General features: G+C 67.0%; 106 protein-coding genes, 1 tRNA gene and 2 pseudogenes (1 of these 109 cut by a window edge). 63 read left to right on the top strand and 46 right to left on the bottom strand.

Annotation, left to right across the window (positions count from 1 at the left end; all coding sequences use genetic code 11):
- Positions 1–93: 93 nt before the first annotated feature.
- The 5 genes from AC1RNQ_RS03265 to purE all read right to left on the bottom strand — a co-directional run bounded on the left by AC1RNQ_RS03265 (position 94) and on the right by purE (position 4,401).
- Positions 94–1,023 (bottom strand): bifunctional riboflavin kinase/FAD synthetase, encoded by a 930-nt coding sequence (locus AC1RNQ_RS03265; protein ID WP_493168878.1) that lies wholly within the window; start codon positions 1,021–1,023, stop codon positions 94–96.
- Positions 1,024–1,141: 118 nt separating this feature from the next.
- Entirely contained in the window at positions 1,142–2,323 is a 1,182-nt protein-coding gene (locus tag AC1RNQ_RS03260; RefSeq protein ID WP_493168876.1) for a dipeptidase, read from the bottom strand.
- Positions 2,323–2,829 carry a dihydrofolate reductase gene (locus AC1RNQ_RS03255; protein ID WP_493168875.1) on the bottom strand — a complete coding sequence of 169 codons (507 nt, stop codon included), beginning with the start codon at positions 2,827–2,829 and terminating at the stop codon, positions 2,323–2,325. Before AC1RNQ_RS03255 ends, AC1RNQ_RS03260 begins: the two co-directional genes overlap by 1 nt.
- Positions 2,826–3,899, bottom strand: coding sequence for a 5-(carboxyamino)imidazole ribonucleotide synthase (locus tag AC1RNQ_RS03250; protein WP_493168874.1), 1,074 nt, complete (start codon positions 3,897–3,899; stop codon positions 2,826–2,828). Before AC1RNQ_RS03250 ends, AC1RNQ_RS03255 begins: the two co-directional genes overlap by 4 nt.
- A 4-nt stretch (positions 3,900–3,903) precedes the next feature.
- Positions 3,904–4,401 (bottom strand): 5-(carboxyamino)imidazole ribonucleotide mutase, encoded by a 498-nt coding sequence (purE, locus tag AC1RNQ_RS03245; RefSeq protein ID WP_493168873.1) that lies wholly within the window; start codon positions 4,399–4,401, stop codon positions 3,904–3,906.
- 190 nt (positions 4,402–4,591) lie between these two features.
- On the opposite strand from purE, the gene AC1RNQ_RS03240 reads away from it, so the two are divergent.
- The 4 genes from AC1RNQ_RS03240 to AC1RNQ_RS03225 all read left to right on the top strand — a co-directional run bounded on the left by AC1RNQ_RS03240 (position 4,592) and on the right by AC1RNQ_RS03225 (position 7,018).
- Positions 4,592–5,236 (top strand): GGDEF domain-containing protein, encoded by a 645-nt coding sequence (locus AC1RNQ_RS03240; protein ID WP_493168871.1) that lies wholly within the window; start codon positions 4,592–4,594, stop codon positions 5,234–5,236.
- A gap of 314 nt (positions 5,237–5,550) precedes the next feature.
- Positions 5,551–5,880 carry a hypothetical protein gene (locus tag AC1RNQ_RS03235; protein WP_058809916.1) on the top strand — a complete coding sequence of 110 codons (330 nt, stop codon included), beginning with the start codon at positions 5,551–5,553 and terminating at the stop codon, positions 5,878–5,880.
- 22 nt (positions 5,881–5,902) lie between these two features.
- Positions 5,903–6,475, top strand: a complete 573-nt coding sequence (locus AC1RNQ_RS03230; protein ID WP_493168869.1) for a hypothetical protein — start codon at positions 5,903–5,905, stop codon at positions 6,473–6,475.
- 87 nt (positions 6,476–6,562) lie between these two features.
- Positions 6,563–7,018 (top strand): Dps family protein, encoded by a 456-nt coding sequence (locus tag AC1RNQ_RS03225; protein WP_493168868.1) that lies wholly within the window; start codon positions 6,563–6,565, stop codon positions 7,016–7,018.
- Positions 7,019–7,254: 236 nt separating this feature from the next.
- On the opposite strand, the gene AC1RNQ_RS03220 is transcribed toward AC1RNQ_RS03225, so the two are convergent.
- Positions 7,255–8,052: a cold-shock protein gene (locus tag AC1RNQ_RS03220; RefSeq protein WP_493168867.1), complete on the bottom strand. Its 798-nt coding sequence runs from the start codon at positions 8,050–8,052 to the stop codon at positions 7,255–7,257.
- A gap of 261 nt (positions 8,053–8,313) precedes the next feature.
- On the opposite strand from AC1RNQ_RS03220, the gene AC1RNQ_RS03215 reads away from it, so the two are divergent.
- The 10 genes from AC1RNQ_RS03215 (at position 8,314) to AC1RNQ_RS03170 (ending at position 16,762) form a co-directional block, all read left to right on the top strand.
- Positions 8,314–8,931: a ribonuclease D gene (locus AC1RNQ_RS03215; protein WP_493168866.1), complete on the top strand. Its 618-nt coding sequence runs from the start codon at positions 8,314–8,316 to the stop codon at positions 8,929–8,931.
- Between the two features lie 5 nt (positions 8,932–8,936).
- A complete protein-coding gene (gene lptC, locus AC1RNQ_RS03210) occupies positions 8,937–9,575 on the top strand; it encodes an LPS export ABC transporter periplasmic protein LptC (RefSeq protein ID WP_493168864.1) in 639 nt (212 codons plus the stop codon).
- Positions 9,572–10,156: an LptA/OstA family protein gene (locus tag AC1RNQ_RS03205; protein ID WP_493168863.1), complete on the top strand. Its 585-nt coding sequence runs from the start codon at positions 9,572–9,574 to the stop codon at positions 10,154–10,156. Before lptC ends, AC1RNQ_RS03205 begins: the two co-directional genes overlap by 4 nt.
- Before the next feature lie 104 nt (positions 10,157–10,260).
- Complete coding sequence (locus tag AC1RNQ_RS03200) at positions 10,261–10,413, top strand: hypothetical protein (RefSeq protein WP_493168862.1); 153 nt, start codon at positions 10,261–10,263, stop codon at positions 10,411–10,413.
- A gap of 286 nt (positions 10,414–10,699) precedes the next feature.
- Positions 10,700–12,514, top strand: coding sequence for an ABCB family ABC transporter ATP-binding protein/permease (locus AC1RNQ_RS03195; protein WP_493168861.1), 1,815 nt, complete (start codon positions 10,700–10,702; stop codon positions 12,512–12,514).
- Between the two features lie 95 nt (positions 12,515–12,609).
- Positions 12,610–12,951, top strand: coding sequence for an ArsR/SmtB family transcription factor (locus tag AC1RNQ_RS03190; protein ID WP_493168860.1), 342 nt, complete (start codon positions 12,610–12,612; stop codon positions 12,949–12,951).
- Positions 12,948–13,424, top strand: a complete 477-nt coding sequence (locus AC1RNQ_RS03185; RefSeq protein ID WP_493168859.1) for an ArsI/CadI family heavy metal resistance metalloenzyme — start codon at positions 12,948–12,950, stop codon at positions 13,422–13,424. The genes AC1RNQ_RS03190 and AC1RNQ_RS03185 overlap by 4 nt, the downstream gene beginning before the upstream one ends.
- A gap of 25 nt (positions 13,425–13,449) precedes the next feature.
- Positions 13,450–13,935: an arsenate reductase ArsC gene (locus AC1RNQ_RS03180; RefSeq protein ID WP_493168857.1), complete on the top strand. Its 486-nt coding sequence runs from the start codon at positions 13,450–13,452 to the stop codon at positions 13,933–13,935.
- Positions 13,932–14,618 (top strand): aquaporin, encoded by a 687-nt coding sequence (locus AC1RNQ_RS03175; protein ID WP_493168854.1) that lies wholly within the window; start codon positions 13,932–13,934, stop codon positions 14,616–14,618. Before AC1RNQ_RS03180 ends, AC1RNQ_RS03175 begins: the two co-directional genes overlap by 4 nt.
- A gap of 119 nt (positions 14,619–14,737) precedes the next feature.
- Entirely contained in the window at positions 14,738–16,762 is a 2,025-nt protein-coding gene (locus AC1RNQ_RS03170) for a putative bifunctional diguanylate cyclase/phosphodiesterase (protein ID WP_493168850.1), read from the top strand.
- Here the strand turns inward: AC1RNQ_RS03170 and AC1RNQ_RS03165 are convergent.
- On the bottom strand, positions 16,759–17,664 hold the full coding sequence (locus AC1RNQ_RS03165; protein WP_493168848.1) for a LysR family transcriptional regulator: 906 nt from the start codon (positions 17,662–17,664) through the stop codon (positions 16,759–16,761). The genes AC1RNQ_RS03170 and AC1RNQ_RS03165 overlap by 4 nt on opposite strands.
- A 119-nt stretch (positions 17,665–17,783) precedes the next feature.
- On the opposite strand from AC1RNQ_RS03165, the gene AC1RNQ_RS03160 reads away from it, so the two are divergent.
- From AC1RNQ_RS03160 to AC1RNQ_RS03130, 7 genes are all read left to right on the top strand, one after another.
- On the top strand, positions 17,784–18,548 hold the full coding sequence (locus tag AC1RNQ_RS03160; RefSeq protein WP_493168846.1) for an SDR family oxidoreductase: 765 nt from the start codon (positions 17,784–17,786) through the stop codon (positions 18,546–18,548).
- A gap of 213 nt (positions 18,549–18,761) precedes the next feature.
- A complete protein-coding gene (locus AC1RNQ_RS03155) occupies positions 18,762–20,414 on the top strand; it encodes a cation:proton antiporter domain-containing protein (protein ID WP_493168844.1) in 1,653 nt (550 codons plus the stop codon).
- Between the two features lie 164 nt (positions 20,415–20,578).
- Complete coding sequence (gene recQ, locus AC1RNQ_RS03150) at positions 20,579–22,357, top strand: DNA helicase RecQ (RefSeq protein WP_493168842.1); 1,779 nt, start codon at positions 20,579–20,581, stop codon at positions 22,355–22,357.
- 327 nt (positions 22,358–22,684) lie between these two features.
- Complete coding sequence (locus AC1RNQ_RS03145) at positions 22,685–23,677, top strand: hypothetical protein (RefSeq protein WP_493168840.1); 993 nt, start codon at positions 22,685–22,687, stop codon at positions 23,675–23,677.
- A 416-nt stretch (positions 23,678–24,093) separates the two neighbouring features.
- Positions 24,094–24,396, top strand: coding sequence for a UrcA family protein (locus AC1RNQ_RS03140; protein ID WP_493168838.1), 303 nt, complete (start codon positions 24,094–24,096; stop codon positions 24,394–24,396).
- Between the two features lie 27 nt (positions 24,397–24,423).
- Positions 24,424–25,494 carry an AraC family transcriptional regulator gene (locus tag AC1RNQ_RS03135; protein ID WP_493168837.1) on the top strand — a complete coding sequence of 357 codons (1,071 nt, stop codon included), beginning with the start codon at positions 24,424–24,426 and terminating at the stop codon, positions 25,492–25,494.
- A gap of 77 nt (positions 25,495–25,571) precedes the next feature.
- The gene (locus AC1RNQ_RS03130; protein ID WP_493168836.1) at positions 25,572–26,399 is read left to right on the top strand and encodes a sterol desaturase family protein; all 828 of its coding nucleotides are present in this window, start codon (positions 25,572–25,574) and stop codon (positions 26,397–26,399) included.
- 123 nt (positions 26,400–26,522) lie between these two features.
- On the opposite strand, the gene AC1RNQ_RS03125 is transcribed toward AC1RNQ_RS03130, so the two are convergent.
- A complete protein-coding gene (locus AC1RNQ_RS03125; protein WP_493168834.1) occupies positions 26,523–27,164 on the bottom strand; it encodes a GNAT family N-acetyltransferase in 642 nt (213 codons plus the stop codon).
- Between the two features lie 90 nt (positions 27,165–27,254).
- Between AC1RNQ_RS03125 and AC1RNQ_RS03120 the strand changes: the two genes are divergently transcribed.
- From AC1RNQ_RS03120 to AC1RNQ_RS03105, 4 genes are all read left to right on the top strand, one after another.
- On the top strand, positions 27,255–27,689 hold the full coding sequence (locus tag AC1RNQ_RS03120; protein ID WP_493168833.1) for a protein tyrosine phosphatase family protein: 435 nt from the start codon (positions 27,255–27,257) through the stop codon (positions 27,687–27,689).
- Positions 27,686–28,093 carry a hypothetical protein gene (locus AC1RNQ_RS03115; protein WP_493168832.1) on the top strand — a complete coding sequence of 136 codons (408 nt, stop codon included), beginning with the start codon at positions 27,686–27,688 and terminating at the stop codon, positions 28,091–28,093. The genes AC1RNQ_RS03120 and AC1RNQ_RS03115 overlap by 4 nt, the downstream gene beginning before the upstream one ends.
- Positions 28,086–29,000: a sterol desaturase family protein gene (locus tag AC1RNQ_RS03110; protein ID WP_493168830.1), complete on the top strand. Its 915-nt coding sequence runs from the start codon at positions 28,086–28,088 to the stop codon at positions 28,998–29,000. The genes AC1RNQ_RS03115 and AC1RNQ_RS03110 overlap by 8 nt, the downstream gene beginning before the upstream one ends.
- Positions 29,001–29,336: 336 nt before the next feature.
- Positions 29,337–30,929, top strand: coding sequence for a GMC family oxidoreductase (locus AC1RNQ_RS03105; RefSeq protein ID WP_493168829.1), 1,593 nt, complete (start codon positions 29,337–29,339; stop codon positions 30,927–30,929).
- Positions 30,930–31,063: 134 nt separating this feature from the next.
- On the opposite strand, the gene AC1RNQ_RS03100 is transcribed toward AC1RNQ_RS03105, so the two are convergent.
- Positions 31,064–31,606: a winged helix-turn-helix transcriptional regulator gene (locus tag AC1RNQ_RS03100; RefSeq protein WP_493168827.1), complete on the bottom strand. Its 543-nt coding sequence runs from the start codon at positions 31,604–31,606 to the stop codon at positions 31,064–31,066.
- An 88-nt stretch (positions 31,607–31,694) separates the two neighbouring features.
- Here AC1RNQ_RS03100 and AC1RNQ_RS03095 point away from each other — a divergent pair, with 88 nt between their 5' ends.
- Positions 31,695–32,069 (top strand): VOC family protein, encoded by a 375-nt coding sequence (locus tag AC1RNQ_RS03095; RefSeq protein WP_493168825.1) that lies wholly within the window; start codon positions 31,695–31,697, stop codon positions 32,067–32,069.
- Positions 32,066–32,563, top strand: coding sequence for a hypothetical protein (locus tag AC1RNQ_RS03090; RefSeq protein ID WP_493168823.1), 498 nt, complete (start codon positions 32,066–32,068; stop codon positions 32,561–32,563). Before AC1RNQ_RS03095 ends, AC1RNQ_RS03090 begins: the two co-directional genes overlap by 4 nt.
- A 216-nt stretch (positions 32,564–32,779) precedes the next feature.
- Here AC1RNQ_RS03090 and AC1RNQ_RS03085 read toward each other — a convergent pair whose 3' ends face one another.
- The 12 genes from AC1RNQ_RS03085 to AC1RNQ_RS03030 form a co-directional block, all read right to left on the bottom strand.
- Entirely contained in the window at positions 32,780–35,149 is a 2,370-nt protein-coding gene (locus tag AC1RNQ_RS03085; protein WP_493168821.1) for a TonB-dependent receptor, read from the bottom strand.
- Positions 35,150–35,402: 253 nt separating this feature from the next.
- A complete protein-coding gene (locus tag AC1RNQ_RS03080; protein WP_493168820.1) occupies positions 35,403–36,872 on the bottom strand; it encodes an ammonium transporter in 1,470 nt (489 codons plus the stop codon).
- Between the two features lie 17 nt (positions 36,873–36,889).
- Positions 36,890–37,228, bottom strand: a complete 339-nt coding sequence (locus tag AC1RNQ_RS03075) for a P-II family nitrogen regulator (protein WP_003043080.1) — start codon at positions 37,226–37,228, stop codon at positions 36,890–36,892.
- Positions 37,229–37,528: 300 nt separating this feature from the next.
- On the bottom strand, positions 37,529–38,230 hold the full coding sequence (locus AC1RNQ_RS03070) for an endonuclease/exonuclease/phosphatase family protein (RefSeq protein ID WP_493168818.1): 702 nt from the start codon (positions 38,228–38,230) through the stop codon (positions 37,529–37,531).
- Between the two features lie 265 nt (positions 38,231–38,495).
- Positions 38,496–39,053: a pyridoxamine 5'-phosphate oxidase family protein gene (locus AC1RNQ_RS03065; protein WP_493168817.1), complete on the bottom strand. Its 558-nt coding sequence runs from the start codon at positions 39,051–39,053 to the stop codon at positions 38,496–38,498.
- Between the two features lie 34 nt (positions 39,054–39,087).
- Positions 39,088–39,660, bottom strand: coding sequence for a DUF924 family protein (locus tag AC1RNQ_RS03060; protein WP_493168815.1), 573 nt, complete (start codon positions 39,658–39,660; stop codon positions 39,088–39,090).
- A gap of 78 nt (positions 39,661–39,738) precedes the next feature.
- Positions 39,739–40,137 carry a hypothetical protein gene (locus AC1RNQ_RS03055; protein ID WP_493168814.1) on the bottom strand — a complete coding sequence of 133 codons (399 nt, stop codon included), beginning with the start codon at positions 40,135–40,137 and terminating at the stop codon, positions 39,739–39,741.
- A 130-nt stretch (positions 40,138–40,267) separates the two neighbouring features.
- Positions 40,268–41,479 (bottom strand): hypothetical protein, encoded by a 1,212-nt coding sequence (locus AC1RNQ_RS03050; protein WP_493168812.1) that lies wholly within the window; start codon positions 41,477–41,479, stop codon positions 40,268–40,270.
- Positions 41,480–41,653: 174 nt separating this feature from the next.
- Complete coding sequence (tldD, locus tag AC1RNQ_RS03045) at positions 41,654–43,081, bottom strand: metalloprotease TldD (RefSeq protein WP_493168810.1); 1,428 nt, start codon at positions 43,079–43,081, stop codon at positions 41,654–41,656.
- Positions 43,082–43,210: 129 nt separating this feature from the next.
- Complete coding sequence (locus AC1RNQ_RS03040) at positions 43,211–43,714, bottom strand: DUF4402 domain-containing protein (RefSeq protein WP_493168809.1); 504 nt, start codon at positions 43,712–43,714, stop codon at positions 43,211–43,213.
- Positions 43,715–44,023: 309 nt separating this feature from the next.
- Complete coding sequence (locus tag AC1RNQ_RS03035) at positions 44,024–44,215, bottom strand: zinc-finger domain-containing protein (protein WP_493168808.1); 192 nt, start codon at positions 44,213–44,215, stop codon at positions 44,024–44,026.
- A 152-nt stretch (positions 44,216–44,367) separates the two neighbouring features.
- The gene (locus AC1RNQ_RS03030; protein WP_493168807.1) at positions 44,368–44,928 is read right to left on the bottom strand and encodes a DUF4402 domain-containing protein; all 561 of its coding nucleotides are present in this window, start codon (positions 44,926–44,928) and stop codon (positions 44,368–44,370) included.
- A gap of 111 nt (positions 44,929–45,039) precedes the next feature.
- Between AC1RNQ_RS03030 and AC1RNQ_RS03025 the strand changes: the two genes are divergently transcribed.
- From AC1RNQ_RS03025 to AC1RNQ_RS03015, 3 genes are all read left to right on the top strand, one after another.
- Positions 45,040–45,963 carry an ABC transporter ATP-binding protein gene (locus AC1RNQ_RS03025; protein WP_493168806.1) on the top strand — a complete coding sequence of 308 codons (924 nt, stop codon included), beginning with the start codon at positions 45,040–45,042 and terminating at the stop codon, positions 45,961–45,963.
- A 154-nt stretch (positions 45,964–46,117) separates the two neighbouring features.
- Complete coding sequence (gene nadB / locus AC1RNQ_RS03020; RefSeq protein WP_493168804.1) at positions 46,118–47,707, top strand: L-aspartate oxidase; 1,590 nt, start codon at positions 46,118–46,120, stop codon at positions 47,705–47,707.
- 45 nt (positions 47,708–47,752) lie between these two features.
- On the top strand, positions 47,753–48,487 hold the full coding sequence (locus tag AC1RNQ_RS03015) for an AAA family ATPase (RefSeq protein ID WP_493168802.1): 735 nt from the start codon (positions 47,753–47,755) through the stop codon (positions 48,485–48,487).
- A 3-nt stretch (positions 48,488–48,490) separates the two neighbouring features.
- Here the strand turns inward: AC1RNQ_RS03015 and AC1RNQ_RS03010 are convergent, their stop codons facing one another.
- The 6 genes from AC1RNQ_RS03010 to AC1RNQ_RS02985 form a co-directional block, all read right to left on the bottom strand.
- On the bottom strand, positions 48,491–48,736 hold the full coding sequence (locus tag AC1RNQ_RS03010) for a GlsB/YeaQ/YmgE family stress response membrane protein (protein ID WP_493168801.1): 246 nt from the start codon (positions 48,734–48,736) through the stop codon (positions 48,491–48,493).
- 110 nt (positions 48,737–48,846) lie between these two features.
- A complete protein-coding gene (locus AC1RNQ_RS03005) occupies positions 48,847–49,230 on the bottom strand; it encodes a GxxExxY protein (RefSeq protein WP_493168799.1) in 384 nt (127 codons plus the stop codon).
- A 48-nt stretch (positions 49,231–49,278) separates the two neighbouring features.
- Positions 49,279–50,481 carry a M20 metallopeptidase family protein gene (locus AC1RNQ_RS03000; protein WP_493168797.1) on the bottom strand — a complete coding sequence of 401 codons (1,203 nt, stop codon included), beginning with the start codon at positions 50,479–50,481 and terminating at the stop codon, positions 49,279–49,281.
- 49 nt (positions 50,482–50,530) lie between these two features.
- Positions 50,531–52,003 (bottom strand): hypothetical protein, encoded by a 1,473-nt coding sequence (locus AC1RNQ_RS02995; RefSeq protein ID WP_493168795.1) that lies wholly within the window; start codon positions 52,001–52,003, stop codon positions 50,531–50,533.
- Entirely contained in the window at positions 51,978–52,736 is a 759-nt protein-coding gene (locus AC1RNQ_RS02990; protein ID WP_493168794.1) for a hypothetical protein, read from the bottom strand. The genes AC1RNQ_RS02995 and AC1RNQ_RS02990 overlap by 26 nt, the downstream gene beginning before the upstream one ends.
- Positions 52,737–52,744: 8 nt before the next feature.
- Positions 52,745–53,698 carry an acyl-CoA desaturase gene (locus tag AC1RNQ_RS02985; RefSeq protein ID WP_493168793.1) on the bottom strand — a complete coding sequence of 318 codons (954 nt, stop codon included), beginning with the start codon at positions 53,696–53,698 and terminating at the stop codon, positions 52,745–52,747.
- A gap of 89 nt (positions 53,699–53,787) precedes the next feature.
- Here AC1RNQ_RS02985 and AC1RNQ_RS02980 point away from each other — a divergent pair, with 89 nt between their 5' ends.
- Positions 53,788–54,111, top strand: coding sequence for a metalloregulator ArsR/SmtB family transcription factor (locus AC1RNQ_RS02980; RefSeq protein WP_493168792.1), 324 nt, complete (start codon positions 53,788–53,790; stop codon positions 54,109–54,111).
- Here the strand turns inward: AC1RNQ_RS02980 and AC1RNQ_RS02975 are convergent.
- Positions 54,108–55,283, bottom strand: coding sequence for an acyl-CoA dehydrogenase family protein (locus AC1RNQ_RS02975; RefSeq protein WP_493168791.1), 1,176 nt, complete (start codon positions 55,281–55,283; stop codon positions 54,108–54,110). The genes AC1RNQ_RS02980 and AC1RNQ_RS02975 overlap by 4 nt on opposite strands.
- A 367-nt stretch (positions 55,284–55,650) precedes the next feature.
- Here AC1RNQ_RS02975 and AC1RNQ_RS02970 point away from each other — a divergent pair, with 367 nt between their 5' ends.
- Positions 55,651–56,907, top strand: coding sequence for a dipeptidase (locus AC1RNQ_RS02970; RefSeq protein WP_493168790.1), 1,257 nt, complete (start codon positions 55,651–55,653; stop codon positions 56,905–56,907).
- Position 56,908: 1 nt separating this feature from the next.
- Here the strand turns inward: AC1RNQ_RS02970 and AC1RNQ_RS02965 are convergent, their stop codons facing one another.
- Positions 56,909–57,322: a DoxX family protein gene (locus AC1RNQ_RS02965; protein WP_493168789.1), complete on the bottom strand. Its 414-nt coding sequence runs from the start codon at positions 57,320–57,322 to the stop codon at positions 56,909–56,911.
- Positions 57,323–57,343: 21 nt separating this feature from the next.
- Between AC1RNQ_RS02965 and AC1RNQ_RS02960 the strand changes: the two genes are divergently transcribed.
- Entirely contained in the window at positions 57,344–57,847 is a 504-nt protein-coding gene (locus AC1RNQ_RS02960) for a TlpA family protein disulfide reductase (RefSeq protein WP_493168788.1), read from the top strand.
- A 102-nt stretch (positions 57,848–57,949) separates the two neighbouring features.
- Here the strand turns inward: AC1RNQ_RS02960 and AC1RNQ_RS02955 are convergent, their stop codons facing one another.
- Complete coding sequence (locus tag AC1RNQ_RS02955) at positions 57,950–59,254, bottom strand: FAD-dependent oxidoreductase (protein ID WP_493168787.1); 1,305 nt, start codon at positions 59,252–59,254, stop codon at positions 57,950–57,952.
- A gap of 151 nt (positions 59,255–59,405) precedes the next feature.
- Here AC1RNQ_RS02955 and AC1RNQ_RS02950 point away from each other — a divergent pair.
- The 12 genes from AC1RNQ_RS02950 (at position 59,406) to AC1RNQ_RS02895 (ending at position 72,773) form a co-directional block, all read left to right on the top strand.
- Positions 59,406–59,479, top strand: a tRNA-Gln gene (locus AC1RNQ_RS02950).
- Positions 59,480–59,653: 174 nt separating this feature from the next.
- Positions 59,654–60,547 carry a TauD/TfdA dioxygenase family protein gene (locus AC1RNQ_RS02945; RefSeq protein ID WP_493168786.1) on the top strand — a complete coding sequence of 298 codons (894 nt, stop codon included), beginning with the start codon at positions 59,654–59,656 and terminating at the stop codon, positions 60,545–60,547.
- 14 nt (positions 60,548–60,561) lie between these two features.
- Positions 60,562–61,947, top strand: a complete 1,386-nt coding sequence (locus tag AC1RNQ_RS02940) for an FAD/NAD(P)-binding protein (protein ID WP_493168785.1) — start codon at positions 60,562–60,564, stop codon at positions 61,945–61,947.
- A 167-nt stretch (positions 61,948–62,114) separates the two neighbouring features.
- On the top strand, positions 62,115–62,726 hold the full coding sequence (locus AC1RNQ_RS02935; RefSeq protein WP_493168784.1) for a TetR/AcrR family transcriptional regulator: 612 nt from the start codon (positions 62,115–62,117) through the stop codon (positions 62,724–62,726).
- A 334-nt stretch (positions 62,727–63,060) separates the two neighbouring features.
- Positions 63,061–63,489 (top strand): hypothetical protein, encoded by a 429-nt coding sequence (locus AC1RNQ_RS02930; protein WP_493168783.1) that lies wholly within the window; start codon positions 63,061–63,063, stop codon positions 63,487–63,489.
- A 5-nt stretch (positions 63,490–63,494) separates the two neighbouring features.
- Positions 63,495–64,790, top strand: coding sequence for an efflux RND transporter periplasmic adaptor subunit (locus AC1RNQ_RS02925; protein WP_493168782.1), 1,296 nt, complete (start codon positions 63,495–63,497; stop codon positions 64,788–64,790).
- A gap of 89 nt (positions 64,791–64,879) precedes the next feature.
- On the top strand, positions 64,880–68,056 hold the full coding sequence (locus tag AC1RNQ_RS02920; RefSeq protein ID WP_493168781.1) for an efflux RND transporter permease subunit: 3,177 nt from the start codon (positions 64,880–64,882) through the stop codon (positions 68,054–68,056).
- A gap of 11 nt (positions 68,057–68,067) precedes the next feature.
- A complete protein-coding gene (locus AC1RNQ_RS02915) occupies positions 68,068–69,471 on the top strand; it encodes an efflux transporter outer membrane subunit (protein ID WP_493168780.1) in 1,404 nt (467 codons plus the stop codon).
- Positions 69,472–69,820: 349 nt separating this feature from the next.
- Positions 69,821–70,456: a hypothetical protein gene (locus AC1RNQ_RS02910; protein ID WP_493168779.1), complete on the top strand. Its 636-nt coding sequence runs from the start codon at positions 69,821–69,823 to the stop codon at positions 70,454–70,456.
- On the top strand, positions 70,386–70,979 hold the full coding sequence (locus AC1RNQ_RS02905; protein WP_493168778.1) for an RNA polymerase sigma factor: 594 nt from the start codon (positions 70,386–70,388) through the stop codon (positions 70,977–70,979). The genes AC1RNQ_RS02910 and AC1RNQ_RS02905 overlap by 71 nt, the downstream gene beginning before the upstream one ends.
- Positions 70,976–71,302, top strand: a complete 327-nt coding sequence (locus AC1RNQ_RS02900; protein ID WP_493168777.1) for a hypothetical protein — start codon at positions 70,976–70,978, stop codon at positions 71,300–71,302. The genes AC1RNQ_RS02905 and AC1RNQ_RS02900 overlap by 4 nt, the downstream gene beginning before the upstream one ends.
- Before the next feature lie 307 nt (positions 71,303–71,609).
- Entirely contained in the window at positions 71,610–72,773 is a 1,164-nt protein-coding gene (locus AC1RNQ_RS02895; RefSeq protein ID WP_493168776.1) for a helix-turn-helix transcriptional regulator, read from the top strand.
- A 9-nt stretch (positions 72,774–72,782) separates the two neighbouring features.
- Here the strand turns inward: AC1RNQ_RS02895 and AC1RNQ_RS02890 are convergent, their stop codons facing one another.
- The 3 genes from AC1RNQ_RS02890 to AC1RNQ_RS02880 all read right to left on the bottom strand — a co-directional run bounded on the left by AC1RNQ_RS02890 (position 72,783) and on the right by AC1RNQ_RS02880 (position 75,840).
- A complete protein-coding gene (locus AC1RNQ_RS02890; protein WP_493168774.1) occupies positions 72,783–73,508 on the bottom strand; it encodes a hypothetical protein in 726 nt (241 codons plus the stop codon).
- A gap of 9 nt (positions 73,509–73,517) precedes the next feature.
- Positions 73,518–74,729 (bottom strand): toxic anion resistance protein, encoded by a 1,212-nt coding sequence (locus AC1RNQ_RS02885; RefSeq protein ID WP_493168773.1) that lies wholly within the window; start codon positions 74,727–74,729, stop codon positions 73,518–73,520.
- A gap of 160 nt (positions 74,730–74,889) precedes the next feature.
- Positions 74,890–75,840 (bottom strand): bile acid:sodium symporter family protein, encoded by a 951-nt coding sequence (locus tag AC1RNQ_RS02880; protein WP_493168771.1) that lies wholly within the window; start codon positions 75,838–75,840, stop codon positions 74,890–74,892.
- 354 nt (positions 75,841–76,194) lie between these two features.
- On the opposite strand from AC1RNQ_RS02880, the gene AC1RNQ_RS02875 reads away from it, so the two are divergent.
- Positions 76,195–76,848 carry a 5'-methylthioadenosine/S-adenosylhomocysteine nucleosidase family protein gene (locus AC1RNQ_RS02875; protein ID WP_493168769.1) on the top strand — a complete coding sequence of 218 codons (654 nt, stop codon included), beginning with the start codon at positions 76,195–76,197 and terminating at the stop codon, positions 76,846–76,848.
- A complete protein-coding gene (locus AC1RNQ_RS02870) occupies positions 76,845–77,507 on the top strand; it encodes a D-Ala-D-Ala carboxypeptidase family metallohydrolase (protein WP_493168767.1) in 663 nt (220 codons plus the stop codon). Before AC1RNQ_RS02875 ends, AC1RNQ_RS02870 begins: the two co-directional genes overlap by 4 nt.
- A 489-nt stretch (positions 77,508–77,996) precedes the next feature.
- Here AC1RNQ_RS02870 and AC1RNQ_RS02865 read toward each other — a convergent pair whose 3' ends face one another.
- Genes AC1RNQ_RS02865 through AC1RNQ_RS02855 form a run of 3 tightly spaced genes read right to left on the bottom strand, consistent with a single transcriptional unit; the run spans position 77,997 to position 80,999 of the window.
- Positions 77,997–79,004 (bottom strand): cytochrome d ubiquinol oxidase subunit II, encoded by a 1,008-nt coding sequence (locus AC1RNQ_RS02865; RefSeq protein WP_493168765.1) that lies wholly within the window; start codon positions 79,002–79,004, stop codon positions 77,997–77,999.
- Entirely contained in the window at positions 79,001–80,392 is a 1,392-nt protein-coding gene (locus AC1RNQ_RS02860; RefSeq protein WP_493168763.1) for a cytochrome ubiquinol oxidase subunit I, read from the bottom strand. Before AC1RNQ_RS02860 ends, AC1RNQ_RS02865 begins: the two co-directional genes overlap by 4 nt.
- Complete coding sequence (locus tag AC1RNQ_RS02855) at positions 80,379–80,999, bottom strand: GbsR/MarR family transcriptional regulator (RefSeq protein WP_493168761.1); 621 nt, start codon at positions 80,997–80,999, stop codon at positions 80,379–80,381. Before AC1RNQ_RS02855 ends, AC1RNQ_RS02860 begins: the two co-directional genes overlap by 14 nt.
- Before the next feature lie 182 nt (positions 81,000–81,181).
- Here AC1RNQ_RS02855 and AC1RNQ_RS02850 point away from each other — a divergent pair, with 182 nt between their 5' ends.
- The 5 genes from AC1RNQ_RS02850 (at position 81,182) to AC1RNQ_RS02830 (ending at position 89,481) form a co-directional block, all read left to right on the top strand.
- Positions 81,182–82,102 carry a tetratricopeptide repeat protein gene (locus AC1RNQ_RS02850; RefSeq protein WP_493168760.1) on the top strand — a complete coding sequence of 307 codons (921 nt, stop codon included), beginning with the start codon at positions 81,182–81,184 and terminating at the stop codon, positions 82,100–82,102.
- Positions 82,103–82,143: 41 nt separating this feature from the next.
- Complete coding sequence (locus tag AC1RNQ_RS02845; protein WP_493168759.1) at positions 82,144–83,037, top strand: hypothetical protein; 894 nt, start codon at positions 82,144–82,146, stop codon at positions 83,035–83,037.
- Positions 83,038–83,129: 92 nt separating this feature from the next.
- Positions 83,130–84,962 (top strand): translational GTPase TypA, encoded by a 1,833-nt coding sequence (typA, locus tag AC1RNQ_RS02840; protein WP_493168758.1) that lies wholly within the window; start codon positions 83,130–83,132, stop codon positions 84,960–84,962.
- Positions 84,963–85,168: 206 nt separating this feature from the next.
- On the top strand, positions 85,169–85,726 hold the full coding sequence (locus AC1RNQ_RS02835) for a pseudouridine synthase (protein ID WP_493168757.1): 558 nt from the start codon (positions 85,169–85,171) through the stop codon (positions 85,724–85,726).
- Between the two features lie 377 nt (positions 85,727–86,103).
- Complete coding sequence (locus AC1RNQ_RS02830) at positions 86,104–89,481, top strand: hypothetical protein (RefSeq protein WP_493168756.1); 3,378 nt, start codon at positions 86,104–86,106, stop codon at positions 89,479–89,481.
- A gap of 726 nt (positions 89,482–90,207) precedes the next feature.
- Here AC1RNQ_RS02830 and ku read toward each other — a convergent pair.
- Positions 90,208–90,690, bottom strand: a pseudogene (ku, locus tag AC1RNQ_RS02825) (non-homologous end joining protein Ku); the annotation flags it as partial.
- 135 nt (positions 90,691–90,825) lie between these two features.
- Here ku and rutB point away from each other — a divergent pair.
- The 4 genes from rutB to rutA all read left to right on the top strand — a co-directional run bounded on the left by rutB (position 90,826) and on the right by rutA (position 93,878).
- A complete protein-coding gene (gene rutB, locus AC1RNQ_RS02820) occupies positions 90,826–91,572 on the top strand; it encodes a pyrimidine utilization protein B (protein ID WP_493168755.1) in 747 nt (248 codons plus the stop codon).
- A gap of 94 nt (positions 91,573–91,666) precedes the next feature.
- Positions 91,667–92,050, top strand: a complete 384-nt coding sequence (gene rutC / locus AC1RNQ_RS02815; RefSeq protein ID WP_493168753.1) for a pyrimidine utilization protein C — start codon at positions 91,667–91,669, stop codon at positions 92,048–92,050.
- Positions 92,043–92,816, top strand: a complete 774-nt coding sequence (gene rutD / locus AC1RNQ_RS02810) for a pyrimidine utilization protein D (protein ID WP_493168750.1) — start codon at positions 92,043–92,045, stop codon at positions 92,814–92,816. The genes rutC and rutD overlap by 8 nt, the downstream gene beginning before the upstream one ends.
- 3 nt (positions 92,817–92,819) lie before the next feature.
- A complete protein-coding gene (gene rutA, locus AC1RNQ_RS02805; protein ID WP_493168748.1) occupies positions 92,820–93,878 on the top strand; it encodes a pyrimidine utilization protein A in 1,059 nt (352 codons plus the stop codon).
- A 10-nt stretch (positions 93,879–93,888) separates the two neighbouring features.
- Here rutA and AC1RNQ_RS02800 read toward each other — a convergent pair whose 3' ends face one another.
- Positions 93,889–96,063 (bottom strand): TonB-dependent receptor, encoded by a 2,175-nt coding sequence (locus AC1RNQ_RS02800; protein WP_493168747.1) that lies wholly within the window; start codon positions 96,061–96,063, stop codon positions 93,889–93,891.
- A 350-nt stretch (positions 96,064–96,413) separates the two neighbouring features.
- On the opposite strand from AC1RNQ_RS02800, the gene AC1RNQ_RS02795 reads away from it, so the two are divergent.
- Positions 96,414–96,848 (top strand): hemerythrin domain-containing protein, encoded by a 435-nt coding sequence (locus AC1RNQ_RS02795; protein ID WP_493168745.1) that lies wholly within the window; start codon positions 96,414–96,416, stop codon positions 96,846–96,848.
- A gap of 179 nt (positions 96,849–97,027) precedes the next feature.
- Here the strand turns inward: AC1RNQ_RS02795 and AC1RNQ_RS02790 are convergent, their stop codons facing one another.
- Positions 97,028–99,970, bottom strand: a complete 2,943-nt coding sequence (locus tag AC1RNQ_RS02790; RefSeq protein ID WP_493168742.1) for a CHAT domain-containing protein — start codon at positions 99,968–99,970, stop codon at positions 97,028–97,030.
- A 201-nt stretch (positions 99,971–100,171) separates the two neighbouring features.
- Here AC1RNQ_RS02790 and AC1RNQ_RS02785 point away from each other — a divergent pair, with 201 nt between their 5' ends.
- On the top strand, positions 100,172–102,508 hold the full coding sequence (locus AC1RNQ_RS02785) for a TonB-dependent receptor (protein ID WP_493168741.1): 2,337 nt from the start codon (positions 100,172–100,174) through the stop codon (positions 102,506–102,508).
- A gap of 72 nt (positions 102,509–102,580) precedes the next feature.
- On the top strand, positions 102,581–102,853 hold the full coding sequence (locus AC1RNQ_RS02780) for a DUF3297 family protein (RefSeq protein ID WP_493168739.1): 273 nt from the start codon (positions 102,581–102,583) through the stop codon (positions 102,851–102,853).
- Between the two features lie 88 nt (positions 102,854–102,941).
- On the opposite strand, the gene AC1RNQ_RS02775 is transcribed toward AC1RNQ_RS02780, so the two are convergent.
- The 5 genes from AC1RNQ_RS02775 to AC1RNQ_RS02755 form a co-directional block, all read right to left on the bottom strand.
- Entirely contained in the window at positions 102,942–103,106 is a 165-nt protein-coding gene (locus tag AC1RNQ_RS02775; protein WP_493168738.1) for a hypothetical protein, read from the bottom strand.
- Positions 103,107–103,243: 137 nt separating this feature from the next.
- Positions 103,244–104,209, bottom strand: coding sequence for a glycoside hydrolase family 5 protein (locus tag AC1RNQ_RS02770; RefSeq protein WP_493168736.1), 966 nt, complete (start codon positions 104,207–104,209; stop codon positions 103,244–103,246).
- A 114-nt stretch (positions 104,210–104,323) separates the two neighbouring features.
- A complete protein-coding gene (locus AC1RNQ_RS02765; RefSeq protein WP_493168734.1) occupies positions 104,324–104,857 on the bottom strand; it encodes a CHAP domain-containing protein in 534 nt (177 codons plus the stop codon).
- 206 nt (positions 104,858–105,063) lie between these two features.
- A complete protein-coding gene (locus AC1RNQ_RS02760; RefSeq protein WP_493168732.1) occupies positions 105,064–107,409 on the bottom strand; it encodes a putative bifunctional diguanylate cyclase/phosphodiesterase in 2,346 nt (781 codons plus the stop codon).
- A gap of 95 nt (positions 107,410–107,504) precedes the next feature.
- Positions 107,505–109,256, bottom strand: coding sequence for a fatty acyl-AMP ligase (locus AC1RNQ_RS02755; RefSeq protein WP_493168731.1), 1,752 nt, complete (start codon positions 109,254–109,256; stop codon positions 107,505–107,507).
- Between the two features lie 218 nt (positions 109,257–109,474).
- Between AC1RNQ_RS02755 and AC1RNQ_RS02750 the strand changes: the two genes are divergently transcribed.
- The 4 genes and pseudogenes from AC1RNQ_RS02750 to AC1RNQ_RS02735 all read left to right on the top strand — a co-directional run.
- Positions 109,475–110,005 (top strand): regulatory protein RecX, encoded by a 531-nt coding sequence (locus AC1RNQ_RS02750; protein WP_493168730.1) that lies wholly within the window; start codon positions 109,475–109,477, stop codon positions 110,003–110,005.
- Between the two features lie 33 nt (positions 110,006–110,038).
- Complete coding sequence (locus AC1RNQ_RS02745; RefSeq protein ID WP_493168729.1) at positions 110,039–110,491, top strand: DUF192 domain-containing protein; 453 nt, start codon at positions 110,039–110,041, stop codon at positions 110,489–110,491.
- A gap of 170 nt (positions 110,492–110,661) precedes the next feature.
- Positions 110,662–111,048 carry an NADH:ubiquinone oxidoreductase subunit NDUFA12 gene (locus AC1RNQ_RS02740; protein ID WP_493168728.1) on the top strand — a complete coding sequence of 129 codons (387 nt, stop codon included), beginning with the start codon at positions 110,662–110,664 and terminating at the stop codon, positions 111,046–111,048.
- Positions 111,049–111,053: 5 nt separating this feature from the next.
- Positions 111,054–111,458 (top strand): annotated as a pseudogene (locus tag AC1RNQ_RS02735) (DUF2155 domain-containing protein); the annotation flags it as partial.
- 35 nt (positions 111,459–111,493) lie between these two features.
- Here the strand turns inward: AC1RNQ_RS02735 and aat are convergent.
- Together aat and AC1RNQ_RS02725 are read right to left on the bottom strand one after the other, a co-directional pair.
- Positions 111,494–112,276: a leucyl/phenylalanyl-tRNA--protein transferase gene (gene aat, locus AC1RNQ_RS02730; RefSeq protein ID WP_493169391.1), complete on the bottom strand. Its 783-nt coding sequence runs from the start codon at positions 112,274–112,276 to the stop codon at positions 111,494–111,496.
- Positions 112,273–112,647, bottom strand: partial view of a class I SAM-dependent methyltransferase gene (locus tag AC1RNQ_RS02725; RefSeq protein ID WP_493168726.1) — the 3' portion only. It continues 453 nt past the right edge of the window; only the last 375 of its 828 coding nucleotides appear in the window; its start codon lies off the right edge, out of view; its stop codon occupies positions 112,273–112,275. Before AC1RNQ_RS02725 ends, aat begins: the two co-directional genes overlap by 4 nt.

Here is a 112,647-nt window from a genome sequence, read left to right as displayed (position 1 = left end):
CCCCCTGATTTCGTCATGCCGGGCTTGACCCGGCACCCGCCTTCCTTCCTTCAAGACAAGGCGGACCCCGGATCAAGTCCGGGGTGACGATGATTATAAGTCGGCCAGCAGTTCTTTGGCCCGTTCGCAATCCGCTGCGATCTGCGCCATTAGCGCGTCCATGGTCTCGAACTTCGCCTCGCGCCGGATGAAGGCGTGGAAGGCGACGTCGATTTCCTGCCCGTAGAGATCTTCGGAAAAGTCGAAGAAATGCGGTTCGAGCAATTCCTTGGGCGGGTCGAAGCTGGGACGGATGCCGAGATTCGCGGCGCCTTTCAGGACACGTCCGTCGGGGAGCCGGCCGGTGACAGCGTAGATGCCGTAGCGCGGGCGGAGATAATTGCCCATGTCGACATTGGCGGTCGGAAAGCCGAGCAGGCGGCCGTTCTTGTCGCCGTGCTGGACGATGCCGCGCACGGTGAAGGGGCGGGTGAGCAGCCGCGCGGCGGTGGCGCAGTCGCCGGCGTGCAGCGCGTCGCGGATGCGGCTCGACGAGATCACCTCTTCGGCGTCGTCGACGGGCGATACCATTTCGGTGAAGAAGCCGAGGCGGCGGGCGTGGTCGGCGAGCGTCACGACGTCGCCGCCGCGGCCCTTGCCGAAGACGAAATCGGCGCCGGTGACCACGCCGGCGGCGCCGTAGCGGTCGAGGAGGAGTGCGCCGATGAAATCCTCGGCCGTCGTCCCCGCGAGCGCGGCGTCGAAGGGCAGGACCAGCATCGCGTCGGCGCCGGCCGCGGCGAACAGCTCTTGCCGTTGGTCCAGCGTGGTGAGGCGGAAGGGCGGGACGTCGGGCTTGAAGAAGCGCACCGGATGGGGGTCGAAGGTGGCGACGATCGCGGGGCGGCCCTCGTCCTGCGCGTGGCGCACGGCGCGGCCGACGACCGCCTGGTGCCCGGCGTGGAACCCGTCGAAATTGCCGAGCGCGATCACCCCGGCGCGCAGGGGATCGGGGATGCGGTCGTGGCCGTCGAGGCGGATCATGGGCCCACCTCTCCCCGTTCGCCCTGAGCCTGTCGAAGGGCCGTTCCTTCTTTCGACGTTCGAAGAAAGAAGGACGGTGCTTCGACAAGATCAGCACAAACGGAGGTTTGGAAATCCATCATGGCGCGGGCGGGGTCAGCGGGACGAGCCCCGCGCCGAGCACGCGGATCGCGTTGCCGCCCATCGCGGCGCGGATCTCGTCGTCGCTGAACCCCGCGTCGATCAGCGCCTGCGTCACCTGCACGAGCTTCGACGTGTCGAAGCGCACGGTGGTCGCGCCGTCATAGTCGCTGCCGAGCGCGACATGGTCGATGCCGACGAGGTCGCGGACATGCTTCATCGCCCTGGCGATGCTCGCGGGCGAGGTGTCGCACACCGCGGCGTCCCAATAGCCGATGCCGATGAGCCCGCCCGTCGCGGCGACGCCGCGGATCTGATCGTCGTCGAGATTGCGGTTGACCCGGCAGGTCGCCTGCACCCCGCCGTGGCTGGAGACGACGGGGCGGCGCGCCATTTTGAGGATGTCGGCGACGCAGGCCTTGCTGCAATGCGCGACGTCGACGATCATCCCCTTGGCTTCCATGCGCGCGATCACGTCGCGCCCGAAGGGGGTGAGCCCGCCCTTCTTCAGCCCGTGCATCGACCCCGCGAGGTCGTTGTCGAAGAAATGGGTGAGCCCCGCCATGCGGAAACCCGCGGCATAGAGCTTGTCGAGATTGGCGATATCGCCTTCGAGATTGTGGAGCCCCTCGACGCTGAGCATCGCGCCGGTGGTGTGCGGTTTGGCCCGGCGCGCGGCGAACAGCGCGGCGAGCTCGTCGGCGCTGGCGACCGCGCGCAGCTTGCCGTCCGACGCCTTGGCGTTGCGGTGCAGCTTGGTCGCGTGCCACAGCGAGCGTTCGAGCAGCGAATCCCACGTCCGCACCGGCTGGAGCTGGGCGATGACGAGCCCGGTGAGATTGTCGGTGTCGGCGCTATTGGCGTCGTAATTCTGGCCCTTGGGCGATTGGGTGGTGCTCGCCAGCACCTGCAGCGCGACATTGCCGTCTTCGAGGCGCGGCAGGTCCATATGGCCGCGGTCGGCGCGCTGCAGGAAATCGCGGCTCCACAGCAGGCTGTCGCTGTGCAGGTCGACGATGATGAGCGTCTTGTGGAGCGCCTTGGCGCGGGCGCTGGCCGCGGGCAGCGGCTTGCCGTCGATCTTGTTGAGCCCGCGCTCGATGACCCCGGGGGCGAGCGTGAAGAAGGCCAGCGCGGCGAGCGCGACGATCAGCAGGATGGCGGTGAGCCAGCGGCGCATTACGTCCTCCCCTTGTCCCCGGAGCGCACGAAAGTGACGAAGCTGTAGGCCGGGCGGCCGCCGTCGGCTGGGTGGTCCTCGCGCGCGGCCTCGACCCAGTCGGCGGGATCGGGATAGGCGATCGACGCGTCGCCCGCCGGTTCGAGCGCGACCTCGGTGAGCTCGATGCGGTCGGCGATCGGCAGGAACATCGCATGGATTTCGGCGCCGCCGATCACCATCACCTGCGGTCCGTTCGCGAGGCGCAGCGCTTCCTCGACCGATGCGACGGGTTCGGCACCGTCCTCCTGCCAGTCGGGATCGCGGGTGAGGACGATGTGGCGGCGGCCTTCGAGGATCGCGGGCAGGCTGTCGAAGGTCTTGCGCCCCATGATCATCGGGCGGCCCATGGTGAGCTGCTTGAAACGGCGGAGGTCGGCGGGCAGGTGCCACGGCATCTTGCCATTGGCGCCGATCACGCCGTTCGCGGCGCGCGCGATTATCAGGGTGATTTCGGGGTGGTTCATGCCGGTTCCGCCCCCGCCCAGGTCGCGTGGCCGAGCTTGCGCCCCTCGCGCACCTCGGTCTTGCTGTAATGATGGACGTGGCAATTTTCGTCGGCGAGCAGCGCGGGGATTTGTGCGATATCGGCGCCGATCAGGTTGCGCATCACCACCGGCAATGCGCGCGTCGCGGTGCTGCCGAGCGGCAGTCCGGCGATCGCGCGGATATGATTCTCGAACTGGCTGGTCACCGCACCCTCGATCGTCCAGTGGCCGCTGTTGTGCACGCGCGGCGCCATTTCGTTGAATATCGGGCCATTGTCCGTCGCGAAAAATTCGCCGGTGAGCACGCCGACATAGTCGAGCGCCTCGGCGATCAGCGCCATCATCGCGCGCGCGTCGTCCTGTTGGTCGAGGATGATTTGCGGCGGCGGCAGGCTGGCGGTGCTGAGGATGCCGCCTTCGTGGGCGTTAACGGTCGAATCCCAAAAGCGGACCTCGCCGTCGATGCCGCGCACGAGAATCACCGAAAATTCATGGTCGAAATCGACGAAGCCTTCGAGGATCGCGGCGTGGCGGCCGATCGTCTGCCATGCGGTATCGGCGTCTTCGGGCGCCCTGAGCCGCGCCTGACCCTTGCCGTCATAACCCATGCGCACCGTCTTGAGGATCGCGGGGGCGCCGATGGCCGCCAGCGCGGTATCGAGCTCGGCGCGGTCGGGGACCGAAGCGAAAGGCGCGGTGCGGCCGCCGAGCCCGGCGACGAAAGCCTTTTCGGCGAGCCGGTCTTGCGCGATTTCCAGCCCGAGCGCGCCGGGGCGGATCGCGACATGGCCCGAGAGGAAGCGGACGGTGTCGACGGGGACATTCTCGAACTCGAAGGTCACCGCGTCGCACGCCGCAGCAAAGGCGGCGAGGCGCGGCTCGTCGTCCCACGCCGCCTGGCTGTGATGCGCGGTGACTTCCGCCGCGACGCTTTCGGCGTCGGGGGCATAGACATGCGTCTTGAAGCCCAGCTGCGCCGCGGCGACGCCGAGCATGCGGCCGAGCTGGCCGCCGCCCAAGATACCGATCGTCGAACCCGGTGGCAGCAAGGGGTCAGCCCTCGCGTACGGGGGTAGGGGCGACGCCGTCGGATTGGGCGGTGCGCCACGCGTCGAGTTTCGCGGCGAGATCGGTGTCCTCGTTCGCCAGCAGCGCGGCGGCGAACAGGCCGGCGTTGGTCGCCCCCGCCTTGCCGATCGCGAAGGTCGCCACGGGCACGCCGCCGGGCATCTGGACGATCGAATAAAGGCTGTCGACGCCGCTCAAGGCCGCCGACTGGACGGGCACGCCGAGCACCGGCACGCGCGTCATCGAGGCGACCATGCCGGGCAGATGCGCGGCGCCGCCGGCGCCCGCGATCACGGCCTTCAGCCCACGCGCGGCGGCGCTCTTGGCATAGGAAACGAGCCGGTCGGGGGTGCGGTGCGCCGAGACGATCCGCACCTCGTGCGCGATGCCCAATTGTTCGAGGATGGCCACGGCGTGCGCCATGGTCGGCCAGTCCGACTGGCTGCCCATGATCACGCCAACAAGCGGCGCCGTATCGCCCATCCCTCTTGTCTCCCTGCCCCGGCGAGTCATCGCCGTCCCTCCCCCTAGCGGGTGGACAGGATGCGGGCAACGCCATCAAATCGCGGCAGCGTTTACCGATTGGTATCATGTGCCGTCTAGGGTCGGCGATCACAGGATAGACCATCGGCATCGGGCCGGCGGCACGGGTTCGCTTCGGGGACGTTTCGGGATGGATAGCATTGGGGGGGCACGGATCGCGGTCGATCACCTGACCGCCGTACCCGTCGACTCCATCGAAGACCAGCTGCGCGAGGTACGGCGCGAGCGCGACGCGTTGCGCCGCGAGAATCGCATCCTCAAGATAGCGGTCGCCGAGCTCGAGCGCGTGTCCGAACGCGACACGCTGACCCCGCTGTTCAACCGCCGCTATTTCCTGACCGCGATCCACCAGCGCATCGCGCGCTTCGAGCGGCATGCCGAGACCGCCGCGGTGGTCTTCGCCGACGTCAACCAGCTCAAATATATCAACGACAGCTTCGGCCATGCCGCGGGCGATTTCGCGCTGATCCAGATCGCCGACCGCCTGCTCGGCTCGATCCGCTCGACCGACGTCGCGGCGCGCATCGGCGGCGACGAGTTCGGGCTGATCCTCGACCAGTCGACCGAGGAAGGCGCACGCGTCCAGGTGACGCGGCTCTGCGAGATATTGGCCGCGACCCCCGCCTTCTACGACGGGTGCGAGATCGCGCTGTCGGCGTGCTTCGGGGTCGCGATGCTGCAGCCCGACATGACCGAATCGGACATCCTCGCGGCGGCCGACCGCGACATGTACCGCTGCAAGCAGGGGCAGGCCGGACCCAGCGGACACCGTTGAGGCGGCGAGCCGGGTGCGATTTTGTTCGCACAAAGCCACGAAGCCACAAAGGACTCTCTTTCCCGTTCGCCCTGAGCTTGTCAAAGCCTGTCCTGAGCGCCTGCAAGGCAGTCGAAGGGGGCCGTTCTTTCTTCGAATTCCGCAAGAAGGACGGTGCTTCGACAAGCTCAGCACGAACGGTTGAGGGGGAGACCCTATCTTTGTGGCTTCGTGGCTTTGTGCGAGTCGGAATGGGCGCTGCGCGGCCCTAACGATCCTAACCGCCTGTTAACCAATTAGGCGCATCGTGGAGCCCTTGAGGACAGGGGGCGACGATGCTGAGCCACAACGACCCGAGCCAGGAAATCCAGAGCCGCATCACCGGGCAGATCGGCGCGCTCGCCGAGGCGCTGCCGCATTGCGCGCTGACCCAGATCGTCCAGGGGATCGACGACATCCGCTGCCTTGCGCGCGACAATGGTTTCGCCGCGGTCGAGACGCTGGCGAGCCGGCTCGAATCGGCGGTCGCCGCGGGCGGCTATCGCGCGGCGATCCTGACCTATCTCGACGCGATGAGCGACGCCGCGAGCGCGCCGCGCGGGCCGATGGCCCCCGCGATGCAGGAAGCCTGGCTGGCGTCGGTCGCGATGCGCCTCGGCCACTGACGCCGCTTTAGGACGCTTTTTCATGGATGCCATCATGATCGCGCTCGTCGCGGTGGCGCTGGCCAATGCCGACGGGCGGACGGGGAGCTTCCTGTCGCAGCTGCTGGCGCTGCGCAGCGACCGGCGTCTCACCTTCGGAATCGCGGTCGCCGCCTTCGTGATCAACGCCGTGGTCGCGGCGGTCGCGGGGAGCGTCGCCAATGCGATGGTCGGGCAGGGTATCGTGATGTTGCTCGTCGCCTTTGCGCTGATTTCGGGCGCCGCCGCGCTGCTGTGGCCGGGGCGGCTGGGCCCCGATGCCGAGAGCCTGGCCCGCGCGCCGGTGCCGCTGCTCGCGACGCGCATGCTGTTGTCGCAGTTCGGCGACCGCAGCCATTTCCTGATCGGCGCGCTCGCCGCGACCAGCGGTGCGGGGCATTGGGCGGCTGCCGGCGGGCTCGCCGGCTGGATCCTCGCGATGCTGCCCTTCCTCGCCTTCGGTCCCGAACTGGCCGGAAAGCGCGCGGCGAAGATCGTGCGCTGGATTGCCGCCGCGGTGCTGATCGTCTGGGGGCTGCGCAGCGCGATGACGGCGTTCGGCATCATCAGCCAGTAATCGATTTTATCGATCATTCAGCGCGAAAGGCTGCGTGGGAAGCTTCGCGGCGGGACCCCTATATCGGCGGGACGAAAGGAGGGTGTCATGCCCGAACATAATCAGCCCGCCGTCGCCGACGCGCTCAACGCGCTGCTCGCCGACAGTTTCGCGCTCTACCTCAAGACCAAAAATTATCACTGGCACGTCCACGGTCCGCATTTCCGCGAGCTTCATCTGCTGTTCGACGAACAGGCGGCACAGATCCTCGCGACCACCGATCTGATCGCCGAGCGCGTGCGCAAGAATGGCGCCGCGACCTTGCGCTCGATCGGCGACGTCGGCCGGCGCCAGTCGATCAGGGACGACGACGCGCCCGGCGTCGCCGCCGACGCGATGGTCGGGGCGCTGGCCGCAGACAACCGCATATTGCTCGCCCAGCTCAAGGAGGTGAAGGCCGCCGCCGAGCGCGACGGCGACATCGCGACGAGCGGGCTGGTCGACGCCTGGGCCGACGAAACCGAGCAGCGGGTATGGTTTCTGGAAGCGACGGCGGGGTATTGAGCCACCTTTGCTCTCTCCCCTTCAGGGGAGAGATACGCAGGCTTGCGAGCTTGCTGGCTAGCCGGAGTTGAGAGGGGTTTGCTGCGCCAGCGGCCCAGGCCCCTCTCCAAGCTTCGCTAGCACCTGACGGAGCAAGCAGCGCTATCCTCTCCCCTGAAGGGGAGAGGGCTTTGCCATACCCCCAACGAAAAAGGGCGGCCTCGCGGCCGCCCTTTTCCTATTCGCTGGTGGGACGATCAGTCCTGATGCGGCTGGATGTTCACCGCGGCAAATTTGCCGCGATCGTCGACTTCGATGTCGAAGGCGACGCGGTCGCCTTCCTCGAGGCCGGTCATGCCCGCGCGCTGCACCGCGCTGATGTGGACGAAGGCATCGGCCTGTCCGTCGTCGCGCGCGATGAAGCCGAAGCCCTTGGTGGTGTTGAAGAATTTCACCGTGCCCGAGGTGCGTTCGCCCGTCAGCTGGCGCCGGCCGCGGGCGCCGCCCGGACGGTCGCCGCCGAAGCCGCCACCGCCGCCGCCGCGATCGTCGCGGCGCGGAGCGCTGTCCTCGATCGGCATCGGTTCGCCTTCGATCTTCAGGTCGATCGCCGACACCTTGCCGTTGCGCTCGACGAGGGTGAAGCCGAGCGGCTGGCCCGAGGCCAGGCCCTGCAGCCCGGCCTGTTCGACCGCGCTGATGTGCACAAACACATCCTCGCCGCCGTCGTCGCGCGCGACGAAGCCGAAACCCTTCGACGGGTTGAAGAATTTGACGGTGCCATTGCCCTCGCCGACGACCTGCGCCGGCATGCCGCCGCCGCGTCCGCCGCCGAAGCCGCCACCGCCGCCGGCACGATCGCCGCCGCCGAAGCCGCCGCCGCGATCACCGCCGCCGAAACCGCCCCCACGGTCCCCGCCGCCGAAGCCGCCGCGCGGCGCGCCGCCGCCATAGCTGTCGCCGCCATAAGGTGCCGGTTCGAAGCTGTCGAAATTGCCGAAATCATCGCGCTTACCGCGCCCCCGATGGCCACGGCGGTCTTTGTTGAAACTCATTGTCTGATAGTCGCTTTCGGTTCGTCCACGCTCCGTTCACACCGGCTCCTTGCGCCGGACGGAGACGCAGTTCACCCTGGGCACAGACTCGCCCCGTGCCGCTAACGACGCAATATATAACCTAAATGCGAACGTCCTGCGAACAGAAAATTCAGGGGGTCCGCCGCAGCCCGGGCAGCGTCCGCCGCATCGTTCCGGTACCCCCATACCGCGGGCGAAACCAGTCATTGAGCCGCAAGGCGGCTTCGCCTAAGGCGGGGCATGACTGTCTATTTCCACGAAGAAGATCTGCCCGAGGGCGCGCTGGGCCCCGGGCCGGTCGCGGTCGATACCGAGACCATGGGGCTCAACCCGCTGCGCGACCGGCTGTGCCTCGTCCAGATCAGCGACGGGTCGGGCGACGAGCATCTCGTCCGCTTCGGCCCCGGCAGCGCCTATGACGCGCCGGTGCTGAAAGCCGTGCTCGGCGATACCAACCGGTTGAAACTGTTCCATTTTGCGCGCTTCGACCTCGCCGCGATCGAGCAGGCGCTGGGCGTGATGGCGGCGCCCGTCTATTGCACCAAGATCGCCTCGCGGCTGATCCGCACCTATACCGACCGCCACGGGCTCAAGGAACTGGTGCGCGAATTGCTGGGCCAGGAAGTGTCGAAGCAGCAGCAGTCGAGCGACTGGGGCGCGGTGCAGCTGAGCGACGCGCAGCGCGACTATGCCGCGAGCGACGTGCGCTTCCTCCACGCGATGAAGGAGATCCTCGACGCGCGGCTGGTCCGCGAGGGACGGATGGAACTCGCGCAAAGCTGTTTCGATTTCCTGCCGACGCGCGCGCGGCTCGACCTCGCGGGCTGGCCCGAGATCGACATCTTCGCGCATAGTTGATTCGCATGTCCGAACGCGCCGATCATGACCGCACGATGCGCCAGCTGTGGGCGACCAGCGGGTCGAGCCACGACCGGCTGATCCGCATCCTGCGCTTCGGGCTGCCGCTGGTCATCGGGGTGGTCGCGGCGGTGCTGATCTTCTCGCCCTTCACCCAGCGCGCCGAGGTCAGCTTCCTCCTGTCGAAGGACAAGGTCGAGGTCGCCAGGGAGCGGATGAAGGTGACGCGCGCCGAATATCGCGGGCAGGACAGCAAGGGCCAGCCCTTCGCGCTGATCGCGGGGAGCGCGGTGCAGAAATCCTCCGCCGAGCCGATCGTGCGGATGGACCAGTTGTCGGGCGCGATCCGTCTTGCCGACGGTCCAGCAACGATCGCCGCGGCGCACGGGCAATATAATATGGACACCGAAAAGGTCGCGGTGCCCGGCACGGTGCAGGTCAAGAGCGCCGACGGATATCGCATCGACGCGAGCAATGTCGCGATCGACCTCAAGACGCGCAGCCTGGTCGGCACCGGCGGCGTCGCGGGCACATTGAACATCGGCCGCTTTTCGGCCAACCAGCTGTCCGCCGACCTCGACAAGCGCATCGTCCGCCTGTCGGGCAATGCGAAGCTGCGGATCAACCAGGGAGTGCTGAAATGACGTCATCGCCGCGGCTGTTCGGGCGACGCAGCCTGCTCGTTGCGGGCGCGAGCTTCGCGCTGACCAGCATGGCCATATTGTCGGCGGGTAGCGGCGGCGACGCGGCGCAGGCGCAGGCGCTCGCCAACCACAACAGCAACGCGCCCGTCGATTTCGACGCCGGCAGCATCGAGGTGCAGGACCGCGCCGACCGCGTGATCCTGGCGGGCGGGGTGCGCGTGACGCAGGCGGGGATGACCGTCACCTCGCAGCGGATGACCGTCGCTTACAGCCGTTCGGGCGGCACCGACGTCAACCGGCTCGACGCGACCGGCGGCGTGGTGGTGACCAAGGGCGAGGAGCGCGCGTCGGGCAATGTCGCGATCTACGACCTCGACCGGCGGCTGATCACGATGGTCGGCAACGTCCAGCTGACCCAGCGCGGCAACCGCCTCAACGGCGGGCGGCTGGTGATCGACCTCAATTCGGGGCGCGCGACGGTCGACGGCCGCGGCGCGACGCGCGGGCCGGACGGCAATGTCGTCCCGGGCAGCGGCGGGCGCGTGACCGGCACCTTCACGGTACCCGAAAGAAAGCAGTAACCAAGCCGCTTTACGCTACGGCAACCATGCGCTGACAGACAGGACGCAGGGACCAGACCATCTGCGGCGCCGGGGGCGACGCCGCTTGGCAAAAGGTTGGCCCCATGCGTTTCTCTCCCCTCGTCCCCCCGCGGCGCCCGCTGTTCGGCCGCCGCGCGGATATTCCGCATCCCAAGGAACTGGCGGGACCGACCCCCGACGAACGGCGGCTGATCGACCGCCTGCTGCGGCGCGCGGGGTACCGCGATTCGCGGTAGGAGTGGTTTCGCGCAAAGGCGCGAAGGCGCGAAGAGGAAACTCGCACAAAGCCACGAAGCCACAAAGAGGGTCCCACTCCCGTTTGCCCTGAGCTTGTCGAAGGGCCGTTCTTTCTTCGTGACCTCGAAGAAAAGGACGGTGCTTCGACAAGCTCAGCACAAACGGGGTTTGAGTAAGCCCTCTTTGTGGCTTCGCGCCTTTGCGTGAGACAAAAATAGTGCCCCGCCCGAGACCCGCACCAACCCCGCTTGGCGTCGCACCGCCGCCACCCTACATAGGCCGCGCATGCCGCCCGATACGTCCACTTCCGCCGAGGCGGCCAAGGAGCCGCCCGTCCTCGCGACGCTGCGGCGCTTCCTTCCCTATCTGTGGCCCGCGGGGAACGGCGGGCACAAGCTGCGGATCGTCGCCGCGGCGCTTATCGTGCTCGCGTCGAAGGGCGTGCAGCTGTCGATGGGCTTCCTCTATGGCGCCGCGATCGACAAGATGGCGCCGGGGATGCAGGAGGGGGTCGCGCTCGCGATCGGGCTGGTGCTCGCTTATGCCGGCGCGCGCTTTGCCGGGGTGCTGTTCGACAATCTCCGCAATGTCGTGTTCGAGCGTGTCGGGCAGGATGCGACGCGCGAGCTCGCGATCGCGACCTTCACCCATCTCCATGCGCTGAGCCTGCGCTTCCACCTCGCGCGGCGGACGGGCGAGGTCACCAAGGTGATCGAGCGCGGGACCAAAAGCATCGACACGATGCTCTATTTCCTGCTGTTCAACATCGCGCCGACGGTGATCGAGCTCGCCGCGGTGCTGATCATCTTCTGGACCAAGTTCAGCTTCGGCCTCGCGAGCGCGACCGCGCTGATGGTGGTGCTCTACATCATCTTCACGAGGCGGGTGACCGACTGGCGCAATGCGCTGCGCGTGCGGATGAACGACCTCGACACGCTGACCGTCGGGCGCAGCGTCGACAGCCTGCTCAATTACGAGACGGTCAAATATTTCGGCGCCGAGGCGCGCGAGGCGGCGCGCTACCGCGACGTCGCCGACCAATATGCGCGCGCCGCGGTGAAGAGCGAGAACAGCCTCGCCTGGCTCAACATCGGGCAGAGCCTGATCACCAACGCCGCGATGGCGGGGGCGATGGCCTACACGGTGTGGGGCTGGTCGAAGGGCGAGTATCAGGTCGGCGACGTGGTGCTGGTGAACACGCTGCTCGCGCAGCTGTTCCGCCCGCTCGACATGCTCGGCATGGTGTATCGCGTGATCCGCCAGGGGCTGATCGACATGGAGGCGATGTTCCGCCTGATCGACACCCCGCCCGAAATCGCCGATGCGCCGGACGCGTGGCCGCTGGTGGTGAACGGCGGCGCGGTGGCGTTCGAGAATGTCGTCTTCGGCTACGAGCCCGACCGGACGATCCTGAACGGGGTGAGCTTCGCGGCGCAGGCGGGCGAGACCGTGGCGATCGTCGGGCCGTCGGGCGCGGGCAAGTCGACGATCGCGCGGTTGCTGTTCCGCTTCTACGACCCGCAGGGCGGGCGCATCGCGATCGACGGGCAGGACATAGCGCAGGTGACGCAGGCGAGCCTGCGCGCCGAGATCGGCATCGTCCCGCAGGACACGGTGCTGTTCAACGACAGCATCGGCTACAACATCGCCTATGGCCGCGCCGATGCGAGCGCCGAGGGCATCGCCGCGGCGGCCGAGGGCGCGGCGATCGACGGCTTCATCGCGATCCTGCCGCAGGGTTACGACACCGAGGTCGGCGAGCGCGGGCTCAAGCTCTCGGGCGGCGAAAAACAGCGCGTCGCGATCGCGCGCACCCTGCTCAAGAACCCGCCGATCCTGATCCTCGACGAAGCGACAAGCGCGCTCGACAGCCGCACCGAGGCGGCGATCCAGGCAACGCTCGAACGCATCGCCGAGCGCCGCACGACGCTGGTGATCGCGCACCGCCTGTCGACGGTGGTGAACGCCGACCGCATCATCGTGCTGGATAAAGGCCGCGTGGCGGAGACCGGGACGCACGAGCAATTGCTGCGCATGCGCGGGCTGTATGCCGACATGTGGGCGCGGCAGCAGGCGGAGAAGGAAGAGGGGACGGTTTAGGGGCATCAAGAAACATTTCGATGATGGTCGAAATATTGCTTGACGCCGACTCATTGCTTCCATATTTCGACAATTATCGAATCATGGAGGCCCGGATGGAATCGAACAGCGTCGTTCGTGCGCTCGGGGCGCTGGCGCAGGAGCATCGGCTGGCGCTGTTCCGCCTGCTCGTGCAGGCCGGGCCCGAGGGGCTCGCGGCCGGCGCGATTGCCGAGGCGCTGGGTGTGCCAGCCTCGTCGCTCTCCTTTCACCTCGCGATATTGTCGAACGCCGGGCTGATCGCGCAACGGCGCGCGGGGCGGTCGCTGATCTACACCGCCGACTATGCCGCGATGAACGCACTGGTCGGCTTTCTCACCGAAAATTGCTGCGGCGGCGGGGTGGCCTGTGCGCCCGCGTGCGACGTGGTGACGCAAGACGAAAGGAAAAGCGCATGAGCCGGTTCCACATGCATGTAGGGGTCGCTGACCTCGACAAGTCGATCGCTTTCTATTCGGGACTGTTCGGCGCAGTGCCGAGCGTGACCAAGCCCGATTATGCGAAATGGATGCTCGACGATCCGCGGATCAATTTTGCGATTTCGGTGCGCGATGGCGCGCATCGCGGGATCGAGCATGTCGGGCTGCAGGTCGAGGACGAAGCCGAACTGGCCGCGGTCTATGGCCGGCTGAAAAACGCGGGGGCGCCGGTGCTCGAAGAGGGCGCAACCACCTGCTGCTATGCCAAATCCGAAAAGAGCTGGATCGCCGACCCCGACGGGGTGGTGTGGGAAGCCTTTCTGACCAATGGCGAGGCGACCGTGTATGGCGACAGCCCCGATTTCGCGCCGCTGGCGTCGCCGGCCGCCGCCGAAGGCAGCTGCTGCGTCCCCGCGGCGGCGAAAGCGCCCGCGGCCACCGGCTGCTGCTGACACCATGGCGGGGGAGGAGCTGGCGGTGTTGGTGCTGTGCACCGGCAATTCGGCGCGGAGCATCCTGGGCGAGGCGCTGATCGGGCGGCTCGGCGAAGGGCGACTTCGCGCCTATAGCGCGGGCAGCCAGCCGAAAGGCGCGCCGCATCCCGCCGCGTTGCGCTTGCTGGCGGCCGAGGGCTTCGACACGGCGGCCTTTCGGTCAAAGAGCTGGGACGAATTCGCTGCGCAGGGTGCGCCGCGCATCGACATCGCGATCACCGTGTGCGGCAATGCCGCAGGCGAGGCCTGCCCCTTGTTCATCGGCGCGCCGGTGCGCGCGCATTGGGGGCTGGCCGATCCCGCCGATGTTACGGGAGGCGAAGCGGCCGAGGACGCCGCTTTTGCCGAGACGTGGCGGCTGCTGGGTATTCGCGTCCGCGCGATGCTCGCACTGCCGCTCGACACGATGGGGCGGAACGAGGCGCGCGAGGCGCTGGGGCGGATCGGACGGATGGAGGGCGCAGCATGAGACGCGCGCTCGCCGCCGAGGCGATCGGCAGCTTCTTCCTGTTTGCGACCGTGGTCGGGTCGGGGATCATGGCCGAGGCCTTGTCGGGTGGGAATGTGGCGCTCGCCTTGCTCGCCAATGCGCTCGCGACCGGGGCGATATTGTTCGTGCTGATCGTGATGCTCGGACCCGTTTCGGGGGCGCATTTCAATCCCGCCGTAACGCTGGCGATGGCGCTCGACCATATGCTCGCGCCGCGCATCGCCCTGCTTTTTACCGCGGCCCAGCTCATCGGCGGCATAATGGGCGTATGGTCGGCCCATTTGATGTTCGACCTGCCGATCGTGCAATTTTCGCAGCATGGTCGCTCCGGATCAGGACAATGGGCGGGCGAATTCGTCGCGACCTTCGGGCTGATCCTGACGATTGCCGGGACGGTGCGGCACCGGCCCGAGTGGATCGCACCCGCCGTCGCGCTCTATATAACGGCCGCCTATTGGTTCACCTCGTCGACCAGCTTCGCGAACCCCGCGATTACCGTCGCGCGCAGCCTTTCCGATAGTTTTGCCGGCATCGCGCCGGTTGATGTCCCGGCGTTCGTGACGGCGCAGCTCGCGGGCGCGCTCGCCGGATGGCTGCTCGGACGCTGGCTTTTCGGCGCCGATGCGGCGGCTGGAGTGGACGATGCGACGGCCGGAAGCTGAGGGCGCGCCGCCCCGCCTTCCACCGTCAACCAAATTTACAAATTTGTAAGCAATTATGCCCATTTCTGCACCGGCCCGGACCACTTTCGGCGGGGCTGCTGCGTCGAAGGGTGGGGATTTTGATCAGGCTTGCCATGTGCATCGCGGTCGAGCACGATCCGTGGCTCGTCGCGCTCGCCGTCGCGATCTGCGGCATCGGGGCCTTTGCGATCGTCCAGATGTTCGAACGCGCGCGCGGGGCCGCGCGCGGGCAGGGGTTCGCCTGGGCTTTCCTGATCTCGGTCGCCGCGAGCGCGACCATCTGGTGCACGCATTTCGTCGCGATGCTCGCCTTCGAGGCGAAGGCGCCGGTGACGCTCGACCCCGTGCTGACGATCGCGTCGCTGATGGTCGCGATGCTCGGCTGTTTTGTCGGTTTCGCGGTCGCCGCCTGGGGGCGGCACGACCTGTGGGGCTGGCTCGGCGGCGCTTTGTTCGGCGGCGCGATCGCCGCGATGCATTTCACCGGCATGACCGCGTACCGCGTCGACGGCATCGTCCGGTGGGACCTGAATTATGTCGCCGCGGCGATCCTGAGCGCGGTCGGCCTGGCGGCGGCGGCGGTCGCGATGCTGCGCACGCGCCGCGCGGTGCGCCACCGCGTGCCGGTCGCGACCGCGCTGATCGTCGCGGCGATCGCTTTGCTCCATTTCCTCGCGATGACCGCGATGCACATCACCCCGATGGCGCTCGACGACACGCCGCTGCGCCCGGCGGAGTTCAACGCGCTGGCGCTCGCCACCGTGCTGGTCGGCGGGATCGTGATCGCCGCGGGGGTGTTTGCGGCGAAGCTCGACCGCCAGACGCGCTCCGATGCGCTGCGCGAAATGACGCGCATGGCGATGAACGACAGCTTGACCGGGCTGCCTAATCGCGTCGCGTTCCGCGAGGAGCTGGTGCGCCAGATCGAGATCGCGCGCAAGACCGGCGAGCGTGTCGGGCTGTGCGCGATCGACCTCGACCGCTTCAAGGAAGTAAACGACGTCCATGGCCACAAGGCGGGCGACGCGGTGCTGGTGCGCATCGCGCAGCGGCTGCGCGGCGCGATGGGGCAGGACGAGTTCGTCGCACGGCTGGGCGGCGACGAGTTCGTTGCGCTGATGCGTTTCACCGACCGCGCGCAGATCGCCGCCTTCGCGGCAAGGCTCGATGCCGAGCTGCGCGCGCCGCTGGCGTTCGAGGATTTCGAGGCGCGGCTGGGCGCGAGCATCGGCATCGCGGTCTTCCCCGACGACGCGGGCCATGCCGACGCGCTGGCGAACAACGCCGACCTCGCGATGTACCGCGCCAAGGCCGATTCGGCGCCGGTGCCGCTCCATTATGATTCGGCGCTCGACGAGGCGATCCGCGACCAGCGCGAACTTGCCGCGGACCTGCGCCGCGCGATCGACCGCGGCGAGCTCGACGTCCATTACCAGGTCCAGACCCTGGTCACGACGGGCGCGGTCACCGGTTATGAGGCGCTGCTGCGCTGGACGCACCCGCAGCGCGGGCCGATCGCGCCGACGGTCTTCATCCCGATCGCCGAAGCGAACGGTTTCATCCTGACGCTCGGCGAATGGGTGCTGCGCCGCGCCTGCGCCGATGCCGCGGGCTGGGCGCACGGGACGAAGGTCGCGGTCAATGTCTCGCCGCTGCAGCTGGCGCACGCCGACCTGCCGCGATTGTTCCACCAGATATTGCTCGACACCGGGCTACCGCCGCGGCGGCTGGAGATCGAGCTGACCGAGACCGCGATCATCGCAGACCGCGAGCGCGCGCTGCACGTGCTGCGCCAGATCAAGGCGCTGGGGGTCGGGGTGGCGCTCGACGATTTCGGCACCGGCTATTCGTCGCTCGAGACGCTGCGCGCCTTTCCCTTCGACAAGATCAAGCTCGACCGCTTCTTCGCCGCCGAGCTGGAAGGCAATATCCAGTCGACCGCGATCCTGCGCGCGGTGCTGGCGCTCGGCAAGAGCCTGTCGATCCCGATCCTGGCCGAGGGGATCGAGACCGCCGAGCAGCTCGACGTGCTGCGCCGCGAAGGCTGCGACGAGGCGCAGGGCTTCCTGATCGGGCGTCCGGGGCGCGATGTCGCGGGCGGGGCTGCGGTGGCGGTGGCCTAAGCGACTTCCCAAGTGGGCGGGTCGCCAAACGCTTCCCTGAGGTGGTCGCGCAGAGCGCGCAGCTTCGCCGAGGGCTCGCGCCCCTGTGCATGCGCCATGTAGAGCCACTCGTCGTCGGGGGCGAGATCGAGCGCGATGGCGACGAGCTGCCCGGCCTTGATCGCGGGGCCGGCGATGAAGGCGGGGAGCAGCGCGATGCCGAGCCCCGCGGCGACCGCATCGCGGATCATGTCGCCATTGTTGACCCCGAGCGCTTGGCGAGCCTGGATCGCGACCGGGCGGTCGTCGGTGGTGCGGAAATGCCAGTCGGCGGCGCCGCGGTTGGTGTAGAAGATGCCGCGATGGCCGCGCAGATCGTCGAGGCTTTGCGGCGTGCCATGTTCTGCAAGATAGGCTGCCGAGGCGACGAGGATGCGGCGGCTCTTCGCGAGTTTCCACACGATCAGGCGACTGTCGTCGATCACCCCCTGGCGGATGATCGCATCGTGCCCGCTCGACGCGACGTCGATGCGGCGGTCGTCGAGGTCGAGCGTCAGCTGCAGCTCGGGATGGGCCTTCAGAAAGGGATAGAGCGCGGGGCCGAGGTGCATATGGCCGAAGGTCACCGGCGCCGCGATGCGCAGCGGCCCTGCGAGCGTGCCGCGGCGCTCGGCGATGTCGGCGGCCGCCTCGGCAACGTCGCGGACGATGCGCTGCGCGCGCGGCAGGAAGGCGCTGCCGTCTTCGGTCAGGCTCAGCCGCCGCGTTGTGCGGTGGAGCAGCGCGCTGCCGAGCGAGCGTTCGAGTTCGGCGAGGCGTTCGCTCACCACCGATTTCGAGAGGCGGAGCTGGCGCGCGGCGCCGCTGATCGAGCCATGCTCGACCGTGGCGACGAATGCGGCGATGCCCTCGATGCGGACCATCGTTCGGTAATTCCGAATTATAGAGTCAGGAATTGCTGTCTATTCCGAACGCGACACCAAGTCCATCTTCTCGTCATCGACCACGGGCATCGGGCCCGCCGCCGAACAGGAGAAAGATCATGGACCGTTTGCTGAACAAGGTTGCGATCGTCACCGGCGCCAGCGCCGGCATCGGCCGCGAAACCGCGAAACTCTTTGCCGCCGAGGGCGCCCGCGTCGTCGTCGGCGCGCGCCGCCAGGCCGAACTTGACAGCCTCGTCGCCGAAATCGTCGCCGCGGGCGGGCAGGCCGTCGCGGTGGCGGGCGACGTGCGCAGCGAAGCCTATCACGAAGCGCTCGTCGCTGCGGCGGTGGAGAATTTCGGCCGCCTCGATGTCGCGTTCAACAATGCTGGGGTGTTCGGCGAGGCCGGGCCAAGCACCGAGGTCAGCGAAGCGGGCTTCAACGACGCGCTGCAGGTGAACCTGACCGCGTCGTTCCTCGGCGCCAAGCACCAGATCGCCGAGATGGTGAAGCATGGCGGCGGCTCGGTGATCTTCACCTCGACCTTCGTCGGATACAGCTTCGCCTTTCCGGGCAGCGCGGCCTATTCGGCGAGCAAGTCGGGGCTGATCGGGCTGACGCAGGCGCTCGCCGCCGAGTTCGGGCCGCAGGCGGTGCGCGTCAACGCGGTGTTGCCCGGCGCGGTCGAAACCGACATGTATCACGACGTCAACGACAGCGCCGACAAGAAGGATTTCGTGACGAACCTGCACGCGCTGAAACGCGTCGCGCAGCCGGCCGAAATCGCCAAATCGGTGCTCTACCTTGCCTCGGACGATGCGAGCTTCGTCACCGGCACGGCGTCGCTGCTCGACGGCGGGGCGTCGATCACGCGGAGTTGACCGGCAAGGCCCCTCCTTTCGTGGCCGCTCCTCAAGATCCTCCCCTTGGCGGAGCCATGGGGAGGTGGCAGCGCGAAGCGCTGACGGAGGGGTATAACGCGCGCTCCACCACCGCCTGCGGCGGCACTCCCCCTCCCCAACGCTGCGCGATGGGGAGGATCTTTTTGGGCCGCTGCCTTGACCCCCCGCACCGCCGCCCCTTACGCTCGCGCCATGCCACACGACACGACCCTTATCGGCACGGTCGTCGCCGGCCTGGGGGTCGCCTTCCTGATGGGCGCGCTTGCGCACCGGCTGCGGATTTCACCGATCGCGGGCTATCTGCTCGCGGGGATCATGGTTGGTCCCTTCACCCCCGGCTTCGTCGCCGACACCGGACTCGCGATGCAGCTCGCCGAGATCGGCGTGATCCTGCTGATGTTCGGGGTCGGGCTGCATTTCTCGTTCAAGGACCTGCTCTCGGTGCGCAAGATCGCGGTGCCCGGCGCAGTGCTGCAGATCGCGGTGGCGACCGCGCTCGGCATGGCGCTCGGGCTGTGGCTCGGCTGGTCGATCGAGGGGAGCGCGGTGTTCGGGCTCGCGCTGTCGGTCGCCTCGACCGTCGTGCTGCTGCGCGCGCTCCAGGCGCGCGACATGGTCGAGACCGAAAAGGGACGCATCGCGGTCGGCTGGCTGATCGTCGAGGATCTGGTGATGGTGCTCGCGCTGGTGCTGTTGCCCGCGATGTTCGGCGACCGCGGCGACGAAGTGGGCGGCTTGGGGCGCGCGGGCGCAGGCCTGCTCCAGTCGGCGGCGATCGTGCTGGTCAAGCTCGTCGGTTTCGGCGCCTTCATGTTCCTCATTGCGCGGCGCGTCTTGCCGTGGGTGCTCCACTGGGTCGCGCATTCGGGCTCGCGCGAGCTCTTCCGTCTCGCGGTGCTGGCGATCGCGCTCGGGGTCGCCTTCGGCGCGGCGGTGGTCTTCGATGTCAGCTTTGCCTTGGGCGCCTTCTTCGCGGGCATGATCCTCGGCGAGACGCAGCTCAGCCGCCGCGCCGCCGAGGAGACGCTGCCGCTGCGCGACGCCTTTGCGGTGCTCTTCTTCGTGTCGGTCGGCATGCTCTTCGACCCCAGGGTGCTGATCGAGCAGCCGGGACCGGTGCTCGCGACGGTCGCGATCATCGTTTTCGGCAAGTCGCTCGCCGCCTATGCGCTCGTCCGCGCCTTCGGCCATCCCAACCAGACCGCGCTGACCGTGTCGGTCAGCCTGGCGCAGATCGGCGAATTCTCCTTCATCCTCGCGGGGCTGGGCGTCGGGCTCGAGGTGCTGCCCGAAACCGGGCGCGACCTGATCCTCGCCGGCGCCTTGCTGTCGATCCTGGTCAACCCGATCTTCTTCACGCTGATGGTCAAGCGCATCCGCGCCGACGATGCCGGCGAGCCCGAGGCGGTGACCGCCGACGCCCCGCCGCCGTGCAACGCCGGGGTGGTGCTGATCGGTTACGGCCGCGTGGGCAGCCATATCGGCTCGCTGATCTGCGGGCGCGGCGAGGGGCTGACGGTGATCGAGGACCAGAAGGACATGGCCGCGGCGGCACGGGACGCGGGGGCGACGGTGATCGTCGGCGACGCGACCAAGGACAGCATCTTGCGGCAGGCGGGGATCGAGGAGGCCTCGACATTGCTGATCGCGATCCCCGAGGGGGTCGAGGCGGGCGCGGTGGTGCGCAAGGCGCGCGCGATCAACCCGAAGCTGGTGATCGTCGCGCGCGCGCATTCGGACGAAGAGGTCGCCGACCTGGTGCGGCGCGGGGCGGACCATGTGGTGATGGCCGAGCGCGAGACCGCGGCGCGGATGGCGGAAAGGGCGATGCTGACGCTGGTTTGAAAGCCCTTCCCCTTCAGGGGAGGGGTTGGGGTGGGGCGTGTCGGGTAGCGCTAGGCCGCTGGCCCCCACCCGCTGCGACTAGGAAACAAGTTTCCAAGTCTCGCTGCTCTCCCCTGAAGGGTAGGGCTTGAGTTTGGTGCCCCATCCGCCCTATCGCCGCCCTCATGTCCGCCGACGCACTGCTCCCGCTCCTTAAATCGACCTTCGGCTTCGACCATTTTCGCGGGCGGCAGGGCGATGTCGTCGACCGCGTGATGGCGGGGCAGCGCACGCTCGCGGTGATGCCCACGGGCGCGGGCAAGTCCTTGACCTATCAGCTGCCCGCGGTCGCCTTGGACGGCTGCGTCGTCGTCGTGTCGCCGCTGATCGCGCTGATGCACGACCAGCTGCGCGGCGCGCGCGCGGCGGGGATCCGCGCGGCGTCGCTGACCAGCGTCGATGCCGATTTCGCCGATACGCGGCAGGCCTATCGCGACGGGCAGCTCGACCTGCTCTATATCGCGCCCGAGCGCGCGACGGGCGACGGTTTCCGGTCGCTGATGGAAGCGCGCGCGCCCGCCTTGTTCGCGATCGACGAGGCGCATTGCGTATCCGAATGGGGGCATGATTTCCGCCCCGATTACCGCCTGCTCCGCCCCTTGCTCGACGCCTATCCCGACGTGCCGCGGCTCGCGCTGACGGCAACGGCCGACAAGCACACGCGCGAGGACATCCTCGTCCAACTCGGCATTCCCGCGGACGGTTTGATCCTCGCGGGCTTCGACCGGCCGAACATCCGTTATGCGATCCGCCCGCGCATCGGCGCCGCGAAGCAGCTCGCCGACTTCATCGCCGCCAATCCGGGCCCCGGCATCGTCTATTGCCCGACGCGCGACGGCACCGAGCGGATGGCCGAGAAGCTCGCCGCCGCGACGGGGCGCAGCGTCGCCGCCTATCACGCCGGGCTCGAACCCGAACGGCGCGCGCGGGTGCAGCACGACTTCGTCGCGTCGGAGGACGGCATCGTCACCGCGACGGTCGCCTTCGGCATGGGGATCGACAAGCCCGACGTGCGCTTCGTCGCGCACGCGGGCCTGCCCAAATCGATTGAGGCCTATTATCAGGAAACCGGCCGCGGCGGGCGCGACGGCGACCCCGCCGAGACGCTGATGCTGTGGGGCGCCGAGGATTTTGCGCGCGCGCGGATGCGGCTCGGCGAATTGCCCGAGGCGCGCGTCGCGGGCGAACGCGTGCGATTGAACGCGATGGCGGCGCTGGTCGAGACGAGCGAGTGCCGCCGCGCGCTGCTGCTCCGCCATTTCGGCGAGACCCCGCCGGCGAGCTGCGGCAATTGCGACAATTGCCTCGAGCCCCCGGCGCGGATCGACGCGACGATACTGGCGCAGAAGCTGCTCTCGGCGGTCTATCGCACCGGGCAGAGCTTCGGAGCGGGGCATGTCGAGGCGGTGCTGACCGGGCGCAGCGACGCGCGCATCGAAAGCCGCGGCCACGACAAATTGTCGGTCTTCGGCATCGTCGGCGGCGACGAGGCGCGGCTGATCAAGCCGCTGGTGCGCACGCTCGTCGCGCGCGAGGCGCTCGAGACCACCGAGCATGGCGGGCTGATGTTCGGCCCCGCCGCGCGCGCGATGATGAAGGGCCAGGTGCCGGTGACGATCGCCGAACCGCCCGCGCGGCGAACACGCCGCGAGCGCGGCGGCGGCACGGGTGCGGCCCCGAACCCCGTCGGCGATCCGCTGTTCGAGGCGCTGCGCGCGACGCGGCGCGAACTCGCGGCCGAGGCGGGGGTGCCGCCTTACGTGGTGTTCCACGACGCGGTGCTGCGCGCGATGGCGGCCGACAAGCCCGACAGCCTGCACGCGATGGGGACGATCCCCGGGGTCGGCGCGAAGAAGCTCGAGGCGTGGGGCGATGCGTTTCTGGCGGTGATCCGGGAGTTTTAGAAATTATCTCACGCAAAGGCGCAAAGGCGCGAAGAAGAGAGAAAAAGGGGGGCTCACATAAAGACACAAAGAGGGCGCGCTGCCCTGCGAGCGGCCTCTTGTCGCCGCGGGCGACCTCATAAAAGGCGCTTCGCGCGGATCCTGCAGCTTCGGCTAGCGGCGTCCGCCCCCCTCTTTGTGTCTTTGTGTGAGATTTTCTTCTTCGCGCCTTTGCGCCTTTGCGTGAAATATTCGAACCCGCCCTCTCCACCCGACCAGCCGCCCGATTGACAGCGCCCCGCTCTCCGCGCATCACGCCGCCATGGGTCGCGGCCTTCGGAGCCTGCCATGCCGCGCTATGCCCTGCCGCTGATCCCCGCCTTGTTGTTCGTCCTCCCCGCCGCCGCGCAGGAGCCGCCGCTCACGCAGGAGGCGGCGATGCGCTGCGGCGTGCTCAACAGCCTGATGGGCGTGCTCGAGGAGGGCGATGCCGAGAAGAGCCGCGCGCGTGGCGCGATGGCGCTGACCTGGTTCAGCCTCGGCAACGATGTCGAGGGCGCCGACGAGGCCGCGGGCAAGGCGGTGTTCGGCCGCGTCCATGAAGAGGAGGGCGAGGCGGTGGTCGCGCTGCCCGCCGCGGGCGACGCCCGCGCCGAACATCTCTTGAAGCGGCTCGACGCGTGCGACGCGCTCAAATATGCAAACGCCACCGCCTATCGCGCGATGGCCGATTTCCTCGCCACCGCCGACGCCGCGCAATTCGAGGGCGACGCGGCGCTGCGGCGGCAGGGCAAGGAACCGCCGCCGCCGCCCGAAAAGGACCTGAGCTTCGGCGACGGCTGGACCTTTCAGTCGCGCGGCAACAACTGTACCGCGGTGAAGATGCTGGGCAAGGACCTCGAGCTGAGGCTCGGCTTCAACAATTTCGAGGACGGCGCGGTGTGGCTGACCGGACCCAGGCTGCCCGCCTTTCCCGACGAAGATATCGACGCGGCGGTCGCGAAGCACGACAAGGGCGCGGTCGAGGACGAATCCGCCGAGGGCGCGGACGGTATTCCCGTCTATGCCTATGCGCCAGGTGTCACCTACGCCAATTATCCGGGCACCGCGCTGTTCGTCGACGGCAGGATCGCGGCGCGCATCGTCTATGGCGCGACCGAGGAAGGCGAGACCGCCTATCGCATCGGCCATCTGCAAAACTGGGTCTGGCCCAAGCTGAAGGCGGGCAAGGAATTGCGCGCCAAGGTGCTCGGCAAGGAGGTGGGCGTGGTCGAGCTCGGCGCGGCGGGCGGGCTGTGGGCCGAGATGCAGAGCTGCATCGATCAATATCCGGACGGGTAGGCGTTGGCTGCTGGGTGGGCTCTTGGAAAAATAATCTCACGCAAAGGCGCAAAGGCGCGAAGAAGAAAAATCTCACACAAAGAGGACGCGCTGCCCTGTGAGCGGCATCTTGTCGCCGCAGGCGACCACAGTGCTTCGCGCGGGTTCTTGCGCGTCGGGCAGCAGCGTAGACTGTCCTCTTTGTGTCTTTGTGTGAGTCCTTTTTTCCTTTTCTTTCCGCCTTCGCGCCTTTGCGTGAGACAAAAAAGTACGAACCTCGCCGCCTCCGCTAGCCGATGACCGGCACCCGCGCCCGCTGATTTCGAAACGGGCTAGCCGATTTCCAAACCCGCCGCGACCCGCGGCGCGGGCTTTGGCATCTACCGGCCATCGGCGCTCTCCCCTCCACCGCGCCGGTGATCGAAGGAGCAAAGCCCATGAACTATGCGATCCTCACCTGCCTGTTCGTCGCGGCCACGGCGCTGTCCCCCGCCGCGCTCGCCACCGAACCCGCCGCGACGCTGCGCATCGATCTGACCGGTATCGACCTCACGACCCCGCGCGGGATCGAGGCGGCGCAGCGGCGGATCGACCGCGCGGTCGCGGCTTTTTGCCGCAACGATGTCGAGCATCTGAGTGTCGGCGGGCGGCGGGCCGCGCGCGAATGCCGCGAGGCGGTGCGGGTCGATGCGCTGGCAGAGCTCGACGACCGGCGGGTGCGACAGCTGGCGGCGCGCTGACTCCTGCGTTAGCAGGCGGCGATGGCGATGCTCGACTTGATAGATGCGATGATTCGCGGCGGCAGCATCGCGCTGTTCCTGCTGTGGATCGTCCTGCTGTGGCGCGACCATCGCGCGGTCGCGGCGGCGCGCGTCGCGATCGCGATGAACGCTACGATCATCGCCTATCTCCTGTCGGGATTGTTCAAGCCGCACGGCACGGGCCAATATCCCTATATTATCTTCGACATGCTGTCGGTGATGGTGCCGGCGCTGTTCTGGCTGTTCGCGCGCCTGTGGTTCGACGACCGCGCGCGGATCGGCTGGCGCAGCTGGTGCCCGGTGCTCGCCTTTGCGGCGCTGCCGCTCGCGCAGGCCGCGCTGATCGCGGCGACGGGGCGGTACAGCTGGGAGATATGGGCGGTCGTGCGGATCGGCATGTTCGGCTTCGCGCTGGCGGGCATGTGGATCGCGTGGCGCGGGCGGACCACCGACCTGGTCGAGGCGCGGCGCGGCTTTCGCCTCGCGCTGATCTGCGCGATCGGCGGCTTCATCCTGCTCGTGACCTTCGTCGAGATGTTCCACAACCGGCAGGGCGGGCACGAGGTCTGGCGCGCCGTGACGCTCGCCGCGATCTTCGCCGCGACCTTCGTGGTGTCGATCACCCTCTACCGCTTTCGCGCCGCCGAGCTGTTCGCTGCGCCCGACGTGGCGGCGCCGCCCGAACGGTCGCGGCCGCCCGCCGAGCCGTCGCCGCTCGCCTGGCGGCTGAGGACGATGATGGCCGAGGAGCGCGCCTATCGTGCCGAGGGCTTTTCGATCGCGATGCTCGCAGCACGGCTCGGCGAGCCCGAATATCGCGTGCGGCGCGCGATCAACGGCGAGATGGGGTTTCGCAACTTCACCGCCTTCCTGAACGGCTTCCGCCTCGACGAAGTGCGCGCGGCGCTCGCCGATGCCGCGCAGCGCGAGGTGCCGATCCTGACGATCGCGCTCGACGCGGGCTTCGGGTCGCTGGGGCCGTTCAACCGCGCCTTCCGCGAGGCCGAGGGGATGACGCCCAGCGAATATCGCGTCCGGGCGCTGGAGGGCCGGCTCGCCGATTCCGGAATCGGCTAGCCATATTTGGACTGCGGGGAGCGGCCGCGGCGGCGGCGTGCTGAAGCGCGGGCATCCGACAGAAGCAGGACGCCCCGATGCTCGACGCCTTTCCTCCCCTCGCCAACCTGATCCACAAGGGCCCTGCGGTCTTCGCTTTCGATTTCGGGCGTTACTTCGTCGCCGCGGCGCTGGTGACGCTGGTCGTGTGGGCGCTGCGGCGCACGGCGCTCCGGACCCGCAAGATCCAGTCGCGCGAGGCGACGACGGCCGACCGGCGGCGCGAGGTCCTGCAGTCGGTGCAGACCGTCGGCGTCTATACCTTCGTCTCGGCCTTCATCATCTGGGGCGTCGATGCCGGGGTGCTGCACCGTTTCGAGGGCAGTTATGGCTGGGCGGGCGACCTCGCGCTGCTCGCGGCGCTCGTCGTCGCGCATGACGCGTACTTCTATTGGGTGCACCGCGCGATGCATCACCCGAAGCTGTTCAGGACCTTCCACCGCGCGCATCACCGCTCGATCACCCCGACCCCCTGGGCGGCGTACAGCTTCGCGATTCCCGAGGCGTTCGTGATGATCGCCTTCGTGCCGATCTGGCTCTTCTTCGTGGCGACCCCCGCCTGGGTGATGCTGACGTGGATCCTGTTCCAGATCTTGCGCAACGCGATGGGGCATGCGGGGTTCGAGCTCCATCCGCGCTGGTGGCTGTCGACGCCGTGGACGCGCTGGATCAACACCACGACGCACCACGACCTGCACCACAGCGGCGGCTTCAACACCAACTACGGCCTCTATTTCACCTGGTGGGACAAGATAATGGGGACCGAGCATCCCCGATATGCCGAGCGTTTCGCCGAGGTCGTCGCCGGGGATCGCGCGGCGGCTACGAAGCCCGCCGACCCCGGTGCGGCACCGGTGGCGGCTTGAACCAGATCCGCCTTCCCGGGCGAGGGGTTCGGGGAGAAGGATATGGGGCGCCGCGCAAGGGCGTCCCGCGACTGCGGAGCCCCGGGTGTGCCGATTGCACCCCCGGGGCTCTCGCGTTTTGGTCTAGGAGCGGTTGTGTCCGGGCGGCGAGATGACCGAGACGATATCGCTGCGCAGCGTCCAGCCGAGCCGTTCATAGAGCGCCTTGCCGTCGGCGGTCGCGACCAGCAGCGATTCGGTGACCCCGCGGCGCGACGCGCGGTGGCCGAGTTCGGCCATGATCGCCGAGCCCAGCCCGCGGCGGCCGAACTGCGCTTCGGTCACGATCTGGTCGTAGACGGCACGGCCCCCGTGGATGCCGATAACGCCGCGCGCGGCGAGCGCCCCGTCGGCGTCCCGCGCCACCGCCTCGACCCGGCCGTCGCTTTCATCGACCTCGATCGCGAACCCCGGCGTGGGCCGCGCCGCCGGCATGTCGGTGCCGCTCGCCATCAGCCACATCGGGTCGCGCAGCTGCCAGTGCGGCGGAACGAGCAGAAGAATCGCCGCGCGCGGGGCGGCGCAATCGATATAGATGGCGGGCGCCGAGACCGCGGCGAAGGCCGCGGCGACGGTTTTGCGCGACGCGTCCGCAAGGATCAGGCGCCCGGCCTGATCGGGCTTGCCGGGCTCGAACCACAGGCCGGCGACAAGGGTGGCGCCGACGGGCGTGGCGTATCCGCGCGCCGCGCAATACCCAAAGGCCCATTTGAAATGATCGTCCATCGGGTCGTCATAGGCGAAGCGCGGCGCAAGGAAAGCGGCGACGCAGCTTCGCGCTTGTCAGCACGCGCGCGGCAGGAGTAGATCGGCGGCATGAGCGATTTTCGAACCCTGTCCGCCGACTATAGCGTCGCCCCGCAAATCAGCATCGAGGATATCGCCGAGGCGAAGGCCGCGGGCTTTGCGATGGTGGTCAACAACCGCCCCGACGGCGAGGAACCGTCGGCGCCGCAGGGCGACGAAATCGCCCATGCCGCCGCGGCCGAGGGGCTGGCCTATGCCGCGATCCCGGTGGGGCATGCCGGCTTCAGCCATCCGCAGCTCGACGCGCTCGACGCGGTGCTGTCGGGCGCGACCGGCCCGGTGCTCGCTTACTGCCGGTCGGGCACGCGTTCGACGCATTTGTGGGCGCTGGCGCGCGCCCGCGCGGGCGACGATGTCGAGGTGCTGGTCGATGCGGCGGCGAAGGCGGGCTATGACCTGACCGGATTGCGGCCGATGATGGACGCGCTTGCGGGGGAAAGATGACGGTAGCCGATTTGATCCAGCTCGGCGCGTCGCTGGCCGCGGTGTTGTTCGTCGCCTGGCTGGTCGGAAAATTGGGACTCGGCGCCGATCCGCGGATCGCGGATGCCGCCCATGCGATCCGTCTCGCCGAAGAGGCCGAGGCGGGGTTCCGCGGCACCGACGTCGCGCGCGACCGCGCGGGCTTCGCGGCGATCGTCCGCAACGCCGAGGGGCGGATGATGCTGGTGCGCGCGCATGGCAATCATTTCGCGGCGCGGCCCGTCGACCACCAGATGATGGCGCGGCTCGACAAGGATTTCCTGACGCTGACCCCGCACGAGCGAACTTTCGGTGCGGTGACGCTGCAGCTCGGCAAGGAGGCCGGGGTTTGGGCGGCGCGGATGCGGGAGATTCCGGGTGGATAAGCTCCCCGATCCGGTCGTCTATGCGGTCCCGGCCTTCATCCTGCTGCTGATCGCCGAGATGATCTTCTCTCTGCGCGCCGACAAGAGCCGCTTCGAGGCGCGCGATACCTTGACCTCGCTGATGCTCGGCACGGTGAGCCAGGTCGCGGGCGCGCTCGTCGGCGCCGCGGTGGTCGGCATGTCGGTGTGGGTGTATCAATACCGCCTGTTCGACATCGGGATCGATTTTACGACCTGGTGGTGGGCGTGGATCCTCTGCTTCTTCCTCGACGATCTCGCTTATTATGCCTTCCACAGGAGCGCGCACCGCGTGCGCTGGTTCTGGGCGAGCCATGTCATCCACCACAGCTCGCAGCATTATAATCTCTCGACCGCGCTGCGGCAGACCTGGACGGGCTTTTTCAGCCTTGGCTTTATCTTCCGCCTGCCGCTCTTCCTGATCGGCTTTCCGCCGGCGATGGTCTTCTTCTGCGCGGGGCTGAACCTGATCTATCAGTTCTGGATCCATACCGAGGCGATCAGGCGGCTGCCGCGCTGGTTCGAGGCGGTGATGAACACGCCGTCGCACCACCGCGTCCATCACGGCGTCAACCCGCGCTATCTCGACGCCAATTATGCCGGCGTGTTCATCATCTGGGACAAGATGTTCGGCAGCTTCGTCCCCGAGCGCGACGATGAGCCGGTGCGCTACGGCATCGTCAAGCAGCTCGGCAGCTTCAACATCTTGTGGGCCGCGGTGCACGAATGGGTCGGTATCGCCAAGGACGTCTGGCACGCGCCGTGGCGGCACAAGCTGTCCTATATCTGGCGCGAGCCCGGCTGGAGCCACGACGGCAGCCGCGCGACGAGCGCGACGATCAAGCAACGCTGGGCGGCGGGGCGGCCCGTCGAGGAACCGGCGGAGTAATCCGGAGCGCTGGGATGAGATTCGCGCAGAGACGCAGAGAGCGCAGAGATTTTTGTTCGCGCGGAGACGCGGAGAGATATCCCACTCCGTTCGTGCTGAGCTTGTCGAAGCACCGTTCTTCTCTTGTGAGGTTTCAGAAAGAACAGCCCTTCGACAAGCTCAGGGCGAACGGTTTTTTATATCTCTCCGCGCCTCCGCGCCTCCGCGTGAACCCCTTCCTGCTCTGCGCTCTCTGCGCCTCTGCGCGAATCCGCTTTCCGCCTTGCTTCGCTCCCTAATGACATTCATGTAAGCACCCATATGACCACCGGTCGGGTGGCGAGGGGAGCGGCGCGCATGAGTCCTGGGGATCAGTTCGACATCATCGTCATCGGCGGCGGCAGCGCAGGGAGCGCGGCGGCGGGGCGGCTCGCCGAGGACGGCCGGCGCACGGTGTGCCTGGTCGAGGCGGGCGGGACCAACGATATCGTCCGCGTCAAGACCCCGGGCTTCATGCCCTTCATCCCCAAGGCGTCGAATTATCAATATGACACGCTGCCGCAAAAGGGGCTGAACGGGCGGATCGGTTACCAGCCGCGCGGGCGCGGGCTCGGCGGGTCGAGCGCGATCAACGCGATGGTCTATATTCGCGGCCATGCCTTCGATTACGACCAGTGGGAGGCGCTCGGCGCGACGGGCTGGAGCTATGCCGACGTGCTGCCCTATTTCAAGCGCAGCGAGGGTAACGAGCGCGGCGGCGACTATTTTCACGGCAGTGACGGGCCGCTCAACGTCATGGACCAGCGCTGGCCCAATGTGACGAGCCGGCGCTTCGTCGAGAGCGCGGCGGCGCTGCAACTGCCGCGCACCGCCGACTTCAACGGCGCGAACCAGGAAGGTTTCGGCTTCTATCAGGTGACGCAGAAGGCGGGCGAGCGCTGGTCGGCGGCGCGCGCCTATGTCGAGCCTTTGCGTGCGCACGCCAATTTCACCGTCCGGACGAAGGCGCTGGTCGAGAAGATCCTGGTCGAGGACGGGCGCGCGACCGGGGTGGTGATCCGCCGCGGGTCGAAGCGCGAGACGCTGCGTGCACGCGGCGGGGTGATACTGTCGGCGGGGGCGTTCGGGTCGCCGCAGATCCTGATGCTGTCGGGGATCGGGCCGGGCGCGCATCTCGCCGAACATGGCATTTCGGTGGTTGCCGACCGCGCCGCGGTGGGTGCCGACCTGCAGGATCATATCGACTATGTGTCGAGCTGGGAGACGCGCTCGACCGATCCCTTCGGCGACAGCCTCGGCGGGACCTGGCGGATGGTGAAGGCGATCTTCGAGCATCGCACCAAACGGACCGGGATCATGACGACCTGCTTCGCCGAGGCGGGGGGGTTCTGGAAATCGCACCCCGACCTGCCCGCGCCCGACATCCAATATCATTTCGTGCCCGCGATGCTCGAGGATCATGGGCGGACCAAGGTGAAGGGGCATGGCTTTTCGTGCCACGCCTGCGTGCTGCGCCCCGAGAGCCGCGGGACGGTGCGGCTGGCGTCTTCGGATGCCGCCGCGGCGCCCGCGATCGACCCGGGCTTCCTGACTGATGCGCGCGACATGGCGACGCTCCGCGCCGGCGTGCGGATGATGCACCGCATCGCCGCCGCGCCGCCGCTCAGCGACTATGCCGGGGTCGACCGGCATCCGGTGAACCTCGAAGACGATGCGGCGCTCGACGCGCTGATCCGGTCGCGCGCCGACACCGTCTATCACCCGGTGGGCACATGCCGGATGGGCAGCGACGATGCGGCGGTGGTCGACCCGGCGCTGAAGGCGAAGGGTGTCGACGGGCTGTGGGTCGCCGATGCGAGCATCATGCCGCGGCTCGTGTCGGGCAACACCAACGCGCCGAGCATCATGATCGGCGAGCGGGCGGCGGATTTCGTGAAGGCGGCGCTTTAATAATTCGCCCTCCCTTTGAGGGGAGGGCAGCGAGACTTGGCAGCTTGCTGCCTAGTCGTAGCGGGTGGGGGCCAGAAGCCTTACGCTACGCCGCGAGCCCCCACCCCCAACCCCTCCCCTGAAGGGGAGGGGCTTTAAGAAGCGCAAGCCTCCGCCAGTACCCGCCCGGGCCCCGTCAGCCCATACAGGCTGCTCGGCGGCCTTGTGTCGATCACCTCGCGCCGCACCAGCCCATGCTTCCCGAGCGCCGCCAGCCCCGACGACAGCGCGCGCGGCGTGGCGGGCGCCAGCAGCCGGGACAGCGCGTTGAAACGGTCGTGCCCCGCGCCGATCCCGGCAACCAGCGGCAGCCCCCAGCGCGTCGCGCCGCCGGGCGGCAGGCCGATCGCCGCTTGCGCCTCGGCGATCGTCGCGGCGCGCAGCGCGGCGGCGTGGCCGCTTTCGGTGAGGATATATTCGGGGCGCAGCGGGTGGCCGTGGCCGGGGTTGCGCCGCACCCAGCCGAGCGTCGTCGCCGCGTCGAGCGTGCGCGCCAGGCTGTCGCGGGACAGCTGCAACCGGTTCACCAGCTCGACGAAGCGGGCACCCTTATGCGCCGCGAGGTCGGCGAGCAACGGCACGAGCCAGCGGTGGCTGGTCAGCTGCGCGAGCAGCGGATCGGGGGCGCTTGACGGCATTTGCCAGTAACTATACAAACCGGACTATCGATGCAACGGCAAAGGCGAACGGACCCTCGTTCGCGGGCCGGAAGAGGGAGCGAAAGCCATGGCGTTGAAGATCGGATCCGAGCTCACCTGTTCGATGGGGGTCAAGGACATGACCGCGTCGATCGCCTGGTACGAGCGGGTGATGCTGTGCGAATTGCTCTACCGCGCCGACGAGCTCGGCTGGTGCGAGCTCCGGACCCCGATGGCGGGGGTGCATATCGGGCTCAGCCAGGTCGAGAGCGTGACGCAGGGCGGCGGCGCGACCAATGTGTTCGAGGTCGAGGACATCGAAGCGGCCAAGGCGCACCTCGACGCCGAGGGGGTGCGGCAGGACGGCGACATCCGGCATATCCCGGGGCTGGTGAAGCTGCTCACCTTCTACGACCCCGACGGCAACGCCTTCATGTTCTCGCAGTCCGAGATGGCGGCATGACGCCGCTCTGGTGGGTGGCGGCCGCGCTGGTCGCCCCCGCCACGCCGGCTGCCACCGCCGTCACCGATGCGCCGTCGCTCGCCGCGTGGCATGGCCGCTGGATCGGCGAGGGTCAGGCGTTCGGCAGGCCCGCGACCGCGACGCTCGACATCGTCCCCGGCGAGGGCGGCGGGGCGACGCTCGCCTATCGGCTGACGATCGCCGGCGAGCCACCGGTGACCTATTCGGCCGAGGCGAGCTACGGCTTCGATGCGAAGGGCCGGCTCACCGGCACATGGGCCGACAGCTATGGCCGCAAACGCCCCGTCGCGGGCGGCGTCGAGGGCACAACATGGTGGACGCATTGGGGCAGCGCCGATGTCGAGATCGGCCGCTCGACCTATCGGCTCGGCGACGGCGAGATGCTGTCGGTCAGCGATTCGGTGCTGCAGGCCGACGGCAGCTGGCGCACCTTTGCAACGCTGCAATATCGGCGCAAAACCGCGGAAAATTGAAGGGGTTTTTGTGCGCCTCCATGCTGCGCACAAAAAAAGAGGGCCGGGACTTGCGTCCCGGCCCAGCCTTTCAGGCTCTCCCCTCCTGAAACTCTTGATGGCTGAATGCCATATTAATGTCATGATGGGAAGGCCTAAATTTGCATCAGCACTGCCTATTTTCCGGGCAGCGGCGAAGGCGGATTTCCGGCTCCGGAAACCCGCCTCCTTCCTCCCCTAGAAGCTCTGCCGCGCGGTGATGCCGAAGGTGCGCGGCTGGCCGACGGTATAGCCGAGGCGCGCGCGCCCGCCGCGCTCGCGGTCGAACGAGAGCAGGGCATTTTCGTCGAGCAGATTGTTGACATAGACGCTCAGCGACAGCCCGCTGTCGAAGTCGACCCCGGCGCTGAGGTTGACCAGCTGATATTCGGGCAGCTGGAGGTCGACCGTCGTCGCCGCATTCGCCGGGGCGCCGCCGAAGGGCAGGCCGTGGACGAAGGTGCGCGGGTTGTTTTCCTGATCCGCCGGCTGGGTATAGCGCGTGCCGACATGCTGGAACGAGGCGGCGAGATAGGCCGACGCCGAGTCCGAGACCGGGAATTCATAGCTGCCCGAGGCCGAGAGCTGGAATTTCGGCACCGAGGGCAGGCGGTTGCCCTCGCGAATCCCCGTTGCGGTGGCGAGCACGCCGGGCAGGGTGGTGTCGAACTCGGCCTCGATCAGGCTGCCCGACAGGTTGAGGTCGAGCCCGTCGACGGGCGACAGCCCGAGCTCGAACTCGACGCCCATCGAATGCGCCTTGTCGACGTTGAAGACGATGCGCGACGAACAGCTGCCCGCGTCGAGCGTCACCTGCAGGTTGCGGATGTCGTTGTAGAAACCCGCGGCGTTGAAGGTGAAGCCGCGGCCCTGCGATTTCACCCCGACCTCATAGTTCCACAAAGTCTCGTCGTCATAGTCCTGGAAGCCGCCGAACAGCGCCGCGTCGGCGGGGGTGCAGAGCGGCAGGTTGAGCGGATCATTGACCCCGCCGAGGCGGAAGCCCTTCGATGCCTGCGCATTGATGCTGACATCCTCGGTGATATCGTAACTCAGCAGCACGCGCGGGCTGATGCCGTTCGAGCGCGTCTTGTCGCGGCGGTTGTCGAGGTTCGAGAACAGCCCGCCGGTGACGAAGCGCCGCGTCTCGACGAAGTCGTAATAGCGGCCGCCCACGGTGACGTCGAAGGCGTCGGTGATCGAATAAGTGCCTTCGCCGAAGATCGCGAGCTGCTTGATATTATAGGGCAGGTCGGCGTTGTACGGCGAATTGGCGGGGAAGCCGTTGGCGGTCGCCGCCGCGGTGCCCGCGCCCAGCGTCGCATCGGTGAAGGCGTCATAGCCCGGGGTGGGCAGGCGCTGGCGATAGAAGCGGTCGGTGCTCGAATAGAAGCCGCCGAACACCCACTGGAACGCGCTGTCATAATCCGACGCGAGGCGGATTTCCTGCGTGAAGGTCTTGAGGTCGGTGGTGTCGACGAGGTTCGACGGCAGCAGCACGCCGGCGGCCGGATAGCCGAGGTCGACCGACACCGAGCCGGTGAGCGCGCTCGCGTCGCGGCTGACGAGGATGTCGCGGTTGGTATAGCTGGTCACCGAAGTCACCGACACACCGTCGAGCTTGGCGTTCATCACCAGGTCGGCGATCAGCGTCTCGTCCTCGAAGCCTTCGCGCAGCAGCAGATATTGCTCGCGCTCGTCATAGATCACTTGCGGCCGCGTCGTGGTGAAGCGGTTGCCGTAGAGATTGTAGATGTCCTGGCGGTTGAAGCCGTCGGCGGTCACCTTCTGATAGACGACGCGCGGGGTGATGGTGACGTCGTCGACGGGTTCGAAGGTCACCGCGATGCGCCCGCCATAGCGTTCGCCGCTGTTGACGTCGTCGCCGCCCGCCGGGCCGACCGCGTTGATGAAGCCGCCGTAGCGCGTGTAATAGCCGACCGCGCGTACCGCGGCCTTGTCGCCGAGCGGCAGGTTGATCGCGCCCTTGAGGTGGCCGCCGATGTCGTCGCCGTCGACGAGGTTGAGATTCGCCTCGACGCTGCCTTCGGTCACTCCGAGCTTGGGCTGGTTGGTGATGTAGCGGATCGTGCCGCCGACCGAGCCCGAGCCGAAGAGCGTGCCCTGCGGGCCGCGCAGCGTTTCGACGCGGTTGAGGTCGTAGAGATCGATATCGGGGGTGAAGAGCGAGAGCGAGATCACGCTTTCGTCGAGATAGACGCCGACCTGTTCCTTGACGCCGGGCTGGTCGCGCACGACCTGGCCCGCGGAGACGCCGCGCACCGAGACCTGGCTCTGCCCGGGCCCGAGGTTCTGCACCGACAGGCCCGCGACGTTGCGCGAGAGATCCTCGAGCGTCACCGCGCCCGATTTCTGGATATCCTCGGCGGTCTGGGCGTTGATCGAGAAGGGGATGTCCTGAAGATTGGCGTCGCGCTTTGTCGCGGTGACGATGATGATGTTGCCGTCATCCTCCTCGGCGGCGGCGTCCTGCGCAAAGGCGGGCGTGCCAATAGTGGCCAGCGCGAGCGTCGAAAGCCCGGCCAGCAGCATCGTGCGAGCATGCATGTTATTTCTCCTCACAAGGTACGCGGGGCTATGTTGCCCCGTCGCGGCGAGGAGGGAGTGCGCCTGTTGTCACAAATTCGCAATGGGGTCCGAATCGCGCGTAACAAAATGTCGGCGCGCTGTTGCATCGCGGCCACATAAAAAATTGGCCGGGAGCTTTCGCATCCCGGCCAAAGTGGTTCGCAGGAGGAACCTGGTTTGGACCCCGCCGCCTGTTTGGAGAGGAGAGAGCGGCGGCGGGTGTCCAGTCTCGTTACATATTGTAGGCGCGCTCCCCGTGCTCGGCGAGGTCGAGCCCTTCCTGCTCGACGTCCTTCGACGGGCGCAGGCCGATCGTGTATTTGAGCGCGAGGAACAGCACCGCGCTGACCACGCCGGTCCACACGATGGTCGTGCCGACGGCCCAGATCTGCGTCATCACCTGGCCGGTCAGGTCGAACTCGCCGGCCTTGGCGACGGGCGCGGTGTAATCGATCCAGCCCTGGCCGCCCCAAGCCGGGTTGGCGACGAAGCCGGTGCCGATCGCGCCGATGATGCCGCCGATGGCGTGGATGCCGAACACGTCGAGCGAGTCGTCATATTTGAGCTTCTTCTTCACCGTGGTGACGAAGAAGAAGCAGCCCAGCGAGGCGACGGCGCCGAGGAGGATCGCGGTGCCGGGATGGGCGAAGCCCGCCGCCGGGGTGATCGCGACCAGGCCGGCGACGACGCCGGAAACAGCGCCCAAGAGCGACGGTTTCTTGTGCACGATCTGCTCGATGATCGCCCAGGTCGCACCCGCCGCCGCCGTGGCGACCAGCGTGTTGATGAAGGCGAGCGCGCCGAAGGCATTGGCTTCGAGACCCGAGCCGGCGTTGAAGCCGAACCAGCCGATCCACAGCAGGGAGGCGCCGATCATCGTCATGACCAGATTGTGCGGGGGCATCGGTTCCGTATTATAGCCGAGGCGCGGGCCGATCACGAGGCAGCCGACCAGACCGGCGATACCCGCGTTGATATGGACGACGGTGCCGCCGGCAAAGTCGAGCGCACCCCAGCCCCACAGCAGGCCATAGTCGGTCGGCGCAGCGTGGAGGAAGTCCGGGCCGGCCCAGTACCAGACCATATGTGCGATCGGGAAATAGGCGAAGGTCAGCCACAGCACCGTGAAGATGATGAGCGGCGTGAACTTCACGCGCTCCGCGAACGCCCCGACGATCAGCGCCGGCGTGATGCAGGCGAAGGTCATCTGGAAGATCACGAAGACATATTCGGGCAGATAGACGCCGTTCGAGAAGGTCGCGGCGAAGGTGTTGACGTCGACGCCCGCGAGGAACGCCTTGTCGAGCCCGCCGATATAGAGCGGGGCGATGCTGTTGGTCGAGGTGAAGGCCAGCGAATAGCCCCAGCTGAACCAGACGAGTGCCGCGACGCAGACGATGGTCAGCACCTGCATCAGCACCGAGAGCATATTCTTGGCGCGGACGAGGCCACCGTAGAAGAGCGCCAGTGCGGGCACCGACATCATCAGAACCAAAGCCGAGGCGACGAGCATCCATGCCACGTCGCCCTTGTTGACCATCTCGGCCGTCGGCACGAAAGCGGCGGGAGCCGCAGCTTCGGCAGCAGGCGCGGCCGGTGCGGCTACCGCCGTCGCCGCTTCCTGCGCCCAGACGGGCAGCGCGGCGAACAGCGCGAGGCCCGCGGCCCCGGCGGAAGCCGCCATCTTGTTTGCGAAATTCATTGCTTCCCCCTTTATCATTACAGCGCCGCTTCGCCGGTCTCGCCGGTGCGGATGCGCACGGCTTGCCCCACGTCGAGCACGAAAATCTTGCCGTCGCCGATCGACCCGGTTCCGGCGCTTTGCTGCAGCGTTTCGACGACCCGCGGTGCCAGCGCGTCGTCGCAGACGAGCTCGATCTTCACCTTCGGCACCATGTTGGTGGCATATTCCGCGCCGCGGTAGATTTCGGTTTGGCCCTTTTGCCGGCCGAAGCCCTTGACTTCGGTTACGGTCATTCCGGCGATACCAAGCCCGGTGAGTGCTTCGCGCACCTCGTCGAGCTTGAACGGTTTGATGATAGCCAGGATCAGCTTCATGACGCCCCCTTTTGCTTATTGGCAGATGCTGCAGTGCAACAGCCGTGCCAGATTGCGCAGGGCCGCGATAAGTTAACATTTTGTGACGAATTGGGGTGCCCTTACGACCGATTGAGTCAGTCTAATGGGCAGGTGAGGCAGGGCGGTGCCTGTTTTTTGGGCAGGCTATCGTCCACCCTCCCCTCCAGGGGAGGGCAGCGAGACTTACGAACTTGTTCGTTAGTCGCAGCGGGTGGGGGCCAGCGGCCTCGCGCTATCTCGCAGGCCCCCACCCCAACCCCTCCCCTGAAGGGGAGGGGCTTAAGGCCACTCCGCCCGCTCGAACCTTGCCCAGATCGGCAGATGGTCCGACGCCCTTGCAGCGAGCGCGCTGCGGTGCACCCCGGCGTCAACCGCCTTGAGGTCGGGCGAGGCGAAGATGCGGTCGAGCTTTGCGACCGGGCGGCGGCTGTGGAAGCTGTGGCCGGTGTCGACGAGGCGGTGGCGCTCGCCGAAATCGTGGAGGCAGCCGCCTTGGTTGCGCCATTCGTTGCAGTCGCCCATCAGGATCGTCGGCAGATCCTCGCCCGCGGCGACATGGTTCAGGATCGCGCGCGCCTGCTGGCGGCGGCGGAGGCCCGAGATGTCGAGATGCATGCCCACGACGCGCAGCCGCGTGTCGCCGATGCGGATCGTCGCCGCGACGGCGCCGCGCGGCTCGAGCGTCGGCAGGTGCAGCGCGTGGCTTTCCTCGATCTCGGCGCCCTTCCTGACCAGCAGCGCATTGCCGTGCCAGCCGATGCTGTGCGGGCGGCTGTCGAGGGTGACGGGGACATAGTCGCTATGCTCGTCGAACATATGCGGCGGGATCGCGCTCGCGCGCGTGCCGAAGCGGCGATCGGCCTCCTGCAGGGCGACGATATCGGCGTCGAGTTCGGTCAGCACCGACAGCACCCGCCCGGGGTCGCGGCGGCGGTCGAGCCCGATGCCCTTGCGCATATTGTAGCTGGCGACCTTGATCATGGGAGAGTCTTGAACTGCCCTTTTTGCCGTTGGTGCTGAGCCCCTCGACTGCCTTGCAGGCGCTCGGGAGAGCCTTGTCGAAGCACTGTCCTTTCTACTTTCAAAGAAAAAACGGTCCTTCGACAAGCTCAGGACGAACGGGGGAGAGGTTGGGTTGCACCAAGTCTCGCGCCAACCTCGTCACCCCGGACTTGATCCGGGGTCCGCCTATTCTTCAAGGTAAGGCGGACCCCGGGTCAAGCCCGGAGTGACGGAGAAAAGGCGTTCACCCCGTAATGAAGCGGTCGGTGGGGCGTGTCGGCAGGCCGTCGATGCTCTTGGTGCGTTCCTTGAACTTCTCGACCCACAGCACGGGATCGGCCTGGCGGTGATATTTCTGCAGCGTGTCGCGCTCGTGGCTGAGCTCCATCATCGGCACCCCCCAGCCGCAGCTCGTCTGGACGCTCTCGACGTCGATCACGAAGATCTGGCGCGTGCCGGGGAGCAGGGTGAAAGGCGCCGCGACCGCGCCCCACTCGGCATCCTGCGGCAGCACCGCGCGCCCGCGCCCGTAGATGCGCAGGATCAGCGCAGTGCGGTCGAAGGCGCAGAACATGATCGTGATCCGGCCGTCGGCGGCGAGATGCGCGTGCGTCTCGTTCCCCGAGCCGCCGAAGTCGAGATAGGCGACCTGGCGGTCCGACAGCACGCGGAAGGTGTCGGCATAGCCCTTGGGCGACAGGTTGATCCGGCCTTCGTCCGCGGCGGTCGCGGTGAAGAAGATCGGCTGCTTCGCGATGAAGGCGATATGCTTGTCGGTCAGGCTGTCGGTGAAGTCGGCCATGGTCTGTGCTCCGCGTCGGTCTGCGCCGCTCCTATCACCAATGGCTGCCCTCTTCTATCGCCGCTTCCTCCTCGGGGCGCGTGGCGCGGCCGAGCGCGGCGTTGCGGTGCGGGAAACGCCCGAAGCGGCCGATCATGGCGAAATGCTTCCGTGCATAGTCGGCGAACAGCGGATCGGCGAGCTGGCCCATCAGCCGCAGCGATTCGCGCTGGTCGGCGATATCCTCGCTATGCTCGAAGGGCAGGTAGGCGAATTGCCGCCGTGCGTCGGGCCAATCCCGGTCCCATCCTTTCGCGACGATGCCGCGCGCGATGGCGCGCGCGAGGCTGTCGGTCGCGAAGGCGTCGGCATGGCCGCGATGGATGTTGCGCGGCACCTGGTCGAACAGGATCGCCGCGGCGAGCGCGGTGTCGGGATCGGTGAGGAAGGTGTCGGCGGGTTGCCCGCGCAACGCCTCGTGCCAATCGGCGGCAAGGTCGCGCACATCGGCGTCGAAATCGGGTCCGCCGCCGTACCAGTCGTCCATGCCATGGGCATCGAACCAGAAGGTCAGGAGCTGCGCCGGCCAGTCGGCAGGCGGGGCGGGGGTTTGGCTATCGTCGGACATGGCGCACAGCGAAGCAATCCGGAGCGCTTAACGCAACCCCGGATCGCTTCGCAGACCGCATAAGCGGGACGGCCGGGCCTATTCGCCCTTCACGCGGCGATAGGGTACGAACTCGCCCAGCGAGACGAAGCCCGCATACATGTGGCTCGTGCGGTCGCGCAGCTGGACCGCGTCGATGCTGCACAGCTGGCTGCCGGTCGTCCGGGTGACGAGGATATCGTCGTCGTCGAGCGATTCGGCGCCGCCCTTCGGCCGGTTGACCCACAGGGTGCTGCCGGCGCGATAGACGATCGCGGTGCCGTCGATGATCGTCGAGCTGCGCGCCGACGACAGATTGATGCAATTCTGCGGCTCGCCGGCGACGCGGCCTTCGAGCATCTTTTCGAGCTGCGCCTCGGGGGTCAGCTTTTCCCTGGCCGCGGCGGGCCCGGCGGCGATCGCGGCGGCGGCGATGATGGTTGCGATCAACGGACGCATGGTTCGATTCCTGTCATTCAACACACACCCTCTATCGTCGATATAGGGCGCTTCGTCTGAACGGCAACTGACTCGGCATCAGTCTCCCCTCCCGCAGGCGGGAGGGGAGACTCCAGTTGCGTTCGCGGAATCAGCAGGCCGCGTCGGGCAGCGGGATGCCCAGCGGGCCCTTGCACTTCTTCTTTTTCGCCGGGGCCGCGGGCGCGCTGGTCTCGCCGCTGCTCGCACCGCCGCCGCTCATCCCGCCGAAATCGGCGCCGACCATCAGCATCGTGTACGAACGAAAACGGACCTTGGCGGTCCAGTCGATGTTCCACACACCCGTCGCGGGCTTGGGCGGGTAGGAGAAGTTCGCCTCGGGGCCGAAGGCGTTCAAATTGCCCATCATGAACTCGCCCGACGCCTTCTTGACCTCGGCAGGGATCTGGCACGTCGTCTGCGACGGCGGCATCACGATCTTCCTGGTGATCAGGTTCGCGACCACCGACGGCGGCAGCCAGTCCCATAGCCCGCCGCCGAATTCCTTGGTCGCACTGCTCGTCCACCAGACGATGTCGCCGCCCTTTTCGGCGCGGTCCATCCCGCCGATCGTCCAGGCCGCATAGCCGGTGGCGTTGGTGACGGGATTCCAGCGGATCGTCACCGAGCCGTCGGCACTGTCGGCAGTCGAAGCCTGCAGCGCGGGCATATAGTCCTGCGCCAGCGTGAAATTGATGTCGCTCCCGACATTGCTCGCGACGCGGTGCGCGCCGAGCAGCGAGCTGTCCTTGGGCGGCAGCTTGGTCGATTTGCTGTTCGGCCATTCGACATAGGATTTGCTGTTCTCGGGCGTCACTTCGCGCACCACCGGCACCGCGCTCGAAAAGAGGTTCGGCGGGACCTGCCCGGCGGCGACTTTGGCGAAATCGATGATCACCGGCTGCCCCGGCCCCGCCTTGGCGCCGCAACCCCAATAGAGCAAAAGGCGGCCCTTCGGCCGTTCGAAGTCGGTCGGATAATCGCCTTCCTTGCGCTCGCGCGCGATCAGCGGCACCGACTTGCCGAGCTTGGCCTGCGGCAGGAAAAAATGGTCGCCCTTGGGCGGCGGCGTGGTCGGCACGATGTTCGACCCGAGACGGAGGAACAGCTGGCGCGCCAGCGCGCTGTCTGGGCCGCCGCCGAACATCATGCTCATCGCGCCGCCCATGCCGCCTTTTCCGCCGCCCATCGCGGCGAAGCCCGACATCGTCGCGGCGTCCATCTCGTAGCGTTCCTTGGGACCGGTGCTCTTCTGCGCCGCCACCGGCGCGCTCAGCATCGCGGCGATGACCGCGACCGAGGTGAATCGAAAAATCCTGCGCATAATTCCTCCCTGCGACCGAGGGCGAACGCCCCGGCGGAAAAACTCATGCGACCCGATATTTGCTCTTCTTTGAGGGCTCTATATGCGCAGCGGCGCGGCACGCCAAGCAATGACGTCGATCACAGCCGGTCGTTTGTCGGTGCGCGTTCGCGGTTCGACGAATGCGCTGGAGGATCAGGCCGTCCCGCCCACGGTCAGCCCGCCCACCAGCAAGGTCGGCTGGCCGACGCCCGCGGGGACGCTCTGGCCGCCCTTGCCGCAGACGCCGATGCCTTCGTCGAGCGCCATGTCGTTTCCGATGCCGAGCACCTTGGTCAGCACGCTCGGGCCGTCGCCGATCAGGGTGGCGCCCTTGATCGAATCGCCCAGCTTGCCATTCTCGATCTTGTACGCCTCGGTGCAGCTGAAGACGAACTTGCCCGACACGATGTCGACCTGCCCGCCGCCGAAGCTCTTGGCGAAGATGCCGTTCTTGACGCGGCTCAGCAGCTCGGCGGGATCATCCTCGCCGCCGCGCATGAAGGTGTTGGTCATCCGCGGCATCGGCGCGTGCGCGAAGCTTTCGCGGCGGCCGTTGCCGGTCGGCGCGACGCCCATCAGCCGTGCGTTCAGCCGGTCCTGCATATAGGCCTTGAGGATGCCGTCCTCGATCAGGATATTCTCCTGGGTCGGGGTGCCCTCGTCGTCGATCGACAGCGAGCCGCGGCGTTCGGCGATGCTGCCGTCGTCGACGACGGTGACCCCCGGCGCGGCGACGCGCTGGCCGATGCGGCCCGAAAAGGCGCTGGTGCCCTTGCGGTTGAAATCGCCCTCGAGCCCGTGGCCGACCGCTTCGTGGAGCAGCACACCGGGCCAGCCGGGGCCGAGCAGCACGGTGAATTCGCCCGCGGGGGCGTCGACCGCGCGCAGATTGACCAGCGCCTGCGCCAGCGCCTCGTCGATCGCGCGGTTCCACTGCCCGGGTTCGAACAGATGGTCGTACATATAGCGGCCGCCGAGGCCGAAATAGCCGCTCTCGCGCCGCCCATTCTCCTCGACGACGATGCTGACGTTGAGGCGGACGAGCGGGCGGATGTCGGTCGCGAGGAAGCCGTCGGCGCGGACGATCTCGACCACCGACCAGCTGCCGGCGAGCGCGACCGAGACCTGGACGACGCGCGGGTCGCGCGCGCGCGCGGCGGCGTCGACCTCCTGGCACAGCGCGACCTTCTTCGCGAAGGGGATGAGGTCGAGCGGGTTCGCTTCGTCATAGAGATGGCGGTTGGTGCGTGGCGGAGGCCCGGCGGGCGCCTGCGCCGCGGGGTCGAGCAAAGCGAGCGTCTCGGCGGCGCGGCGGATCGCGCCGGCGCTGATGTCGCTGGCGTGGGCAAAGCCCGTCATCTCGCCCGACACGGCGCGGAGGCCGAAGCCCGCGTCGGTCGAATAATCGGCGGTCTTGAGCCGCCCGTCGTCGAAACCGAAGCTCTCGGTCGCGCGATATTGCAGATAGAGCTCGCCGTCGTCGGCCTGCGCGAGCGCTTCGCGCGCGAGCGCCTGCGCCAGATCGGGGTCGAGCGCGTCGGCGCGATAGAGGAAACGGCGGGGATCGGTGGGGCTTGTCATGGGGTGGATATAGGCGCGGGGGCGGGTGGCGGGAAGGGCCGTTGTTTCGGGGGTGGCGCGAAGATCCTCCCCATCGCTGCGCGTGGGGAGGATCTTTAAGTTCGTTTCCACCTGAAGCGCCGCGTCGGCTCAGAGATAATTCACCGTCAACGTGAAGGTCCCGCTGTAGTCGCCGTCGGGCTGGTTCGCGGGGACGGTCAGCGTGCCGCCGATATAATAGGTCTGCACCCCGCTCGGCAGCAAGGTCGAGCCGAGCAGCGCGATGCCGCCGCCGCCGGTGCTCGCGGCGCGCACCAAAGTGGCGGTCATCGGCGCCGCGCCGCCGCCGGCGCGGGTGAGCATGACCGAGGTGCTGCCCGACACGGTGATCAGCAGGATGCCGCCGGTGCCCTGGAACTGCGCGCGCTGGAAACCCGCGCCGACCGGGGTGGTGCCGCCGCTGGTGGTGCGCGCGCCGGTGACCGCGTTGATCGTGATGCTGCCGCCGGTGGTGCCGCTGACGAGCGTGCCGAAATCGAGGTCGTCGGTCTTCACCAGCGTGTTGGGGCGGACGACGGTCGCGGTGACGGTGCCATTATAGTCGGCCGCGAGCGCGGGCGCGCTCCATGCGGCGAGTGCCGCGGCGGCGGTCACGGCGCGCGTCGCGGCCCGACCGGTTCTGGTCCCTCGAATCCCCACGATTCTGCTCCTGTCTGGCACAGACTATACCATCGGGGCATGAATCGATGATGCGCGGGCTTGGTAAAGGCGGCGTTTACCCGGCCAGAGATTCTATCCCCGTTCGCCCTGAGCTTGTCGAAGCCTGTCCTGAGCGCCTGCAAGGCAGTCGAAGGGGGCCGTTCTTTCTTTCGGCGTCCGCAGAAGGGCGGTGCTTCGACAAGGCTCTCCCGAGCGCCTGCAAGGCAGTCGAGGGGCTCAGCACAAACGGGGGAAGAAAAGACGCTAACCTTTATCGGCGATCCCGCCGATCAGCACGAAGCGCCGGTCGCAATAGCCGCAGTCGGCAAAGCCGGTGTCGGTGTCGATCTCGAGCCACACGCGCGGGTGGCCGAGCGCGGCGTCGGCGAGGCCGTCGCCGGTGCCGTCGCAGGCGATGCGGGTCTTGGGCGTGCGGATCGTTTCGGGCTGGGTCATCGACCGCGCCCATAGCAAGCGCGTCGCGGTGTCGCAATCGGGTCCGCGCCCGCCGCGGCCATCCCATGTGCCGCCATGACGGCACCGGCGAGCGCATCTCCCCCGAAACGCGCAAGTGGCCCCCGGTGCCGTCGTCCCCACCCAAAGGCGTTTCAGAGATAGTTGAGCGTAATCGTAAAGCTGCCGGCATAATCGCCCGGCGCCTGGTTGGCGCCGACGTCGAGCGTCGCGCCGACCGGGAAATTATAATTGCCGAGCGCGCTGGCGATGCGGAAGCGCGTCGGGGTCGTCGACAGGATCGCGGTCGGGGTCGACCCGATCTCGAAATTGCGCACGCGCATCGGCGCGCCGGGTCCGGTGATGAAAATCTGGTTCGCTCCCAGCGAGATCGACACCTGGCGGTTGAATGTCCCCAGCCCCGCGAAGCGCGCGGGCGCGCCGTCGCTCCCGGCCAGCGTCACGCCGCCGCTGCTGGTGCGCGACCCGTCGGGGTAAAGGCGCACCGTTCCGGCGGCTTCCGACGCCAGTATATCGCCGAAATCGAGGTCGTTAACCTTGAAGAAGGAAAGGGGCCGCAGCACTATCGCTTCGGCTTCGCCCTGCGACGTATTCTGCGCGTGCGCCGACGGGGCGGTGAACGGCGCAAAAGCGAGCGCAATGACGGCTAGGCCGCGCCGGGCAAGCGGCGGGCAAATGATGTGTCTGGTCCTCACGCATCTCCCCATAAGGGCGATGTGGCAAAATATGCTTACTCGCCATGGTAAAGAATTCCTTGCCGGAACGCGGGCTTTCGCACCCGCCTGCGCGCGGCTATGGAGGCGGCCATGACCGAAGCCGCCATCCGCATCGACGCCGTCTCCAAAACCTATGCCGGCGGCAAGCAGGCGCTCGACAATGTCAGCTTCGACGTGCCGCGAGGGGCAATCTTCGGGCTGCTCGGGCCGAACGGCGCGGGCAAGTCGACGCTGATCAATATCCTCGCGGGCCTTGTCAACAAGACGAGCGGGTCGGCGAGCATCTGGGGCTTCGACATCGACGCCGACCCCAGGAATGCCAAATATTCGATCGGCATCGTGCCGCAGGAAATCGTCTTCGATCCCTTTTTCACGCCCTATGAAACGCTCGAGAATCAGGCGGGGCTCTACGGCGTGTCCAAGGCGAAGCGGATTTCGGACGAACTGCTCGCCGCGGTGCACCTGACCGACAAGCGCGACGCCTATGCGCGCACGCTGTCGGGGGGCATGAAGCGCCGCCTGCTCGTCGCCAAGGCGATGGTCCATTCGCCGCCGATCATCGTGCTCGACGAACCGACCGCGGGGGTCGACATCGAACTGCGCCAGCAGCTCTGGTCCTATGTCCAGTCGCTGAACGATCGCGGGGTCACCGTGGTGCTGACGACGCATTATCTGGAGGAGGCCGAACAGCTGTGCGACCGCATCGCGATCATTAACCACGGGCGGCTGATCGCGAACAAACCGACGCGCGAGCTGGTCGACATGGCGCGCGAGAAGATCGTCGTGGTGACGCTCGACCAGGATGTGACGGTGCTGCCGAGCCACCCGGCCTTCGACAAAGTCGAGCGCGAGGGCGAACGCGGCCTCGCGATCAGCTACAACAAGGACCGCATGAACGCGGGCGAAGTGCTCGCCGCGGTCAATGCGATGGGCCACGGCATCGTCGACGTCTCGACCCGCGAGGCCGATCTCGAGGATGTGTTCCTGAATTTGACGCGCGCGGCGAATGGGTGAGGGCAACACCTCTTCTCCCCTCCCGCAGGCGGGAGGATTGGCGCGCCATTCCTATTCCGTTCGGGCTGAGCTTGTCGAAGCCCCGTCCTTCCTCTAGCGCCACAGAAATACGGTCCTTCGACAAGCTCAGGACGAACGGTTGAGAGGGACGCATATGGCCTCGTCGCATAGCGAACACGACGTCATCATCGTCGGCTCCGGCGCCGCGGGGCTGACCGCCGCGATCGCGCTCGCCGGTCATTGCCGCGTGCTCGTGCTCGCCAAGGGCGAGCTCACCGGCGGGTCGACCGCCTGGGCGCAGGGCGGGATCGCCGCGGTGCTCGACGCCGGCGACACCTTCGAGAACCATATCGAGGACACGATGGTCGCGGGCGCCGGGCTCAACCGGCGCGAGACGGTCGAGTTCGTCGTCGAAAACGCCCCCAATGCGATCGAGCGTCTCGCCCAAATGGGCGTGCCCTTCAACAAGGACAGCGATGCGCTGCACCTGACGCGCGAGGGCGGCCATTCGCACCGCCGCATCGTCCATGTCGACGACGCGACCGGCTGGGCGGTGCAGGCGGCTTTATTGAAGACCGCCGAGGCGCATCCGAACATCACTTTGCTGCCGGGGCAGGCGTGCATCGACCTGATCACCGGCCGCCACGAGGAACGCTATTCGGGGTCGGGCCGCGTGTGGGGTGTCTATGCGCTCGACGAGAAGAGCGGCAAGGTGCGCGCGCATGTCGGCCGCGCGACGATCCTCGCGAGCGGCGGGGCGGGGCGCGTCTACCAATTCTCGACCGCGCCGCGCGGCGCGACCGGCGACGGCATCGCCATGGCCTGGCGCGCGGGCTGCCGCGTCTCGAACATGGAGATGATGCAGTTCCACCCGACCTGCCTCTACAATCTCGACGTCAAGAATTTCCTGATCACCGAGGCGGTGCGCGGCGAGGGCGGCATCCTCAAGCACCCCGTCACCGGCCACCGTTATATGCCCGATTACGACGCGCGCGCCGAACTCGCGCCGCGCGACGTCGTGGCGCGCGCCAACGACGACCAGATCAAACGCTCGGGGCTCGACTATGTCCATCTCGACATCAGCCACCTCGACCCCGATTTCGTCGCGGGGCATTTCCCGAACATCTATGACAAGCTGCTGACGCTCGGCATCGACATGACCAAGCAGCCGATCCCGGTGGTCCCCGCGCAGCATTATACCTGCGGCGGCATATTGATCGACCTCGACGGCCGCACCGACCTGCCCGGGCTCTACGCGGCGGGCGAATGCACCGAGAGCGGGCTCCACGGCGCCAACCGCCTCGCGTCGAACAGCCTGCTCGAGTGCTTCGTGTTCGGCGAAGCCGCCGCGAAGGACATCGTCGCGCGCTGGGACCAGCTCGAAGCCCCGCCGCCGATCCGCGCCTGGGACGAAAGCCGCGTCACCGACAGCGACGAAGAGGTGATCATCAAGCAGAACTGGACCGAGATCCGCCGCTTCATGTGGAATTATGTCGGCATCGTGCGGACGACCAAGCGCCTCGAACGCGCGCAGCACCGTATCAACATGATGACGCACGAGGTTGAGGATTATTACGGCCATTTCCGCGTCACGACCGACCTGATCGAGCTCAGAAACCTGCTGCAATGCGCCGGACTGATCGTGAAGAGCGCGCTCCACCGCAAGGAAAGCCGCGGGCTGCATTACACGCTCGACTATCCGGCGATGCTGCCGCAGGCGCGCGATACGGTGCTGGTGCCCTGAGCGATGGCGCGGGCGGAAACGCGGTCGAAGCTTCCGCCCCCCTATTTGCGGCGCCTGTGGCGGCGCGAGTCCGGCGCGGACAGCCCCGCACCCGACGCCGGTTGCTACCCCTTCAACATTCCCCTGTTCGCCGACCCCGACTTCGATCTGCGGTTCGAGCGGCCGGTTACCATTTTGGTGGGCGAGAATGGATCGGGCAAATCGACCTTGCTCGAAGCGATCGCGGTTCTCGCCGGCTTCAGCGAGGGTGGCGGGGGCTATGGCCATCGCGCCGTCGCGGCGTCGAGCATTTCGGGCGGCGACGGCGGCGCATTGGCGGATGCGCTGCGCGGGGGCTGGCTCCCCAAGGTCGGGCAGGGCTTTTTCTTTCGTGCCGAAACCTTCTTCTCGCTGGCCCGATATGTCGATGAAGCGGCTTACGACGTCGGGGCCGCCCCGCCAGATTATCTGTCCTGGTCGCACGGCGAGGGATTTCTGAACTATTTTGAGGAGCGTGCCGACCGGCAGGGCATCTATATATTCGACGAGCCCGAATCGGCGCTTTCGCCGGCGCGCCAGTTCGATTTCCTCAAGCTGCTTCGCCGCATGCAACGGCTCGGCAATGCGCAGGTCATCATGGCGACGCACTCGCCGATTCTGATGGCGCTGCCCGACGCCGACCTGTGGCAGATCGATCCCTATGCGATCCAGCCGACGACGCTTGAGGACACCGCGCATTACCGGCTCTACCGCGAATTCATCCTCTATCCGCACGACACGGTCGAGGCGATGATCGAATAGGCGTCAGCCGCCGACGCCGAGCAGCCGTCCGACGAGGATCAGCACGATCGCCCCGACGACCGACGCGAAGCACCCCGCGCCATGAAACTCGCGCTGCCCGCGCGAGGTCACCAGCCCCGCGAGCAGCGACCCGCCGATGCCTAGCAATATCGTCGCGATCCACCCCATCGCGACCGCGCCCGGATAGAAGAAGCGCGCGAGCGCCCCGATGAGCAGGCCCGAAATGATGGCGCTGAGGATGTTGATCATGGGTTTGGTCCTTCTGGGTGGAAGTTGGACGGAGCTTAGGGCCGGGAGGTTGCTTGCCAAGTCGAGGTCGTCAAATCTCACGCAAAGGCGCAAAGGCACAAAGCAGGCGGCTAAGGGCGATGGTTGTTGACGATGCGTTTGACGCCTTCCTTGAATGTTTCGCCACCAAAGTTGACCAAGAGGCCGAGAGGCATTTCGAGCAGGCGAAGATAGGTCAGAACCTGTTTGCCATGAAGCGGCGATAGCCGCTCAACGGATTTCAGTTCGACGAGTAGCTGACCCTCGACCAAAAGGTCGGCGCGAAATCCTTCGGGAAGTTCGACCCCGCCATAGCGGACGGGAATAGGCGCTTGTCGAACAACATTCAGACCGCGCCGGGCGAGCTGATTCGCCATGATCGCTTCATAGACCGATTCCAGCAGACCCGGACCCAATTCCTTATGGAGGTGGAAGCCGCAATCGATGGTTATGCTGGCGAGTTCCTCGACGTCCACCTTGTCTCCTTCTTTGTGCCTTTGCGCCTTTGCGTGAGATAATTCTTCCTACCCGAACCCCTCGTTCAAAAACCGCTCCGCCAGCGCCGCGTGCAGCGCCGCGCCGCGGGCCATGACCTTTTCGTCGAGCACCATGCGGTTCGAATGCAACCCGCAGCAGCTGCGCCAGTCGCTGCCTTCGTGGCTCGCGCCGAGCCAGAACATCGCGCCGGGGACCTTTTCGAGCACGTAAGCGAAATCCTCGGCGCCCATCACCGGATTGTCCATCGTCAGCCAGGCAGCCTCGCCGAAGACCTCCTCGACGACGCGCTGGCCGAAGGCGGCGGCGCGGCTGTCGCAGACGGTGACGGGGAAGCCTTCCTCGATCTGCACGTCGGCGGTGCAGCCATGCGCCTCGGCGATCGCGGGGGCGAGGCGCTTCAATTCGGCGGCGACCGCGGCGCGGCGATGCGGCGACAGCGTGCGGATCGTGCCGAGCATCTCGGCGGCCTCGGGGATGATATTGTTTGTCGTGCCCGCCGCGATCCTGGCGATGGTGACCACCGCGGGGTCGAATACCGAGACGCGCCGCGTGACCATGGTCTGGATCGCGGTGACGATCGAACAGGCGACGGGAATGGGGTCGATCGCGTCGTGCGGCATCGATGCGTGGCCGCCCGCGCCCTTGACGGTGATCGACAGCACGTCCGACGAAGCGAGCAGCGGCCCGGGCTTGCCCGCGAACACCCCGTGCGGCGCGTTGGGCATGATGTGGAGCGCGAAGGCCGCATCGGGCAGCGGATCGATCAGCCCGTCGCCCAGCATGAAGCGCGCGCCATGATGCCCCTCTTCGCCGGGCTGGAACATGAACATCACCGTCCCCGCCAGCCGGTCCTGCGCGGCGCAGAGCAGTTTCGCGGCGCCGACGAGCATCGCGACATGCGTGTCGTGCCCGCAGGCGTGCATCGCGCCCGTTGTCTCGGAGGTGAAGTCGAGCCCCGTATCCTCGACCAGCGGCAGCGCGTCCATGTCGCCGCGCAGCAGCACGGTGCGCCCGTTGGCGGGACCGCGCAGCGTCGCGACGAGCCCCGTGGTCGACGGTCCCTCGCGAAATTCGAGCGGCAGCCCGGCGAGCGCCTGCTTGATCTTCGCGAGCGTCCTGGGGTTCTGCAGGCCGAGCTCGGGCTCGCGATGGATCGCGCGGCGCAGGTCGACGAGATCGGGGAGGATGGTATCGGCCTCAGTCGGCCAGCTGTGCGTAAGATTGTCCATGTCGCGAGTGTGGCGTCAAATTGACCACCTGTCGACGGGCGCTTCTAAGTCAGGCATGCACGCCCTTCTGTCTCAGCTTCTCGGCGATCCGGTAGGCCGACATATAAAGTGTATAGGATTCGGCATCGCACGTCGATGACCAGGCGGTACACGCCGCCTTGTTTTCCTTTTTGCGTCCGATGATCACGGGGGGGCGGATATAATTTTGCCGTTCGTCGTAGAAGGCGCGGCAGTAGTGATAAAGCTGGTCCCAAGTCGGGCCTTCGCGGACCGGACCCTTGCCTCTGACCTGGTCGCCGTTCACGGCCCCTTCGCCGCCGCGCGCGCCTTCGATGCCATTCGTCGCTTTTGGGTCGGTCATGATTTCGTCGCGTCGCTCGGGTAGGTACATGCGCTGCTTTGCATCTTCATAGGACCCGGCCTCGACGATGCTGATCCAGAAGCGCGGATATTTTATCCCACCCAGAACGCCTTTCAGCGGCTCGGCGCCGCTGTAGTGGATCGACAGATTTTTGAGCAGGTTGCAATCGCGACCGTCGTTGATGCACGGAGCGAAATGCGACGGAATGACGAGCGTCGAGACGGCGTCGCCCAGCGGCGCGAGATGGGTTGCGACCATCGTTGCCAGTGGCGGATGGGGGCGGCGATCGCCCGTTCCGGGCAAGATGTCCCCATGCGCTGGATTACGGCCACCGTCACCCGATCCGAACAGGTTGATTCGGGAAACCGCGAGCAGATAGGCAACATCGACGCTGAGCGACATGCGCCGCTGCGAGGCGAAACCAGATATTCGGAAGCCGACATCGATCCCGGGCCCCAAGAAATCGGCATCCCCCGCGTTATGGTACGGATTTCTATAGAAAGATCCCAGCAGCTGATGATTGTCGTCGATGCGATTCGCGTCCATTGGGAAGATGCCGCGGAGGCCGATCGGATCGCGGATACCCGCGATCATGGACTGCCGAGCCGTCTTTCGCTCGTCGTTGCGCGTGGCGAGCGCGCAATTGCGGAGAGGAAATTCGGCGAGCCACATCGCGCATTTGACGTCGAGGCCGTGCTGCCGGAGCATCGGGCGAATTTCGGCAATCGTCTGAAGCCACGCGCTCAGCACCAGCCACAGCTGCGCCTCATGCGTGATTTCTTTCCAGAATAGCACCTCGTCACCTGCGGTCTTCCAGAATCGCGGTGCCCGCCCGGCGAGAATGGGCTGCAGGCGAGCCGAAATCTTGAGTTTTTGGGACTCGGTCCCCCAAAGTACCGGAAACCGCTCTTTGATGAGGTCGTAGAACTCCTCGATCGTCTGCTGCCAGCGCTGCCGCTTGGCAATGGTGGCGCTCGTGATTGTTCGGTCGCGCGGGTCAAGGCGAAAGCTCTGCTTGAACGCGGTCGAACCGACGATATCGGCGCTCAGAAAAACTTTGATTCGCGGAGTAAGGGCGATATCGCGAAGAACGCTGGGATGAATACGCGGGGCAGACGTTTCAGTCGAAGTCCGGTCAACCGCCTGCCGCTGTTCCGTCATTCACACTCTCCCCCGGCCCAGAGACAGAATGATAGACTTCCTGTCGCAAGGCAATAGCACCTTTGGGGAGATTGAAGCGGCCCGCAAGAATACGAATATTATGGTTTGCTGCCACGCAAGGTCCAAGAAAGCTTCCCAGCGGAAGAAGAATGGCAGATGCGAGAATATCGACCGCCGAGGTCCCCAACCGTCCGGCGCGCTCGAAGGCCTCAAGCGCATCCTTAACCCTCTTGTCTTGAATCTGGTCGATGTTGCCGGAGGCATCGAGCAGTTTATGTGCGGCCGCGAGCCGCGCCAGATTGAATCGGAATTCCTGATCGTTGATCGCTTTCTTGTTTCTGATCTCGATCAGCCGGTCGAAATTTTCGCGGACGGATTTGCTGCCCTGCGCCAGCGATTCGACGCCTTCGCACACCTTAACCTGATGCGGGTGGACGCTCGTATCGACCGGGAAATTCAATTCTTCTGCCAGCGTGTCGAAAGCGATGCTCATCGCGAGCAGATCGGACGGCTCGGTGCCCTCTGTCACGGCGTCTGCCAGGTCATTGTCCACGGGTGCATCTCCAGCCACGCAACGCCCACCGCCTACCATTTCGGCCACAATCAAGGCCTCATTACGGCAGAAATGCGGCTTTAGCCGAAGTAGAGCAATGTGCAAGAAAATGGTGCAATAGGCGTTAACGCGCGCGGTCGCCGCGATCGTCTCTCCCGCCTCGGCGCGCAGCCGGTGCATCGGTTTTTTTATTGGCCGGCCGCCCTAGCGGGGATGGCGGATGGCGTGCTGTCCGGCGCGACGACGCTCAACCCATTCCGCGCGCCGAGCGTCGCGGGCGTCCGGACGTCCCGCACCAGCCCCAGCCGCTCGCACAGGCGGATGAAGGCATAGCCCCAGTCGCTTTGCCCCGGATGCAGTCCGATGCGCGCCGAGCCCGGATAGGCGTGATGGTTGTTGTGCCACGCCTCGCCCATCGTCGGGATCGCCGCCCAGGGCACGTCGAATGCCTGCACGCCATGCGCATCGACGGTCCAGTGCTGCGGCCCGCGATTGTGCGCGAGATGGCCGACGAGCCAATGGCCGTGGTTGGCGACCGCGACACGCGCCGCGACGCCCCACACGACCCAGCCCCATTCGCCGATCGCGAAGAAGAGCAAGGCGACGGGCAATTGCTGCCAGCGCCACGTCTTTTCGAGCCAGCCGATGAAGGGGTCGCGGTCGAGCTCGGCGAAATCGAAGCGCGGCGGGCGATCGAGGTCGAGCCGGCAATAGATCTGCCACCAGGCGTCGCGGACGATGTGCGTGCCATGGCGCAGGAAGGGGTGGCAGTTCGCCTGCCGCTGCGCCCAGTCGCGCGTGTCGTGCGCGCGCACGATGCCATAGGGGCCGGCCATGCCCACAAAGGCACCGAACCAGATCAGCGTGCGCGCCAGCCAGCGCCGCGCGGCGAAGCTGCCGTGGATCATCATCCGGTGGTAGCCGACGCTGTGCCCGAGCAGCAGTGCCGCGCCGGTGGTGACAAGGAACAGCGCGATCGTGCCCGGCGTGACGAAGAAGGGGCCGGCGGCGAGCGCGACCAGCGCCATGCCGCCGTTCCAGACGATGCTCGGGGCGTCGGCGCGGACGGTCCCGGCGCGCGGGTCGGGGCCGGCCTCGTCGATCAGATAGTTCACCGCATGGGGATCATGATCGCTGCGCATCGGCCGACTCCTGTCTGGCAAAGAATATAAGTAATTACTTAAATAAATTATTGCTTGTCAAGTTGCATCGCGATGCCCATTTTGGGGCAATGGAACGGGTTTTTCAGGCATTGGCGTCGACGCCGCGGCGGCGGATTCTCGCTTATCTCGCGCATGCCGAGCTCAGCGCGGGCGACATCGCCGCGCGCTTCGAGATGAGCAAGCCCGCGGTGTCGCAGCATCTGTCGGTGCTCGAAAATGCCGGGCTGATCACCAGCGAAAAGCGCGGCCAGTTCGTCTTCTACCGCCTGATCCCCGACGCGCTGACCAATGTGCTCAACTCCTATGTGCAGGAAGTCTGCCCGGTGTCACGCCCGTTGAAGGCCGAATCGCGCGTGCTGGCGGAGAAGCGGACGAGCGACGCCGAGGGTTAGCGCTTGCCCCCGAAGAGCTGCCGCCCTGCAAGGTCGAGCATGATCTCCTCGCTGCCGCCGCCGATCGCGTTGACGCGGACCTCGCGGTAGATGCGCTCGACCTTGCTGCCGGTGATGTAGGAGGCGCCGCCGAGGACCTGCGCGGCCTCGCGCGCGACGCTTTCCAGCATGCGCGTCGCCTGAACCTTCAGCATCGCGAAGTCGGCGGGGCGGTCCTTGCCGGTCTTGACCTGCCAGGCGGCGAGGTCGACCCACGCCTGCGTCGCCTCGATCTGGCGTTCCATGTCGGCGAGCTTGATGCGGATCGACTGGTGACCGACGAGCGGCTTGCCGAAGGTCTCGCGGTTTTGCGCCCATTCGGCGGCTTCGGCCATCGCGACGCGCGCATAGGCGCAGCAGCCCATCGCCATGCCGAGCCGTTCGCCGTTGAAATTGCGCATGATGCCGATGAAGCCGGCGTTCTCCTGCCCGATCAGGTTCGCCGCGGGGACGCGCACGTCGCTGAAGTGGATCGCGGCGGTGTCGCTGCACCGCCAGCCCATCTTGTCGAGCCTTGCGCGCTCGACCCCGGGTGCGTCCATCTCGACCAGCAGCAGCGAGATGCCCGCCGCGCCGGGCCCGCCGGTGCGCACCGCGCAGGTCAGCCAGTCGGCGCGCATCCCCGATGTGATGAACATCTTGCCGCCGTTGACGACATAATCGTCGCCGTCGCGCACCGCTATGGTCTTGAGATTGGCGACGTCGCTGCCGCCGCCCGCCTCGGTGATGCCGAGCGCGATGATCTTGTCGCCCGCGAGCACCGGCGGCGCGACGCGCTGCTTCAATTCCTCCGACCCCAGCGCAAGGATCGGCGGCAGGCCGATGCCGTGCGTCATCAGCGAGGCACCGAGCCCGCCCGCGCCGACCGCGGCGAGTTCCTCGGTCAGCACGAGGCTGTGGAAATTGTCGAAGCCGGTGCTGTGCCCTCCATATTGTTCGGGGAAGCGGAGGCCAAGGATGCCTGCGTCCGCGGCTTTCTTGTGCAATTCGCGCGGCAGTTCGCCCTCGGCCTCCCAGCGGCCGATATGCGGCGCGATCTCGCGCGTCACGAAGCGGCGGACGCTCTGCGCCAGCGCTTCATGGGTTTCGTCATAATAAGGCGAACGCGCGCGCCAGTCGTCGAAAGCTGTCATAGGTCGATGCTGCGCGGGGTTGACGTGAACGTCAAGGCAAGTCTGTTCTGCGAGCGCGGTGCAGAAAAAATCTCACGCAAAGGCGCGAAGGCGCAAAGAAGCGAAAAAAAGGGGATCTCACACGAAGACACAAAGAGGGCGTTGGGCGCCAGCAACCGCCGCGCCATGATCGCGCGAAGCACCTTTTTTGGTCGCCTGCGGCGACAAGCCGTCGTTCGCGCAGGGACGCGCCCTCTTTGTGTCTTTGTGTGAGATTTATCTTCTTCGTGCCTTCGCGCCTTTGCGTGAAACATAATCGCGCGCCCTCTCGGCCACCCGCTTCGCCACAGGCTTGCGCCGCCCGATCAACGCATTAGGGTCGCGCGCCATGAACAAGCCCTCCCTGCTCGCCGGCCTCGCCGCTCTCGCCCTCGTCTCCGCCCCCGCCATTGCCCAGAAGTCGCCCGAGGCGGTCGCCGAGGCGGCGCTCAAGAAGGCGCCGGTGTTCGACGGGCACAACGACGTGCCATGGGAATTGCGCGGGCAGGTCGGCAACGTCATCAACACCTTCGACTTCAACGACACCACCAAGCCCAAGCCCGACGGCACGGTGATGCACACCGACATCCAGCGGCTGCGCAAGGGGCATGTCGGGGCGCAATTCTGGTCGGTCTATGTGCCGTCGAACACCAACGAACAGCAGGCGGTGCAGCAGACGATCGAACAGATCGACGTCGCCAAGCGGCTGATCGCGCGCTACCCGAACGACCTCGGCTTCGCGCTCACCGCGGCCGAACTCGAAAAGCAGATGAAGGCCGGCAAGATCGCCGGCATGCTCGGCATCGAGGGCGGCCAGTCGATCGGGTCGAGCCTCGCGGTACTGCGCGAGATGTACGGCATGGGCGTGCGCTATATGACGCTGACGCACAGCAAGACCACGCCCTGGGCCGATAGCGCGACCGACGCGCCCAAATATGACGGGCTCACCGATTTCGGCAAACAGGTCGTTCGCGAAATGAACCGCCTCGGGATGATCGTGGACTTGAGCCACGTCAGCGAGGCGACGATGAAGGACGCGCTCGAGGTATCGCACGCGCCAGTGATGTTCAGTCACTCGGGCGTGCGCGCGGTCAACGACCATCCGCGCAACGTCCCCGACAGCGTTTTGCCCGCGGTGAAGGCGAACGGCGGCGTCGTCATGGTCGTGCTTTATGCCGCCTTCCTCGACCCCAAGCTGCGCGCGCATGGTCTTGCCAAGACGGCGGAGAAGGCACGGCTCGACGCGCTCTATATCGGCAACCCCGACGCCGCTGCGGCGGCGCTGAAGGCGTGGGAGGCCGCCAATCCGGCGCCGCAGACCCCGATCGGCATCGCGGCCGACCATATCGACCATCTGAAGAGGACGATCGGCGTCGACCATATCGGGATCGGCGGCGATTATGACGGCATGGACGCGACCCCGGTCGGGCTGGAGGATGTGACGGGTTATCCGCGCCTGTTCGCCGAACTCGCGCGGCGCGGTTATACGCAGGCCGAGCTCGAGAAGATTGCGAGCGGCAACATGCTGCGCGTGCTGAAAGCGGTCGAAGCCACTGCCGCGAGCCAGAAGGGCGCGCCGCCGATCGAGACGCCGGTGGCGAAATGAGCTAGCGGCGGCGGAACGGCCAGTCGGTCGCACCGCCCGCCCACAGCGCCCACCAGATGATCACCGGCTGCAGCGCGAGGCGCGGGCCGTGGTACCACCAGCTCAAGGTCTCGCCGCCGATCGCGACATTGGCGAGCGCGTGGTGGAAGTTCGCGGGCCAGACGCACAGCGCATAGAGCGCGAGGCCCCAGCCCGCGGCCTTGCGCGTCGCCGGGATCAGCAGACCGACTGCGCCGAGCAGTTCGGCGACGCCGGTCGCCGCGACGACCTCGTCCGGAAAGGGCACCCACGGCGGGGTGATCGCCAGAAAAGGGGCGGGGGTCGCGAAGTGGCGATAGCCGGCATAGGCGTAAGCGATGGCGAGCAGCCAGCGCAGCGCGAAACGCGCGCGGCTTTCCGGCTTGCCTAGGCCCATGTTTTTTCGTCTATTCGCCGCATGATCATCGCCTCGTCCGCCCGTCTGCTGTTCGCGCCGTTCGCCGCCGCCCTGCTGCTCGGCGCCGCGCCGGGCAAGACGCCGACCTCCGGCCATCCGGCGCCGCCCTTCACCCTGACCACCTTCGACAAGCGCAAGGTCACGCTGGCCGAGATGAAGGGCAAGGTGGTTGTGATCAACTATTGGGCGACCTGGTGCGCGCCGTGCAAGGCCGAAATGCCGATGATGCACCGCTATTTCAAAGCCAATCAGGCGCGCGGGCTCGAGATGTTCGGGGTGACGACGGAGGATAGCGTGCCCAAGTTCCAGCTGAAGAAGGTGTCCGAGCTGCTCTCCTATCCGCTCTCGAACAAGATGAGTGCGGGCTATGGCTCGATCGACAATGCGGTGCCCTCGACCTACATCATCGACCGCAAGGGCATCATCCGCCACGCCAAGAAGGGCGCCTATACCGAGCGCGAGTTCAAGGCCGCGCTCGACCCGCTGCTGGCCGAGAATCCCTAGTCATTTCAGCACCGTTCGTGTCGAGCGAAGTCGAGACACGCGACCGCATGCGCTCTCAGGCGTATCTCGACTTCGCTCGATACGAACGGAAAAGGGAAGAACCTACCGCCCGATCGCCGCCAGCATCGCCTCGATGCTGGTGAATTTCTCGCGCGGATTGCCGTCGAGCGCGGCGGCGACCTCGGCAGCCTCGATCTTGCGCCAGTCGCGGAAGGTCACGGGCGCGACGCCCCGGCTCGCGAGCAGCGCGTCGAGCCCCGCGCGCCCCGCCTTGCCCGCGCCGCGCCCTATATCCGCGAGCAGCATTTCGGCGATGCGTGCGCCGTCGGGCTTGTTGGTGCCGATCGTTCCCGACGGCCCGCGCCGCGCCCAGCCGACGGCGTAGAGGCCGGGCAGGATGCGCCCCTCGTCGCTTGCGAAGCGGCCGCGGCCATGCTCGTACGGCACGCCGGGGATCGGCGGGGTCTGGTAGCCGATACAGCTGACCACCAGCCCGGCGTCGACGGCATAGGTCTCGCCGGTGCCGTGGCTGCGCAGCTCGCTGTCGAGCGTGGTGCGCTCGACGATCACGCGCTGGACGCGGCCCCCATTCCCCTTGGCCCCTTCGATCGCTACCGGCATCGCGAAAAAGTCGAAGTCGATCGTCACCGGCTTGGCGACCGGGTTGGCGGTGAAGCCGCGCAAATGCGTCACCGACTTGCGCATCCCGGGTTCGAGCAGCGCATCGTCGCCCTCGGGCGGCAGGTCGGCGGGGTCGACGCGCGGGCTCGCGCGCTCGAGATGGCCGAGCTCGCCGAGTTCCTTGGGGGTCATCGCGATCTGGTGCGGCCCGCGGCGGCCGAGGATGTGGATCTCGCGCACCGCGCTTTGCGCCAGCGCGTCGCGGGCGTGCGCGACGATGTCGCTGCCCGCGAATTCGGCGGGCGTCTTGGCGAGGATGCGCGCGACGTCGAGCGCGACATTGCCGTTGCCGATCACCACCACCCCCGCGGCGTCGAGCGGCGGACCCAGCGCCGCGAAATCGGGGTGGCCGTTGTACCAGCCCACGAAAGCCGCGCTGCCGATTACCCCCGGCAAATCGGCACCGGGGATGTCGAGCGGCCGGTCGTTCGGCGCGCCCGTCGCGAGCACGACCGCATCGTACAGCCCGACGAGCTCGTCGATCGTCACGTCGGTGCCGACCGACACATGGCCGACGAAGCGGACGTTGTCGGTCAGCGCGACCCCCTCGTAGCGGCGTGACACCGCCTTGATCGACTGGTGATCGGGCGCGACGCCGGTGCGGATCAGGCCATAGGGGACGGGCAGGCGGTCGATGACGTCGACGGCGATATCCTCGGCTTTCTGCAAGCTTTCGGCGGTATAATAGCCCGCGGGACCCGACCCGACGATCGCGACGTGACGCATTCAGCCCACTCCTCCGGGATGTCCGCGCAGCGCGCGGCCCCCTGTCTGTTATCGGCGCGATGCTAGCGGCGAAAACCGGCAGGGCAAGGGGAAGCCGTCGCCGCAGTGGCCTTGACAGCGCGCCCACGGAATCATAATGCGCCCGCCTCATTGCCCCGTCGTCTAATGGTAAGACTACGGATTCTGATTCCGTCTATTGAGGTTCGAATCCTCACGGGGCATCCATTTTCCGACATTCCGATCCTGGAACATGGCATTGCCGTTTGCGGCCGGTCGTGCCTTTTGCGCGGGCTGTCGCGGAACTCTTGTCAATTAATATAGTTGAGTTATGTCAGGCGGACGTCGGGACGTAACCGAGTCGACCGATCCCCCGTCATTTCGGCAAGAGAGGATCGCACCATGGCCACGCTGCCCCAGACCCCCGATATCTTCGAGCAAGCCCGCACGCTGGGCGTCGCCATTTCGCCCTCGACCCCGACGCTCGGCGCCGAGATTTCGGGGCTCGACCTCGACCGCCCGCTGACCGGCGCCGAGGCCGAGCTGCTGCGCGCCGCCTGGCTGCGCTTCAAGGTGATCTTCTTTCGCGACCAGGACATCAGCCACGAAAGCCATGTCCGGCTCGGCGAATTGTTCGGCGCGCTCGAAGGTCATCCGGTGATCCCGCATGTCGAGGGCTATCCCGAGATTTTGCGCATCGAGGGCGTCGAGGGGGTGCAGCTGACCGCCGAGACGCTCGCGCCGTTCCAGGCCTATAACAAATGGCACACCGACGTGACCTTCCGCCAGCAGCCGTCGATCGCCTCGATCCTGCGCGCGCGGGTGCTGCCGCCGCTCGGCGGCGACACGCTATGGGCCGACACCGCCGCGGCTTATGCGGGGCTGCCGCAGCCGGTGAAGGACCGCATCGAGGGGCTCGAGGCCGAGCACGACATCGTCCGCAGTTTCGGCGGGCGGGTCAGCGAGGAAAAGCGCGCCCAGCTCGCGCGCGATTTCCCGCCGGTGCGCCACCCGGTCGTGCGCACCCACCCCGAGACCGGCGAGAAGATCCTCTACGTCAATTACACCTTCACCAGCCGCATCACCGGCATCCCCGAGGAGGAGAGCGACAGCCTGCTCCGCCTGCTGTTCGACCGGATCAAGGTCCCCGAATATCAGATACGCTTCCGCTGGACGCCGAATGCGATCGGCATCTGGGACAATCGCTCGACCCAGCATTATGCGGTCGGGGACTATTGGCCCGAATATCGCGCGCTCGAACGGGTGACGGTATCGGGCGATGTGGTGACGCGTTGAAGTTCGACGGCACCATGCTGCAGGGTCCGCGCCCGCGCTTTCGCACCGTCTCGCGCGTCGCCATCGTCGGCGCGGGCTTTTCGGGCACCCTGCTCGCGATCAACCTGCTCGAGCAGGAGGATGTCGAGGTGCTGCTGATCGAGCGCGATCGGCGGCGCATGGGCGCCGGGGTCGCGTACAGCAGCTTCGACGCCGGGCATCTGCTCAACGTCCGCGCGGGCAATATGAGCGCCTTTCCCGATCGCCCCGGCCATTTCTGCGACTGGCTCGCCGCGCGCGGATTGGGCTGCGATAAGGCCTTCGTCAACCGCGCGACCTATGGCCAATATCTGCGCGAGACGCTCGCTGCGGCGATGGAAAAATACGGCCGCCGCCTGCAGCTGATCGACGACGAGGTGCTCGATATCGAGGAGCGCCACGGCAAGGTCACGCTCGGCCTCGTCAACGGCGGGCTGGTCGAGGCTGACAAGGCCGTGCTCGCGATCGGCAACCTCCCGCCGCACGACCACCCCGCGATCGCGGGCGCGGGGCTGACCCCCTGGCGCTATATCGGCGACCCTTGGGCCAGCCCGCTCGCCGAGGGGCTGCGCCGGCACCAGACGGTGCTCGTCGTGGGCACCGGGCTCACCGCGATCGACGTCATCCTGCGCCTCGCGTCGAACGGCTTCGACGGCAAGATCGTCGCGATGTCGCGCCGCGGCCTGCGCCCGCATCGCCATGTCGACGGGCTCGCGCCGGCGCGCCCCGTGCTCGCCAAGCCCGCGCCCGAATTGTCCGAACTGGTGCGCTGGGCGCGGCAGGAGGCGAAGGCGGGCGACTGGCGGCTTGCGGTCGATTCGGTGCGCCCGATCACCCAGATGATGTGGGCCTCGGCCGATGCGGCGAAGCGCGCGCGCTTCCTGCGCCATCTGCGTCCCTTCTGGGACATCCACCGCCACCGCCTCGCGCCCGAGGTCGCCGACCGCATCGACGGGCTGATCCGCAGCCGTCAGCTGATCTTTCGTGCTGGCAAGATCGACGATGTTGTCAGCGAGCCCGAAAGCGTCGCGGTCCACTGGCGCGCGCGGGGCGAGGCGCGATCGCAGCGGCTCGACGTCGCGCGGATCATCAACTGCACCGGGCCGCAGGGCGACCTGCTACGCGCGACCGACCTGCTCGTCCGCCGCCTGCTCAAACAGGGCGCGATCCGCCCCGATGCGCTGCGCCTCGGGCTAGACATCGACCGCGACGGCCATGTCATGAACCGCGACGGGCGCCCCGCCGAGCATATCCTCGCGATCGGGCCGATGACGCGCGGCGATTTGTGGGAGGTCGTCGCGGTGCCCGACATCCGCACCCAGGTCAGCGCGCTCGCGCGGCGGCTGGTCAACGCGCACTGGACGGGGGGCGAGGGGTTGTAGAAGCGACGCCCAACCCTCACCCTTCCGGCACTTCGCGCCTCCCTCCCTCTCCCGACGGGAGAGGGAGGGAGGCGCCGGCAAAGCCGGTGGGAAGGGTGAGGACGATCCGATGACGCAATCGCACCGCCTCTGGACTTTTGCGGGCACTCCATTATATACCGACCGTTATGGAACAGGATGTCATCTCCGCCCCGAAGGGCCGTCCGCGCGAATTCTGCGTCGACCAGGCGCTTGCCGAAGCCCTCCACGTCTTTTGGGCGAAGGGTTATGACGGCGCCTCGATGACCGACCTGACCGAGGCGATGGGGATCACCAAGCCCAGCCTCTACGCCGCCTTCGGCAACAAGGAAGCCTTGTTTCACAAAGCGTTGGACCTCTATGAGCAGGAAAAGCTCGAATATGGCCGCGCCGCGCTCGAACAGCCGACCGCGCGCAAGGTCGCCGAATATTATCTCCGCAACGCGATCGACGTCCATGGCGGCGCCAGCGACCCCAAGGGGTGCATGGGCCTCATCAGCTCGCTCGCGTGCAGCCCCGAGGCCGAGTCGATCAAGGCCGATGTCGTGCGCCGCCGCGCCTCGTCGCAGCGCCTGCTCGTCGAGCGCTTCGAACGCGCCAAGGCCGAGGGCGATCTGCCGGTGCATGTCGATGCCGAGGGGCTGACCAGCGTGCTTTATGCGCTGCTCCAGGGCATCACGGTGCAGGCCGGCGCGGGCGCGACCCATGCCGAGCTCGAGCGGTTGGTCGACACCAGCATGACGCTCTGGCCCAGCCCCTGAAAGCTGAACTGAACGCTCGATTAAAAATATTTCGTACCGGCCGGTATATAACTCTTGACCAAGGCTGATCCAGATTATATATACCGGACAGTACAGAAGGTGGCTGGACGGTTCGGACGGCTGCGAGGACGCGAAGGGAACGCCGATGCGCAAACGGACATGTAGAACCGCCTAGGGACCACCCGGGCAAATAACTGCAAATTCTCGCGAGACCGATCGGCACCGCCTTGGCGCCGAACCCTTTCGCTCATCCGAAATCTCCCCTCGCCGGGCGCAAGCGTCCCGGGGCCTGAGCCCCCTTGCGCCCGGCACCCCCATCCAAGGAGGATCCGCCATGGCCTATCTTGCCGTCAACGAAGCGCTCGATTTTGCGCCCATCCCTTCTCGGGCTTCCCTCTCCCGGATCGCCGCCCTTGCCCCCGTGGCGGCGCCGGCAGCGCCGAAAGCCAAACCCGCTGGCTTTTCGGCGCTCGAATGGTCGGTCGTGATGCTCGCGCGTCACGACCGGCCATCATCGCTTCGCGAACCCGGCCGCGTCGGCAAGCTGCTCGGCGCGATCTTCGGCGAAAGCTACAACCGCCGCCTCGCCGATTCCCGGCTGGAAGCGCTGCGCCGCATGGCGGTGCTGACCTGGCACCATGGCTATGCCGTGACCTCGGGGCAGATCGGCGAGTTCCTCGCCGCCGGCTTCACCACCGACCATTATGACCTGCTCGGCCGCCGCGTCGCCGAAGTGCTCAGCAGCCGCCTCTTCCGAAAGTAACAACCATGAACATGCTCTCCCCCTTCGACCGCGCGAAAGCGCGGGAGGTCGAACTCGCCCCCGGCACCGCCTCCACCCCCGCCAAGACCCCGAGCCGCTGGCGTCGCCGCGCGCTGATCGGCCTGCCGCTCGCGCTCGTCGCCGCCGGCGGTTACGCGCTCTCGACGCGCGACAACGTAGCGGTCGCCGCGCCCCCGCTCCCGGTCGTCACCGTCGCCGCGCCGCTGGTGCGCGACATCACCCAGTGGGACGATTATGTCGGCCGCTTCGAGGCGAGCCGCGCGGTCGAGGTGCGTCCGCGCGTCTCGGGCCAGCTCGTCGGCGTGCATTTCACCGACGGCCAGATCGTCCGCAAGGGGCAATTGCTCTTCACGCTCGACGCGCGGCCGTTCAACGCCGCGCTCGCCGAGGCGCGCGCCGATGCCGCGAGCGCGCGCAGCGACCTTGAACTCGCGCGCGTCAACCTCGCGCGCGCCAACCGGCTGATTGCCGACGAGGCGGTGTCGCAGAGCGACCTCGATCAGCTCAACGCCCGCGTCCGCGCCGCGTCGGCGGCGCTCGCCGCGGCCGATGCCCGCGTGCGCTCGCGGTCGCTCGACGTCGAATTCACCCAGGTCCGCGCGCCGATCGGCGGCCGCATCTCCGACCGCCGCGTCGACTCGGGCAACCTCGTCGCCGCGGGCGAGGGGGCGGGCGGCAGCCTGCTGACCACGATCAACGCGCTCGACCCGATCTATTTCAACTTCGACAGTTCGGAGGCTTTGTTCCTCAAGGCGCAGCGCGAACGCCAGGCCGGCGGCGCGGCGGCGCAGCAGGTCGAGATCCGGCTGCAGGACGAGAGCGATTATCGCTGGAAGGGCCGCGTCGATTTCTCGGACAATGCGATCAACGCCAATTCGGGCACGCTGCGCGTCCGCGCGGTGATCGACAATCCCGACTATTTCCTGACCCCCGGGATGTTCGGCAACATGCGCCTCGCGCAGGGCGGGACGGTGTCGGCCTTGCTCGTCCCCGATGCCGCGGTGCGCACCGACCAGGCGCGCAAGCAATTGTTCGTCGTCGGCAAGGACGGCACCGTCGCCGCGCGGCCGGTCGAGACCGGCCCGCTCGTCGCCGGGCTGCGCGTCATCCGCTCGGGGCTGAAGGCCGACGACCGGGTGATCGTGCAGGGCATCCAGTTCGCCCAGCCGGGCGCCAAGGTGACGGCAAAGCCTACGACGATCCAGCCCAAGGCCGCGCCCGCCGCGCCCGCCGGCGCCGGGCAGTCGCCCGCCGCGTCGCAGGCCACACTGGCTCCGTAAGGTGACCCGCCGCGCCGGACCGTCCGGCGCGGCGTCGCCCACCCCGATTGCACCATCTTGCCGGCCCCCACGGGCCGAGGAGGCTCGCCATGCGTCTCAGCCATTTCTTCATCCGCCGCCCGATCTTCGCGGGCGTGATCGCGATCATCATCACCATCGTCGGCGCCTTCGCCTATTTCGGGCTGCCGGTGTCGCAATTCCCCGCGGTCGTCCCGCCGACGGTGACGGTCAGCGCCAATTATCCCGGCGCCTCGGCCGAAACCGTCGCCGACACCGTCGCCGCGCCGATCGAGCAACAGATCAACGGCGTCGACAATATGCTCTACCAGTCGTCGCAATCGACCGGCGACGGGCGGCTGACGATCACCGTCACCTTCAAGCTCGGCACCGATCTCGACACCGCGCAGGTGCTCGTCCAGAACCGCGTCGCGCTCGCCGAACCCAGCCTGCCCGAGGAAGTGCGGCGGCAGGGCGTCGTCGTGCGCAAGACCTCGCCCTCGTGGCTGATGGCGGTCAACGTGCTGTCGCCCGACGGCTCGCTCGATCGCAGCTATGTCTCCAACTATGCGCTGACCCAGCTCAAGGACCGGCTGACCCGCGTCGACGGCATCGGCGACGTCCAGGTGTTCGGCGCTCGCGACTATGCGATGCGCGTGTGGATCGACCCCGGCCGCGCCGCTGCGCTCAATCTGACCGCGGGCGACATCGTGTCGGCGCTGCGCGAACAGAATGTCCAGGTCGCCGCCGGCACCGTCGGCCAGCCGCCCTTCGACACCGGCGCCGCGCACCAACTCAGCGTCGAGACGCAGGGCCGCTTCAAGACCGCCGGCGAATTCGCGAATATCATCGTGCGCACCGCGCCCGACGGCGCGATCACGCGCCTCAGCGACGTCGCGCGCGTCGAACTGGGGGCCGAGGATTATGGCGTGAACGCCTATCTGTCGGGCCAGGATTCGATCATCATGGGCATCACCCAGCGGCCGGGCACCAACGCGCTCGCCGCCGCCGAGGGGGTGAAGGCGCAGCTCGCCGAGGCGTCGAAAAGCTTCCCCAAAGGGCTCGAGTACCGGATCATCTGGAACCCGACCGAGTTCATCAGCGAATCGATGTCGGCGGTGCAGGCGACCCTGCTCGAGGCGATGGTCCTCGTCGTCCTCGTCATCCTCATCTTCCTGCAAAGCTGGCGCGCCGCGATCATCCCCGTCATCGCCATCCCCGTGTCGCTGATCGGCACCTTCGCGGTGCTCGCCGCGCTCGGCTATTCGCTCAACACGCTATCGATGTTCGGGCTGGTGCTCGCGATCGGCATCGTCGTCGACGACGCGATCGTCGTGGTCGAGAATGTCGAACGCAATATGGAGCATGGCCTGTCTCCGCGCGAAGCCGCGCACACCTCGATGGACGAGGTGTCGGGCGCGCTCGTCGCGATCGTGCTCGTGCTCTGCGCGGTGTTCGTGCCGACGACCTTCCTCACCGGGATCACCGGCGAATTCTATCGCCAGTTCGCGGTGACGATCGCCACCGCCACCGTGATCTCGCTGATCCTCTCGCTCACCCTGTCGCCCGCGCTTGCCGCGATGCTGCTGCGCCCGCGCGCCACCGAAGCCCCCGCGTCGGGGTGGCGGCGTTATGCCTGGCAGGCGGGCGACCGCTTCAACCGCAGCTTTGACCGGCTCAGCGACTGGTATGCCCAGGCCGCGCGCCGCATCGTTGCCGCTCCGCGCAAGGCCTTTGCCACCTATGGCGCGCTGATCGTGGCGACCGCGGCGATCTTCTGGGCGACCCCCGCGGGCTTCGTCCCCGCGCAGGACCAGGGCTATGCCCTCGCCGCGATCCAGCTCCCCCCGGGCAGCTCGATCCAGCAGACCGATGCGGTGCTCAAGAAAGTGGTGAAGAAGCTGCTCGAGGTGCCCGGCACCGAGGCGGCGGTGATGTTTGCCGGCTTCGACGGCGCCTCGGGTACCCAGGCGTCGAACGCCGGCGCGGCCTATGTCACCTTCAAGCCCTTTTCGGAACGTGCGGGCACCGACCGGACCGAGGCCAATATCGAGAACGACATGCGCGCGGCGCTCGCCGACGTGAACGACGCCTTCGTGTTCGTCATCCCGCCGCCGGTGATCCAGGGCATCGGCAATGGCGGCGGTTACCGCATGATCGTGCAGGACCGCAGCGACGCCGGCTATCAGGCGCTCGAACAGGCGGGCGGCCAGCTGATCGGCGCCGCGCACCAGCAGCGCGAGCTCGCCAATGTCTTCACCCTCTACAATACCGCGACGCCGCGTGTGTACGCCGACATCGACCGCGCCAAGTCCGACATGCTCGGGGTGCCGCCGGCGCGCGTGTTCGAGGCGCTGCAGGTCTATCTCGGCTCGGCATACGTCAACGACTTTAACCTGCTCGGGCGCACCTTCCGCGTCACCGCGCAGGCCGAGGCCGCGGCGCGCGACGATCCGTCGGACATCGCGCAGCTCAAGACGCGTTCGAACACGGGCGAGATGGTGCCGCTCGGCGCGGTCGCGACCTTCAGCGACCGGACCGGCCCCTATCGCGTCACCCGCTACAACCTCTTCCCCGCGGTCGAGGTCGATGGCGAGACCGCACCCGGTTATTCGACGGGCCAGGCGATTTCGGTGATGGAAAAGATCGCCGAAGATCTGCCCGCGGGCTTCTCGGCCGAATGGACCGATCTGGCCTTCCAGCAAAAGGCGGCGGGCAATGTCGCCGCGCTGATCTTCGCGCTGTCGGTCGTGTTCGTCTTCCTCGTGCTCGCCGCGCAGTTCGAAAGCCTGACGCTGCCGCTCGCGATCATCCTGATCGTGCCGATGACGCTGCTTGCCGCGATGGCGGGGGTGAATCTGCGCGGTCTCGACAATAATATCCTGACCCAGATCGGCCTCATCGTGCTGATCGCGCTCGCCGCGAAAAATGCGATCCTGATCGTCGAATTCGCCAAGCAGGCCGAGGAACGCGGGGCGACGGTGGTCGAGGCGGCGGTCGCGGCAGCCCGCGCGCGCCTCCGCCCGATCCTGATGACCAGCTTCGCCTTCATCCTCGGCGTGGCGCCGCTCGTCTGGGCCTCTGGGCCGGGATACGAGCTGCGTCAGGCGCTCGGCACCGCGGTCTTCTATGGCATGATCGGGGTCACCTTCTTCGGGCTCGTCTACACGCCCAGCTTCTATGTCGTCTGCCGCACGCTCGGCGACCGCATCGCCGCCCGCCGCGGCCGCGGTAGCGCCGCCGATCCCGTGCTGCAGCCCGCCGAATAAGGAGAAAGCCCATGCGCAATTTTCTCATCGCCACCGTATCCGCGCTGACCCTTGCGGCGTGCGCGGTCGGGCCGGACTTCGCCACACCCCCCTCCCCCGTGACGGCGTCCGGCCCCTTCCTCTCGACGAAAGCGGGGGTCACCAGCACCGCGCCCGCCGACGCCAATTGGTGGCGGCTCTATAACGACCCGGTGCTCGACGGACTGGTGACCGACGCGCTCGCCGCCAACACCGACGTCCGCGTTGCGGTGGCGCGCATCGCCAAGGCGCGCGCCGCCTTGCGCGAAGTCCGCGGCGACCGCCTGCCGAGCACCAACCTCAGCGCCGGCGCCAACTACGGCCGCGCCAGCGAAGGGCAGGTGCCCGCGGGCGCCGACCGCGAGGGCTGGCAGGTCGATGCCGGGCTCAGCGTCGGGTACGAGGTCGACCTGTTCGGCCGCGTCGGCCGCGGGGTCGAGGCCGCGCGCGGCGACCTCGCTGCCGCCGAGGCCGACGCCGACGCGGTGCGCGTGACGATCGTCGCCGAAACCGCGCGTGCCTATGCCGACGCCGCCTCGTCAGCCGAGCGGCTGGCGGTCGCCGAGAAGATCGTCGCCTTGCTCGACCAGTCGGTGAAGCTCACCGCGCGCCGCGCCGAGGTCGGGCTGACGACCCGGCTCGACACCGCGCGCGTCGCGGCCTTGCGCAACCAGCGCGCCGCCGACATCCCCGCGATCGCTGCCGAGCGCGACGCCGCCTTGTTCCGCCTCGCGACGCTCACCGGGCGCACTCCGGCGGACTTGCCACCGATCGCGGCGGCGCGCACGACGACCTTGCGCCTCGACCAGCCGATCCCGGTCGGCGACGGCGCCGCCTTGCTCGCGCGCCGGCCCGACGTGGCCGCCGCCGAACGCCGCCTCGCTGCCGCGACCGCGCGCATCGGGGTCGCGACCGCCGATCTTTATCCGAAGGTCACCCTCGGCGCTTCGGTCGGGCAGACCAGCTCCGGCCTTGGCGACCTGTTCGGCGGCGGCCCGCTGCGCTGGCTCTTGGGGCCGCTGATCAGCTGGAACTTCCTCAATCAGGAAGCGACGCGTGCGCGCATCGAAGGCGCCGAGGCGGATACGCAGGCCGCACTCGCGACCTTCGACGGCACCGTGCTGCGCGCGCTCGAGGAGACCGAGACAGCGCTCTCGGGCTACGCGCATATGCTGGGTCGCCGCACCGCGCTGCAGTCGGCGCGGGACGAGGCCGGGATCGCGGTGCGCATCACCCGCGCGCAGCAGCGCGAAGGCGCGATCGACGGCCTCGCGGCGCTCGACGCCGAGCGGACCTTTGCCGAAGCCGAAGGCGCGCTGGCGCTCGCCGACGCGCGGATTGCCGACGCGCAGGTCGATCTGTTCCGCGCGCTGGGCGGGCGGTGGAACGCCACGTAGCTCCCCTCCCTGAAAGGGAGGGGTTGGGGGTGGGTGGATGGCAAGCGCCCGCGCCATCCTTCCGACCCACCCCTAGCTGCGACTAGGTCCGGCTGCGCCGAACCAAGTCTCGCTACCCCTCCCTTTCAGGGAAGGGGGGCACGCGCAAAAATTTCCTCCCACCCCGCATCCAAACCTTTCCCCCGCACCGTCTACTCCCTGACCGGCCCATACAGCCGGTCCTTGCGGCGACCGCGACGCGGTTCCCAGCCGGTCCTCCGCTCTCCCCGGGGCGGCCCGGTGAAGCGGCCTTGCTCGCGGTCGCCGCCTGTGGTTTCACCATGCCCCGGGGCATGCAGGGAGAAAGACGATGTTCCATCTATTGGCCGCGACCCAAGCTGCCGCCACCGCCGCCCCGCCGGCCGTTCCGCCCGCCGCCGCGGCCGCCGTTCCGGTCGCCGTCCCCGCGCAGGCGATGCCCGCGCAAGCGATCAGCCCCGCCGACGTCGCGGCCTATATCGACCCGCGCGATATCGCGGCCTATCTGCCCGCGCCGCCGCCGACCACCGAGCTGGTTGCGGTCAGCGACAGTTTTTTCCGCCTTATGGAAAATATCACGATGGTCGCGCTGTTCGTCATCGGCTTTTTCCTGCTCGCACGGCTGATCCACGCGTGGATGATGCACCGCTCGATCCGCCGCGCGCTCGAGGCGAAATCGGACTCGGTCACGCCGCTGATCGAGAAACTCAACAAGCCCTATGAGCATCTCGGCCCATGGACGGGTGGTACGGCCAATGGCAGCGGCAACGAAGACCGCAACGGCCTCGTGCTGCTCGCGATCGGCCTTGCGATGGCGGGCTTCGGGCTGATCCAGGGGCAGGAACAGGTGATCCGCGTCGCCGCCGGCGCCGCGCTGTTCCCCGCCTTCGTCGGCATTGCCCTGCTCGTCCGCCGCCGCCTCGCGCGCGCCGCGGCTGCCGAGGAACGGGCCGCTGAACTCGGATGAAGATTGGGCCCTCAACCAGCGCGTTGCCGGGGGAGATCGCGCCGCTTTCCAGCTCCTCGTGCTGCGGCACGAGGGGCGCCTCCGCGCCTTCCTGGCGCGTGCCGCGGGCAGCGAGGCCGACGGCGACGACCTGGCGCAGGAGGCCTTCGTCCGGGCGTGGAGCCGCGCGGGCGATTACCGCGGGCAGGGGAGCTATGCGGCGTGGGTCATGGGGATCGGCTGGCGCCTGTTCCTCGACCAGCGCCGCACGGCGAAACGGCGCGAGGAACTGGCCGCGCGCGATGAGGATGGCCCGGCCAGCAGCAATCCGCACGGCGCGACCGACGCCGCGATCGACGTCGGCCGCCTTCTCGCTGGACTGTCGGCACAAGAACGCGCCGCCCTCACCCTCTGCTTCGGCCATGGCTGGTCGCACGGCGACGCCGCCGAAATCATGGGCTTGCCGCTCGGCACGCTCAAATCTTTGGTCTTGCGCGGCCGCGCCAAGGCGCAGAAGCTGATCGGCGAAGGAGGAGCGGCATGACCGGGTCGGACGACATGCGCATCGATGCGATGCTGGGCGCGATGCTCGCGCCGCCGGCGCGTGCCGGCGACCGCGGCTTTGCGGTGCAGGTCGACCGCGCGATCGACGCGCAGGCGGCCTATGCCCGCGCGCGGTCGCGCTTCTGGACCAGCTTTGCTTTCGAAGCGCTCGCGGTCGCGGCGCTGCTGGCCGGGCTGTGGCTGCTCTCGGGCACGCCGCTCCTCGCCCCGCTCGCCAGCCCGGCGCAATGGGGCTTCGCGCCGCCGCTGCTGCTGATCCTGCTGCTGTGGTTCGGCGGGACGCAGCGGCTGCGCGGCGTTTAGAGTCTGTCCTGTTCAGACCGAATCGTTCTTGGGTTCAATTTAGACAGGGCGGACTTTACGGGCGCGGCCTGACTCCAAGAAAAGGAAGCCCGCCGGTTTCCCGGCGGGCTTCAAACGAACAGGATGGCCCTTTCGGGCCATCCTGTCCTTTGGGTCGCCCCCATGGAATGACCGATTTGACCCCGGCCCGCGCTACCCATATGGGTAGCAGTCGAACTTTTTTCCTTTCCGCGACTATATATTGATATGGCGCGATTTTCCGCCGCGCCGCCGCGCCTGCCCACCGATCTTCCTGCCGGGGATGTCGATGCCGAACGATCCGCTTTCGCCTTTTCCGTCCGATCATAATGCCGCCGCCGAATGGGACGTCCTGAACGGGCTGATCGGCGAAATCTATGATTCGGTGCTGCACCCCGAACATTGGAACGAGACGCTCGCGCAGATCACCAACACGCTCTGTCCGCTCGGCTGGGACGCCGCCTTCCTCCTCTGGGAAAGCAGCAATCCACCCGCCGCGCGCTTCGTCGCCGCGACCGGGCTCGCCGCCGGGGTGCAGGAAATCTATGCGGCGGTCTATGCCGGACGGCACGAATGGTCGCGCAAGATGATGCGCTACGGCAATGGCAGCGTCGTCGACAGCAACGACATCATGACCCGCGCGGAGTTCGCCGAGACCGAATTCTCGCGCCATTTCCTGGCGCCCTGGGGCATCGACCGGCTGGTCGGGGTGCTGCTCGACCGGCGCGGCGGCGAGCATCTGGGGCTGATGATCCCGGGCCCCGGCGACCGCGACATCGAGCGGCTGAAGCGCGGCATGCGCACGCTCGCGCCGCATATCCAGCGCGCGATGCGGATCAGCGACCGGCTCGCGACGCTCGAACTCGCCGCGGGCGCGGCGCGCGCCGCCGCCGACGCCGCGCCTTTCGCGATTTTCAGCCTCGACGACCAGCTCAATATCCTCGCCGCGAACAGCCGCGCCGCGCAATATGAACGCGCGGGCTTCGTCCGCCTCGCGGGCGACCGCTTCGCCTTCACCAGCGCGGCGAGCCAGAAGGTCATGCTCGACCTGCTGCGGGGTCCGAACCCGGCGGGCCTCGCCTTCCAGGCTTTGGGCAAGGGCGGCAGGGAATGCCCGGTGCTCGCCGCGCGGATCACGCGCCAGTCGGTGCCGCAGATCGGCGGCATCGCGCTCGGTGCCTCGCTGATCGTCACGCTGGGCAGCGCACCCGGCGAAACCCCGGTGGTCGCGGTCGACCGCATCGCGCAATGGTTCGGGCTCACCCCGGCCGAGGCGCGGCTGGCGGTCGCGCTCGACGCGGGGCAGTCGCTGCAGGATTATGCAGCGCAGCGCGCGATAAGCCTCAACGCGGTGCGCTTCCTGCTCAAGGGCGTATTCCGCAAGACCGGCGCGACCAGCCAGGCGCAATTGCTCGCCACGCTCGCGCGGCTGCCCGCCGCGACGGAAGGCTAACGGGCCGGATCAGCCGCTCGGCGCGTCCTCGCCCTCGAACCCTTGATATTTGAGCTGCAGATAGCGTTCGCGCGTCGCGAGCTTGTCGAGCTCGCCCGCCGCCAGGCTGCGCGCGGCTTGGCCGATCTCGCTTTCGAGCGTCTTCAATCCGCCGAGCAGCGTCTCGTCGGGGGTGCGCCCGGCGTGCGCCTCGGTGCGCAGCCCCGCGGGGATGCGCTGGTACCCCGCAACCAGCTCGGGCAGGTCCTCGCCGACCAGCTTGCGGATGTTTGCTGCCGCGGGGCTCGATGCGTCGAGCGTCTGGAGCTGCGGCGCGAGCAGGTCGAGCTGGACGCCGATCCCGTCGACCAGCTGGCGCGCCGGGGCGGGAAGCGCCGGGCGCTGCGCCTCGAGCCAGATTTCGGTGCGCCCGGCGAGCTGCTTGAGGTCGGCCTTGGGCAGGTCGGCCTGCTGCGGCTCGGGAAAGGGCGACCGGCCGAACAGCACCGCGACCCCGACCAGCAGCACGAACAGCGCGAGTAGCCCGGTGAAGCCCAAGGGCTGGATCAGCGCCCCGAACAGCGCCGCGCCGAGCAGCACGACGCCGCCCGCGATCAGCATCCGGCCCAGCTTTTTGTACAGATGCTGGCGGCGCAGCGCGACGCTCTTGGTGCCGATCGGCCGCCGCCGCTCGCGCGACCGTTCGATCGCCGAGGTGGCCGACAGCCGGACCTTGTCGACTTCGCTCATCGTCATCGTCGCCACTTATCCCTCTAGCGCCGCGAGCGGGCTGGCGGCGCCGCCGACGCTCGCCTGCGCCTGGCTCGCGCCCTCGGCGCGCGCGATATAGCCCTTCGACTTGGCGACCTCGCCCTCCAGCGTGGTGACCGTGGTCTTCATCGTGTCGAGCGCCTTCAATTTGAAGGTGTCGATCGCGTCCATCGTGTCGTAGATGTTCTGGAAGGCGCGCTGCAGCGTCTCCATCGGGATCGTGCTCGACGCGGCCTGTTCGTGGATGCGCGCGGTATTGTCCTTCAGCATCTGCGACGTGCCGTCGATGATGTTCGCGGTCGTCGCGTTCAGCGCGGTGATCTGTTCGAGCACCAGCTTCTGGTTGGTCATCGCCTGCGCGACGGTGATCGCGGTCTTGAGCGCGCCGACCGTGGTGGTCGACGCGCGGTCGACGCCCTTCACCAGCTCGACATTGTTCTTCTTGACCAGATCGAGCGCGAGATAGCCCTGCACCGTCACCGCCATTTGCGTCAGCAGGTCCTGCGTGCGCTGGCGCGCATAGAAGAGCGCATTCTCGCGAATCACCTTGGCCTTGGCGGGGTTGGTGCCGTCGAGCTCGGTCGCCTTGGCTTCGAGCCGCTCGTCGAGCTTGCCCGCGATGTGGATCATCTGCTCGAGCTTGCCCATCGCTTCCCACAGCTTGCGCCGTTCGACGTCGATCGCCGCATTGTCCATCAACAGCTCGTCCTTGCCGTTGGTCAGCGCGGTCAAAATGCCCGAGATATGCGTCTGCGCGCTGCGATATTGCGCGAAATAATTGGTGATCTTGCTGCCGAAGATCTTGTCGAGGAAGCCGCGCTTGTCGAGCAGCTTGCCGTTCGCCGACGGGTCGAGCCGTTCGACGGTGTTGCGCAGCTCGATCAGATTCTTGCCGATGTCGGTGTCGCGGTCCATCGCCTTGATCGGGCGGTCGAGGAAGCGGTTCGACTGGTTCGCCGCCTCCAGCATTTCCTTGCGGCCCATATTGGTGATCTGGTCGATCTTCTGGCCGAACGCGGGCGAATTCTCGTCCTGCGCGACCAGGTCGTCGATGAAGCTGTCGACGCGGTCGTCGAGCTTCGTGCGCTGCTCGCTCGACAGCGGCACCAGGCCCGCCGCCTTTTCGGGGGCGAGAGGGGGCAGCGGTTCGGGCGGCGTCAGTTTCAACTCGTCGGTCGCCGTCGCGGTTGCGGTCAGTTCGCTCATTCGTCTTCCTTCCACCCCTTTGCCGCCCGCCTATATGGCATGCGGACCTGTGTTATTCAAGCACTACACCCATGATGGTCGCGGTGCCGGCCCGCTCCCCCACCCAGCCTCCCATAGCATACCCTGTCGGGAGGCTGGGTGGGGGAGCGGGCCGGCACCGCTAATTCTTTCTCAGCCCCGGTGCGATCCACGCCGAGAGGATCAATTGCGCCATATGATAGACGAGGATCGGGACGAGCACCATGCCGGCGATGGCCGGCGGAAACAGCGTCGCGGCGAGCGGCGCGCCGACCGCGATGCTCTTCTGCGCCCCCGCAAAGAGCAAAGTAATCCGGTCGGGCCGCGCCAGTTTGAGCAGCGCCCCGAACGCCCACGCGCCGCCGAACGCCAGCGCGAGCAGGACGGCGACGACGCCGCCCACGATCCCGATTTCGCGCGCGTCGAGCAATTGCCAGATGCCCGCGACGACCGCCGCCGAAAAGGCGACATAGACCGCGATCGCGATCGCGCTGCGATCCATGAACGTCGCCAGCTCCTTGTGCGCCAGCACCCACGGGCGCAGCCAGCGCTGCACCAGCTGCCCCGCGACAAAGGGCAGCAGCAGGATCGCTACGATGCGCAGCACCGCCTCGCCGTGGATTTCGCCCGCGCTCCCCGCCAGCCCCGCGAACAGCAAGGGCGAGGCGATCACCCCGATCAGGTTGAGCAAGGCCGCCGCGACGACGCTCGCGGCGACATTGCCCCCGGCCATCGAACTCGCCGCGGTTGCCGACTGCACCGTCGAGGGCAATATGCCGAGGAACAGAAAGCTGAGCGCGAGCGTCGCGGGCAGGAAGGGCGCGGCCGCCGCCTGCGCGCCAAGCCCGAACAGCGCCATCGCCCCGAAGCAGAAGGCGAGCGCGCCGCCCTGCAACTTCCAGTTGCGGATGCCGTGCAGCACCTCGTCGCGCGGCAGCCGCACGCCGTTGAGGAAGAAGAGGAATGTCACCGCCGCGGTCGACACCCCCTCGGCGACCGGCACCGCCGCGCCGCGCACGGGAAGCAGGCTCGCGAGCAGGATTGTCGCGAGGAGCAGGGGAACGAAGCGGTCGGGAAAGATGCGCGAGAGCATGGGGTGAGCGATGGCGGGGGAAGGGGAAGTTGGCAAGCAGATGATCCTCCCTGTCGCGAAGCGAGTGGTGGAGGGGTCAGCAGCGTCGCGTTACCAAGCAACCGTCGCAAGATTCACGCGGAGACGCGGAGAGACTTCCCGATTCCCATTCGTGCTGAGCTTGTCGAAGCACCGTTCTTCTTCCCGCCGCTGAAAGGGAGAACAGCCCTTCGACAAGCTCAGGGCAAACGGCGAGTATAGATTCTCCGCGCCTCCGCGTCTCCGCGTGAACCAAAATCTCTGCGCCCTCTGCGCTTCTGCGCGAATCTCGTCATCAAGGCTGGCGATGATCGCCGCACCCGCTAAACCCACCCCATGAACCTCCTCATCCTCGCCGCGCTCGCCGAAGAAGGTGACGCGTTGTTCGCGGGCACCAGCACCCCGATCCACGGCCTATTCCCGGTCCGCCGCCTCGTCGCGCATGGCCACAATCTCACCGTCGCCATCTGCGGACTCGGCAAGGTCAACGCCGCGCTCGCCGCCGGCATGCTCGCCGCCGATGCGGATATATTGCTGATGACCGGCACCTGCGGCGCGCTCGGCGCCGAGCCCGGCCGCGCCTATTGGCTCGCCGAGGCGGTGCAGCATGATTATGGCGCGAACGAGCCCGGCCGTTTCCGCCGCTACCGCGCGGGCGAATGGCCGATCGGCGAGGCGGGGGAAGCGCATTTCGCCGCGATGCCCGACCCGGGCCTCAGCCTCCGCCACGCGCGCATCGCCAGCGGCGACAGCTTCGTCGCCTGCCCCGACGCCGCGGCCGACCTCAAGGCCAATCTCGGCGCGACGCTCGTCGATATGGAGGTCGGCGCACTCGCGCAGGTCGCGGCGCGGCTGGGCAGGCCCTGGGCGGCGATCAAGGCGGTGACCGACGAGGCCAATGGCGACAGCGGCGGCGATTTCCATGCGAACCTGCTGCGCGCCGCGCGGCAGGCCGCGGCAGAGGTCGAGCGATTGGTCGCGATGCTGTGAAGCGCGCGCTGCTCGCCGCGCTGCTGCTCGGGCTCGCGGCGACCGCTATCTGGCTGCTGCTCACCCGTTCGGTCGCCCCGATCGTCGGCGTCGCGCCGCAGCAGGACGCCGACCTCTTCGCCGCCTGGCGCCTCGGCGCCGCAAAGGACGATGTAACCGCGATCGAATCCTATTTCCGCAAGGAGGGCGTCGCCGACGTCCTCCCGCTCGCCGATATCTTGCGCAGCGATGCGCGCTGGCGCCGCTGCAAGGCGGGCCAGCCCTTCGCCGTTCCGCCGCGCAACCTCTGGCCCGCGATGGTACCGACCTTGCGCTATATCCGCGATGAGCTGGTCCCCGTCACCGGCCCCGTCCGCGTCGTCTCGGGCTACCGCGACCCCGTCGCCAACGCCTGCTTCAAGGGCGCGAAAGCCAGCCGCCACCTTAGCTTCGCCGCGCTCGACCTGACCCCCGTGCGCCCCTTCAGCCGCGCCGAGCTGATCGCCAAACTCTGCCCCCTCCACGCCCGCACCGGCGCGCGCTTCGCCGTCGGCCTCGGCATCTACAAGGTGACACGCTTCCACATCGACATCGCGGGCTATCGCCGCTGGGGCGCCGACTATCACGCCGCCTCGTCGCCGTGTCTGGCGAACACACCCCGAGCGTCACCCTGGGCCTGACCCAGGGTGACGCTCTGCCGCGTCGGCGAAATAGATTTCGCGCAAAGACGCAAAGGCGCGAAGAGGCCGGTTCGCAACCGCAAGGTCGCCTTCGCATCACCGCCGCGTCATGCCACAGCATCGAAGGAAGAAGCCGCTTCGCGGCCAGCACGACCTCTTCGCGCCTTTGCGCCTTTGCGCGAAACAAAAATAGCCCGACCTGTCGGCACTATTCGGGCAGAACGTCGGCAAGCGACCGGTTGCGGCCATAAGCGATCCTCCCCCAACGGGGGAGGGGGACCACCCGACGGGTGGTGGAGGGGCACGGGAGGTTTGCGCGGCGCCAAACCGACAAGCCGCTCATTTCCGGCAACGAAGCCGGAATGCGCCACTTCACCGGCAAGGCAAACCGCCTGTGCCCCTCCACCAGCTTCGCTGGTCCCCCTCCCCGTTCCGGGGAGGATCGTCAAAGGGCAGCTTCTCATCCCAAACCGGCCGATCCACAGCCCCTCACTCGTAACTCAAATGCGTCGCCTTCCCCCGGAAGATCCAGTGTGCCAGCACCGAATAGCCCAAAATCACCGGCAGCACGAACAGCGCGCCGATCAGGATGATGCTCAGCGATTCGGGTGACGCCGCCGCCTGCCAGATGTCGAGCCGGTCGGCGATCAGATAGGGGTAGAAGCTGTAGGCGATGCCGACGAAGCCCAAGGCGAAGAGGATGCCCGCGGTCGCGAGCGGCGCCCACGACAGTTCGTCCTTTTCGCGCAAGGGCCGCCGCAGGAAGATCGCGAGTCCGACGAAGAGCGTCGCCGAAGCGAGCGGGATCGGCAGCAGCGCGATGATCTCGGGCAGGCGGAACCAGCGGGCGAAGATGCGCTCCGACAAGAGCGGCGTCGCGACCGAGATGATCGCCATCGCCAGCGCGGTCGCCCAGAGGGTCCATTCGGCCCAGCGCACCGCGCGCTTCTGGAGCTCGCCCTCGACCTTGTAGACCAGCCAGCAGGCGCCGACGAAGAGGTAACCCGCGACCAGCCCCAGCGCCGCGAGCAGGCAGAAGAGTATCGAGGTAAAGCTTTGGTCGAACCCCAGCACATAGGCGCCGAGCATATAGCCTTGGCACAGCGCGGTGAGCAGCGAGCCATAGAAAAAGGCATGGTCCCAGCGATGCTTCTGCTCGGGCGGCGCCTTGGCGCGGAATTCGAAACTCACCCCGCGCAGGATCAGCGCGACGAGCATCAGCGCGACGGGCAAGTACAACTGGGTCAGGATCAGCCCGTGCGCGACGGGGAAGGCGACGAGCAGCAGCCCGATACCGAGCACCAGCCAGGTTTCGTTGGCGTCCCAGAAGGGCCCGATCGACGCGATCATCAGGTCGCGATTCTCGTCCTTCTCGAGCCGGGTCAGCATGCCGACGCCCAGGTCGTAACCGTCGAGGATGACATAGAGCAGGATCGACAGCCCCATCAGCCCCGCGAAGATCACGGGCAGCCACCAGGGATCGATGAAGGGGGTCATGGCCTGGCTCCCTCTTCGAGCGCTTCGGCGGGCCCCGCCGCGACGCCGGGCAGCGGGAACATCGGCTTGGCCTCGGGCGCCGCCTTGCCCAGCCTTGCCAGCCGGTAGAGCACCGCGATATAGGCGGCGAGCAGCACGACATAGACCGCGAGATAGAGCGTCAGCGAACCCGCGACCATCGTCGACCCGACCGGCCCGACCGCATCGGCGGTCCTGAGCACGCCCGTCACCAGCCACGGCTGGCGTCCGATCTCGGTGACGTACCAGCCCGCGAGCGTCGCGCCCCAGCCCGCGAAGGTCATCGCGACGAGGGTGCGCGCCAGCCAGCGCGGCAGCTTGTCGACCCCGCGGCGGCGGATATGCCAGGCCGAATACCAGGACACGGCGAGCATCAGCACCCCGATCCCGACCATGATCCGGAAACCCCAGAACAGCGGCCCGACCGGTGGGTGGTTGCCGACATAGTCGTTGAGCCCGGGGACGACCCCCTCGGGGCTATGCTTCAGGATCACGCTCCCCGCCGAGGGGATCGCGATCTCGACATGGTTGGTGCGCGCCTCGCTGTCGGGGATCGCGAAGAGGACGAGCGGCATATGCGCCTGCGTCTCCCAATTGGCCTCCATCGCCGCAATTTTGGCCGGCTGATGCTCGAGCGTGTTGAGCCCGTGCTGGTCGCCGACGAAGATCTGCACCGGGATCAGCAGCGCCGCGGCGTAGACGGCGGCCTTCAGCGTGCGTCTGACGCCCTCGCCGCCGCCGTCCTTGAGCCAGCGCCACGCGCTCATCCCCGCGATCAGGAAGGACACGGTGAGCGCCGAGGCGAGCAGCATATGCGTCAGCCGGTACGGCATCGACGGGTTGAAGACGATCGCCCACCAGTCGGTCGCATGCACCACCCCGTCGCGAATTTCGAAGCCCGTCGGGGTCTGCATCCAGCTGTTGAGCACGATGATCCAGAAGGCCGACAGCGTCGTGCCTCCCGCGACCAGGCAGGTCGCGAGCGTGTGCACCCAGTTGGGCACACGGCTGAAGCCGAAGAGCATGATGCCGAGGAACACCGCTTCGAGGAAGAAGGCGGTGAGCACCTCATAGGCGAGCAGCGGCCCCGCGACATTGCCGACCTTTTCCATATAGCCCGGCCAGTTGGTGCCGAACTGGAAGCTCATCGTGATCCCTGAGACGACCCCCATCGCGAAGCTCAGCGCGAAGACCTTCACCCATAGGCGGTAGGCGTCCATCCACGCGCCGTCTTTCGTGCGATTATACGCGAGCTTGAAGCCGAGCAGCGCCCAGCCGAGCGCGATGGTGATCGTCGGAAACAATATGTGGAAACTGATGTTCGCCGCGAACTGGATGCGCGCGAGGATCAGCGGGTCAAGTGCGTCCATCGTCAGGCTCCCCGATCCGGCCTTTCCCGCGGCCGAGCATGCGATCCTTGAACTCGAGCGCTTTTACCACGCGCTCGCCCAGCCGCAAAAGCTGGAGCAGCCGTTCGGTGTCGAGCCGCTCCATCTCGGCATACCAGTCGGTCAAGAGCTCGATCTGTTCGTGCATCGCCGCGATCCGCTCCTGCGCGAAGCGGTCGCCGGGGTCGGTCGCGGGCTCCATCAACAGGGTGCGCAGCGTCGTCAGCGTCGGGTCGATCTCGCGCTTCTTGCGCTCCTCGACGAGGGTGCGGAAGATCGCCCAGACGTCGCGCGGGGTCGCATAATAGTCGCGCCGGTCCCCGGGCAGATGCTTCAGCTGGACGAGGTTCCAGCTCGCGAGTTCCTTGAGCCCCATGGACACGCTGCCGCGCGACAGGCTCAGCGCCTCGCTGATCTGTTCGGCGTGGCGCGGCGCGTCGGCGAGGAACAGCATCGCATAGATCTGTCCGACTGTGCGGTTGATCCCCCAGCGACTCCCCATCTCGCCGAAATGCAGGACGAACGCCTGCGCAAGCGGGGAGAGCCGGAACGGCGGCGATGGAGAGTCGGGGGTGGGGGATGGTTCCACGCCGACTCGTATAGCCGTGAGTTTCTGAAGCTTCAATAATTATTGAAACTTCATAGCCGCAACCTCCGCGATATGGGCGAAGGTCGGCAAGATCGTTGCCCGCCACGACGATCAGGCGTAAGCTGCGGGCCCGTCCGGCGGCCCCGGCGCCGCTGCGACATTGTTCATACAAGGAGGCTGTCATGCGGCGATCCATCGGACTCGGTCTGGCCCTGTCGATGCTGGCGTTCGCGCCAGTGCTCGCGGCGGGCGGCGGCGGCGGGGGAGGCGGCGGCGGTTCGGCGCCGAGCGCCTCGGCCTACGACCCGACCGCTGATTACCAGAAGGGCGTCGCGGCCTTCCAGGCGGGCCAGTATAAGGAAGCGGCCAGCGCCTTTCGCAAGGTCGTCGCCGCGGTGCCGCGCAACGCGCAGGCGCAATATATGCTCGGCGCCAGCCTGCTCGGCGCGGGCGACTACAAAAAAGCGGTGCGCCCGCTCGACGCCGCGGTCAAATATGACGGCAAGCTGATCGAGGCGCGCCGCGACCTCGGCGTCGCCGCCGCGCGCTCGGGCGATAGCAAGCGCGTCGACGAGCAGCTCGCGGCGATCCGCGCGCTGCAGGCAGCCTGCGCCGAAAGCTGCCCCGACGCCGCCAAGCTCGCGGGCGCCATCGCTGCGATCGAAGCCGCGCAGGCGGCCGGAACGCAGTCCTCGGCGGTCGTGCGGCCCGAGGTTCGGCTCGCGAGCGCTGCGTCGGTCGACGGCACCTATGTGGCCGCGGTCGGGCTGATCAACGAGCATCGCTACGACGAGGCGATCGCCTTGCTCGATTCGGCGCTGTGGGCGGCGGGGCCGCACCCCGACATCCTGATCTATGTCGGCTTCGCGAACCGCAAGCTCGGCCGGTTCGACCGCGCCGAGGGCTATTATCGCGCCGCGCTCGCGGTCGCCCCCGACCATCGCGGCGCGCTCGAATATTATGGCGAATTGAAGGTCGAGCGCGGCGACCTCGCCGGCGCGCGCGCCAATCTCGCGCGGCTCGACAGCCTGTGCGGCTTCGGCTGCTATGAGGCCGACGAACTGCGGCGCTGGATCGCCGAGGCGAAGCCATCCGCCGGCTAGCGGCGGCGCTGCTGGTCGCGGCGGCGATCCCCGCCGCGCTCGTGGCGCGTGACCGGCTGTTCGCGTCGCGCGCGCTCGAATGGACCGCGCCGGGCGCCGAATGGGCGGTGCTGGCAGAAGCGCCGCGCCAATGCCCGCGCGCCGATGTCGTCGCGGCCACCGATCCGGCGACGCTCGTCGCGGGCGAGGCCTTGTTCAACAGCCCGGCGCTGCTCGGCGGCCAGGCGGCGAAGGCCGAACTCAGCTGCGCCGCTTGCCATCGGAATGGGCGGAACAATCCGCATTTCCAGATGCCGCAACTATCGGGCGCGCCGGGGACGGCGGACGTCACCAACAGCTTCTTCGGCCCTGACCGCGCCAATGCGCATTTCGATCCGGTGCCGATCCCCGACCTCGCGATGCCGGGCAAGGTGTCGCGCGCGCCCGGCGATCCCGAGCTGCCGCGCTTCGTCCGCGCGCTGGTCGTCGAGGAATTTTCGGGCGCCGAGCCGAGCCCGGCGATGCTGGGGGCGCTGGCGGCATATGTGCAGAGTGTCGGCCCTTGTCCGGCGGAGGCGGTCCAGCCGCGCCGCTTGGCCGACCAGCTGCGACTGATCGGGCTGGCGATTGCGGGGGCCGAGGCGGCGGAGGACGACCCGGTGCTGCGCCGGCAATTGATCGCGGCGGCGCGGCACCAGCTGGGACTGATCGACGAGCGCTACGCAGGCGCGGGCCAGGCCAAGCTGCGCGGCGACCTGCTCGCGGCGTCGCGCGATCTCGCGCGTCTCGGCAATGGCGCCACGGACGCCCCCGGCTGGATCACCGCGCTGCGCAAATGGCACGCCGGTTTCGCGGCCGAGCTGGCACCGCGGCTGGTGCGGCACGAGCGCGCTTCGCGCTACGACCCCGCGGTCTTGCACCGCGCGCTGGCGGCCTCGGTGAAAGCGCCCAACTGACCGGCAATTTTGTTGCGCCGCAACAGGGCTTCTGATAGGGGCGCGGCGTTTCGCGGCCCCGCTGCCGCCTCCTCCCATCAAGGCTCTACCGCATGTCTTTGCGCAATATTGCGATCATCGCCCACGTCGATCATGGCAAGACCACCCTCGTCGACCAACTGTTCCGCCAGTCGGGCACCTTCCGCGACAACCAGCGCGTCGAAGAACGCGCGATGGATTCGAACGATCTGGAAAAGGAACGCGGGATCACCATCCTCGCGAAGTGCACCTCGGTCGAATGGGGTGAGGGCGCCGACCTGACGCGCATCAACATCGTCGACACCCCGGGCCACGCCGACTTCGGCGGCGAGGTCGAGCGCATCCTCAGCATGGTCGACGGCGTCATCCTGCTCGTCGACGCCGCCGAGGGCCCGATGCCGCAGACCAAGTTCGTCACCGGCAAGGCGCTCGCGCTCGGGCTGAAGCCGATCGTCGTCGTCAACAAGATCGACCGCAGCGACGCGCGCGCCGCCGAAGTGCTCGACGAGGTGTTCGAACTCTTCCTGACGCTCGAGGCCAATGACGAGCAGCTCGATTTCCCGATCCTCTACGCCTCGGGCCGCGGCGGCTATGCCTCGGACAGCCCCGATGCGCGCGAAGGCGATTTGACCCCGCTGTTCGAGACGATCGTCCGCCACGTCCCCGCGCCGGGCCTGCCCGAGGATGGTCCCTTCACCTTCCTCGCGACTTTGCTCGACCGCGACAATTTCATCGGCCGCATCCTGACCGGCCGCGTCCAGTCGGGGACGATCAAGGTCAACCAGCCGATCCACGCGATCGACATGGACGGCAAGGTGATCGAGACCGGCCGCGCGTCGAAGCTGCTCGCCTTCCGCGGGCTTGACCGCGTCCCCGTCGACGAGGCGAAGGCGGGCGATATCGTCGCGATCGCGGGCCTGACCAACGCGACCGTCGCGAACACCATCGCCGACACGACCGTCAGCGAGCCGATCGCCGCGCAGCCGATCGATCCGCCGACGCTGTCGATGCGCTTCGCCGTCAATGATTCGCCGATGGCGGGCCGCGAGGGCAGCAAGGTCACGAGCCGCATGATCCGCGACCGCCTGTTCCGCGAAGCCGAGACCAATGTCGCGATCCGCATCACCGAAAGCGCCGACAAGGACAGCTTCGAAGTCGCGGGCCGCGGCGAGCTTCAGCTCGGCGTGCTCATCGAAACGATGCGCCGCGAAGGCTTCGAACTCGGCATCAGCCGCCCGCGCGTCCTTTATGGCGAGGACGAGGCCGGCAAGCGCACCGAACCCTATGAAACCGTCGTCATCGACGTCGACGACGAGCATAGCGGCACGGTGGTCGAGAAGATGCAGATCCGCAAGGCCGACCTCACCGACATGCGCCCCTCGGGCGGCGGCAAGACGCGCATCACCTTCTCGGGCCCCTCGCGCGGCCTGATCGGCTATCATGGCGAGTTCCTGTCGGACACGCGCGGCACCGGCATCATGAACCGGTTGTTCGAGAAATATGGCCCGTACAAGGGCAATATCGCGGGGCGCCAGAACGGCGTGCTGATCTCGAACGGCAATGGCGACGCGGTCGCCTACGCGCTCGGCCCGCTCGAAGAGCGCGGCATCCTCTTCGTCTCGCCCGGCGAGGCGCTGTACGAGGGCATGATCATCGGCGAGAATGCCAAGCCCGACGACCTCGAGGTCAACCCGATGAAGTCGAAGCAGCTGACGAACTTCCGGTCGACCGGCAAGGACGACGCGATCCGCCTGACCCCGCCGCGCCGCATGACGCTCGAACAGGCGATTGCCTATATCGACGACGACGAGATGGTCGAGGTGACCCCGAAGAACATCCGCATCCGCAAGGCGCTGCTCGACCCGCACGAGCGCAAGAAGGCGTCGCGCAAGAAGGAAATGGCGTAAAGATTTGTGCGCCTTTTCCGGCGGGGGAGGGCAGCGCATATTGTCTTTGCCCACTTTCCCGATTTTCGTCATGCTGAACTCGTTTCAGCATCCATGGCCTGCTCTCTCGTCCGGCGCTGCCTAGCTGGAGGAAACAGGCCATGGACCCTGAAACAAGTTCAGGGTGACGAGGAAGGGGAGCGGGGCACTATGCGAGGCGTGACGCGTTGGCCCGCTTGATCCTGTTCAACAAGCCCTGGGGTGTCCTGTCGCAATTCACCGACCGCGGCAGCACCGCGGATAGTGGCGGCGCACGCGCGACGCTATCCGACTATATCGACATCCCCGGCGTCTACCCCGCCGGCCGCCTCGATCGCGACAGCGAAGGCCTGCTGATCCTGACCGACGACGGCGCGCTGCAGGCGCGCATTTCGTCGCCCAGGCACAAGATGCCCAAGACCTATCTGGCGCAGGTCGAGGGCGAACCCGACGCCGCCGCGCTCGAAGCGCTCCGCCGCGGTGTCACGCTGAACGACGGCCCGACCCGCCCCGCGGCGGTCCGCCGCATCGACGCACCGGCGCTCTGGAACCGCGACCCCCCCGTCCGCTACCGCAAGAGCGTCCCCGACAGCTGGCTCGAACTCACGATCACCGAAGGCCGCAACCGCCAGGTCCGCCGCATGACCGCCGCGGTCGGCCACCCGACGCTGCGGCTCGTGCGCTGGCGGATCGGGGGGTGGGAGATCGGGGAGTTGGCGGTGGGGGAGTGGCGGGAGGTACATTGAGGAAGAGGCTTTAGTCCTTTCACTCGGCCGCGGGGCATGGCCCACGCCCAGATAATCGCCATGCGCCATCGGCGGAAATGGAAAACACATCTTTCGCGGCAAGCTGCTATCTCCGGCTAGGGCAGGAAGGCGTCGAAAGATGTGTTCGCGCATAGAGGGCGCGGCCAAAGCGATCTAGTGGAGGCCTTGATCCGTAGTTCCAAAACTTGCATTTGTTGAACATGGGGGAAACGTCTTGGTCATTTCAAACGCGCCACGAGAATTCGGGCGACAACGGGAATGACTTTGAGCGTTTCGTATTAGAATGTTTTCGGGTTGCGAAACAGGAGGCTTCGTTCTCCAAGAGCCTTAGGCGTGGACGGGACGGTGCGATCGATTTGATCGACCAGCATAGTTTGCCTGGCACAACGACCATCGCGGAATGCAAATATATTGGTAATGGCGGGTTCGGGGAGGCAAAGGCGCGCTGGCGTGAGGTCTATAAACATCTTGCCGATCATCTGCCCCGACTTTCTGCAAATCCAAGCAAGCAAAACGACTCACCCTATCGCACTTGGCTCGATTCCGATCGACCGATCCGGCGCTATCGATTCTGCATAACGATCAGCTTAACGGATGCCGAGGTCGTCCGCCTTGAAAAGCTGATCGCGCAGGATTTTGCAAAGCTGGCCGTTGCAGGAGTTGAGGCGGTTCGCCACTTGGCCGAAATTCAAGGTGCGATCCGTGTTTTGTCGTGGGATTGGTTTCACGCCGAGCTAACCGATTGTCCGTCGCTCGCCTTTCGCTGGTTCAGAGGGTTGCCAATCGGCGTAAACGCATTCGAGCGCGGAGGTCGGACGGGACAGTCATTCCGCGATTTCCTGAGTGGCGGTCAACTCGTCTATTTTTCCCGCGACAGCTTTGCGGCGAAGGGTTCTGAAGTCGCGGCGCGAGGCGAAGCCGATTTGGTCGAGGGACTGGTTTCGGGAGAAATAAGGGCCTTGGTCCTAGCGGGTCCGGGTGGTGTGGGAAAAACGCGCCTTGCTCACGAACTTGCGATCAAGCTGACCAATGAAGCAATGGGCTTCGACGCCTATTGGCTGGAGCGCGGTGCAAGCGCGATTTCTGTGCAGGAGGTTATAGGGCGCTACCCAGCCAAAGCCTCGATATTATTTCTGATCGACTATGCTGAGGCGGCGCAACGGTTGACCGAAATCGCTGATGTGGTTGCGCAAATGAACCATCAGGCTGGCCACCAAATCCGAATTGTCGCGACCTGCCGAGCCAGCGCTACGAATCGGCTTCGCGATGCGCTCGAAATTCTGAGTCCTGAGATGGTCAATCTCGCCTCGAAAGTTGGTGGCGAGCACGAATATCTCGATTGGGTAACCGGCTCGATTTTGGCGTTGGAGCCCTTCCCGGAGCCTGACCAGTTGGCGCAGGTCTGCCACGGGATACCGGCTCTCGCTGCTTTTGCGGTCTATCTGTTTCGTGCCGATCGAGCCCAGTTCAATGATCAGTTCGGCGGACTCCTGGCTACCCGCGATTTTGAAAGCTGGTCGAACAAGCGGATCGCGGCGCTGATGCAGGGCACCTCCTTCAGCGAGCGTGCGACCGCCGAGATCGCCCTAGCCCTTCCAATCCCGCCGGACCGGCTGTCCAGGTTCAGACAGACGCATGGCGACTTGATCGATCGACTTGTCGCCGACCGATGGATCGAATATGTGGACGGGAATATCGCCGCTGCGCATGATATTCTCGCTGACGCCTTATTGGCGCGTTGGCTGTTTGAAACCGAAAGCGCGACCACGCTTCGTGTCGTCGATCTCCTCGAAACGGCGGCGTCCGCGCAGGATTTGCCACATGGTTTCATTGTACTCGCCCGACTGGTAACGCATCCTGGGTTTGTAGGGATTGATGGGCAGCAGGTGGCGCAAGCGTTGCTTGCCATGGCCGACGCCAAGCAAGTGATGGCGTCCGCCGGGCAGATTTTGGACGGGCCGCTGTTGAAGCTCCAACATAAGCTTGACCTGATCGCGAGTCTCTCCGCTTTGCCTCAGGTAATAGTACATAACCCATCGTTGCAACTCAGCGTAGCAAAAATAGCTGAACAAGTGGGGCATGCCAGAAAGCATGGCGAGGACCTGACAGTACCCGCAGCGATAGGTGATCTCCTCGACTTGGCTTGGTCGTACGGTCTGGAGTCGAATTTCGTTCTGCGCAGAGCTTTCGCATTTGACCCAGAGCGCTTTCGTTCGCGCGCATTCGCTAATATCGCGCTTTTTCCTGTTGTCGAGCAAACGCATTTCTTGATCGCAGAGATGCTCCGTTCGGGTGAATGCCCTGACGCGATGAGCGAAGCGGTCCAAAACTGGATCAAGGCGAATTCCCGAGTGGCATGCGCCAGTTTTGTCTACAAGGCGTGGCTCGATGCTTGGGGCGAGCGGGAAGCGGTCCACGAACCATTGCTGGGCTGGATCGATGCGCACGGCCTGAGGTTGGATGCCCAGTTTGTCTATAGTGCTTGGCTTAATGCAGGTGGCGAGCGGAAAGCGTTCCACCAACCATTGTTGGACTGGGTCGATGTGCATGGTCTGACGTTGGATGCCCAGTTTGTCTACACGGCGTGGCTCGATGCGGGAGGCGAGCGGGAAGCGGTCCGCGAACCATTTCTGGGCTGGGTCGATACGCATGGCCTGATATCGGAAGCACGGTTTGTCTATGGCGCTTGGCTAAATGCCGGGGGTGAGAGGGAGCCGATCCGCGAACCGTTGTTGGGCTGGTTCGGCGCGTATGGTCTGACGCTGGAGGCACAGTTTGTCTATAAGGCGTGGCTCGATGGCGGAGGCGACGAAAAGGCGATCCGCGAACCGTTTCTGGGCTGGGTTGGTGCGCATGGCCTGACGTTGAATGCACAGTTTGCCTATAAGGCGTGGCTCGATGCTGGAGGCGAGCGGGAAGCGATCGGCGAATCATTGTTGGGCTGGGTTGGTGCGTATGGCCTGACGCCGGAGGCTCAGTTTGTCTATAAGGCGTGGCTCGATGCCGGAGGCGACGGAAAGGCGATCCGCGAGCCGTTGTTGCAGTGGGCCGAAGTCTTTGGGCGGGAATTCAGCGCGGACCATGTCTATCGTGCTTGGTTAGATGCGGGCGGGGATTTTGAGGACGTTGAACAGCGGGTGTTCGATTGGGCAGTGGCTTGGTCTCATACTGAGGACTTCGTATATCTAAGCAAGGCCCTGTCGAGGCGCCGAAATTTGCCAGAATCCGTTGTTTTGGCTCTGGTTCAATGGGCCGTGACCTATCCGAGGAACGAGGATAGCGTTTCACGGATACGCCGCGTAATTGGCAATCTGCCATCCACCGATATTTCCGTCGTCGGATTTTCCTCGCTCACGGACCAACTCTTGCGATTTGCCGAAGACCTCGGATCACCTTCCGACATCGATCGCAGCCTGATCTGGTCTATTTGCGTATCGCTCGCCAACCACAGACTTTACAGCCTCAACCCATTCGCAGTGTGCCGGTTTGTTGCTCGGATGATTGGTTCCGGCTTGGTCTTTGATCGGAGGTTGACACCCAGATCAATGGATTACTTGACCGGCAGCCAAGATATTATCTGTCATTTGGCGGTTCTAGGTGTGCGCGAAGGTGTTCTCGATCCAGTACGCGACAGCCAAGCCCTAGATCTGTTCGCCGATTGGATCGAAGTCTCGACACCAGATGCCGTTGACGCAGCGCGTCTGTTGTCGAAGCTAAGGCGCGAACTTCGCTGATAGCAGACATTTTGAGAGAATGCCTGGTTTGGAACAAACCATAAACAAAGTCCTTTCCTAAAAAACTTCGCTCCGTCATATCCTGTCCGATTCGCCTCTCGACTTCGCTCGGGACAGGCTTCGGCAGACAGGAGGGCACGCCATGCAGAACCGGACACCGATCGCGGCGGAGGCGCGGCCGCCGCTTCCCGACTTCACGCCGGTGCCGCGCAAATACCGGCACGACGGGTGGACGCCCGAGCGGCAGAAGGCGTTTATCGCGGCGCTCGCCGATACCGGGTCGGTCAGCCGCGCCGCGGCACAGGTCAATATGGCGCAGGCGAACTGCTATACGCTGCGGCGCGCGCCGGGGGCGGAGAGCTTTCGGCGGGCGTGGGAGGCGGCGCTCGATTTCGGGGTCGCGCGGCTGAAGGACATCGCGTTCGAACGCGCGATCGACGGCTATCTGGTGCCGGTCTTTGTCGGCGGCAAATTGCTGGGGTTCCGGCGCAAGCATAATGACGCGCTGCTGATGTTCTGCCTGCGCCATTACGGGCAGGACGCGGGCGGCAAGCGCACGACGATCAACTATTTCTCGACGCGCGCCAGTGCAGGGGCGGGCGCTGTGGTCGCGGGGAACGCCGAAGGCGGCGCGGGGGCGACGGGCGCGGTCGCCGAGGCCTCGACGACGACGGTGCGCACGGTGATCCATGGCGCCGCGGCCGGGGGGGCGATGCGGCGGGGACGCAGGACGCGGTCGCAGGGGCGCAGGCCGACAAGCTGTTCCTGCCCGCGCACCGACAGCTGGCCGAGGCCGATCTTTTTCGATTTCCGGAGCGCCTCGCGCAGCACGATATAGGCCTCTTCGGCGAGCTCGTCGGCGGGGACGACATAATAGGGCTTGGCGTAATAGAGGATGTCGATCTCGCCCGCGTCGACGAACTGGACGAGTTCGAGCGTGCGTTTGCTCTCCAATTTGACCGCTTCGATCTCCTCCTCGTCGAGCAGGACATAATTGCCCTTCGAGGTCTCGTAACCCTTGACGATGTCGCCCACGTCGATCGCGCCGATGCCCGGCACGGTCTTTTCATATTTGACCGGCTTGCCGCTCGGTTCGTGGATCTGGCGGAAGCTGATCGCGGCGCCCGATTTGGTCGCCGGATAGATTTCGACCGGGATCGACACCAAAGCGAGGCGGATCTGTCCCTTCCAATAGGCGCGTGCAGCCATCGGCTTTCTCTTTCGCTTGTCGCGAGTCCAAATGATCGGGCGGGCGAGGGGTTCCACCTGCTGCGCCGCAGCATGGCGGCTTGCATCGCGGCGGCCTTTCGGGGAAGCTGCCGCATTGCTGCAAGGGAGCCGGACTTGGCCATAGCCGTCGATACGACACCCAGGGGACGCCCCGGCGTGACGCTGCCCGCGCGGCCCGAACCGCTGATCGTCGATCCCGCCTCGACCGCGGTCGTCGTGATCGACATGCAGAATGCCTATGCGTCGAAGGGCGGCTATGTCGACCTTGCCGGTTTCGACATATCGGGCGCGGCGGGAGCGATCGGGCGGATCGCGCAGGTGCTGGACGTCGCGCGCGGCGCGGGTATGCCGGTGATCTATCTGCAGAATGGCTGGGACGCGGACTATGTCGAGGCGGGCGGGCCGGGGTCGCCCAACTGGCACAAGTCGAACGCGCTGAAGACGATGCGCGCGCGGCCCGAATTGCAGGGGCAACTGCTGGCGCGCGGCGGCTGGGATTATGAGCTGGTCGAGGTCCTCGCGCCGCAGCCGGGCGACATCCGGCTGCACAAGACGCGCTACAGCGCCTTCTTCAATTCGCAGCTCGACAGCACATTGCGCTCGCGCGGCATCCGTACGATCGTCTTTGTCGGCATCGCGAGCAATGTCTGCGTCGAATCGACGCTGCGCGACGCATTCCACCTCGAATATTTTTCGGTGATGATCGAGGATGCGACGCACCATCTCGGCCCCGATTATGTGCGCGACGCGACCGTCTATAATGTCGAGAAATTCTTTGGCTGGGTATCGACCGTGGCCGATTTTTGCGGGTCGGTGGGCCAGCAGCCTGCCGATGAGGTTTCCAACAGCCGTTCGCCCTGAGCTTGTCGAAGGGCCGTATTTTCTCTCGGGCGCCGAAAAAGAAGAACGGTCCTTCGACAAGCTCAGGACAAACGGAAAAAGAAAGAGTGATCCGATGCCCTTCGAACCGATCAACCCGCCGCAATTCCCGACCCCGATCGCGCCCTATTCGGCGGGCGCGAAGGCCGGAAACACCGTCTATGTGTCGGGCGTGCTGGCGCTCGGCGAGGGCGGGGTGGTGCTGCACGTCGGCGACGCGGCGGCGCAGACGCGGCATGTCCTCGGCGTCATCCGGATCACGCTCGAGGCAGCCGGCGCGACCCTCGAGGATGTCGCGATGAACCATATCTTCCTCAAGGATTTTTCGGACTATGCCGCGTTCAACGCCGTCTACGCCGAATATTTCCCGGGCGCGAAGCCCGCGCGCTATTGCATCAAGGCCGAGCTGGTGAAGGCGGACTGCCTGGTCGAGATCGCGAGCGTCGCGCACATTGGCTGAGGCGGCGGGCCTCTATTATGAAGTCCATGGGCGGGAGGATGCGCCGCCCTTGATCCTGTCCTCAGGGCTGGGCGGATCGGCGAGTTACTGGGCGCCGAACATTGCGGCCTTAGCCGAGCATTTCCGCGTCATCACCTATGACCATCGCGGCACGGGGCGGAGCGACCGGGCCTTGCCGCACGTCGATTTGAGCGCGGATGTGGCGCAATTGATGAACGCGCTAAACATCACGGAGGCGCATTTTGTCGGCCATGCCGCAGGTGCCGCAGCCGGACTGATGATGGCGCTCGACTGGCCGCATCGGCTTGGCAAGATGGTGTTGATCAACGCCTGGGCGGGACCCGATCCGCATTTCGCTCGCTGCTTCGACGCACGCCTGGCGCTCCTCCGGAACAGCGGCGTCGCCGCTTATGTGCACGCGCAACCCATCTTCCTCTATCCGGCGGAATGGAGTTCACGGCGCAGCGACGAGATCGATCGCGAAGCGGCGCACGCGATCGCCGGGTTCCCGGCCATCGATACGATGGAGCGTCGGATCGATATGCTGCGCCGGTTCGATATTCGGGACAATTTCGGGAACTTCGACACGCCGATGCTGGCGATCGCCGCGAGCGACGATATGCTCGTTCCAGCCCATTGTTCGCGCGAATTGGCCGACAACATCCAAGGCTGTTCGATCGCGATGATGGATTGGGGCGGTCACGCCTGCAACGTCACCGACCCCGAGACTTTCAACCGCATCGTCCTCGATTTCCTCAGGAGATAAGCCATGCAAGTCGGTGTTTTCGTTCCCATCAACAACAATGGCTGGCTGATCAGCGAAAACGCGCCGCAATATATGCCGAGCTTCGACCTCAACAAGCAGATCGCGCAGCGTGCGGAGAAGCACGGGCTCGATTTCCTGCTTTCGATGATCAAGCTGCGCGGCTTTGGGGGGAAGACCGAATTCTGGGAATATGGGCTGGAGAGCTTCACGCTGATGGCGGGGCTCGCCGCGGTGACCGAGAAGATCAAAATCTATGCGACCTGCCCGACCTTGGTGATCCCGCCGGCGTTCGCGGCGCGCATGTGCAACACGATCGACAGCATCAGCCACGGGCGCTTCGGGCTCAACCTGATCACCGGCTGGCAGCGGCCCGAGTACAGCCAGATGGGGCTGTGGCCGGGCGACGAGCATTTCCGCAACCGGTACCAGATGCTGGGCGAATATGCCCGCATCCTGCGCGAATTGTGGGAAACGGGGCGCAGCGATTTCAAGGGCGACTATTACCAGATGGACGACTGCCTCGTGCGGCCCATGCCCGGGGGCGAGATGAAGATCATCTGCGCGGGTTCGTCGGACGAGGGGCTCGCCTTCTCGGCGCAGTGGGCGGACTATGCCTTCTGCCTCGGCAAGGGGGTCAATACCCCGACCGCCTTTGCCTCCAACAACGAACGGCTCGCCGCGGCGACCGCGAAGACCGGGCGCGACGTGTCGGTGTTCGTGCTGGTGATGATCATCGCCGCCGAAACCGACGAAGAAGCGCATGCGAAGTGGAAGTCGTACAATGACGGCGTCGATGTCGCGGCGATCTCGTGGCTGATGGACCAGGGCGCCGCCGACAAGCACAATAAAACGACCAATGTCCGCCAGCTCGCCGCACCCGAAGGCGCGGTGAACATCAATATGGGGACGCTGGTCGGCTCCTACGAAAGCGTCGCGCTTATGCTCGACGAGATGGCCGAGGTGCCTAACACCGGCGGCGTGCTCCTGACCTTCGACGATTTCATCGAGGGGGTGGAGGCGTTCGGCACGCGTATCCAGCCCCTGATGAAAAGCCGCCAGTAGGGCCCGCCGATCAGAATTCGATCGACGCCGAGGCCTTGAAGGTGCGCGGGCCGCCCTGGAGCAGCCGCGCGCCAAAGGCGCTGAAGGCGTTATAGGCGGTCGCCCAATAGCGCTTGTCGGCGACATTATCGACGTTGAAGCGCAGGGTCAGCGGGGTGTCGCCGACGAGCGCGACATAGCGTGCGCCGAGGTCGAAGCGCGTCCAGCTGCCCAATTCGAGCGTGTTCGCCGCGTTCACCGCCTGCTTGCCGGTATGGACGACGCGCCCGACGAGCGTGAGTTCGGGGAGGAAGGGCAGGTCCCATTCGACATTGGCGTTGGCGAGCAGCTCGGGCACGCCGACCGCGTCATTGCCCTCGTTCAGCCCGCCCTCGGTGCGGCGGAGCTTGGCGTCGAGCAGCGTCAGCCCGCTGATGATGCGGAGGCCGTCGACGGGTTCGCCGTCGAGCGTGATCTCGACGCCGCGGTTCCGCTGGGTGCCGTAATTGCCGAAGACGATCGTCACCGGGTCGACGAAGGCGTTGGGCTTGTCGATGCGGAACAGCGCGAGCCCCGCGTTGAAGCGGCCGAAGTTCAATTTGCCGCCGACCTCATATTGGGTCGACTTGACCGGCGCCAGCGCCGCGCCGCCGTTGACGACGGGCAGCGGGGCGGTCATCGGCGCGCCGTCATGGTCGTAGGTGGCCGGCGCCGTCGAACCGGCGATCAACCCCTCGATCCGGTTGGCATAGAGCGACAGGCCTTGCACGGGCTTGACCACGAGACCGAGGACCGGGGTCGCCGCCGATTCCTTGTAGCCGCCGGTGCGCGCGCCGTCGGTATAGGAGTAGGAGGTCGTCTTGATCTCCTGCAGCCGCAGGCCGCCGGTGATCAGGATGCGGTCGTCCCAGAAGCCCAGGGTGTTCGAGAAGAAGACGCTCGACACGCGGTTGCGGCTGATCGGGAACACATCGTCGAGGTCGCCGCCGACGAAGCCGCCGGGCGTGGGCGCCGGCGCGACGACGGGGTTGTAGAGGTTGGTGGCATAGCCGGTGAAATCGAAGTCAAAGGCGTTGCGGTTGACCTGCCAGCTCACCGCGGCGCCGGCGTTGATCTCGTGGCTGACGCCGCCGCCTTCCAATTTGATGCGGATGCCGGCGGTCGCCGATTCATTGTTGTCCTCGCGGGGGACGTACGAGCCCGCGCCCGTCGCGGCGCCGGTCACCGGATCGCCGACGCTGATGCTGGCGGTGGTCTGATCCTCGCGCCCGTCGCGCGCGCCGGCCTTGGCATAGAGCATCGCCTTGTCGGAGAGGTCATATTCGAGGCTGAAGGTGCCGAAAACATCCTTGGTCAGGATCTGGCTCCACGGCTGCGAATAATTGGTGTCGGCTTGCGGAACGCGCGGGACGACCGCGCCGATGCCGACCTGGCCGCGCCAATAGGTCTGGTTCAGGCGCTGGTAGTTGAGGCTCAATGCGGCGCGCAGCGGGCCATTGTCATAATCGAGCATGGCGCCGAGGACGTAGCTCGAATGGAATTCGTCGTCGATCGCGATGTCGCCGCGGCGTGCCGATGCGTTGAGGCGCAGGCCCCACCGCTGATCGGCGCCGAAGCGGCGCGCGACGTCGACCGCGCCCGAGAAATGCGACGCCGAGGTATAGCCCAAAGTGCCGCGGATGACGTCGCGCTCGGCCTTTTTGGGGAGGATGTTGACGCTGCCGCCGATGCCGCTGCCGCCGGGCGCGGCGCCGTTGAGGAAGGCGCTGGCGCCGTTGATGACCTGGACCGAGGAGACGAGTTCGGGAGCGACGATCTGGCGCGGGGTAATGCCGTAGAGGCCGTCGAAACCGACGTCGTCGGACGAGAGGTCGAAGCCGCGGATGACGAAGACCTCGCCCGCGATGCCGAAGCCCAGCGCGGTGCGGATCGTCGGGTCGTTCTCGAGCACTTCGCCGAGCGAGTCGGGCTGCTGGTTCAGAATCAGGGCTTCATTATAGCTGCGGATGTTGAACGGGATGTCCTCGGCGAGCTTGGTGCCGAAGACGCCGACATTGCCGCCGCCGGTAACCTTGGTCTGGTTGTTGCGCTGCGCGGTGACGATGATGTCGTCGGCGCCGTCCTGTGCCGCGGCGGGTGCGGCCAGGGCGAGCATCGCGGCGCTTGCCGACAGGCCGATCGCGATGCGGGTGTGGAATTTGGTCACTGATAGTCCCCTTGCAAACGCGGCTGGCCGCGCGAAAACCTATGTGCGGCGAGCCTTCATCGCCCAGCCGACGGCGACAAACGGTATCGCGAGCGCGGCCCAGGCCGTTGCATGGGGAAGCGCACGCCTGCGATTATTGCGAAAGATTATCAATAGCGTGCCCCTATGGCCGGATAAGCAAATCTGCAAGTATTTTCGCCTTTCCGATCCGTCTTTCGGGTCATCCATGCGATGGATCGGGCCATGTATGCGCGGCAATGCTCGATTAACCCTCTTTTCATGACGCGCTCTTAGGAGGGACAGGAGGGACCACTCGACGATGGGCGGCCCCTATGCACATGGCGCATGAAATGCAGCGACTGCGCGCCGAACATGCGGCGCTCGACACGCTGTCGCGCTTTTTGCTGGCGCTCGTCGCCGAACCCGACCCGCCGCGCCCGACCGAGCTCGCCGCGGTGCGCGGCATGTTCCGCGATACGCTGCTACGCCACCTGAAATGCGAGGACTGGGCGCTCTATCCGCGGCTGAAGGCGAGCGGCGACGCCGGTCTCGCGCGGCTGGCGGGCGAGTTCATCTTCGAAATGGGGCATATCGCCGAGGATTTCACGGCCTATGACGCCAGATGGTCCGCCGAGCGCATCGCTGGCGACTGGCCGGGCTTCTGCGCCGAGACCGCAGCGGTGCTCGACGCGATCGCGATGCGGATCGAGCGCGAAGAGCGCGAACTATATCCGGCGGCCGAACAATATGACGTGCCCGTCGCCCGCCGCGCTGCGCGGCACTGACGTCGGGGGGCGGATCGCCAGCGTCCAGCTGAAGGCGACGCGCCAGCCCTGGTCGAAACCGGGCACCGCATTGCGCGCTGTCCAAATATCGCCGCGATTGGCGCGCTTTTCCTTGGTGGACCGGTTCGGCGACGCGACCGGTCATGCGGCCCGTCCCGGCATGGCGCCGATTCGCGACGTCAGCGGTCGCGGTTGGTCACCAGGGTGAAGGGCGCCCAGCTCGCCGGGTGCGCCCAGTGCGGCGCCCAGCCCTCGACCGCCGTGCCGTCGGCCCGCCGGCCGGTGCGCACCGCCGCCATCGCCGCGGCGAGCGCGGTCGCGGGCGAGGCGTCGCGATTCGCGAGCGCCTCGACGGTCAGCGCCGCGGTCGCGTCGTCGGCGACGCGCCAGTGGCTTGCGAGCAGATTGTCGGCGCCGGCATAGAGGAAGCTGCGCGCGAGGCTCGACAGCGATTCGCCGCTGGCGCCCGCCTCGACCCCCGGAGTCGCGGTGTTGCACGCCGACAGCACGACCCAGCGCGCCGACAGCGACAGCGCCGCGGCCTCGCTGGCGGTGAGCAGCCCGTCGTCGGCGAGGCTGGCCTTGCCCGGCGGGGTGAGCACGAGGCCGGGCTCGGACCCGGTGCCCATTTCGCCGGGCAGAAGGCCGTGGGTCGCGAACACTACCGCGATCGCGCGCGGCAGTTCGCGGTCGGCCTTGACCGCGCTCTCGGTCGCGTCGCGGCCGAGGCGGAGCCCCCCGCCGCCCGAAATCGCCGCCGACAATTTGGTGAGCTCGACGACGGTGCCGGGCAGCGGGTCGAGCCGGCGGAGCTTGTCGACCGATGCCATCGTCCTGTCGCCGTCGGCGAGCGTCAGCCCCGCGCCGCGCACCCCGACGCCGCCGCGCTTGCGCAGCGTGCCGTCGGCGCCGCGCGCCGCGGCCCGGCCGCTGCCCGCGAGCGTCGGTGCGCCATAGGCGACGAGGTCGGGGCGGCGCGAGGCGGCGGTGGGGGGATCGGTGCGCCGGGCGAGCGCGAGCGCGCTGACCGAGGGCAAAGTGACGAAGCGATAATGTCTGGCGAGCCAGTCGGTCGCGGCGAGGTCGCTCACCGTCCCGCTTTCGGCGTCGCCCGCCGGCGGGCTCGCGACGAGCGCGGCGAGCGGCAGCCCGGCGATCGGTCCGCTTGCGACGCTGTAGATGCGCCCGCCCGCGGGCAGCGCTTCGGCAACGGGGGCGACCAGCCGCTGGTAGAGGCGCCAGGCGGCGGCGCGGTCGTAGCGCGGATAGCGTTCGTCGATCACGCTCTTGTCTCCGCGTTCCTGCGCTTCGAGCAGCGCATTATAGTCGGGCAGCGAGCAGGTGTTCTCGTCGATCCGGCATTTGAGCCGCGCGACGTCGGCGGCGACGGGCGCCGCCCCCTCGTCGACGCGGTGCCAGCGCGCCGCCTTTTTCGAGATGGCGAAGGCATAATGATGGCCTTCGGACGGGAGCAGCATCAGCACCGCCTCGTCGGGTTCGAGCAGCGCCTGCACCGCGGCAACGTCGATCGCCTTCGGGGTCACCAGCGTCGCATAGTCGGGGAATTCGGCGGCGATGCGCGCGTCGAGCGGCGCGAGCCGGGCGGCCGCGGCGTCGAGCTCGGCGCGCAGCGCGGCGGCTTTCGCCTCGTCCTTGCCGAGCGACTGGTCGCGGTAGCGCTGGTTCAGCGACACCACCGCCTGCGCGGTGTCCTGGCGCTGGCGCACCAGCTCGCCGAGCGGGCCCGCGCCGGCGAGGTCGCGCGCCGCCGCCTCGTTGATCGCGTCGCCCGCGTCGGTCAGCGTCAGGTCCTGCGCGGCGAGGAAGGCGGGGTTCAGCGCGTCGGGCTGGCCGCCCCGCGCTGCCCAGCCCGCGAACAGCACCATGTCGAACGCGCCCGATTGCGGGTTGCGGCGGGTGCCGCGCGCGACCGCCTTGGCGAGCGCGGCGACCGCGGGGTTGGCGTCGCTGCCGCCGATCCCCGCATCGCGCCGCTGCCGCAGCCGGTCGGCGGCGTCGGCCGCCGCGGCCAGCCCGTCGGCCTCGCGCCCCTTCACCTGCGCGCGCGCGCGGGCGAGGGTGGTGAGCAGGATGATCGTGTCGGTCCTGGTGTCGCGCCAATTGCCCTTTTCGGCCTCGAGCTGCAGCGGCAGCGCTTCCTCGAAATAGGGCAGCGACTCCTCGGCCTTGCCCTGGCCGAGCAGCGCGAGCGCAAAATTATAGCGCGATTTCTGGGTGCCGATATCGTCGCGGCCGTTGAGCCGCTCGCCCTCGGTCGCCGCGATGCGGCCCGGTCCCTCGGCCGCGGCGAAGCGGCCGGAAATGTTGCGGTAATAGCTGATCTGGTTGTTCGCGAACTGGCGCTGATAGTCGGTGTAGGCGGGGTCCTGCATCGTGACGAGCAGCGCGTCGAAGGCGCGGTCCGATTCCTCGTCGCGGCGCACCAGCGTCAACGCCTCGGCATAGCGCAGCTGCAATTCCCAATGGTCGGCCGTCGTCATCCCCACCGCGGCGAGCTCGGCGAAACTATCGTCGAGCGCGCGCGCGACCTCGGCGTAGCGACCCTCGTCGAGCAGCTCGCGGCCGTACATTTCGAGGCCGATGCGTGCGCTGAAGGCCGGCGAGCCGCGAAGCATGCCCAGTTCGGCGGCGCGGCGATGCACCAGTCGTGCGTGCCCCATCCGCTCGTCGCGGCCCATCCCCAGGCTCATCCAGTCGAGGAAGAACAGCTCGCCCGCGTCGTCCCCGGCGGCAGCGGCGCGCGCCGCATAGCCGCGCATCTTGGCGGTGATGCGCTGATAATCGGCGTCGCCGGCTTCGCGGTCGCCGCCAAAATAGATCCAGAGCCCGGTTTCGACGCTGAACAGATTGTCGTCCGACAACTGGCCGCGATATTTGGCGGCCAGATCGACGAGGAGGAGCGCGGCCTGGACCTGTTCCTCGCCCTTCGCCGATTCGAAATACTCTATCGCGTCGCCGACGACCTTGTTCGCCGCATCGTCGCAATCGGGGTTCTTGTCGCCCGCGCAGACCGCCGGCGGCGGTTCGGCGGCGAGGACGGGTAAGGCGGCCGAGGCCAGCAGCGCGGCGGAAAGGGCGAAGCTCGCCCGGCGTATCGTCATGGTTGGACTTCCCGATACGCGACCCTGCGCCGCTCATGCCAAGCTTTGCGGGGCCCCGCAAGGGCGGGCGGCGTTCGTGACAGCGGCTTTCGTTATCCTGTCATCATCGGGTCATGCTTGTGCCGCGGCGCAGCAATATCGCCTGCCTAAAGCCCCGGCGCGTCCCGCGCCATTTCGGCGCGGGCAAAGGGGACTCTCCAGATGACACATAATAGGAGCCGCCGCCTGCGGGCGGGTGCCGCGCTGGTCGCAATGCTGGCGGCGACGCCGGCCTTTGCCGAAGAAGCTGCCGAGAGCGCCGCCGCCGCGGATGCCGGCGACGAGATCGTCGTGCTCGGCATCGGCGAAGCGCGCCAGGTCCAGGAACTCGGGGCCGCCGACATCGCGCTCGAAGTCGCGGGGATCAGCCCGCTGAAAGCCATCGACAAGCTGCCGGGCGTCAATTTCCAGGCCGCCGACCCGTTCGGCGCCTACGAATGGTCGTCGCGTATCTCGATCCGCGGTTTCAGCCAGAACCAGCTCGGCTTCACGCTCGACGGCATTCCGCTCGGCGACATGAGCTATGGCAACCACAACGGCCTGCACATCAGCCGCGCGATCATCAGCGAGAATGTCGGCCGCGTCGAAGTCGCGCAGGGCGCGGGCGCGCTCGGCGCCGCCTCGTCGAGCAACCTCGGCGGCACGATCGAATTCTTCTCGCGCGATCCCAAGCCCGATATGGGGGTCGAATTTTCGGGCACCTATGGCAGCGAGCAGACCAAGCGCGCCTATGTCCGTCTCGACAGCGGCGAAATCATGTTCGGCGGGCCGATGCTCACCGTCAGCTATGCCTGGCAGGATGCCGACAAGTGGAAGGGCGACGGCGTCCAGCGCCAGCACCAGGTCAATGCGCGCATCGTCCAGCCGGTCGGCGAGGGACGCCTGTTCGGCTTCGTCAACTATTCGGACCGCGCCGAGAACGACTATCAGGATCTGAGCGCCGAGATGGTGAACCGCCTCGGCTACGACTGGGACAATTTCGCCAAGGACTGGGACCTCGCGGTCCGCGTCGCACAAATCTACCAGAACCAGGTCGCGCGCGCGGCGTTCAACACCGGCGTTGCCAACGGCAGCCTGCCGCTGGGCTCGACCTTCACCGCGCCCTACGCCGGCGTCGGCGAGGCCTTCCCCGCGCCGATCCTGACCGTCGACGACGCCTATTATGACGCGTCGGGGCTGCGCAAGGACTGGCTCGCGGGGGTCGGCGGCGACGTGCCGGTGACCGACAACTGGACGCTGAAGGCGACCGGTTATTACCACAACAACAAGGGCCGCGGCCTGTGGTTCACACCTTATGTCACGACCCCCGGCGGCGCACCGATCACCATCCGCACCACCGAATATGCAATCGAACGCTTCGGCGTCGTCGCGTCGAGCGAGGTCACCATCGGCGCGAACACCGTCGATTTCGGGCTGTGGTACGAGGATAATGACTTCAACCAGGCGCGGCGCTTCTACGGCCTCGCCAACACCGCGGGCGCGCCGAGCCGCGGCAGCCTGAAATTCCCCAAGGACCCGCTCGCGACCCAGTGGGAGTTCGATTTCAACACCGAGACGCTGCAATATCATGTGCAGGACCGGCTCGATCTGGGCGCGGTCCAGATCAACGCTGGCTGGAAGGGGCTGAAGGTCACCAACGAGGCGACCCCGGTCGTACGCGGCGGGCTCGCGGCGGGCCGCACGGTGGCGAAGGACTGGTTCCTGCCGCAGGCGGGGCTGCTCTATCGCCTCGATGGCGACAATGAGGTCTTCGCGAGCTTCACGCAGAATATGCGCGCCTTCGAAAGCTCGGCGACGGGCGGGCCCTTCGCGACGACGCAGGCGGGCTTCGACGCGCTCGACCTCAAGCCCGAGACCTCGACCACCTACGAGCTCGGCTTCCGCACCAAGTCGCCCGTCTTCCAGGGCGTCGTCGCGGGCTATTATGTCGACTTCAAGGACCGCATCATCGCCTTCGCCAACGGGTCGGGCATCCAGGGCAATCCGGCGATCCTGCAGAATGTCGGCGACGTCCGTTCGTGGGGGATCGAGGCCGCGGGCACCTTCCGCGTCACCCCCGAACTCTCGCTGTTCGGCTCCTACGCCTATAACGACGCCGAATATCAGGACGATGTCGTCAACGCCGCGAATGTCGTGATCGCGGCGACCGCGGGCAAGACGGTGGTCAATTCGCCCAAGCATCTCGCCAAGGGCGAGGTGACCTGGGACAATGGCAATATCTTCGCGCGCGCCGGCGTCGGCTATACCTCGAAGCGCTATTATTCGTTCGAGAACGACGCCGAGGTCGGCGGCTTCGCGATCGTCGATGCCAGCATCGGCTATCGCTTCACCGAGGGGGCGCTGAACGGGCTGACGATCCAGGCGAACGCCACCAACCTGTTCGACAAGGACTATATCTCGACGATCGGCACCAACGGCTTCTCCAACCGCGGCGACAACCAGACGCTGCTCGCGGGGGCGCCGCAGCAGTTCTTCGTGACGCTGAAGGGCGACTTCTAAACCAGCCTTCGCGATTGACGATGGTGGCGCGGCTCCCTAGGGCCGCGCCATCTTTTTATGGGAATTGCGATCATGACCGACACCCCCCCCGACCATCTGTCGACCAACCCGCGGTCGCCGCATTTCGACATGGAGGTGCTGCAGCGCGGCATCGGCATCCGCTTCAAGGGCAAGGAGCGCACCGACGTCGAGGAATATTCGATCTCCGAAGGCTGGATCCGCGTCGCCGCGGGCAAGTCGAAGGACCGCTTCGGCCAGCCGATGACGATCAAGCTGTCGGGCGAAGTCGAAGCCTGGTTCGAGGATGTGGCGGGCGAGGGCGGCACGGACGCCGACGCCGAATAAACGGCGTCGGCGCACACGCCGTCCGGCCGCCGCGCCGGGCGTTCAACGGGGCTCGCGCGTCCCGCGAGCCATTTTTTGCCGGCCCGCCTCAGATCTGGCAGTGGCAGCGCTGCGTATTCTCGTCGAATTCGCAGCCGGGCAGGCAATATTTCGGAAATTCCTGGAATGCCGTGGCGGTGTTGCAGGGCTTGGGTGCGCTGAAGCCGGTCAATGCTCCGAACAATATCAGCCCGATAAAAATACGCTGCTTCATATCGTCTCCCCGTTACTCTGCTATTTGTGCAGAGAAACAGATAGTAACAGGCTTTTCGGGTAACGGCAAAATAGAATTGGCATCGCCCGGCCAGGCTTTCGGCAGCCTCCCAAGTTAACGCGACGCCTTCGCGGAGCTTACATCCCCGCCATCTTGCGCAGCTGCGCGCGCACCAGCCTGCCCGATGCGGTGACATCTTCCTCGCGCCATGTCCCGTCGGTGGCGGTGCCGGGCTTGAAGATTGCGCTTTTCTCGTCCTTGTCGGCGATCGACCAGTTGGCGTAGCCGATTCCGCGCGCCTCCATCCAGTCCCACCAGATTTGCGCTTCGGCGGCGTCGATGCTTTCGTCGCCGCTCGCCTGCGTCGTGCCATATTCGGTGACGAACAGCGCCGCGCCGCGATCAAGCGCGGCCTGCGCCTTGTCGCGATAGGGCTGTTTGTGGCTCGCCGCGTAATAGTGCAGCGTATAGGCGATGTTGGTCCCCGCGACGGGATCGGCGGCCGCCTCGTCGACATCCTGGCTCCAGCTCCTTGTGCCGAGCACCGCGATATTGTCGGGGTCGTGCGCGCGGATCGCGGTGAGCACTTGCGTATGGTAGGGTTTCAGCACTTTCGCCCAGCCATGCTCGGGCAGTGGCTCGTTATAGGTTTCGTAGATCAGGTTCGGCCGGTCGCCATATTTGGCCGCGAGCTTGCCGAAATAGTCGGCGGCTTCCTCTGGGTGCGGCTGGTGCGCGTGCCAGTCGATGATGACATAGAGGCCGAGCCTGGTCGCCGCCTCGATCACCGTCTCGACCTTCGCCGCTTCGGCCGCGGGGTGGGTGAGATAACCGCCATGCTCGACCGCCATCGCGGCGCGAATGACGGTGATCCCCCAGTCGTCGCGCCGGCGGCGGAGCGTCGCTTCGTTATAGTAACGCGGGATCCACTGGCTCCAGAACAGGCTCATCCCGCGCAGCGTCACGGGTTCGCCGTGCGCGTCGACGACCCGCGTGCCCTCGACGCGGAGCTGGCCGTGGCGCTCGACCGGGGTCTGGGCGTGCGCGCCCGCCGCCAGCAGGAGCGCCGCGATCCCAAAGACCAACCTCGCCAGCCGCGCCATCTTGCTTCCCCTCCGAGTCCGTGGAGAAAGCATAAGCGCCGTGTTTCCGCTCGCAAGCGGATTGGTCAGGAATAGGTATGAAATTGGTATGGACGGCGCCGAAGCGCCGCGGGCTTATTGGCCGAGCGAGGCGACGACCAGTTCGAGGTCGTTGCCGGGTTTCCAGTCGTTGTTCGCCCAGACGGGGGCCTCGAAGCTCGGCGCCTTGCGCGGCGCGCCGTTGGCGTAGATGAAGCCCTGCACCGGATTGGCGCGCAGGCCGAGGTCGCCGATCGGGGCGTACCACACGCGGACCATGCTCCAGTCGCCCGACGGGCTGACGTCGACGACGCGGACATTGCGCTCGATCTGGCCGCGGCGGCCGTTGATCGGCGACCAGTTCGCATGATCGATCAGGATTTCGCGGTCGCCGACGATCTTCTTGACCACCGCGACATGGCCGATCGGCATGCCGCGGCTGCCGGCGAAGGCCATGACCGCGCCCTCGCGCGGTTCGTCGCCGCGCTCATATTGACCCTCGGCCTGCGCCCACCAGGTCCCGGCGTTGCCGCGGATCTCGACGCCCGATTCGGCGCGCGCGAAGGGGACGCACTGGAGGTAGGACGCGGCGGCGGCGGGGGTGGCGGTCAGCGCGGCGGCGAACATCATCGCGCATGCGACAATGGCTGCTGAAAAGCGGCTGGCTGACATGGAAAGCGACCCCCGTTGGCTTGTGTTCAAGCGTTGGAGCCTCTCTGCCACGCCGCGGGCGACAAACCACCCGCCGCGCGACGAATCGCATCGCAGGCGGGGTGAGCCGGGGAACCGTTTGAAAGCGCGCTCGATTCGTCGACGGACGGGCTCAACTCGCCGTGTCAGGCGGCGGCGACGGCCTGGCCGGCGGGTGGGCGGAAGAGCGTCAGAACGTCGGCGGCGGGCATCGGGCGGCCGTAATAATAGCCCTGGATATTGCTGCAGCCGAGGCTGCGAATCGTGTCGACCTCGACCTCGGTCTCGGCACCCTCGGCGGTGGTCGACATGCCGAGGCTATCGGCGAGCGCGACGACGGCGCGGATGATCGCGATCGATTCGGTGATGCCCTTGGCGGCGCCGACGACGAAGCTGCGGTCGACCTTGATCGTCGAGAATTGCGTCTTCCTGAGATAGCCGAGCGACGAATAGCCGGTGCCGAAATCGTCGAGACTGAGCCGGATGCCGAGGCCGATCAGCTGGTCGAGCAATTGCGCCGCGCCGCCGCCGTCGCGCAGGAACACGCTTTCGGTGACCTCGATCTCGAGCCGCTGCGGCGGCAGCCCGCTCTGCGCAAGCGCCGAGACGACGACCGAGGCGAAGGCCGGGTCGGTGAGCTGTTCGGCCGACACGTTGACCGCGACCTTGAGGTTCGAGGGCCATTTCATCGCCTCGTGGCACGCGGTGCGCAACACCCATTCGCCGATCGGCGAGATCAGGCGGCTGTCCTCGGCGAGCGGGATGAAGCGGCCCGGCGAGACATTGCCGAGCTTCTGGTTGTTCCAGCGGATCAGCGCCTCGAAACCGTTGAGCGTCCCGTCGGCGGCGGTGACGACGGGCTGGTAATAAAGTTCGAACTCGCGCCGTTCGAGCGCGCCGCGCAGTTCCTGTTCCATCACGCGCCGTTCCTCGGCCTGTGCGTGCAAGGAGGCGACATAGCCGGCGACGACATTGCCGCCCTTGTCCTTCGACTTGTACAGCGCGAGATCGGCGTTGCGCGTCAGCGTCTCGACCGTCGCGCCGTCCTGCGGGCCCATCGCGTAACCGACGCTGGCGCCGACGAACAATTGATGGTTGTCGACGACATAGGGCCGGCTCAAGGTTGCGATGATGCGGCGCGCGAGCCCTTCGGCCTCTTCGGCCGACGGCAGATTGTGGAGCACGACGCCGAATTCGTCGCCGCCCAGCCGCCCGCAGGTCATGCTGTGCTCCATCATGCTGCGGAGCCGCGCCGCGACCTGCGCCAGCAATTTGTCGCCGACCGGATGGCCGAGCGTATCGTTCACCGCCTTGAAGCGGTCGAGGTCGATCATCAGCAGCGCGCAGCGCGTCTTGGCCTCGATCGCATGGGTCAGCGCGCGTTCGAGATCCTCGTTCAGGCTGAGGCGGTTGGGCAGGCCGGTGAGGTTGTCGAAGCGCGCCATCTTGGCGATCTGTTCGGCCGAGGCGCGCTGTTCGGTGACGTCCGATCCGACGCCGCGGAAGCCGAGGAACTTGCCCGCCTCGTCGAGGCGCGGCGAGGCCGACAGCTCCCACCAGCGCGGCGTGCCGTCGATGGTCACCGGGACGATCAGGTTCGAAAAGCTCTCGCGGCGCTTCATCCGCTCGGCCATGTCGTGCAGGCTCTTGGGGAAATTGCCCGTCTCCCACGCGTCGCCCGAAAGCGCCTGGAGCAAGGGCAGCCCCTCGAGCTGGTCGGCGGGCGAGCCGAGCGCGAAGGCGAGCCGCGGCGTCACATGGATGAGGCGGCGGGCGTTGTCGGTCTGCCACAGCCAGTCGGCCGAGGTTTCCTCGAACTCGCGGAGCAGCAGGCTGACCGTCTCGGTCTTTTCGTGCAGCACCTCTTCGGCGCGGCGGAAGCGGATATGGCTCTGCGCGAAGCGGATGCAGAAGCCCGACAGCAGCGCGCCCGCGGCGACCGCGATCCCGGCCTGCGCCGGCATGCCGGCGACGACCAGCGCCGCCGCCGCCGACAGGCTTACCGGAACGATGAACAGCAGGCACGCCATCGGCAGCGTGTGCGCGGCGATCGCCAGCGTCAGCATCATCAGCAGCGCGACGGTCCACATCGACAATATATGGTCGGGCGAGGGCGAGAGGCCCTGCAGCCAGAAGGGCGCCGACCAGACGATCGCCGAATAAAAGGCGTGGCGGTGGCACAGGTTGAACTCGGCGGCGCCCGAATGGTGGAGCTCGCCGAGCGGCAGGCGCGAGACGACCTGCCACGACCAGAGGGTGAAGAGGATCGTGGCGGCCGCCCAGCCCGCGACCATAGCGAGCGGCACCGCGCTCAGCATCGTCAGCACCGCGACGATCGTCATGCCGAGCCCCATGCCGAGGCGCAGCTTGCCGCGCCCGCGCAGCGGCGCGAGTTGCAGCTGCCGGAGGTCGCCGATGTCCTGGTCGCGCGGGCTCAGCCCGAGCAGCGCACGCGCAGGAATATCGTCGGTCGGAATCGGATCGTTCGCCACCCTGGTCACAGGACAGGTCTAGCGAAACGGAGTTACCCGAAAGTAACTATCAGGCGGTTCGTGCGCGCTTTTTCTGTCCCGCAGGGGGACGGAATTCAGGCCGCGATGGCGAAGGGCTGGATTTCCCCGGCCAGATATTGCGCGCGCGCTTTCGACCGGCTCAATTTGCCCGAACTGGTGCGCGGCAGCGTGCGCGGCGGGATCAGTTCGATCAGGCAGTTCATGCCGGTGATCGCGCGGACGCGGTCGCGGATCGTCTCGCGCAGCGCGGCGCGCTCGGCATCGTCGCTGGTGCGGCACTGGACGAGCACCGCCGGCGTCTCCTCGCCGCCCGGCGCGGTGATCGCGAAGGCGGCGATGTCGCCCGACTTGAAGCCGGGCAGCTGCTCGACCGCCCACTCGATATCCTGCGGCCAGTGATTCTTGCCGTTGATGATGATCATGTCCTTGGCGCGGCCGACGATATAGATATAACCGTCTGACAAATAACCCATATCGCCGGTGTCGAGCCAGCCGTCGACGAGGCAGGCGGCGGTCGATTCGGGGTCGCGGAAATAGCCGGTCATCAGCGACGGGCCGCTGCACCAAACCTTGCCCACGGTCTGGTCGGGCAGCACGCCCCCCGCTTCGTCGCGGACCTCGATCACCATGTCGCGCGCGGCGCGGCCGCAGTTGACGATCGCACGATAGCGCGTCGGGCGGCCCGAATCATTGGCGGCGCCCGACAGCTCGGTTTCCTCGACCAGTTCGACGACGATGCCCTCGCCCGGCGGCATGATGCTGACCGCGAGCGTCGCCTCGGCGAGGCCGTAGCTCGGCAGGAAGGCGCTCGCCTTGAACCCGGCGTCGGCGAAGGCGTCGACGAAGCTCTGCATCACGTCGGGGCGGATCATGTCGGCGCCATTGCCCGCGACGCGCCAGCGCGACAGGTCGAAGCGGTCGGCGACATGCGTCTGGCTCGACACGCGGCGCGCGCAAATGTCGTAGCCGAAGGTCGGCGAGTAGCTGAGCGTCGTGCCCGCATTGCGGCTGATCAGGTCGAGCCAGGCGAGTGGTCGGCGCGCGAAATCCTCGGTCTTGAGATAATCGACCGACACCTGGTTCGCGACGGGCGAGAGCAGGCAGCCGACGAGGCCCATGTCGTGATACCAGGGCAGCCAGCTGATGCAGCGGTCGCTGTCCTGGACGTTCATCCCGTGCGAATGCGCGGCGAGATTGTTGAGCAGCGCCGCATGGGTCACCGCGACGCCGTGCGGGAAGCGCGTCGAGCCGCTGCTGTACTGGAGGTAGCAGGTCTCGTCCGACTGCTGTTCGGGCAGGTCGACCGGCGGCGCGGGACGCGCGCCGAATTCGCTCCAGTCCATCGGCGCGACATGCTGTTTCTCGGCCGCCTCGATCGCCATCGCGGCGATTTCGGGCGGGAAGAACAGCATCCTGGGGTCGCAGCTGGTCAGCTGGACGACGAGCTGGCCGACATAGGAGTCGCGACCGCCGAAGCTGGTCGGCAGCGGCAGCGGCACCGGCCAGGCACCGGCATAGATGGTGCCGAAGAAGAGCGCGGCGAATTCGGCGCCGGTTTCGGCGATCAGCGCGATGCGGTCGCCGGGCTTCACCCCCGCGGCGATCAGCCGATAGGCGGCGGCGAGCGAATCGGCCTTGAGCTCGCTATACGGATAGGGGCGCACCAGACGCCCACGCGGATCGTGGAAATTGAGCCCGCGCGTGCCGCTCGCGGCATAGTCGAGCGCTTCGCCGACGGTGGCGAAGTCCGAAAAACGGCGCGGCTGTGTACATATGGTCGGCGTCGGCACGAGCGCGTCGGCCGCATCGTTGATCTTGTCGTTCATAGGAGCTCCGGCATCCCGCGATGCGGGGCGCGCGGCAACAAGCATGTCATCTTTCTGGGCCATACGTGCTGCGCGATCCCTTATCGTTGGAACAAATCGCCTATTTTCAGGCATTGATGCCCGATATGGCGGCGCTGGTCGTTCTCAATCAGGCCCGACTGTGGCATAAACATGGCATGGTCAACTCCCGCGCGCGATCCGACCGGGGCAGGAAACCCTTGGACGCAGCGCGGCTCGAGGAGCTGGCGCTCGCCTATGTCGCCAGATTCGCGACCAGTCGCGCCAAGCTGGCGCGCTATCTGTCGAGAAAGATACGCGAATCCGAATGGACCGACAATGTCGATCCGGCGACGGCGTGCGCGGCGCTGGTCGCCAAGATCGAGCGGCTGGGTTTCGTCGACGACAGGCAATATGCCGCGATGCGCGGCGCCGCGATGACGCGGCGCGGACTCGGCACGCGGCGCGTGAAGGCGCAATTGTGGGTCGACGGAATCGCCGCCGCCGACGCGGCGGAGGCGGTCGAAAGCGCCGAGGATGCGGCGCTCGCCTCGGCGCTGGGCTTTGCGCGCCGCCGCCGTTTGGGGCCCTTCGCGGTGCAGGCGGCGGACGATCCGGCACAGCGCGAGCGTCAGGTCGCAGCCTTTGCGCGCGCCGGCCATTCGCTCGGCCTCGCGCGGCGGATCCTGGCGATTCGTCCCGGCGACGATGCGGCGTTGGCGGCGCTGGACGAAGAAGCGGCGCGCGACTAGGGCAGGGGCGTCCAACCGGCGAAAGGAATGCCGATGCGTGCGCTTTTTCCCGCCCTCGCGCTGATCATGGCCGCGCCGCTCGCCGGCTGTTCGGGCAACGGTGCGCAGGCCGAAAGTTCGTCGACCGCGGTGACGGTGAAAATGGCGGACAAGGCGCATGTCTTCAACGTGGAGGTAGCGCGGACGGCAGAGGAACAGGAAAAGGGGCTGATGTTCCGCACCAGCCTGTCCGAGGGCGGGGGCATGCTCTTTCCGTTCGAAAAGCCCAAATATGCGAGCTTCTGGATGAAGAATACGCTGATCCCGCTCGACATGATCTTCATCCGCGCCGACGGCAGCATCGACCGCATCGCCGAAAACACCATCCCCGAGAATCTCGAACCGGTGGTCAGCGGCGGCGAGGTGAGCGCGGTGCTCGAGCTCGCGGGGGGCACCGCGGCGAAGCTCGGCATCGACGAGAGCGCGACGGTGACTTGGAAAGATTGAGCCATCCCCATTTCCGTTCGCCCTGAGCTTGTCGAAGGGCCGTTCTTTTTCTTGTCGGCGCTGAAGGAAAGCACGGTCCTTCGACAAGCTCAGGACAAACGGCAAAAGGGGGAGCGCAATGCCGCTTTGGCGCTTGCGCGACCGCTCTGCTTGCCTGTAAACGCGCGGCCATGGGCATTTTAGGCAAGATTTTCACCTGGTGGGACGGCGCGACCGTCGGCACGCTCCTCAACAGCTGGGCGAGCGGCGAGAAGGTCGGCGAGGACAGCCTCGGCAACACCTATCACCGCGCCAGGAAGGGCAACCGCCGCTGGGTGCTCTATAACGGATCGAACGACGCGAGCCGCGTGCCGCCCGAATGGCACGGCTGGCTGCACGGCACCTTTGACGAATTGCCCGCCGATATCCTGCCCGCGCCGCGCACATGGGAGCAGGACCCGAGCGCGAATCTGACCGGCAGCACGGGCGCCTATCGCCCCGCCGGCGCGCTCGAACGCGGCGGCCGCCGCGCCGCCGCGACCGGCGACTACGAGGCCTGGCGCCCCGGCGCCGAGTGAGCCGCATGCGTGCGCGCCCGATCCCGACCGCGCTGATCGCGCTGCTCGCCGCGACCGCGCTCGCCGGCTGCGACCGTAGCCCGTCGCAGGGCAAGGGCAGCGCGACCGTCCAGACGGTCGCCAAGTCCGAACGCGTTCCCGCCGAGGTCGGCGGCATCGAGGGGGCGACCCCGATGGCCGAGCGCGTCGCGGTGGTCGGCCTGCTCAACAAGCGCAACGGGCTGGTCCGCGATCTCGAGCTGAAGCCCGGCGACAGCGCGCGCGTCGGCCGCGCGATCGTCCGCCTGCGCGCGTGCGAGACGACTGCGCCGTGGGAGGATCCGCCCGAGACCGGCGCCTTCGTCCAGCTGACCGTGCAGGACCAGCGCGACGACCAATGGTACCGCGTCTTTTCGGGCTGGATTTTCCGCGAGCGCCCCGAACGCAACGTGATCCAGCACCCGATCTACGATGTCTTCGTCAAAAGCTGCGCGATGACATATCCGGGCGGCGAGCCCGTCGCGCGCGCGGTGCCGAAGTCCGAATCGGCGGCGGCGCCCAAGGCGTCGAGCGCGCCCCAGTCGCCCGCGACGAACGGCGGCGAAGGCACCCCGGCGCCAGCTCCGCCCGCCGCGATCCCCGTACCGGCCCCGGCCGCACCGGCGCCCGCCAACACCGAATAGAGCCGCGTCAGATAATCGGCCTGGGTGATTTCGATCGCGCCGAGCGATTCGAGGTGCGGGGTGATGAACTGGCAGTCGAGCAGCTGCCAGCCGCCCGCGATCAGCCGCGCGACGAGATGCGCGAGCGCGACCTTCGACGCGTCGCGCGCGCGGCTGACCATCGATTCGCCGAAGAAGGCACGCCCCAGCGTCACGCCGTAGAGCCCGCCGACCAGCTCGCCCTGCTGCCAGCATTCGACGCTGTGCGCGTGGCCGATGCGGAACAGCCGCTCGTAGCTCGCCTTGATCACCGGGTTGATCCACGTCGTCGGCCGGTCGGCGGCGGACTCGGCGCACAGCGCCATCATCGCGGCGAAGGCACGGTCAGTGGTGACGTGGAAATGCCCGGCGACGATGGTCCTCTTCAGGCGGCGCGACAGGCGGAAGCCGTCCAGCGGCAGGATCGCGCGCAGCCGCGGCTCGACCCAATGGACCGACGGGTCGTCCGCCGCGTCGGCCATCGGGAAAAGCCCCTGCGCGTAAGCGCTGAGCAGCAGCGCCGGGTCTATGGTTTCAAACGGCTTCAGCTCGCGGGCTTCACGAATTTGAGCGTCATGCGGTCCGATTCGCCGATGCCCACATATTTGTCGCGATCCTTCTCGCCCTCGCGCAGGTTCGGCGGCAGCGTCCAGACGCCCTTTTCATAATCCTTCGTGTCCTTGGGATTGGCGTTGATCTCGCTCTTGCCCGCGAGCTTGAAGCCCGCGGCCTCGGCAAAGGCGATGATCGAGCTTTCCTTCATATAGCCCGACTTCTCCTCCTTGGCGGCATCGTCGCCCTCGGCGAGGCGATGCTCCTCGATCCCGAGCACGCCGCCGGGCCTCAGCATCGCGTAGATCTGGCGGAACGCTTCCTGGGCCTTGTCCGCGCCGTCGAAGCGCCAGTTGTGGACGTTGCG

The organism is Sphingopyxis sp. GW821-FHT12F08 (assembly GCF_058806755.1).
The sequence above is the reverse complement of the archived record's forward strand: the minus strand, read 5'-3'. Positions and strand labels throughout refer to the sequence as shown.

Bases quoted from the DNA above. Each gene is read 5' to 3' on its own strand.
- AC1RNQ_RS03265 (WP_493168878.1), bottom strand. From the start codon at position 1,023: ATGATCCGCCTCGACGGCCACGACCGCATCCCCGATCCCCTGCGCGCC.
- AC1RNQ_RS03260 (WP_493168876.1), bottom strand. From the start codon at position 2,323: ATGCGCCGCTGGCTCACCGCCATCCTGCTGATCGTCGCGCTCGCCGCG.
- AC1RNQ_RS03255 (WP_493168875.1), bottom strand. From the start codon at position 2,829: ATGAACCACCCCGAAATCACCCTGATAATCGCGCGCGCCGCGAACGGC.
- purE (WP_493168873.1), bottom strand. From the start codon at position 4,401: ATGGGCGATACGGCGCCGCTTGTTGGCGTGATCATGGGCAGCCAGTCG.
- AC1RNQ_RS03240 (WP_493168871.1), top strand. From the start codon at position 4,592: ATGGATAGCATTGGGGGGGCACGGATCGCGGTCGATCACCTGACCGCC.
- AC1RNQ_RS03235 (WP_058809916.1), top strand. From the start codon at position 5,551: ATGCTGAGCCACAACGACCCGAGCCAGGAAATCCAGAGCCGCATCACC.
- AC1RNQ_RS03230 (WP_493168869.1), top strand. From the start codon at position 5,903: ATGGATGCCATCATGATCGCGCTCGTCGCGGTGGCGCTGGCCAATGCC.
- AC1RNQ_RS03225 (WP_493168868.1), top strand. From the start codon at position 6,563: ATGCCCGAACATAATCAGCCCGCCGTCGCCGACGCGCTCAACGCGCTG.
- AC1RNQ_RS03220 (WP_493168867.1), bottom strand. From the start codon at position 8,052: ATGAGTTTCAACAAAGACCGCCGTGGCCATCGGGGGCGCGGTAAGCGC.
- AC1RNQ_RS03215 (WP_493168866.1), top strand. From the start codon at position 8,314: ATGACTGTCTATTTCCACGAAGAAGATCTGCCCGAGGGCGCGCTGGGC.
- lptC (WP_493168864.1), top strand. From the start codon at position 8,937: ATGTCCGAACGCGCCGATCATGACCGCACGATGCGCCAGCTGTGGGCG.
- AC1RNQ_RS03205 (WP_493168863.1), top strand. From the start codon at position 9,572: ATGACGTCATCGCCGCGGCTGTTCGGGCGACGCAGCCTGCTCGTTGCG.
- AC1RNQ_RS03200 (WP_493168862.1), top strand. From the start codon at position 10,261: ATGCGTTTCTCTCCCCTCGTCCCCCCGCGGCGCCCGCTGTTCGGCCGC.
- AC1RNQ_RS03195 (WP_493168861.1), top strand. From the start codon at position 10,700: ATGCCGCCCGATACGTCCACTTCCGCCGAGGCGGCCAAGGAGCCGCCC.
- AC1RNQ_RS03190 (WP_493168860.1), top strand. From the start codon at position 12,610: ATGGAATCGAACAGCGTCGTTCGTGCGCTCGGGGCGCTGGCGCAGGAG.
- AC1RNQ_RS03185 (WP_493168859.1), top strand. From the start codon at position 12,948: ATGAGCCGGTTCCACATGCATGTAGGGGTCGCTGACCTCGACAAGTCG.
- AC1RNQ_RS03175 (WP_493168854.1), top strand. From the start codon at position 13,932: ATGAGACGCGCGCTCGCCGCCGAGGCGATCGGCAGCTTCTTCCTGTTT.
- AC1RNQ_RS03165 (WP_493168848.1), bottom strand. From the start codon at position 17,664: ATGGTCCGCATCGAGGGCATCGCCGCATTCGTCGCCACGGTCGAGCAT.
- AC1RNQ_RS03160 (WP_493168846.1), top strand. From the start codon at position 17,784: ATGGACCGTTTGCTGAACAAGGTTGCGATCGTCACCGGCGCCAGCGCC.
- AC1RNQ_RS03155 (WP_493168844.1), top strand. From the start codon at position 18,762: ATGCCACACGACACGACCCTTATCGGCACGGTCGTCGCCGGCCTGGGG.
- recQ (WP_493168842.1), top strand. From the start codon at position 20,579: ATGTCCGCCGACGCACTGCTCCCGCTCCTTAAATCGACCTTCGGCTTC.
- AC1RNQ_RS03145 (WP_493168840.1), top strand. From the start codon at position 22,685: ATGCCGCGCTATGCCCTGCCGCTGATCCCCGCCTTGTTGTTCGTCCTC.
- AC1RNQ_RS03140 (WP_493168838.1), top strand. From the start codon at position 24,094: ATGAACTATGCGATCCTCACCTGCCTGTTCGTCGCGGCCACGGCGCTG.
- AC1RNQ_RS03135 (WP_493168837.1), top strand. From the start codon at position 24,424: ATGCTCGACTTGATAGATGCGATGATTCGCGGCGGCAGCATCGCGCTG.
- AC1RNQ_RS03130 (WP_493168836.1), top strand. From the start codon at position 25,572: ATGCTCGACGCCTTTCCTCCCCTCGCCAACCTGATCCACAAGGGCCCT.
- AC1RNQ_RS03125 (WP_493168834.1), bottom strand. From the start codon at position 27,164: ATGGACGATCATTTCAAATGGGCCTTTGGGTATTGCGCGGCGCGCGGA.
- AC1RNQ_RS03120 (WP_493168833.1), top strand. From the start codon at position 27,255: ATGAGCGATTTTCGAACCCTGTCCGCCGACTATAGCGTCGCCCCGCAA.
- AC1RNQ_RS03115 (WP_493168832.1), top strand. From the start codon at position 27,686: ATGACGGTAGCCGATTTGATCCAGCTCGGCGCGTCGCTGGCCGCGGTG.
- AC1RNQ_RS03105 (WP_493168829.1), top strand. From the start codon at position 29,337: ATGAGTCCTGGGGATCAGTTCGACATCATCGTCATCGGCGGCGGCAGC.
- AC1RNQ_RS03100 (WP_493168827.1), bottom strand. From the start codon at position 31,606: ATGCCGTCAAGCGCCCCCGATCCGCTGCTCGCGCAGCTGACCAGCCAC.
- AC1RNQ_RS03095 (WP_493168825.1), top strand. From the start codon at position 31,695: ATGGCGTTGAAGATCGGATCCGAGCTCACCTGTTCGATGGGGGTCAAG.
- AC1RNQ_RS03090 (WP_493168823.1), top strand. From the start codon at position 32,066: ATGACGCCGCTCTGGTGGGTGGCGGCCGCGCTGGTCGCCCCCGCCACG.
- AC1RNQ_RS03085 (WP_493168821.1), bottom strand. From the start codon at position 35,149: ATGCATGCTCGCACGATGCTGCTGGCCGGGCTTTCGACGCTCGCGCTG.
- AC1RNQ_RS03080 (WP_493168820.1), bottom strand. From the start codon at position 36,872: ATGAATTTCGCAAACAAGATGGCGGCTTCCGCCGGGGCCGCGGGCCTC.
- AC1RNQ_RS03075 (WP_003043080.1), bottom strand. From the start codon at position 37,228: ATGAAGCTGATCCTGGCTATCATCAAACCGTTCAAGCTCGACGAGGTG.
- AC1RNQ_RS03070 (WP_493168818.1), bottom strand. From the start codon at position 38,230: ATGATCAAGGTCGCCAGCTACAATATGCGCAAGGGCATCGGGCTCGAC.
- AC1RNQ_RS03065 (WP_493168817.1), bottom strand. From the start codon at position 39,053: ATGGCCGACTTCACCGACAGCCTGACCGACAAGCATATCGCCTTCATC.
- AC1RNQ_RS03060 (WP_493168815.1), bottom strand. From the start codon at position 39,660: ATGTCCGACGATAGCCAAACCCCCGCCCCGCCTGCCGACTGGCCGGCG.
- AC1RNQ_RS03055 (WP_493168814.1), bottom strand. From the start codon at position 40,137: ATGCGTCCGTTGATCGCAACCATCATCGCCGCCGCCGCGATCGCCGCC.
- AC1RNQ_RS03050 (WP_493168812.1), bottom strand. From the start codon at position 41,479: ATGCGCAGGATTTTTCGATTCACCTCGGTCGCGGTCATCGCCGCGATG.
- tldD (WP_493168810.1), bottom strand. From the start codon at position 43,081: ATGACAAGCCCCACCGATCCCCGCCGTTTCCTCTATCGCGCCGACGCG.
- AC1RNQ_RS03035 (WP_493168808.1), bottom strand. From the start codon at position 44,215: ATGACCCAGCCCGAAACGATCCGCACGCCCAAGACCCGCATCGCCTGC.
- AC1RNQ_RS03025 (WP_493168806.1), top strand. From the start codon at position 45,040: ATGACCGAAGCCGCCATCCGCATCGACGCCGTCTCCAAAACCTATGCC.
- nadB (WP_493168804.1), top strand. From the start codon at position 46,118: ATGGCCTCGTCGCATAGCGAACACGACGTCATCATCGTCGGCTCCGGC.
- AC1RNQ_RS03010 (WP_493168801.1), bottom strand. From the start codon at position 48,736: ATGATCAACATCCTCAGCGCCATCATTTCGGGCCTGCTCATCGGGGCG.
- AC1RNQ_RS03000 (WP_493168797.1), bottom strand. From the start codon at position 50,481: ATGGACAATCTTACGCACAGCTGGCCGACTGAGGCCGATACCATCCTC.
- AC1RNQ_RS02995 (WP_493168795.1), bottom strand. From the start codon at position 52,003: ATGACGGAACAGCGGCAGGCGGTTGACCGGACTTCGACTGAAACGTCT.
- AC1RNQ_RS02990 (WP_493168794.1), bottom strand. From the start codon at position 52,736: ATGCACCGGCTGCGCGCCGAGGCGGGAGAGACGATCGCGGCGACCGCG.
- AC1RNQ_RS02985 (WP_493168793.1), bottom strand. From the start codon at position 53,698: ATGCGCAGCGATCATGATCCCCATGCGGTGAACTATCTGATCGACGAG.
- AC1RNQ_RS02980 (WP_493168792.1), top strand. From the start codon at position 53,788: ATGGAACGGGTTTTTCAGGCATTGGCGTCGACGCCGCGGCGGCGGATT.
- AC1RNQ_RS02975 (WP_493168791.1), bottom strand. From the start codon at position 55,283: ATGACAGCTTTCGACGACTGGCGCGCGCGTTCGCCTTATTATGACGAA.
- AC1RNQ_RS02970 (WP_493168790.1), top strand. From the start codon at position 55,651: ATGAACAAGCCCTCCCTGCTCGCCGGCCTCGCCGCTCTCGCCCTCGTC.
- AC1RNQ_RS02965 (WP_493168789.1), bottom strand. From the start codon at position 57,322: ATGGGCCTAGGCAAGCCGGAAAGCCGCGCGCGTTTCGCGCTGCGCTGG.
- AC1RNQ_RS02960 (WP_493168788.1), top strand. From the start codon at position 57,344: ATGATCATCGCCTCGTCCGCCCGTCTGCTGTTCGCGCCGTTCGCCGCC.
- AC1RNQ_RS02955 (WP_493168787.1), bottom strand. From the start codon at position 59,254: ATGCGTCACGTCGCGATCGTCGGGTCGGGTCCCGCGGGCTATTATACC.
- AC1RNQ_RS02945 (WP_493168786.1), top strand. From the start codon at position 59,654: ATGGCCACGCTGCCCCAGACCCCCGATATCTTCGAGCAAGCCCGCACG.
- AC1RNQ_RS02940 (WP_493168785.1), top strand. From the start codon at position 60,562: ATGCTGCAGGGTCCGCGCCCGCGCTTTCGCACCGTCTCGCGCGTCGCC.
- AC1RNQ_RS02935 (WP_493168784.1), top strand. From the start codon at position 62,115: ATGGAACAGGATGTCATCTCCGCCCCGAAGGGCCGTCCGCGCGAATTC.
- AC1RNQ_RS02930 (WP_493168783.1), top strand. From the start codon at position 63,061: ATGGCCTATCTTGCCGTCAACGAAGCGCTCGATTTTGCGCCCATCCCT.
- AC1RNQ_RS02925 (WP_493168782.1), top strand. From the start codon at position 63,495: ATGAACATGCTCTCCCCCTTCGACCGCGCGAAAGCGCGGGAGGTCGAA.
- AC1RNQ_RS02920 (WP_493168781.1), top strand. From the start codon at position 64,880: ATGCGTCTCAGCCATTTCTTCATCCGCCGCCCGATCTTCGCGGGCGTG.
- AC1RNQ_RS02915 (WP_493168780.1), top strand. From the start codon at position 68,068: ATGCGCAATTTTCTCATCGCCACCGTATCCGCGCTGACCCTTGCGGCG.
- AC1RNQ_RS02910 (WP_493168779.1), top strand. From the start codon at position 69,821: ATGTTCCATCTATTGGCCGCGACCCAAGCTGCCGCCACCGCCGCCCCG.
- AC1RNQ_RS02900 (WP_493168777.1), top strand. From the start codon at position 70,976: ATGACCGGGTCGGACGACATGCGCATCGATGCGATGCTGGGCGCGATG.
- AC1RNQ_RS02895 (WP_493168776.1), top strand. From the start codon at position 71,610: ATGCCGAACGATCCGCTTTCGCCTTTTCCGTCCGATCATAATGCCGCC.
- AC1RNQ_RS02890 (WP_493168774.1), bottom strand. From the start codon at position 73,508: ATGACGATGAGCGAAGTCGACAAGGTCCGGCTGTCGGCCACCTCGGCG.
- AC1RNQ_RS02885 (WP_493168773.1), bottom strand. From the start codon at position 74,729: ATGAGCGAACTGACCGCAACCGCGACGGCGACCGACGAGTTGAAACTG.
- AC1RNQ_RS02880 (WP_493168771.1), bottom strand. From the start codon at position 75,840: ATGCTCTCGCGCATCTTTCCCGACCGCTTCGTTCCCCTGCTCCTCGCG.
- AC1RNQ_RS02875 (WP_493168769.1), top strand. From the start codon at position 76,195: ATGAACCTCCTCATCCTCGCCGCGCTCGCCGAAGAAGGTGACGCGTTG.
- AC1RNQ_RS02865 (WP_493168765.1), bottom strand. From the start codon at position 79,004: ATGACCCCCTTCATCGATCCCTGGTGGCTGCCCGTGATCTTCGCGGGG.
- AC1RNQ_RS02860 (WP_493168763.1), bottom strand. From the start codon at position 80,392: ATGGACGCACTTGACCCGCTGATCCTCGCGCGCATCCAGTTCGCGGCG.
- AC1RNQ_RS02850 (WP_493168760.1), top strand. From the start codon at position 81,182: ATGCGGCGATCCATCGGACTCGGTCTGGCCCTGTCGATGCTGGCGTTC.
- typA (WP_493168758.1), top strand. From the start codon at position 83,130: ATGTCTTTGCGCAATATTGCGATCATCGCCCACGTCGATCATGGCAAG.
- rutC (WP_493168753.1), top strand. From the start codon at position 91,667: ATGCCCTTCGAACCGATCAACCCGCCGCAATTCCCGACCCCGATCGCG.
- rutA (WP_493168748.1), top strand. From the start codon at position 92,820: ATGCAAGTCGGTGTTTTCGTTCCCATCAACAACAATGGCTGGCTGATC.
- AC1RNQ_RS02795 (WP_493168745.1), top strand. From the start codon at position 96,414: ATGCAGCGACTGCGCGCCGAACATGCGGCGCTCGACACGCTGTCGCGC.
- AC1RNQ_RS02790 (WP_493168742.1), bottom strand. From the start codon at position 99,970: ATGACGATACGCCGGGCGAGCTTCGCCCTTTCCGCCGCGCTGCTGGCC.
- AC1RNQ_RS02785 (WP_493168741.1), top strand. From the start codon at position 100,172: ATGACACATAATAGGAGCCGCCGCCTGCGGGCGGGTGCCGCGCTGGTC.
- AC1RNQ_RS02780 (WP_493168739.1), top strand. From the start codon at position 102,581: ATGACCGACACCCCCCCCGACCATCTGTCGACCAACCCGCGGTCGCCG.
- AC1RNQ_RS02775 (WP_493168738.1), bottom strand. From the start codon at position 103,106: ATGAAGCAGCGTATTTTTATCGGGCTGATATTGTTCGGAGCATTGACC.
- AC1RNQ_RS02770 (WP_493168736.1), bottom strand. From the start codon at position 104,209: ATGGCGCGGCTGGCGAGGTTGGTCTTTGGGATCGCGGCGCTCCTGCTG.
- AC1RNQ_RS02765 (WP_493168734.1), bottom strand. From the start codon at position 104,857: ATGATGTTCGCCGCCGCGCTGACCGCCACCCCCGCCGCCGCCGCGTCC.
- AC1RNQ_RS02755 (WP_493168731.1), bottom strand. From the start codon at position 109,256: ATGAACGACAAGATCAACGATGCGGCCGACGCGCTCGTGCCGACGCCG.
- AC1RNQ_RS02745 (WP_493168729.1), top strand. From the start codon at position 110,039: ATGCGTGCGCTTTTTCCCGCCCTCGCGCTGATCATGGCCGCGCCGCTC.
- AC1RNQ_RS02740 (WP_493168728.1), top strand. From the start codon at position 110,662: ATGGGCATTTTAGGCAAGATTTTCACCTGGTGGGACGGCGCGACCGTC.